This window comes from Micromonospora trifolii, from assembly GCF_050516465.1.
GTDB lineage: Bacteria > Actinomycetota > Actinomycetes > Mycobacteriales > Micromonosporaceae > Micromonospora > Micromonospora trifolii.
Genome location: NZ_CP191526.1, coordinates 2,497,831 through 2,611,886, shown reverse-complemented (window position 1 = coordinate 2,611,886; position 114,056 = coordinate 2,497,831). Strand labels below are relative to the sequence as shown.

General features: G+C 72.0%; 105 protein-coding genes and 2 pseudogenes (1 of these 107 running past the window's edge). 45 read left to right on the top strand and 62 right to left on the bottom strand.

The annotated features are described in order from the left end of the window. A protein-coding gene (locus ACQRWP_RS12150) for an alpha/beta fold hydrolase (RefSeq protein WP_430502329.1) crosses the window boundary here: on the top strand, positions 1-182 show its end. It extends 682 nt beyond the left edge of the window; 182 of the gene's 864 nt are visible here — the last part of the coding sequence; its start codon lies off the left edge, out of view; the stop codon is at positions 180-182. Positions 183-200: 18 nt separating this feature from the next. Here the strand turns inward: ACQRWP_RS12150 and ACQRWP_RS12145 are convergent, their stop codons facing one another. Together ACQRWP_RS12145 and ACQRWP_RS12140 are read right to left on the bottom strand one after the other, a co-directional pair. Then, on the bottom strand, positions 201-737 hold the full coding sequence (locus ACQRWP_RS12145; RefSeq protein ID WP_430502328.1) for a hypothetical protein: 537 nt from the start codon (positions 735-737) through the stop codon (positions 201-203). Between the two features lie 38 nt (positions 738-775). Further along, positions 776-1,903, bottom strand: coding sequence for an FAD-dependent oxidoreductase (locus ACQRWP_RS12140; protein WP_430502327.1), 1,128 nt, complete (start codon positions 1,901-1,903; stop codon positions 776-778). Between the two features lie 88 nt (positions 1,904-1,991). On the opposite strand from ACQRWP_RS12140, the gene ACQRWP_RS12135 reads away from it, so the two are divergent. From ACQRWP_RS12135 to ACQRWP_RS12120, 4 genes are all read left to right on the top strand, one after another. Continuing rightward, complete coding sequence (locus ACQRWP_RS12135; protein WP_430502326.1) at positions 1,992-2,651, top strand: TetR/AcrR family transcriptional regulator; 660 nt, start codon at positions 1,992-1,994, stop codon at positions 2,649-2,651. 133 nt (positions 2,652-2,784) lie between these two features. Continuing rightward, the gene (locus ACQRWP_RS12130) at positions 2,785-3,603 is read left to right on the top strand and encodes a hypothetical protein (RefSeq protein WP_430502325.1); all 819 of its coding nucleotides are present in this window, start codon (positions 2,785-2,787) and stop codon (positions 3,601-3,603) included. A gap of 197 nt (positions 3,604-3,800) precedes the next feature. After that, positions 3,801-4,112 (top strand): CU044_2847 family protein, encoded by a 312-nt coding sequence (locus ACQRWP_RS12125; protein WP_410817571.1) that lies wholly within the window; start codon positions 3,801-3,803, stop codon positions 4,110-4,112. Positions 4,113-4,194: 82 nt separating this feature from the next. Continuing rightward, positions 4,195-7,881, top strand: a complete 3,687-nt coding sequence (locus ACQRWP_RS12120; RefSeq protein WP_430502324.1) for a S1 family peptidase — start codon at positions 4,195-4,197, stop codon at positions 7,879-7,881. On the opposite strand, the gene ACQRWP_RS12115 is transcribed toward ACQRWP_RS12120, so the two are convergent. Further along, entirely contained in the window at positions 7,820-9,373 is a 1,554-nt protein-coding gene (locus ACQRWP_RS12115) for an NAD(P)/FAD-dependent oxidoreductase (RefSeq protein WP_430502323.1), read from the bottom strand. The genes ACQRWP_RS12120 and ACQRWP_RS12115 overlap by 62 nt on opposite strands. A 176-nt stretch (positions 9,374-9,549) precedes the next feature. Between ACQRWP_RS12115 and ACQRWP_RS12110 the strand changes: the two genes are divergently transcribed. The 4 genes from ACQRWP_RS12110 (at position 9,550) to ACQRWP_RS12095 (ending at position 12,347) form a co-directional block, all read left to right on the top strand. Continuing rightward, positions 9,550-10,776, top strand: coding sequence for a hypothetical protein (locus ACQRWP_RS12110; protein WP_430502322.1), 1,227 nt, complete (start codon positions 9,550-9,552; stop codon positions 10,774-10,776). Between the two features lie 33 nt (positions 10,777-10,809). Further along, positions 10,810-11,250, top strand: coding sequence for a hypothetical protein (locus ACQRWP_RS12105; RefSeq protein WP_430502321.1), 441 nt, complete (start codon positions 10,810-10,812; stop codon positions 11,248-11,250). 80 nt (positions 11,251-11,330) lie between these two features. Further along, a complete protein-coding gene (locus tag ACQRWP_RS12100) occupies positions 11,331-11,891 on the top strand; it encodes a GNAT family N-acetyltransferase (protein WP_430502320.1) in 561 nt (186 codons plus the stop codon). Positions 11,892-11,933: 42 nt separating this feature from the next. Next, positions 11,934-12,347, top strand: coding sequence for a type II toxin-antitoxin system Phd/YefM family antitoxin (locus tag ACQRWP_RS12095; protein ID WP_354942842.1), 414 nt, complete (start codon positions 11,934-11,936; stop codon positions 12,345-12,347). A gap of 255 nt (positions 12,348-12,602) precedes the next feature. On the opposite strand, the gene ACQRWP_RS12090 is transcribed toward ACQRWP_RS12095, so the two are convergent. From ACQRWP_RS12090 to ACQRWP_RS12060, 7 genes are all read right to left on the bottom strand, one after another. Continuing rightward, on the bottom strand, positions 12,603-13,670 hold the full coding sequence (locus ACQRWP_RS12090) for an ABC transporter ATP-binding protein (RefSeq protein ID WP_430502319.1): 1,068 nt from the start codon (positions 13,668-13,670) through the stop codon (positions 12,603-12,605). Then, positions 13,667-14,458: a molybdate ABC transporter permease subunit gene (gene modB, locus ACQRWP_RS12085; protein WP_430502318.1), complete on the bottom strand. Its 792-nt coding sequence runs from the start codon at positions 14,456-14,458 to the stop codon at positions 13,667-13,669. Before modB ends, ACQRWP_RS12090 begins: the two co-directional genes overlap by 4 nt. 41 nt (positions 14,459-14,499) lie before the next feature. Beyond that, entirely contained in the window at positions 14,500-15,291 is a 792-nt protein-coding gene (gene modA, locus ACQRWP_RS12080) for a molybdate ABC transporter substrate-binding protein (RefSeq protein ID WP_430503188.1), read from the bottom strand. 212 nt (positions 15,292-15,503) lie between these two features. Beyond that, the gene (locus tag ACQRWP_RS12075) at positions 15,504-15,926 is read right to left on the bottom strand and encodes a TOBE domain-containing protein (RefSeq protein WP_410817584.1); all 423 of its coding nucleotides are present in this window, start codon (positions 15,924-15,926) and stop codon (positions 15,504-15,506) included. A 403-nt stretch (positions 15,927-16,329) separates the two neighbouring features. Beyond that, positions 16,330-16,722 (bottom strand): SCO5389 family protein, encoded by a 393-nt coding sequence (locus tag ACQRWP_RS12070; RefSeq protein WP_430502317.1) that lies wholly within the window; start codon positions 16,720-16,722, stop codon positions 16,330-16,332. A 227-nt stretch (positions 16,723-16,949) separates the two neighbouring features. Beyond that, a complete protein-coding gene (gene smpB, locus ACQRWP_RS12065) occupies positions 16,950-17,441 on the bottom strand; it encodes an SsrA-binding protein SmpB (RefSeq protein WP_430502316.1) in 492 nt (163 codons plus the stop codon). A gap of 43 nt (positions 17,442-17,484) precedes the next feature. Further along, entirely contained in the window at positions 17,485-19,722 is a 2,238-nt protein-coding gene (locus ACQRWP_RS12060; RefSeq protein ID WP_430502315.1) for a hypothetical protein, read from the bottom strand. A gap of 151 nt (positions 19,723-19,873) precedes the next feature. Here ACQRWP_RS12060 and ACQRWP_RS12055 point away from each other — a divergent pair, with 151 nt between their 5' ends. After that, the gene (locus ACQRWP_RS12055; protein ID WP_430502314.1) at positions 19,874-21,532 is read left to right on the top strand and encodes an FAD-dependent oxidoreductase; all 1,659 of its coding nucleotides are present in this window, start codon (positions 19,874-19,876) and stop codon (positions 21,530-21,532) included. Beyond that, positions 21,529-22,962, top strand: coding sequence for an ATP-binding protein (locus ACQRWP_RS12050; RefSeq protein WP_430502313.1), 1,434 nt, complete (start codon positions 21,529-21,531; stop codon positions 22,960-22,962). The genes ACQRWP_RS12055 and ACQRWP_RS12050 overlap by 4 nt, the downstream gene beginning before the upstream one ends. A gap of 109 nt (positions 22,963-23,071) precedes the next feature. Here the strand turns inward: ACQRWP_RS12050 and ACQRWP_RS12045 are convergent, their stop codons facing one another. Genes ACQRWP_RS12045 through ACQRWP_RS12020 form a run of 6 tightly spaced genes read right to left on the bottom strand, consistent with a single transcriptional unit; the run spans position 23,072 to position 28,249 of the window. Beyond that, entirely contained in the window at positions 23,072-23,590 is a 519-nt protein-coding gene (locus ACQRWP_RS12045) for an NUDIX domain-containing protein (protein WP_430502312.1), read from the bottom strand. Positions 23,591-23,649: 59 nt separating this feature from the next. After that, positions 23,650-24,291 (bottom strand): SRPBCC family protein, encoded by a 642-nt coding sequence (locus ACQRWP_RS12040; protein ID WP_430502311.1) that lies wholly within the window; start codon positions 24,289-24,291, stop codon positions 23,650-23,652. Beyond that, positions 24,291-24,656, bottom strand: coding sequence for an ArsR/SmtB family transcription factor (locus tag ACQRWP_RS12035; RefSeq protein WP_430502310.1), 366 nt, complete (start codon positions 24,654-24,656; stop codon positions 24,291-24,293). Before ACQRWP_RS12035 ends, ACQRWP_RS12040 begins: the two co-directional genes overlap by 1 nt. Before the next feature lie 28 nt (positions 24,657-24,684). After that, the gene (locus ACQRWP_RS12030) at positions 24,685-26,775 is read right to left on the bottom strand and encodes a xanthine dehydrogenase family protein molybdopterin-binding subunit (RefSeq protein WP_430502309.1); all 2,091 of its coding nucleotides are present in this window, start codon (positions 26,773-26,775) and stop codon (positions 24,685-24,687) included. After that, positions 26,772-27,755, bottom strand: coding sequence for an FAD binding domain-containing protein (locus ACQRWP_RS12025; protein WP_430502308.1), 984 nt, complete (start codon positions 27,753-27,755; stop codon positions 26,772-26,774). The genes ACQRWP_RS12030 and ACQRWP_RS12025 overlap by 4 nt, the downstream gene beginning before the upstream one ends. Beyond that, positions 27,752-28,249, bottom strand: coding sequence for a 2Fe-2S iron-sulfur cluster-binding protein (locus tag ACQRWP_RS12020; protein ID WP_430503187.1), 498 nt, complete (start codon positions 28,247-28,249; stop codon positions 27,752-27,754). The genes ACQRWP_RS12025 and ACQRWP_RS12020 overlap by 4 nt, the downstream gene beginning before the upstream one ends. A 126-nt stretch (positions 28,250-28,375) precedes the next feature. Between ACQRWP_RS12020 and ACQRWP_RS12015 the strand changes: the two genes are divergently transcribed. Next, complete coding sequence (locus ACQRWP_RS12015) at positions 28,376-28,984, top strand: nucleotidyltransferase family protein (protein WP_430502307.1); 609 nt, start codon at positions 28,376-28,378, stop codon at positions 28,982-28,984. Here ACQRWP_RS12015 and ACQRWP_RS12010 read toward each other — a convergent pair. The 5 genes from ACQRWP_RS12010 to ACQRWP_RS11990 form a co-directional block, all read right to left on the bottom strand. Next, entirely contained in the window at positions 28,944-29,612 is a 669-nt protein-coding gene (locus ACQRWP_RS12010) for a TMEM175 family protein (protein WP_430502306.1), read from the bottom strand. The genes ACQRWP_RS12015 and ACQRWP_RS12010 overlap by 41 nt on opposite strands. A gap of 109 nt (positions 29,613-29,721) precedes the next feature. Beyond that, positions 29,722-31,098: a GH1 family beta-glucosidase gene (locus tag ACQRWP_RS12005; protein ID WP_430502305.1), complete on the bottom strand. Its 1,377-nt coding sequence runs from the start codon at positions 31,096-31,098 to the stop codon at positions 29,722-29,724. 29 nt (positions 31,099-31,127) lie between these two features. Further along, entirely contained in the window at positions 31,128-31,967 is an 840-nt protein-coding gene (locus tag ACQRWP_RS12000) for a carbohydrate ABC transporter permease (RefSeq protein WP_410817605.1), read from the bottom strand. Beyond that, positions 31,960-32,952 carry a carbohydrate ABC transporter permease gene (locus ACQRWP_RS11995; protein ID WP_430502304.1) on the bottom strand — a complete coding sequence of 331 codons (993 nt, stop codon included), beginning with the start codon at positions 32,950-32,952 and terminating at the stop codon, positions 31,960-31,962. Before ACQRWP_RS11995 ends, ACQRWP_RS12000 begins: the two co-directional genes overlap by 8 nt. A gap of 70 nt (positions 32,953-33,022) precedes the next feature. Further along, positions 33,023-34,321 carry an ABC transporter substrate-binding protein gene (locus tag ACQRWP_RS11990; RefSeq protein ID WP_112590117.1) on the bottom strand — a complete coding sequence of 433 codons (1,299 nt, stop codon included), beginning with the start codon at positions 34,319-34,321 and terminating at the stop codon, positions 33,023-33,025. Between the two features lie 235 nt (positions 34,322-34,556). Between ACQRWP_RS11990 and ACQRWP_RS11985 the strand changes: the two genes are divergently transcribed. Further along, positions 34,557-35,756 (top strand): ROK family protein, encoded by a 1,200-nt coding sequence (locus tag ACQRWP_RS11985; protein ID WP_430502303.1) that lies wholly within the window; start codon positions 34,557-34,559, stop codon positions 35,754-35,756. 229 nt (positions 35,757-35,985) lie between these two features. Then, positions 35,986-38,619, top strand: a complete 2,634-nt coding sequence (locus ACQRWP_RS11980; protein ID WP_430502302.1) for a discoidin domain-containing protein — start codon at positions 35,986-35,988, stop codon at positions 38,617-38,619. 111 nt (positions 38,620-38,730) lie between these two features. On the opposite strand, the gene ACQRWP_RS11975 is transcribed toward ACQRWP_RS11980, so the two are convergent. Next, on the bottom strand, positions 38,731-40,053 hold the full coding sequence (locus ACQRWP_RS11975) for a flavin monoamine oxidase family protein (RefSeq protein ID WP_430502301.1): 1,323 nt from the start codon (positions 40,051-40,053) through the stop codon (positions 38,731-38,733). Positions 40,054-40,223: 170 nt separating this feature from the next. Here ACQRWP_RS11975 and ACQRWP_RS11970 point away from each other — a divergent pair, with 170 nt between their 5' ends. From ACQRWP_RS11970 to ACQRWP_RS11960, 3 genes are all read left to right on the top strand, one after another. Continuing rightward, entirely contained in the window at positions 40,224-40,580 is a 357-nt protein-coding gene (locus ACQRWP_RS11970; RefSeq protein WP_430502300.1) for a YciI family protein, read from the top strand. Between the two features lie 2 nt (positions 40,581-40,582). Then, positions 40,583-41,791 carry an RNA polymerase sigma factor gene (locus tag ACQRWP_RS11965; protein ID WP_430502299.1) on the top strand — a complete coding sequence of 403 codons (1,209 nt, stop codon included), beginning with the start codon at positions 40,583-40,585 and terminating at the stop codon, positions 41,789-41,791. Between the two features lie 67 nt (positions 41,792-41,858). Then, positions 41,859-42,992, top strand: coding sequence for a carboxylate-amine ligase (locus ACQRWP_RS11960; protein WP_430502298.1), 1,134 nt, complete (start codon positions 41,859-41,861; stop codon positions 42,990-42,992). A gap of 24 nt (positions 42,993-43,016) precedes the next feature. Here the strand turns inward: ACQRWP_RS11960 and ACQRWP_RS11955 are convergent, their stop codons facing one another. After that, on the bottom strand, positions 43,017-44,801 hold the full coding sequence (locus ACQRWP_RS11955) for an N-acetylglutaminylglutamine amidotransferase (protein ID WP_430502297.1): 1,785 nt from the start codon (positions 44,799-44,801) through the stop codon (positions 43,017-43,019). Between the two features lie 98 nt (positions 44,802-44,899). After that, entirely contained in the window at positions 44,900-45,331 is a 432-nt protein-coding gene (locus ACQRWP_RS11950) for a MarR family winged helix-turn-helix transcriptional regulator (protein WP_363698474.1), read from the bottom strand. 82 nt (positions 45,332-45,413) lie between these two features. Between ACQRWP_RS11950 and ACQRWP_RS11945 the strand changes: the two genes are divergently transcribed. Beyond that, on the top strand, positions 45,414-47,207 hold the full coding sequence (locus tag ACQRWP_RS11945) for an ABC transporter ATP-binding protein (RefSeq protein WP_430502296.1): 1,794 nt from the start codon (positions 45,414-45,416) through the stop codon (positions 47,205-47,207). 44 nt (positions 47,208-47,251) lie between these two features. Here ACQRWP_RS11945 and ACQRWP_RS11940 read toward each other — a convergent pair whose 3' ends face one another. After that, a complete protein-coding gene (locus tag ACQRWP_RS11940; RefSeq protein WP_430502295.1) occupies positions 47,252-48,055 on the bottom strand; it encodes a TetR family transcriptional regulator in 804 nt (267 codons plus the stop codon). Between the two features lie 109 nt (positions 48,056-48,164). Between ACQRWP_RS11940 and ACQRWP_RS11935 the strand changes: the two are divergent. The 6 genes and pseudogenes from ACQRWP_RS11935 to ACQRWP_RS11910 form a co-directional block, all read left to right on the top strand. Continuing rightward, positions 48,165-49,067 (top strand): annotated as a pseudogene (locus tag ACQRWP_RS11935) (ATP-binding cassette domain-containing protein); the annotation flags it as partial. 107 nt (positions 49,068-49,174) lie between these two features. Next, entirely contained in the window at positions 49,175-50,800 is a 1,626-nt protein-coding gene (locus ACQRWP_RS11930; RefSeq protein ID WP_430502294.1) for an ABC transporter permease, read from the top strand. Positions 50,801-50,915: 115 nt separating this feature from the next. Then, positions 50,916-51,488 carry a hypothetical protein gene (locus ACQRWP_RS11925; protein ID WP_430502293.1) on the top strand — a complete coding sequence of 191 codons (573 nt, stop codon included), beginning with the start codon at positions 50,916-50,918 and terminating at the stop codon, positions 51,486-51,488. Positions 51,489-51,557: 69 nt separating this feature from the next. Next, on the top strand, positions 51,558-54,647 hold the full coding sequence (locus tag ACQRWP_RS11920; protein ID WP_430502292.1) for an NACHT domain-containing protein: 3,090 nt from the start codon (positions 51,558-51,560) through the stop codon (positions 54,645-54,647). A gap of 325 nt (positions 54,648-54,972) precedes the next feature. Further along, positions 54,973-55,476 (top strand): restriction endonuclease, encoded by a 504-nt coding sequence (locus tag ACQRWP_RS11915; protein WP_430502291.1) that lies wholly within the window; start codon positions 54,973-54,975, stop codon positions 55,474-55,476. A 267-nt stretch (positions 55,477-55,743) separates the two neighbouring features. Next, complete coding sequence (locus ACQRWP_RS11910) at positions 55,744-55,935, top strand: hypothetical protein (protein ID WP_430502290.1); 192 nt, start codon at positions 55,744-55,746, stop codon at positions 55,933-55,935. 33 nt (positions 55,936-55,968) lie between these two features. Here the strand turns inward: ACQRWP_RS11910 and ACQRWP_RS11905 are convergent, their stop codons facing one another. After that, positions 55,969-57,066, bottom strand: coding sequence for a hypothetical protein (locus tag ACQRWP_RS11905; protein WP_430502289.1), 1,098 nt, complete (start codon positions 57,064-57,066; stop codon positions 55,969-55,971). A 335-nt stretch (positions 57,067-57,401) separates the two neighbouring features. Beyond that, positions 57,402-57,614 (bottom strand): annotated as a pseudogene (locus ACQRWP_RS11900) (hypothetical protein). A 582-nt stretch (positions 57,615-58,196) separates the two neighbouring features. Between ACQRWP_RS11900 and ACQRWP_RS11895 the strand changes: the two are divergent. The 4 genes from ACQRWP_RS11895 to ACQRWP_RS11880 all read left to right on the top strand — a co-directional run bounded on the left by ACQRWP_RS11895 (position 58,197) and on the right by ACQRWP_RS11880 (position 59,681). Beyond that, complete coding sequence (locus ACQRWP_RS11895) at positions 58,197-58,454, top strand: hypothetical protein (RefSeq protein WP_112727174.1); 258 nt, start codon at positions 58,197-58,199, stop codon at positions 58,452-58,454. Positions 58,455-58,572: 118 nt separating this feature from the next. Beyond that, on the top strand, positions 58,573-58,803 hold the full coding sequence (locus tag ACQRWP_RS11890; RefSeq protein ID WP_430502288.1) for a hypothetical protein: 231 nt from the start codon (positions 58,573-58,575) through the stop codon (positions 58,801-58,803). Then, on the top strand, positions 58,803-58,952 hold the full coding sequence (locus ACQRWP_RS11885) for a hypothetical protein (protein WP_430502287.1): 150 nt from the start codon (positions 58,803-58,805) through the stop codon (positions 58,950-58,952). The genes ACQRWP_RS11890 and ACQRWP_RS11885 overlap by 1 nt, the downstream gene beginning before the upstream one ends. A 159-nt stretch (positions 58,953-59,111) precedes the next feature. Beyond that, positions 59,112-59,681 carry a peroxidase gene (locus tag ACQRWP_RS11880; protein WP_430502286.1) on the top strand — a complete coding sequence of 190 codons (570 nt, stop codon included), beginning with the start codon at positions 59,112-59,114 and terminating at the stop codon, positions 59,679-59,681. Between the two features lie 229 nt (positions 59,682-59,910). Here ACQRWP_RS11880 and ACQRWP_RS11875 read toward each other — a convergent pair whose 3' ends face one another. Next, positions 59,911-60,759: a hypothetical protein gene (locus ACQRWP_RS11875; protein ID WP_430502285.1), complete on the bottom strand. Its 849-nt coding sequence runs from the start codon at positions 60,757-60,759 to the stop codon at positions 59,911-59,913. Positions 60,760-60,973: 214 nt separating this feature from the next. Here ACQRWP_RS11875 and mptB point away from each other — a divergent pair, with 214 nt between their 5' ends. The 4 genes from mptB to ACQRWP_RS11855 all read left to right on the top strand — a co-directional run bounded on the left by mptB (position 60,974) and on the right by ACQRWP_RS11855 (position 64,566). Continuing rightward, on the top strand, positions 60,974-62,377 hold the full coding sequence (gene mptB / locus ACQRWP_RS11870) for a polyprenol phosphomannose-dependent alpha 1,6 mannosyltransferase MptB (protein ID WP_430502284.1): 1,404 nt from the start codon (positions 60,974-60,976) through the stop codon (positions 62,375-62,377). Continuing rightward, a complete protein-coding gene (locus tag ACQRWP_RS11865) occupies positions 62,374-63,597 on the top strand; it encodes a glycosyltransferase 87 family protein (RefSeq protein ID WP_430502283.1) in 1,224 nt (407 codons plus the stop codon). The genes mptB and ACQRWP_RS11865 overlap by 4 nt, the downstream gene beginning before the upstream one ends. 59 nt (positions 63,598-63,656) lie before the next feature. Continuing rightward, positions 63,657-64,106, top strand: a complete 450-nt coding sequence (locus ACQRWP_RS11860) for a ribonuclease domain-containing protein (RefSeq protein ID WP_430502282.1) — start codon at positions 63,657-63,659, stop codon at positions 64,104-64,106. A 94-nt stretch (positions 64,107-64,200) separates the two neighbouring features. Beyond that, positions 64,201-64,566 (top strand): barstar family protein, encoded by a 366-nt coding sequence (locus tag ACQRWP_RS11855; RefSeq protein ID WP_430502281.1) that lies wholly within the window; start codon positions 64,201-64,203, stop codon positions 64,564-64,566. A gap of 166 nt (positions 64,567-64,732) precedes the next feature. Here ACQRWP_RS11855 and ACQRWP_RS11850 read toward each other — a convergent pair whose 3' ends face one another. The 8 genes from ACQRWP_RS11850 to ACQRWP_RS11815 form a co-directional block, all read right to left on the bottom strand. Beyond that, positions 64,733-66,226 carry an FAD-binding oxidoreductase gene (locus ACQRWP_RS11850; protein ID WP_430502280.1) on the bottom strand — a complete coding sequence of 498 codons (1,494 nt, stop codon included), beginning with the start codon at positions 66,224-66,226 and terminating at the stop codon, positions 64,733-64,735. Positions 66,227-66,375: 149 nt separating this feature from the next. Continuing rightward, entirely contained in the window at positions 66,376-67,101 is a 726-nt protein-coding gene (locus ACQRWP_RS11845; protein ID WP_430502279.1) for an HD domain-containing protein, read from the bottom strand. Between the two features lie 82 nt (positions 67,102-67,183). After that, positions 67,184-68,539 (bottom strand): pectate lyase family protein, encoded by a 1,356-nt coding sequence (locus tag ACQRWP_RS11840; protein WP_430502278.1) that lies wholly within the window; start codon positions 68,537-68,539, stop codon positions 67,184-67,186. Between the two features lie 53 nt (positions 68,540-68,592). Then, complete coding sequence (locus ACQRWP_RS11835; RefSeq protein WP_430502277.1) at positions 68,593-69,807, bottom strand: Gfo/Idh/MocA family protein; 1,215 nt, start codon at positions 69,805-69,807, stop codon at positions 68,593-68,595. After that, on the bottom strand, positions 69,797-71,290 hold the full coding sequence (locus ACQRWP_RS11830) for a mannitol dehydrogenase family protein (protein ID WP_430502276.1): 1,494 nt from the start codon (positions 71,288-71,290) through the stop codon (positions 69,797-69,799). Before ACQRWP_RS11830 ends, ACQRWP_RS11835 begins: the two co-directional genes overlap by 11 nt. Next, positions 71,281-72,585, bottom strand: a complete 1,305-nt coding sequence (locus ACQRWP_RS11825; protein WP_430502275.1) for an enolase C-terminal domain-like protein — start codon at positions 72,583-72,585, stop codon at positions 71,281-71,283. The genes ACQRWP_RS11830 and ACQRWP_RS11825 overlap by 10 nt, the downstream gene beginning before the upstream one ends. Before the next feature lie 55 nt (positions 72,586-72,640). Continuing rightward, the gene (uxaC, locus tag ACQRWP_RS11820; protein WP_430502274.1) at positions 72,641-74,077 is read right to left on the bottom strand and encodes a glucuronate isomerase; all 1,437 of its coding nucleotides are present in this window, start codon (positions 74,075-74,077) and stop codon (positions 72,641-72,643) included. Between the two features lie 25 nt (positions 74,078-74,102). Next, complete coding sequence (locus ACQRWP_RS11815; RefSeq protein ID WP_430502273.1) at positions 74,103-75,431, bottom strand: Gfo/Idh/MocA family protein; 1,329 nt, start codon at positions 75,429-75,431, stop codon at positions 74,103-74,105. Positions 75,432-75,667: 236 nt separating this feature from the next. Between ACQRWP_RS11815 and ACQRWP_RS11810 the strand changes: the two genes are divergently transcribed. From ACQRWP_RS11810 to ACQRWP_RS11785, 6 genes are read left to right on the top strand one after another with little or no spacing between them, the layout of a single operon-like run. Next, the gene (locus ACQRWP_RS11810; protein WP_430502272.1) at positions 75,668-76,798 is read left to right on the top strand and encodes a LacI family DNA-binding transcriptional regulator; all 1,131 of its coding nucleotides are present in this window, start codon (positions 75,668-75,670) and stop codon (positions 76,796-76,798) included. Positions 76,799-76,817: 19 nt separating this feature from the next. After that, entirely contained in the window at positions 76,818-78,167 is a 1,350-nt protein-coding gene (locus tag ACQRWP_RS11805; RefSeq protein ID WP_430502271.1) for an ABC transporter substrate-binding protein, read from the top strand. A 31-nt stretch (positions 78,168-78,198) separates the two neighbouring features. Beyond that, positions 78,199-79,182 (top strand): carbohydrate ABC transporter permease, encoded by a 984-nt coding sequence (locus tag ACQRWP_RS11800; protein WP_430502270.1) that lies wholly within the window; start codon positions 78,199-78,201, stop codon positions 79,180-79,182. Beyond that, positions 79,182-80,081, top strand: coding sequence for a carbohydrate ABC transporter permease (locus ACQRWP_RS11795; RefSeq protein ID WP_430502269.1), 900 nt, complete (start codon positions 79,182-79,184; stop codon positions 80,079-80,081). Before ACQRWP_RS11800 ends, ACQRWP_RS11795 begins: the two co-directional genes overlap by 1 nt. A 55-nt stretch (positions 80,082-80,136) precedes the next feature. Then, complete coding sequence (locus ACQRWP_RS11790) at positions 80,137-80,724, top strand: hypothetical protein (protein WP_430502268.1); 588 nt, start codon at positions 80,137-80,139, stop codon at positions 80,722-80,724. Next, the gene (locus ACQRWP_RS11785; protein WP_430502267.1) at positions 80,721-81,566 is read left to right on the top strand and encodes a PmoA family protein; all 846 of its coding nucleotides are present in this window, start codon (positions 80,721-80,723) and stop codon (positions 81,564-81,566) included. Before ACQRWP_RS11790 ends, ACQRWP_RS11785 begins: the two co-directional genes overlap by 4 nt. A 20-nt stretch (positions 81,567-81,586) precedes the next feature. Here the strand turns inward: ACQRWP_RS11785 and ACQRWP_RS11780 are convergent, their stop codons facing one another. Then, positions 81,587-83,809, bottom strand: a complete 2,223-nt coding sequence (locus ACQRWP_RS11780; protein ID WP_430502266.1) for a hypothetical protein — start codon at positions 83,807-83,809, stop codon at positions 81,587-81,589. A gap of 176 nt (positions 83,810-83,985) precedes the next feature. Here ACQRWP_RS11780 and ACQRWP_RS11775 point away from each other — a divergent pair, with 176 nt between their 5' ends. Beyond that, a complete protein-coding gene (locus ACQRWP_RS11775; protein ID WP_430502265.1) occupies positions 83,986-84,495 on the top strand; it encodes a hypothetical protein in 510 nt (169 codons plus the stop codon). Between the two features lie 41 nt (positions 84,496-84,536). On the opposite strand, the gene ACQRWP_RS11770 is transcribed toward ACQRWP_RS11775, so the two are convergent. From ACQRWP_RS11770 to ACQRWP_RS11695, 16 genes are all read right to left on the bottom strand, one after another. Continuing rightward, the gene (locus ACQRWP_RS11770; protein WP_410817682.1) at positions 84,537-85,292 is read right to left on the bottom strand and encodes a hypothetical protein; all 756 of its coding nucleotides are present in this window, start codon (positions 85,290-85,292) and stop codon (positions 84,537-84,539) included. A gap of 30 nt (positions 85,293-85,322) precedes the next feature. Then, positions 85,323-85,784 carry a hypothetical protein gene (locus ACQRWP_RS11765; protein ID WP_430502264.1) on the bottom strand — a complete coding sequence of 154 codons (462 nt, stop codon included), beginning with the start codon at positions 85,782-85,784 and terminating at the stop codon, positions 85,323-85,325. Further along, positions 85,781-86,710 carry a hypothetical protein gene (locus tag ACQRWP_RS11760; protein ID WP_430502263.1) on the bottom strand — a complete coding sequence of 310 codons (930 nt, stop codon included), beginning with the start codon at positions 86,708-86,710 and terminating at the stop codon, positions 85,781-85,783. Before ACQRWP_RS11760 ends, ACQRWP_RS11765 begins: the two co-directional genes overlap by 4 nt. Beyond that, complete coding sequence (locus tag ACQRWP_RS11755) at positions 86,707-87,222, bottom strand: phage tail protein (RefSeq protein WP_430502262.1); 516 nt, start codon at positions 87,220-87,222, stop codon at positions 86,707-86,709. Before ACQRWP_RS11755 ends, ACQRWP_RS11760 begins: the two co-directional genes overlap by 4 nt. After that, positions 87,203-89,875, bottom strand: coding sequence for a putative baseplate assembly protein (locus ACQRWP_RS11750; protein WP_430502261.1), 2,673 nt, complete (start codon positions 89,873-89,875; stop codon positions 87,203-87,205). Before ACQRWP_RS11750 ends, ACQRWP_RS11755 begins: the two co-directional genes overlap by 20 nt. Next, on the bottom strand, positions 89,872-90,306 hold the full coding sequence (locus ACQRWP_RS11745; protein ID WP_430502260.1) for a GPW/gp25 family protein: 435 nt from the start codon (positions 90,304-90,306) through the stop codon (positions 89,872-89,874). The genes ACQRWP_RS11750 and ACQRWP_RS11745 overlap by 4 nt, the downstream gene beginning before the upstream one ends. Further along, complete coding sequence (locus ACQRWP_RS11740; protein WP_430502259.1) at positions 90,303-90,641, bottom strand: hypothetical protein; 339 nt, start codon at positions 90,639-90,641, stop codon at positions 90,303-90,305. The genes ACQRWP_RS11745 and ACQRWP_RS11740 overlap by 4 nt, the downstream gene beginning before the upstream one ends. Beyond that, entirely contained in the window at positions 90,641-92,233 is a 1,593-nt protein-coding gene (locus ACQRWP_RS11735) for a contractile injection system protein, VgrG/Pvc8 family (protein WP_430502258.1), read from the bottom strand. The genes ACQRWP_RS11740 and ACQRWP_RS11735 overlap by 1 nt, the downstream gene beginning before the upstream one ends. Continuing rightward, entirely contained in the window at positions 92,230-93,102 is an 873-nt protein-coding gene (locus tag ACQRWP_RS11730) for a hypothetical protein (protein ID WP_430502257.1), read from the bottom strand. The genes ACQRWP_RS11735 and ACQRWP_RS11730 overlap by 4 nt, the downstream gene beginning before the upstream one ends. Beyond that, entirely contained in the window at positions 93,102-94,556 is a 1,455-nt protein-coding gene (locus ACQRWP_RS11725) for a hypothetical protein (RefSeq protein WP_430502256.1), read from the bottom strand. Before ACQRWP_RS11725 ends, ACQRWP_RS11730 begins: the two co-directional genes overlap by 1 nt. After that, a complete protein-coding gene (locus ACQRWP_RS11720; RefSeq protein WP_430502255.1) occupies positions 94,531-95,013 on the bottom strand; it encodes a phage tail protein in 483 nt (160 codons plus the stop codon). The genes ACQRWP_RS11725 and ACQRWP_RS11720 overlap by 26 nt, the downstream gene beginning before the upstream one ends. 1 nt (position 95,014) lies before the next feature. Beyond that, on the bottom strand, positions 95,015-96,265 hold the full coding sequence (locus tag ACQRWP_RS11715) for a phage tail sheath family protein (protein WP_430502254.1): 1,251 nt from the start codon (positions 96,263-96,265) through the stop codon (positions 95,015-95,017). Positions 96,266-96,288: 23 nt separating this feature from the next. Further along, positions 96,289-96,987 (bottom strand): carboxypeptidase-like regulatory domain-containing protein, encoded by a 699-nt coding sequence (locus ACQRWP_RS11710; protein WP_430502253.1) that lies wholly within the window; start codon positions 96,985-96,987, stop codon positions 96,289-96,291. Next, positions 96,984-97,592 carry a glycine zipper family protein gene (locus ACQRWP_RS11705; protein ID WP_354942768.1) on the bottom strand — a complete coding sequence of 203 codons (609 nt, stop codon included), beginning with the start codon at positions 97,590-97,592 and terminating at the stop codon, positions 96,984-96,986. Before ACQRWP_RS11705 ends, ACQRWP_RS11710 begins: the two co-directional genes overlap by 4 nt. Positions 97,593-97,603: 11 nt before the next feature. Then, entirely contained in the window at positions 97,604-97,939 is a 336-nt protein-coding gene (locus ACQRWP_RS11700; RefSeq protein ID WP_430502252.1) for a hypothetical protein, read from the bottom strand. A gap of 143 nt (positions 97,940-98,082) precedes the next feature. Next, positions 98,083-98,775, bottom strand: a complete 693-nt coding sequence (locus ACQRWP_RS11695) for an LppM family (lipo)protein (protein WP_430503186.1) — start codon at positions 98,773-98,775, stop codon at positions 98,083-98,085. Positions 98,776-99,035: 260 nt separating this feature from the next. Between ACQRWP_RS11695 and ACQRWP_RS11690 the strand changes: the two genes are divergently transcribed. Then, the gene (locus tag ACQRWP_RS11690) at positions 99,036-99,500 is read left to right on the top strand and encodes an NUDIX hydrolase (RefSeq protein ID WP_430502251.1); all 465 of its coding nucleotides are present in this window, start codon (positions 99,036-99,038) and stop codon (positions 99,498-99,500) included. Here ACQRWP_RS11690 and ACQRWP_RS11685 read toward each other — a convergent pair. Beyond that, positions 99,470-100,633: an FAD-dependent oxidoreductase gene (locus ACQRWP_RS11685; RefSeq protein WP_430502250.1), complete on the bottom strand. Its 1,164-nt coding sequence runs from the start codon at positions 100,631-100,633 to the stop codon at positions 99,470-99,472. The two genes, ACQRWP_RS11690 and ACQRWP_RS11685, sit on opposite strands and share 31 nt — an antisense overlap. 67 nt (positions 100,634-100,700) lie before the next feature. Between ACQRWP_RS11685 and ACQRWP_RS11680 the strand changes: the two genes are divergently transcribed. Both ACQRWP_RS11680 and ACQRWP_RS11675 read left to right on the top strand, forming a co-directional pair. Continuing rightward, positions 100,701-101,330, top strand: a complete 630-nt coding sequence (locus ACQRWP_RS11680; protein ID WP_354942763.1) for a TetR/AcrR family transcriptional regulator — start codon at positions 100,701-100,703, stop codon at positions 101,328-101,330. 31 nt (positions 101,331-101,361) lie between these two features. Then, the gene (locus tag ACQRWP_RS11675) at positions 101,362-102,486 is read left to right on the top strand and encodes an FUSC family protein (protein ID WP_430502249.1); all 1,125 of its coding nucleotides are present in this window, start codon (positions 101,362-101,364) and stop codon (positions 102,484-102,486) included. A gap of 12 nt (positions 102,487-102,498) precedes the next feature. Here ACQRWP_RS11675 and ACQRWP_RS11670 read toward each other — a convergent pair whose 3' ends face one another. Together ACQRWP_RS11670 and ACQRWP_RS11665 are read right to left on the bottom strand one after the other, a co-directional pair. Beyond that, positions 102,499-103,227 carry an alpha/beta hydrolase gene (locus ACQRWP_RS11670; RefSeq protein WP_430502248.1) on the bottom strand — a complete coding sequence of 243 codons (729 nt, stop codon included), beginning with the start codon at positions 103,225-103,227 and terminating at the stop codon, positions 102,499-102,501. 91 nt (positions 103,228-103,318) lie between these two features. Then, positions 103,319-104,308, bottom strand: a complete 990-nt coding sequence (locus ACQRWP_RS11665; RefSeq protein ID WP_430502247.1) for a LacI family DNA-binding transcriptional regulator — start codon at positions 104,306-104,308, stop codon at positions 103,319-103,321. Between the two features lie 160 nt (positions 104,309-104,468). On the opposite strand from ACQRWP_RS11665, the gene ACQRWP_RS11660 reads away from it, so the two are divergent. Both ACQRWP_RS11660 and ACQRWP_RS11655 read left to right on the top strand, forming a co-directional pair. Continuing rightward, positions 104,469-105,731 (top strand): MFS transporter, encoded by a 1,263-nt coding sequence (locus tag ACQRWP_RS11660; protein WP_430502246.1) that lies wholly within the window; start codon positions 104,469-104,471, stop codon positions 105,729-105,731. A gap of 73 nt (positions 105,732-105,804) precedes the next feature. Next, on the top strand, positions 105,805-106,701 hold the full coding sequence (locus ACQRWP_RS11655; protein ID WP_430502245.1) for an aldo/keto reductase: 897 nt from the start codon (positions 105,805-105,807) through the stop codon (positions 106,699-106,701). Positions 106,702-106,720: 19 nt separating this feature from the next. Here ACQRWP_RS11655 and ileS read toward each other — a convergent pair whose 3' ends face one another. The 5 genes from ileS to ACQRWP_RS11630 all read right to left on the bottom strand — a co-directional run bounded on the left by ileS (position 106,721) and on the right by ACQRWP_RS11630 (position 112,719). After that, positions 106,721-109,891 carry an isoleucine--tRNA ligase gene (gene ileS, locus ACQRWP_RS11650; protein WP_430502244.1) on the bottom strand — a complete coding sequence of 1,057 codons (3,171 nt, stop codon included), beginning with the start codon at positions 109,889-109,891 and terminating at the stop codon, positions 106,721-106,723. Between the two features lie 257 nt (positions 109,892-110,148). After that, complete coding sequence (locus ACQRWP_RS11645) at positions 110,149-110,814, bottom strand: hypothetical protein (protein ID WP_430502243.1); 666 nt, start codon at positions 110,812-110,814, stop codon at positions 110,149-110,151. A 36-nt stretch (positions 110,815-110,850) separates the two neighbouring features. Next, positions 110,851-111,336 carry a hypothetical protein gene (locus ACQRWP_RS11640; protein WP_430502242.1) on the bottom strand — a complete coding sequence of 162 codons (486 nt, stop codon included), beginning with the start codon at positions 111,334-111,336 and terminating at the stop codon, positions 110,851-110,853. An 89-nt stretch (positions 111,337-111,425) separates the two neighbouring features. Next, positions 111,426-112,145 (bottom strand): hypothetical protein, encoded by a 720-nt coding sequence (locus ACQRWP_RS11635; protein ID WP_430502241.1) that lies wholly within the window; start codon positions 112,143-112,145, stop codon positions 111,426-111,428. After that, the gene (locus ACQRWP_RS11630; protein WP_430502240.1) at positions 112,138-112,719 is read right to left on the bottom strand and encodes an RNA polymerase sigma factor; all 582 of its coding nucleotides are present in this window, start codon (positions 112,717-112,719) and stop codon (positions 112,138-112,140) included. Before ACQRWP_RS11630 ends, ACQRWP_RS11635 begins: the two co-directional genes overlap by 8 nt. A gap of 126 nt (positions 112,720-112,845) precedes the next feature. On the opposite strand from ACQRWP_RS11630, the gene ACQRWP_RS11625 reads away from it, so the two are divergent. After that, entirely contained in the window at positions 112,846-113,181 is a 336-nt protein-coding gene (locus ACQRWP_RS11625; protein ID WP_430502239.1) for a hypothetical protein, read from the top strand. An 11-nt stretch (positions 113,182-113,192) separates the two neighbouring features. On the opposite strand, the gene ACQRWP_RS11620 is transcribed toward ACQRWP_RS11625, so the two are convergent. Next, positions 113,193-113,909 carry an MBL fold metallo-hydrolase gene (locus ACQRWP_RS11620; RefSeq protein WP_430502238.1) on the bottom strand — a complete coding sequence of 239 codons (717 nt, stop codon included), beginning with the start codon at positions 113,907-113,909 and terminating at the stop codon, positions 113,193-113,195. Positions 113,910-114,056: the final 147 nt, after the last annotated feature.

Sequence of the window (114,056 nt, the reverse complement as noted above, 5' to 3'; positions counted from 1 at the left end):
GCTGCCCCACTCTGTTGCTGTGGTCGACCCGGGACGACCTGGAAGACCTGTACGGCGATCCGCTAGCCATCTGGCGCCCGTGGGCCGCCGATCTACGCGGCCACCCGATCGAGTCCGGTCACCACGTCGCCGAGGAGAACCCCGACGCCCTGACCGCGGCGCTGCACCACTTTCTGTCCTGAACCATCGGAAATTCGCGGTCAGGCAAACGGCCGCGGGTCGAAGCTGATGCCGCCCCGTTCGGTCATCCGGAGCACTCGATTGCCGTAACGCGGGGGTTGGCGCAGGTAGAGGGTGTAGCTCGACGCCTGGAACCTCAGGTCCAGGTCGCGTCCCTCCAGGCGCCAGCAGGGCTCACCCGGGCGTGAACGGGCCTCCTGGCGCAGGTTCTTCAACTCGAACGGCAGACAGATGGAGTGCAAGCTGCCGACGATGTCCCAGACGTTGTGGAAGATCAACGTGGCCGGTGCGACCCAGAAGTGAACTTGCCGCATCGGCCCCGGATCGACCCGGCGCACGATGTAGTCGAGGTCGAAATGCAGCTCCAAGGCCGACGGTGCGGTGGGGTCGAGGTCGTCGTCCTCCCGGTAGTCCACTGTCGGGTTCTCGGGCGGACCCTCGTCGTCGGTGACGGCGAGCGCGTGAATTCGGCAGTAATCCCACGACGTCTCCACCAGGTCCTGATCCGTCAAGGTGGCCTTTCGGAGACCGGACTCACTGTGCACATCCGTCGTCATGCAACGATTATCGCCACGCGCGTCGACAGCGCCAGATGTCATTCTGCGCGTGCGGGTTCCGCCGGCCGCGTGAAGAAGCGGACGATGTCTTCCGCCGCGGTAGGGGACAGCATCATCGCCTGGACTCGTGCGGACATCTCGGCGATCGGGTGAATCCTGCTGAACATCGACTCTTCGTACGTCCGAATCGCCGAATTCGGGTCGGCGGGGTTGGCAGCGAGCTGGCGGGCGAGTTCTGCGGCGTCGAGCATGGCCTGGTTCGCGCCCTCGCCGACCGGTGGCATGAGGTGCGCGGCGTCGCCGATGAGGGTGACGCCCGGCCGGCTGGCCCAGCGCGTACCGATGGGCATCGTCTCGATCAGGCGCGGCGTCGGCGCGCTCTCGGCGGCCTCGATGAGTGCGGTGAGGCGGGGGTTCCAACCAGCGAACAAATCCAGCAGGGTGCGTTTACTGCGGTACGTATCGAGGGGCTGGTCCTCCGCGCGCAGCGAGATTCCCACCCGGAGGCTGCCATCGCCGAGACGTTGCGCTGCAAGGATCTGGTTCACCCCGACACACCACAGGTTCCCCGGGCCGGCCAACTCAGCGAGATCGGGATGCCGCTGGTCGACGTCCTCGACGTTCAGCTCCACGAGCGTTGCCACGTAGGACAGTTGGACGTCGGTCAGCAGTGACCGGACGACTGAGCGGGCGCCGTCCGCGCCGATAAGGATGTCGCAGCTTGTTCGGTGGCCGTCGTGGAACGTCAGTTCCCAGCCCTCGTCAGGTCGTGGGGTCGCCGCGACAAGCCGGTGCCGCCAGGCAACTGTGTCGTCGGGGAGGGAGTCGAGCAGGAGATCACGCAGTGCGCTCCGGTCGATCTCGGGACGTCCGGAGAACGAGCCGGGTTGCGGCTCGTGGTGCACCAGGGTGCGTCCGGTCGGGTCGAGGATGCGATGTTCCTCGCCGTCTGGCCGCGCCTTCGACCGGAACCGGCCGGCGAGACCTGCCTCGGCCAGGGCCAGTTGCCCGGACTCCGGGTGCAGATCGAGGGCACCGCCCTGGGGCCGCGCGGATCGGCTTGCTTCCCGGTCGTACACCACCGCAGCGATCCCGTGCTGGTGCAGGATCCGTGCCAGCGTCAACCCGCCGAGTCCGCCACCGGCGATCGCAATTCGCGTTCTCACGACGCTACCGTACACTGTATTGGTGGATACACCGTACGGTAGGGAGCCGCTGCCTGTTTGGGAGCGCCCCGAACCTCAGCCCCGGGCGGTGCCGGTGCCGTTGAGCCGCGAGAAGATCGCCGCTACGGCGATCCGGCTTGCCGACGCGCACGGCCTCGACGGGCTGTCACTGCGCAAGATCGCCAAAGAGCTCGGGGTCGGTCCGATGCGGCTCTACGACTACGTGATCAATAAGTCGGAGCTGCTCGATCTCATGGTCGACGTCGTCTATGCCCGGATCGCCGAGGTAGGCCAGCGCTCCGGGTGGCGCGACACGGTGCTGGCCGTCGCCCACGCGACCCGCGCTGCCGCCCTTGACCACGAGTGGTTCTCCGACGTGCTCGGCGGGCGGCCGCACCTGGGGCCACACGCGCTCGCCGTGGGCGAAGCGACCGCCGCGGCGCTCAGTGCGGCCCCCGGCGTGCGTGACCTCGACGATCTCCAGCGAGCCGTGGGCGCACTCAACGCCTTCATCATCGGATCGATCCGCAGAGAGGTCACCGAACGACGCACCGCACGTTCCACCGGCACCGATGAAGCCGCCTTCCAGGCCAGCCTCGGCCCCTACCTCACGCGGATGTTGAAAACCGGCAGGTACCCCACAGTGGCCCGGCTCGTCATCGACGGCGCCCACCTCAATGCCGAGGAGACCTTCCGCCACAACCTGACCACCATCCTGGACGGCATCACCCGCCGACGCCCAACCTGACCCGCTCGACCACGAGAGGCTCAGGACCGACCTCCTGCCCCGTCGCAGTCGCCGGGCTGGCTGCAGTGCCGGCCGTCAGCGATCCTGGCCGTACCCAGACAACGGCGACGCGATTCCAGACAGGAGCCCACGAGTGCACGTCAGCCTGGCGACGAGCGCCGGCAGGGCCGATCGGCCGAACGAGGACTTCGTCGGTGCGGTTCCCGACGCTGTCGTCCTCCTCGACGGTGCCGGCATCCCGGGAGCCGAATCCCTCTGCTTCCACGGAGTCGCCTGGTACACGCACCGTCTCGGCGGCGCGCTGCTCGGCCACCTGTGGCGCGGCGACGGGCGAGATCTCGCCACGATCCTCGCCACCGCCATCGGTGAGATCGCCGCCGAGCACGGCGACACCTGCGACATCGCGGACCCCAGCAGCCCGCAGGCCACCGTCGCGATGGTCCGCGCCCACCAGGACCGCTTGGACTGGCTCCTGCTCGCGGACTCCCTCCTCGTCCTCGACCAGGCCGACGCTGGCCCGCTGGTGATCACCGATGAGCGCGAGACAACTGCCCGGCGCGAATGCTCCGCGCCGCTGGCCGGCATTGCCCAGGGAACGCCAGAGTACGACCGGGTGCGAGCCTCCTGCGTCACCGCGCTGCGTGCCCGCCGGAACCGGCCGGGCGGGTACTGGATCGCCAAGGATGACCCGCGCGCGGCGCGCGAAGCGGTGACCGGCAGCCGGTCCCTCGCCGACCTGAACGGTGTCGCGTTGCTCAGCAACGGTGCCAGCCGCATCGTCGACCCGTACGGGCGGACCGACTGGTCGGGCCTGCTGGACCTGCTTCGCGCCAGTGGGCCGGCCGGCGTCATCGCCCGCCTCCGGCAGGCCGAGGCGGAGGCCACCGGTGGCGCCGATGCGCACAGCCCGGACGACGCCACCGTGGCCCACTGCACGCACCTGCCGAGTTGAGCATCTGCCCGCAGAGTGTCGATGATCCGATAGACGCCTCGATCGACGGGCATTTCCCTGGCAGAAGAGCGCTAGGGTTCGGGACGCCCAGGAGGGCGAACCCGAAAGGGCTGTCCGGCCCACGGTGTCCACACTGTACCGATGCAACAATCGCTGCGAAATGGACTGATCAGCGCCTCACCGAGGAGAGCGGGCCAATGCACGGCGACCTGATAGCGCTTGAGTTGAAGGACGAGACGACGTTTGCCGCGCTGGCGATGGAAATTGATTCTGAGGAGGAGGTCTCTCTTCAATCGCTCAAAATCAAGCTCAGCGACGTGGCGGAGCAGGTGGCAAAGGTCGCCGAGGAGTTGGTGGAACACGCCCGCAAGGCCGCCCCGACGGAGATCGAGGTCACCATGCGCGTCGGCTTCTCCATCACCAACGGCAAGGCGGTGGCGCTCCTCGTCGATGGAAAGGCCGAAGGAGCTGTGGAGCTGAAGTTGGCCTGGAAGGACCTCGCCGGTTGAGATGGCTGACGTCGAGGCCGGCCGGCATCTGTGGGCGGGGCTTGTCGGCGTTCACCAGGGAGCCGTGAAGCAGACCGGCTTCATGATCGGACCGCGGGCGGTCGCCACGGCCACGCACGGGCTGGACCGGTCCGGGCCGGTGAAGATCCGTCGCATTGGTCGGTCTGCCGACGCGGTCGACGAGCCGGCGACCATCCTGCTGTGGGACAAGCAGCGCGACCTCTGCCTGCTGACAGTCGAGGACGCGGACGAGTTCTGGTTTATCCCGGACACCCGTCCCCCCGCTCTTGCTGCGGAGTATGTGGTCGTCAGCTGCGTCGACCGGCGCGCCGAGACGACGCTGGTCGTCAACGAGGGGCTCGTCGAGGACGACGGGATCGCCTGGCTCAAGCTCCGGTCGGGGCAGATCCAGCGGGGCTACAGCGGCGCACCGGTGCTCGACCGCGAGGACGGCCGGCTCGTCGGCATGGTCCGCGTGACGCGGGGGCGGCAGACGGATCTGGGCGGACACGCCCTGCTGGGTACCGAGATCGTCCAGATCCGCACCTTGCTGGGCCTGGACACCGACGATCGCCGGATGCAGATCAGGCACGCCGCCAGCGGACTCACCTGGCCTCCGCGCGGTCTGATCCGCGGAGACGCGCCCTCGGAGCTGGTGCAACTCATCGGCCGGGAAGAGGAGATCGCCGCGCTGGATTCGCGCAACGGACCCCGCCACCGGCTCGTCGTCGGTGACGCACTCGCCGGTAAGTCGGCGCTGGCCGGCGTCTGGGTGCGCCTCGCGCATGTCCCCGCCGGCGACACGGCGTACGTCGACGCGGCGTTGGCCCCTCCGGTCCCCGCGCAGCATCCCGTGGTGGGGATCGTCCTGCCGGTGCTCGGTGTGAACATCCCGCAGGATCCGTTCGGGAGCCGCTCCGACGAGGAGACGCTGGCGTTGGCCTGCTGGACGATCATGCGCGACCTGCGCGGAGGCCGGCTCGTCATCGACCTCCAGCGCCAGGTCGTCGACGCCGCTGCCGACGCGGATCTCACCGCGCTCATGAAGGCCGCCGAACGGATGAGCGCCACGGTCGTCCTCGTCGGACGGGACCTTGGCGACGAGTTGTCCTGCGTCGGTCTCTCCGCCGCCGTCCAGGTGGGGCCGATCAGTCGGACGGACGCGGCGACGCTCATCGCACGCGCCACCCTCGGTCGAGTGTCCCGGGAGGAGGCCGAGAACGCGCTGGAGCTGGTCCACCCGCGGTGCCTTCTCCCCGGAGAGATCCTGGCGGCCTGCCGACAGAACCAGGACGACGACGCGATCGACCTCGCCATCGCCCTGTCGGAGCGATTCGACCTGCCCATCTTCGACCCCACCACAGCGCTCCTGGACGACCCGATAGCGGCCCTCGGCGACCCCGGGCTGACGGCCGCCGATGTCGGACCCGGCCCGAACGGAGAGGGCTCCCACGACGTGCCGCCGCTCACCGGGGAGGATCTCGAACAGCAGGTGCTGACCTCCGCCCACGACCCACTCGGCATCCGCGCGCCCGCGGCGACCCGCCGGGAACTGGCCCCTGGCGCGTTCAGCGCCGACGCCATCTGGCTCGACGAATGGCCGGGCACCGCCCCGTTCGTCTTCGAGGTGGACGCGCTGACCTCCGAACAGGGGCTCGCGATGCAGGACATCGCGCATCGCGTGTCCAGCCGATCGATGCGACCCGAGTGGGTGGAGTCGCTCTACCGGCAGATTGTCGAGCTCGAGGGCCGGGGCAACGAACGCGGCCCGTCGACGCGGGTTCGGCTGCGGCTCTGGCGCAGCCAGATCCACGCGGGCGATGTGGCCGCCGCCAGCCGCACGTTCACCGAGATCGGCGGGGTGCGCACTGTCAACCGCATCGTCGAAACGGGGAGCCACTTCGAGCAGGTCCAGGACGCCCAGGTGCTCGTGCTGGCGTGGTGGCTGGGGGTCGGCACGGACGACGCCGTCGGCGCCGCGGTCGGAGCATGGATGAGCGCCGTCGCCGTCGACGAGCACCTGTCCGGCCGCGCCGACGTGCGGATCGTGCTGCACGACGTGCTCCGCGCGGTCACCGTCCGGCCGCTGCCCTCCCCGGACGGCCTGCGCGCTGTCGGCGAGTGGTGTCTGTCCCAGCTGGAGGAGGACCGTTCCTTCCTGGCAGACCCGGGCACCTGGACGATGTACGTCTCGCTGATCGGTCGCGCCGGCGACTTCAGTGGCGATCAGACGCTCACGGAGGTATTCCTCACCCGGGCACTGCGCGCACTCACGCTGCACGTGGAGCTGCTCAAGTCGCTCGCTCTGGCCGGGGACAGCCGCCCCCTCCTGTCCATCGCGAGGCAGCAGAGGCGGCTCCATCGGCTGGAGCGGAGCCGACGCGCCGGAGAACCCGGGCGTCTACAGCTCGCGCGGGACCTGCTGACGTGGACCGTGGAGAACGCCCCGACCGCCGACGCGTTCCTGAGTCTGCTCGTCGCCGACCCCACGCTCAAGGTGACCCGGGAGGGTGACAACGCTGTCGACTCCGACCTGCCCGCGCACCGCTCCGCCGAGAGTCAACTCGCCCCGATCAAGCGCGCCTACCGTAGGTGGCGGAAAAGTAACCCGCAGGTCACCTCGCTCGTCGTGGAGATCGAGTACCAGTTGGTGCGTACGGAGTGGGCGATCGCCGGTTCCCTGCTGAGGCAGGCGCGGGTGTCCGACGAGCGCTGGTTGAACCGACCGATCCCGCACAAGCTGGCCATGCTCGAACAGCTCGGCGAGGTACGCCGGAAGAGACTCGCCTCCCTGGCGAAACGATGCGGCGACTCCGTCGAAGCGGTCGAGCGGGAGGCGCACAACGAGCTACAGCTCCACACGGCCCTCGCCATCGTGGCGCACACTCCCATCGACCTCCGCCCGGTCGACGAGATTCTGGCCCGTGGGCGGCGGGCCTTCCCGTCCAACCCTCGGATGGCGCACCTGCTGGCAGCGCACCACCGGCACCGGCGGCAGTTCATCACGGCGGCGGCCGCCTACGTCGACGCCTACCGCCTCGCGCTCGGGGATCCGCTGTTGCGCCTGCGTGCCGCCGTGGGCGCGTGCGAATCGCTGTCGCAGGCCTACGCGGCGGGGGAGTGCGCCCGAGATGAGCTGGTGGTGGCGGCGGCACGCGCCGAACTCCACGAGTCCACGGACTTCTCCGCGTCGATCGTCTGCGCCCTGGCACGGCTCGAACTGCACGGCACCCTGTCGGAGGGTTACGGCAAGCTGGCCCACACGATCGCGCGGGTGGGGAGCTTCTCCCGGCTCGCCACCGACATGCGCTCCATCCGGGCCGAGATCGCGGTCGCCGTCGGGCCGGAGAGCGCGCCGTTGGTCGACAGGTTCCTGCACGACTTCACGGATGTGGGCCTGCTCGTCGCCCTCGGGGCGATGTTCGTCCGCTCCCACACGTTGTCGCCGAGCGAAGGGCTCGAGCGGCTCACGGCCGCGCTCGTCCTGCTGGACGGGGTGCGGATCATGGCCGGCACCGTCTGGAACGTGCCGTCGGTGAACTTCCAGCAGGGCCGCGCGCTGTTGGCGGCCTGCAAGCAGTTCCAGACGCCGAATCCGATCGGTTGGGACAAGGACCGCGAGCGATCCGACATCGACCTGGCCTACGGGAAGTTCCAGTCCGCCGTCGATCTGTCGGTCGACTCGTTCCGCGAGATCGTGCTCGGCTTCATGCGTGAGACGGGGGAGCTGCGACAGCGGCTCGGTCGCCCGACCCCTCCGACGCGGTGATCGGCGCCGCGATGATCCGGCTGGGCACCACCGGCGCGTCCCGGCCGGTGCCCCGCCGGCCGTCGCCGCCGGAGGATTCCTCGTGGTAGTCCTGCTCCACGTTGACCGACCAGACGTCGTGCGTACTCCCGGTGGCGATGTTCTCGGCGGTGAGCATCGCGGTCAGCATCGAGTGGTCCTGGTTGTTGTAGCGGTGCATGCCGTTACGACCCACCGGGTGCACATTCGGCACCGCCTCGCTCAGCCAGGCCCGGATCACGTCCACGTTGTGCTGGTAGCGCTCGTCGTACACCGGGTAGGCCTTGGGCATGCGCACGACGTAGCCGGCCTCCACCACGCCGGGTCGAACCAACCCCAACCGCTCCAGCTCCGCGGTGGCGAGGGCCACCAGGTCGGCATCCGGGGTACGCCACATCTCGTCGTCCTCGAACACGAAGTACTCCAGCCCGAGGCAGGTGCGGCCGTCCTTGACGAGGTACGGCGACCAGGAGCCGAAGTTCTGGATCCGGCCCACCCGTACCCCCGGGTCGTGCACGTAGATCCAGTTGTCCGGGAACGAGAACTCCGCCGGCACGACCAGGGCGACCGTCAGGAAGTCGCGGTAGCGCAGGTCGGCCGCGCAGGCCAGCACCTCCGGCGGCGCCGGCGGGTGGAGCGCGGTCACCAGCTCCGAGATCGGCATGGACGAGATCACGTGGTCGGCCGCTTCGGTACGCTGTCCGCCCGCGCCGTTGACCGTCACGCTGATCGCCCGCCGGCGGGCCGGGTCGCGGTGCACGGCGGTGACCCAGCTGCCGGTGGACAGCTGCCCGCCCCGCTCGCGGACCTGCTCGGCGCAGCGCTCCCACATCATCCCGGGCCCGTACTTCGGGTACTGGAACTCCTCGATCAGGCTGGTCACGTCGGTGCGTCGACGACGGGGCAGCAGCGCGTTGCGGATCGCCGTGGCCAGCGACAGGTTCTTGATCCGCTGCGCCGCCCAGTCGGCCTGCAACCGGTCCGCCGGCATGCCCCAGACCTTCTCGGTGTACGTCTTGAAGAAGATCGAGTACAGCCGCCAGCCAAACCGGGCCGACACCCAGCCCTCGAAGTGTGACTGGTCCCGTGGCGGCCGCAGCCGGGCGCGGGCGTACGAGCCGAGGCAGCGGACGGCCTCCGGCAGACCCAGGTTGCGCAGCGCGTTCACGGCGCTGAGCGGGTAGTTGAACAGGGCGCCCCGGTAGAAGATGCGGCTCATCCGGGGTCGGGTCAGGAAGTCCTCGTCCGGCAGGATCTCGTGCCAGAACGCCTCCACCCGGGGCACCTTGGTGAAGAACCGGTGCCCGCCGATGTCGAACCGCCACCCGTCGCGCTCCACGGTCCGACTGATCCCGCCGACCACCTCGTCGGCCTCGAACACCTGAACCGACCGGCCGTGCCGGAGCAACTCGTACGCCGCGGTGAGCCCGGCCGGCCCCGCGCCGATGATCACCGTCCCGTTCTGCTCGCTCATGCTGACGCGCTCCCTGTTCACCGCCATGGTTGAGGCGCGGCGTCTACCCGTTCTGCGCAGAATGTCACACTTGGTGGTAGCTGGTCTTCGCTTCGGCGGGGCGCACTGCGGCGTACCACGAGAAGAGCGACTCCCCCGCGCGGCCGGCGGACCGGGGGAGCGGGGAGGCGGGGCGGATGGACCGGTGGCGCAGCGGCGCGGCGGCGGTGGCCGCGCGGGCGGTCGCGGCCGGCCGCGGCGGAGCGCGCCTGGCCCGCCGGGTGCCGGCGCCCTGGCCGTACGTCATCGGCCTGTTCCTCGGCGCGAAGCTGCTGCTCACCCTGCTCGGACTCCTGGTCCTGCATGCCTGGGACGGCGTCCCCGGGGCCCCGCCGCCGGATGAGGCGTTGATGTGGGCGCAACAGCGGGAGATCTCCGGGCACCGGTGGATCTCGTTCTGGTTCGCCTGGGACGCCCTGCTCTACCTGCGGCTGAGCGAGCTGCCCCTGAGCGGGCCGTGGCGAGACTTCGGCTTCCCCCTGCTGTACCCGTTCCTGGCCCGGCCCCTCGGCGCGGTGCTCGGCGGCGACAACGCGCTGGCCCTGCTGGTGATCAGCAACGTCGCGTTCCTGCTGGCGCTCTGGTACGGCTACCGGCTGGCGGAGCTGCTGCTCGGCGACGCGTACGCGGCCCGCCGGTTCACCCGGTATCTGGTGCTGCTGCCGACCGCGTTCCTGTTCCAGGCCGCGCTGACCGAGTCGCTCTTCGTCTGCCTCGCGTTGGCCACCTTCTACTACGCCGAGCGACACCGGTGGCTGCTGGTCGGCGTGATCGGCTACTTCCTGGCGATGAGTCGCTCCGTCGGCCTGCTCGTGGCGCTGCCGCTGGCCCTGGTGCTGCTCCGGCAGCACGACTGGCGGCTCGGGCCGCGCGCCCTGCTCGGCTACCTCCGGATCGGCTGGCCGTTGCTGCTGCTACCCGCCGGATGGTTCACCTTCATGGCGTACTGCCGGTGGCGGGGAGGGGACTGGTTCGCCTACCAGCACGCCCAGCAGACCGGCTGGGGCATCGAGGTGCAGAACCCCGTTCCGGTGCTGCTGAACGGGTTGACCGGGGAGCCGCGCGACGCCGCTCGGGCGTGGTTCGCGGTGGCCGTCCTGGCCGTGCTGGTCGCCGGGTTCCGCCGCCGGGAGCTGGCCTACCTGGTGTACGGCGTCCTCATGGTGCTGGTGCCGCTGTCGATGGGCCCGCCGGTGTACAAGAGCCTGCTGCGCTATCTGCTCGCCGCCTTCCCGGTGGCGCTGGTGCTGGCCCGCTGGGCCCGCCACGCCAGCGTCGACGTGTGGCTGACCGCGACGCTCGCCGTGGTGCAGGGCGTGCTGTTCGTACTCTGGCTCACCTACTGGACCCACATGATCATCTGATTGGCGCTGCCGTCGGCCGGGCAACAGGTACCGATGACCGAGCCACGGGTACGCCTCGACGACCTGGGCGCCTGGCTGATCAAGGGCAACGCGGACCTGGTCGACCTCGCCGCCCGATTCTCCCGTGAGCCACTGGTGACGAGCTGGTGCGTGCGTCCCGGCTACCGGGCGCGGTTGATGTGCGCCGGGCAGCCGGTGGTCTTCTGGGCCAGCGGCAGCCGCGGCCGACTGCCGTACGGGGTGTGGGGCGTCGGACGGGTCACCGGAGCGGCCGAGCCAGGCGCACCGGGGCAGCCGTGGTCGGTGCCGCTGGATCTGCCCATCCTCGCCGAACAGGACCGGGTGTCCCGGCTGCTGTTGCGCGCCGATGACCGGCTCGCCGCTCTGGAGGTGTTCCGTCAGCCGCAGGCCGCCAACCCCTCCTACCTGACGGTGGCCCAGTTCGCCGCGCTACAGACCCACCTGCCGGCGTGAGCGCGAGGGCGGCCGTGCCTCGACCGAGGTGCCTGTGCGAGCCTGCTACCGACGTTGGAAGCGCATTGAGTGGAGGCCCGGTGTTCGCCCTGCCGCTGACCGAGGACGTCGAGCTGCGCCCGCTGAACCCGTGGCGGGCCGGGGAGTTCCTCGCCCACCTCGATCGGGCCCGCGAGCACATCCAGCCCTGGGTGTCGCCGTCCTTCGTCGCCACCGACCTGCCGTCGGCCCGTGCGGTGTTGCAGCGGTACGCCGACCGCTGGGCCAGTGACAGCGGTGGCATCTGGGGGCTGTGGTGGCAGGGCACCCTCGTCGGCGGGGTCATGTTCGTGTCGTTCGACGTGACCCGGGGCGTCTGCGAGGTCGGTTGCTGGGTGGAGCCGGCGGCGCAGGGCAGGGGCCTGGTCGCCCCGGCGGTGCGTCGGATCGTCGACTGGGCGGTGCGCGAGCGCGGCATCCAGCGGGTGGAGTGGCGTACCAACGCCGACAACACCCGCAGCAAGGCCCTCGCCGACCGGCTCGGCCTGCGCCTCGACGGCACGCTGCGCCAGGTCAGCCCGGGTCCGCACGGTCGGATCGACCTTGAGGTCTGGTCGGTGCTGGCCGACGAGTGGTCCGCCGCGCCACGCAGCGTCCACTGACGACAGCGAATAGTTGTCATACCCGCGCGGCACCATGCATCCATGGCCGTCCCCGCGCTCACCCCTCATTCCGACCCGCCGCGTACCGTGCCGCTGCGTGAGGCGCGCACCCGGTTCAGCCAGCTCGTCGCGCTGGCCGAGCTGACCGACGCGGTCACCGTCGTCACCCGCGACGGCGATCCCCGCCCGGTCGCCGCGATCGTCCCCGCCGCAGCCGCCCGCAGCGGCGCCCAGGCCCGCGCCGACGCCGACCGGCTCGCCACGGTCACCGCCGGCTGGGCCCGCCGCCTCGAGGAGCAGCACCGACGCAGCACACAGCGGCACGCCGCCGAGCTGGGCGCGGTCCGCGCGGCGCTGGCCGAGGTGTGGGCCGAGCTGGACAGCCGGGTCGTCCCGGGCAGCGACCCGACGCTGGCCCGGCTGCGCGCCGCACACGCCGACCTGCTCGCCGGCTGACTCGCGCCCGCGCCCGCCCCCACGTTTGCCGCATCAGCCGAGGCGGGTGCCGCGCCCCGTGCGCTGCGGGGTCGTGCCTTGCCGCGTGCGTCGCGGTGTCGTGCCCGTGTGCGGCGGTGTCGTGCTGGCTGGCGGGTCCGCGTTGGCGGGGCAAGCCGGTCGGCGCCCCGCGCGGGCCGGCGGTCGGCTTGGCACGGGCGGCGGCGAGGGACGCGCCGGCCGGGTCCACCCGGTGACGGTGTGGCCGGCGTCGGGTCAGCCGGTGGCCGGGTACGCGTGGGTCTCGGTCGCCTTGACCGCCACCCAGACCCGCTGGCCAGGGATCAGCCGCAGCTGGGCGGCGGCGGCCGGCGTGACGTCGGCGGCCACCCCGATCGGCCCGTCCAGCTGCACCCGCACATTGTCCCCGTGGCGTTGGACGCCGGCCACGGTGCCCGCCCAGGTGTTCCGTGGGCTGCCCTCCGGCCGGGCCGGGTGCAGAGCCACCGCAGCCGGGCGGAACGCCACGAACGCTTCGCCGTCCAACCGGTCGGCGACCGTGAGGGTCAGCTCCGGCGACACCCGCACCCCGTGTCCGTCGGCGCGACCCCGGTACAGGTTCAGCCCGACCAGCCGGGCGACGTAGTCGGTGCGAGGGCGGGCGGTGACGCTCGGCCCGTCGCCCTCCTGCACCACCCGGCCACCTTCGACGATGACCAGTCGGTCGGCCAACGCCAGCGCGTCCAGCGGGTCGTGGGTGACCAGCACCGTCGCACCCGCGTGCGCGGACAGGTGCCGGTGCAGCTCCGCGCGGGTATCCAACCGGGTGCGGGCGTCCAGCGCGGCGAGCGGCTCGTCCAACAGCAGCAGCGACGGCGCCACGGCCAGCGCGCGGGCCAGCGCCACCCGTTGCGCCTGACCGCCGGAGAGCTGCCGCGGCCGGCGCTGCGCCTGCGCGTCAAGCCCCACCCGGCCCAGCCACTCGCGGGCCGTGGCGCGGGCGGCCCGCCGGTCGACGCCGTGCCGGCGCGGTCCGAAGGCCACATTGTCCAAAGCGCTGAGGTGCGGAAAGAGCAGGTAGTCCTGGAAGACCACGCCGATCGACCGGCGTTCGGTGGGCACCCAGCCCCCGGTCGCCGGGCGGTCCAGGTCGACCTCGTCGAGGGTGACGTGCCCGTCGGTGAGGGGATGCAGCCCGGCCAGCGCCCGCAGCGCGGTGGTCTTGCCGGCGCCGTTCGGGCCGAGCAGCGCCACCACCTCGCCCGGCGCGACCCGCAGCGGCACGTCGAGCCGGAAGGCTCCCCGGTCGACGACGAGCCGCGCGTCGAGAAGTCGGTCGCTCATGCGGTGGTCATCCAGCGGTCCCGCAGCGCCACCAGGATGCCCACCGACACGACGAGCAGCACCAGGCTGAGCACGATCGCGGACTCCAGGTCCGTCTCCAACGCCAGGTAGACGGCGAGCGGCATGGTCTGCGTCCGACCGGGGTAGTTGCCGGCGAAGGTGATGGTGGCACCGAACTCGCCGAGTGCCCGCGCCCAGCAGAGCACCGCCCCGGCGGCCAGACCGGGCGCCACCAGCGGCAGCGTGACGTGGGTGAAGGTGGTCCACCGGCTGGCGCCCAACGTCGCCGCAGCCTCCTCGTAGCGGTGGTCGGCGGCACGTAGCGCACCCTCCACGGCGATCACCAGGAACGGCATGGCGACGAACGCCTCGGCCAGCACGACACCCGTGGTGGTGAAGGGCAGGGTGATGCCGAACGTGGTGTCGAGCCAGCCGCCGAGCAGGCCACGCCGACCGAAGACCAGCAACAGCGCCACCCCACCGACCACCGGCGGCAGCACCAGCGGCACGGTGACCAGCGCGCGGACCAGCCGACGGCCGGGAAACTCGACCCGGGCCAGCACCCAGGCCAGCGGCACCCCGAGCAGCAGGCAGAGCGCGGTGGCCAGGGTGGCGGTCTGCACCGACAGCCGCAGGGCGGTCAACGCGCCCGGCTCGGTGAGCCGCTCCGGCAGGGTCGTCCACGGCGCCCGGATCAGCAGCCCCGCCAACGGCAGGACGAGAAACAGCAACCCCAGCCCGGCGGGGATCAGCAGCGCCGCCGGCATCCGCCCCCGCCGTCGAGGCATGGCCGGGCGACCGCGGGCTGCGTTGTGGTCGTGGACCTGCCTCACGGAGCCTGGAACCCCGCATCGGCGAGGACCGCCTGCGCCGGCGCCGAGCGGACGTACGCGACGAAGGCCCGAGCGCCGTTCAGATTCGGCGCGTCCTTCAACGCGACGATCGGGTAGTCGTTGACCGCCCGCGCCGACTCGGGAAACTCCACGCCGGTCACGTCGGCGCTCGCCGCCCGCGTGTCCGTGCGGTAGACCAGCGCCGCGTCGACCTCGCCGAGCTTCACCTTGGCAAGAGCACCCTTGACGTCCCGCTCCAGGGTGACCGGCGTCAGCGCGACGCCGGCCGCGTCCAGGGCGGTGCGGGCCGCCGCGCCGCAGGGCACCTGACTGGCGCAGAGCGCCACCTTCACACCCGGTCTGGTCAGGTCGGCCAGGCCGGCCACTGCCTTAGGGTTGCCCCGGGGAACCGCGATCACCAGCTGGTTGCGGGCGAAGACGCTCGGCGTGCCGTCGGCGTCGCCGGCCGCGATGACAGTGGTCATGTTCGCGGGGGCGGCCGAGGCGAAGACGTCCGCCGGCGCGCCCTGGGTGATCTGGTTGGCCAGGGCGGAACTGCCGGCGACGTTGAGGGTCACGCGACTGCCCGGGTTGGCGGCCTCGAAGTCCTTCCCGATGCGGGTGAGCGACTCGGTCAGCGAGGCGGCCGCGAACACGGTCACCGGGCCGGTCACCCGCCCGTCCGCACTGCTGCCGGTTGCCTGGTCGTCGCCCGCGCCGCAGCCGGCCACCGCCAGGCCGGCCGCCACCAGTACGGCCACCGCCGCACGCCTGCTCCGCGCGTTCATCCGGCCGACCGTCTCCGCGTTCGTCCGCCCGACTGTCTCCGCGTTCGTCCGCCCGACTGTCTCCGCGTTCGTCCGCCCGACTGTCTCCGCGTTCGTCCGCCCGACTGTCTCCGCGTTCGTCCGCTCGACTGTCTCCGCGTTGGTCCGCTCGACTGTCTCCGCGTTGGTCCGCCCGACTGTCCCCGCGTTGGTCCGGCCGGCCGTTCCTGCGTTCATCCGGCGGACCGTCCCCGCGCCGGAGTGGGTGCGGCCCGCTCCACCACGACCGTGGTCGACTTGATCACCGCAACGGCCACCGAACCGACCCGCAGGTCGAGCTCGTCGACGGCCTCCCGGCTCATCAGCGACACGACCCGGAACGGGCCCGCCTGGATGTCGACCTGCGCCATCACCGTGTCCTTACGGACGTCGACGACGATGCCGCGCAACCGGTTACGGGCCGAGGAGAACTCGGCGCCCGCGTCCGGGTCGGCGGCCTGAGCGCGAGCGAACGCCGCCAGGTCGACGCCGTCGACGACCCGGTGGCCGTGCTCGTCGCGCCCGGCCGTCAGGCGCCCGGCGTCCACCCAGCGGCGAATGGTGTCGGCGCTGACGCCGAGCAGGTCGGCGGCCTCCCCGATCCGATACGTCGTCACCCGCTCACCATAACTCCCGCATTTGCGAGCGCGAAAGCCCAACATCGGCAGCAACCGCATAGACAAGAGGGCGCCAAGGCCGGCAGTTGCGCCCTCCTGTCCTGTCTCAGGATCCTCGCGGCTCCCTCGGGCGCGGGGCGCGGGGCACGGGGTGCCCCAAACACCGCTCCCGGTTGGTCGGGCACGGTGTCCGTCGTCAAGATCCGCGCAATTCCAGGGATGTTGCTGCCTCTCCCACGTCGGAGGCAGCAACATCCGGGAAGTTGCGTAGATCTTGGGGCGGTGGGCGGTGGGTGTCGGGGTGTCCGGTGTGGGGATGTGCGGTGGGCGGTGGGCGTCGGGTGTGGGTGAGGGCGTGGGGTGTGCGGCGGGCGGGCTCGCGTGAGCCCGCCCGCCGCGACGGTCAGCAGTTGCGGAGTTCGGGGGACTGGTTGAGCAGTTGGCCACGGGTCGACACGAAGCGGCGGTAGCGCTCGCTGTCGACGGCCGATGGGCGGAACGCGGCGACGCGGTGGCAGTTCTGGAAGGCCAGGCGTACGCCAAAGTGCCGCTCCAGGCCGGCGCGGATCGCGTCGCTCGCCAGCGCGCGGAGCAGTTGACCCCGGTCGGCGTCGGTGGGCGGCGGGACGACGTTGTCGGCCAGTTCGGCGTCGCCGGCCTCCAGTTCGGCGACCACCCGGCTGACGGTGGCCCAGGCGTACGGCAGCGAGTCACGGACGCAGGCGATGAACGCCTCGTCGTCGATGGGGCCGCGTTCGGCGGCGTCGAGCAGGGCGGGCGGGACGGTGAGTGACATGGTTCTCCTCCGCTTCAGCTAATGATTACCGTTTTCAAAAACGGTGTCGACTGAGCAGACCACGTCCCTCGGACGACGTCAACGATGTCCCGGCGCGCCACGCCGCGACCCACGCACACAGCGCCCGCGAAAGAGAGCCCGCGAAAGAGAGCCCGCGAAAGATCGCCCGCGAAGGGCCCCTGCGAAGGGCACCCGCTAAGAGCGCGTGCTGACGAACCGCGGCGGCGTCAGGGCCGGCGGGGGTGGCCCTTGAGGTGCCGGCCCAGCTCGCGGGCGATCTCCCGGTTGGCGTCGCGCTCGGCCAGCGTCTGCCGCTTGTCGTAGGAGCGCTTGCCCTTGGCGAGGGCCAATTCGACCTTGGCGAAGCCGTTCTCGAAGTACATCGACAGCGGAACGAGGGTCACCCCGCCCTCGCGGACCTTGTCCAGGATCCGGTCGATCTCGGCGCGGTGCAGCAGCAGCTTGCGGTTGCGGCGCGGGGCGTGGTTGGTCCAGGTGCCGTAGGCGTACTCGGCGATGTGCAGGCCGTACAGCACGATCTCGCCGTCGCGCTCGTGCGCGAACGCGTCCACCAGCGAGGCCCGCCCCTCGCGTAGCGACTTCACCTCGGTGCCGACCAGCACGATGCCCGCTTCGTATGTGCGCAGCACTGTGTACTCGTGCTGGGCCTTCTTGTTCGAGGCGATCAACCGGCGGGCGGGTGGCTTGGACGGGGTCACCAGGCGACGATATCCGGCCGCCGGAGCAGTCGTACCGACCGGCTCAGTCGCGTGCCGGGCGCGCGGGGCGCAGTCGCGCGGTCAGGTCCCGTTCCGCGTCCCCGAACGCCTCCTGCGACTCGCACGGCCAGTGGCCGAGGATCGGTGGGGGAACGCTGTCGCTGGGCGCCGGCACCACGTCCTGCGGGTCGGTCAACCGCCGGTCCACGGTCGCCGGCGGACCGGTCAGCGTCTCGGCCTCCCCGGGACGGTGGGAGGCGAAGATCCAGCCGCCGATCGGGTCGGTGTCGCGCCACAGGTTGATCCAGCGCCAGCCGACCCGTTCGCCGATCTCCCGCAGCGCCGGCTCGTCGGCGTAGGCCGGGAAGAGCCGGGAGTACAGCCGGCCCAGCGGTGACCCGTAGGTCAGCAGGGCGACCCGCTCGGTGATCCGGGTGGGCAGTTGCAGAACCGTGGCGGCGAGCAGCACCGAGCCGTGGCTGTGTCCGGCCAGCAGCACACCCTGCCCCTGTTCCACCAGGTAGGTGATCCGCTTGGCCAACTCCGGCACGGCCCGCTCGGCGTAGCAGGGCGGCGCGAACGGGTGCGCCGCCCGGGGCCAGAAGGTGCCCAGATCCCAGAGCACCCCCACGTACCGACGGAACTGCGCCGTCCGGTACGCGAAGATGCCGCCCACCACCAGTCCGAGAAGGATCGCGGCGATCACGTAGCTACCCGACCCGATCAGGAAGTTGACCATGCCTTCCGGCACTCCGAGGTAGCGCTGCGCCACGTCGCCGGGTAGGAGTTGGAGCAGACCGAGCACGCTGGTGGCCAGTCCGAGTGCCGCCAGGCCGGCGTACACCACTGAGAGCGGTTCCAGCCGTTCGGTGAAGCGGGCCCGGGCCACCGCCTGCTCGACCCGCCGCAGCCGGTCCGCCGCCCCCGGCGGCGCGTCCGGGAAGTCGGCGGCCACGATCGCCCGCGCGGCCCGTCGCCGCCCGCGCCGGGTCAGCCTGGTGACCAGGCCGGCCACCAGCAGCGCGGTCACCACGGCCAGGAAAAACCCGAAGATCGCCCACTTGTACGCCAGGGGAGGGCTCGTCTCCAGGCCGTCCGCGGTCGTCCCCTCGCGATCGAGCAGGTCCGCCACCCGGTAGACCAGCTCGGCCGAGAACGCCACGGCGAGCCCGGCCGAGATCGTCATGAAGACCGGCGCTCCCAACGCGCGTAGGGGTGACCGGCTCTGCCCGCCACCCCGCCGCCAGATCACCAGCGCGGCGAGCGCGACCACCAGCACCGTCTGGCTGACGAACAGCCACGCCACGATCGCGCCGTAACCGGGCAGCGCACCGCCTTGCGGCCACGGCGCCGGGCTGATGACGACGTGCACGATCACCAGCATCGTCACGCCGCAGGCGATGGTGCGCAGCCCGCGGAAGACGCCGTCCACCCGGGGCGACGGGTCGGTGCGGTCGATGCTCGCCACCACCGTGACCAGGACCAGGCAGGCCAGCAGCACCGCCCCGGTGGCCGTCAGCAGGGTCACCATCACCCACGAGGAGTGCTGGCTGGATCTCGCGGCCAGCAGACTGCCGCTCAGCGTGGCGAACGCCGCCGCGACGTGGACCGAGCGCAGCCGACCCACCAGCGGCTCGCCGTCCCACTGCCCGACGGCGCTCAACTGGTGTTTCGACGTCGGGGTCGACGGCGTCCGGAACGCGTCGAACGAATGGCCCGGGCGAGCGCCCAACCACCAGACGAGCCCGATGGCGGCGACCGGCACGAGCGCCAGTACACCCAGGCGCAGCCCGGTCGGGCGCCCGCCGAGCCAGGACAGCCAACTCCGGCCGGCCAGGCACGACGGGGTGTCCATGCAGCGCCAGGCGATCAGGTCCAGCGCCACCCCGACGATGGAGAGCACGTAGAGCACGGTGAGGGTGAGGGCGAGCATCCGGCACAGCGCCATGAAGCCGCGCTTCGAGACGGTGTTCGCCGGGCGCATCCAGAGCGCCACGTTGCAGAGCATGAACGGCAGCAGGAAGACCAGCGACAGCGTCCGCACGGCCGTGCCGGACGGCAGGTCACTCCAGCGGTACGCCTCCAGCGTCACCCCGTCCGTCCCGGTGGAGTCCGGGTAGCCGGGGCGTGGTCGGTAGAAACCTCCGCTGCGGTCCCCGGCGACCTGGTGCACGTGCGGCCGGTCCAACACCTGGTCCGCGCCCGCGCCGGAGACACCGTGCACCCGCAGCTCCACGATCCCGCCCGACGTCGTCGGGCCGGTCGGTGTCGCGTCCGCCATGGGCCCCCCGAGGTGTGCGCGGCAACCGGGCGGGTCGTCGATGTCCGGCCACCCGCGCGGCTCCCCGGGTTACCCGTCCGCGAGGCGGTCAACCGTGGGCCGGGCCCCGGCGATGGTGCGGTCGACCCTCGACAGGTGATTTCATGGCGCCATGGCGAACCCGGTGATCCTGACCGTCGACGACGACCCCGTGGTGTCCCGGGCGGTGGCCCGGGACATCCGGCGCCGCTACGGCGACCGCTACCGGGTGTTGCGGGCGTCCTCCGGGCCGGAGGCGCTGGACGCCCTGCGAGAGGTCAAGCTGCGCGGCGAACAGGTGGCGCTGCTGCTGGCCGACCACCGGATGCCGGAGATGACCGGCGTGGAGTTCCTGGAAGCGGCAATGGACATCTTCCCGGCCGCCCGCCGGGTGCTGCTCACCGCGTACGCGGACACCGACGCCGCGATCGAGGCCATCAACGTGGTCGACCTGGACCACTACCTGCTCAAGCCCTGGCACCCGCCGGAGGAGAAGCTGTACCCGGTGGTTGACGGGCTGCTGGAGGCGTGGGCGGTCACCCCGGACGCGGCCAGCGCGGAGATCCGGGTCGTCGGGCACCGCTGGTCGGCCCCGTCGTTCAAGGTCCGCGACTTCCTGGCCCGCAACCTGGTGCCGTACCGGTGGCTGTTGTCCGACGATCCGGAGGGCGTCCGGTTGCTCGACGCCGCCGGGGCCACCGAGGCGGACGTACCCCTGGTGGTGACGTCCGAGGGCAAGGCGTTGGTCGCCCCGAGCGAGGCCGAGTTGGCCGCGCTGGCCGGGTTGACGGTGGTGCCGGCGTGTGACTTCTACGACCTGGTGGTGATCGGCGGCGGGCCCGCCGGTCTCGGCTCGGCGGTGTACGGCGCGTCGGAGGGGCTGCGCACCGTGCTCGTGGAGCGACGGGCGACCGGCGGTCAGGCCGGGCAGAGCAGCCGCATCGAGAACTACCTGGGCTTCCCGGACGGTGTCTCCGGCGCGCAGTTGACCGATCGGGCCCGGCGGCAGGCGGTCAAGTTCGGCGCCGAGCTGCTCAGCGCCCGGGAGGTGGTCGGTCTCAGCGAGGCCGGCGGCGCCCGGCTGCTGCGCTTCGGCGACGGCAGCGAGATCGCCGCGCACACAGTGGTGCTGGCCACCGGCGTGTCGTACCGGGTGCTCGACGCCCCGGGGCTGGCCGACTTCACCGGGCGGGGGGTGTTCTACGGCGCCGCCGCCACCGAGGCGCCGAGCTGCGTCGAGCAGGACGTCTACATCGTCGGCGGGGCCAACTCCGCCGGCCAGGCGGCGGTCCACTTCTCCCGGTACGCGTCGAGGGTGCACCTGCTCATCCGTGGTGCGGACCTGACCGCCTCGATGTCGCGTTACCTGATCGACCAGCTGGAACGGATCGACCGGATCACCGTGCACCCGCACACCGCCGTGGTCGGCGGGGCGGGGGAGGATCACCTGGAACGGCTCACCCTCTGCGACACCCGCACCGGGGAGGCCCGCTCGGTCGACACCTCCTGGCTGTTCATCTTCATCGGCGCGGAGCCCCGTACCGACTGGCTGGACGGGGTGCTGGTCCGCGACCAACGTGGTTTCATCGTGACCGGTCCGGATCTGCTCGCCGGGGGGCGGCGGCCGGCCGGCTGGTCGCTGTCGCGCGACCCGTACCACCTGGAGACCAGCGTGCCGGGCGTGTTCGCCGCCGGGGACGTGCGGGCCGAGTCGGTCAAGCGGGTCGCCTCGGCCGTCGGCGAGGGTGCGATGGCGGTGTCGCTGGTGCACCGATACCTGGAGGCCCAATGAGCACGGATAGTGACCGGCTGACACCGGCGCAGTTGCGCAGTCTGTTCCTGTTCGAGTCGCTCGACGACGGGCAGCTCGACTGGCTGGCCGAGCACGGCCGGGTCGAACAGCGCGCCGGCGGCACCCTCGTGTACGGCGAGGGTGAGCCCGCGACCTGCTTCTTTGTGCTGGTGCGCGGGGCGGTGGCGTTGAGTCGCCTGGTGCGCGGCGACGACGTCGAGGTCAGCCGGACCGACCAGCGCGGGGTGTACGGCGGGGCCACTCAGGCGTACCTGGGTGATCAGGTCGAGCAGATCTACCGCAACAGCCTGCGGGCGGTGACCGACGCGGAGTTCTTCGTGCTGCCGGCGGAGGACTTCGCGTACGCCCTGCGGTCCTGGTTCCCGATGCCCATGCACCTGTTGGAGGGGTTGTTCTTCGGGATGCGGGACAGTCAGGCCATCGTCGGTGAGCGGGAGCGGTTGCTGGCCCTCGGGTCGCTCTCGGCGGGGCTGACCCACGAGCTGAACAATCCGGCCGCGGCGGCGGTGCGGGCCACGTCGGTGCTGCGGGACCGGGTCGCCGGGATGCGGCACAAGCTCGCCATGATCGCCGATGGGCGGCTCGACGGGAGCGCCCTGCACGGCCTGGTCGCGTTGCAGGAGGAGGCGGTCGCCCGGGTGGCCACCGCGCCGAAGTTGACCCCGATTGCCACCGCCGACGCCGAGGACACCCTCACCGACTGGCTGGAGGACCATGGCGTCGGCGGGGCCTGGGACCTGGCGCCGATCCTGGTCGGTGGTGGGCTCGACGCGGCCTGGTTGGCGCAGGTCAAGGCCGCAGTCGGCGCCGCGGACCTGGAGGCGGCGGTGCGTTGGCTCACCTACACCGTCGACACCGAACTGCTGATGCGCGAGATCGGCGACGCGGTCACCCGGATCTCCGGGCTCGTGGACGCCGCCAAGCAGTACTCGCAGCTGGACCGCGCGCCGCACCGGGTGGTGGACGTGCACGATCTGCTCGACGCCACGCTGGTGATGTTCAAGGGCAAGATTCCTTCCGAGGTCAAGCTGGTCCGCGAGTACGACCGGGGCCTCCCGCCGGTTCCGGCCTACGCGGCAGAGCTGAACCAGGTGTGGACCAACCTGATCGACAACGCGTTGGGCGCGATGGGGGAGAAGGGTGTGCTGACCGTCCGCACCGGACGGATCGGCGACCAGCTGGCGGTGGAGATCACCGACACCGGGCCGGGTATCCCGCCGGAGGTGCGTCCGCGCATCTTCGAGCCGTTCTTCACCACCAAGCCGGTCGGCGCGGGCACCGGCCTGGGGCTGGACATCTCGTACCGGATCGTGGTGCACAAACACCACGGGGACATCCGGGTGGAGACCGAGCCCGGCCGCACCACCTTCCGGGTCCTACTGCCGATCACCGAGGGCGCACCGGACTGAAGTCCGCGCGCTCGCCGCGCCGATCTTGCAGGTTCGGTTGTCGATATGCGCGGGACGCCCCTTGTGTCGGGACAGTAAGTGCAAGATCGCGGGGCAGGGGCAGGGCGGGTCAGGCGGGGCGGTTGGGGGTGGTTAGGAAGTCGGCTAGTACTCGGGTGTGGGTGGAGAACGCCAGCTCGACCGGGTCGGTGAGCACCAGCCACTCGGTCGCCTCCTCGGTCGGCGCCGACGGTGGCAGGTCCTCGGCTGCCCGCTCGGGCAGCACTCCGAAGACCATCATCGTGCCGCCCGCCGGCGCCCCGTGCACCGCGAACAGGCGGGCGTCCTCGGCCGCCGCGATCAGACCGGTCTCCTCCCGCAGCTCACGTACGAGTGCGTCGGACCACTCCTCGCCGTACTCGATGAAGCCGCCGGGCAGCGCGAGCAGGCCGCGGGCCGGCTCGATGTCCCGGCGGACCACCACCACACCCAGGCCCTCGGCCGTGCGGACCGGCAGCACCGCGACCGCCACCGGCAGCGGGTTACGCCAGACGGTCTCGCCGCAGACCGCGCAGACTCGCGGCCATCCGGCGGCCGCCGGGTAGGCGGCGCCGCAGTAGGAGCAGTGCGAGTACGGCGTGCCGGTCATGCCGCAGCACGTTACTCCGATCCCCGCTCAGCCTGCCGCGCCGCCGCCTCGTCTCGCGCTCAGGCTGCCGGGTCGCCCGTGTAGAAGGCGGTGGTGCGCTCGGCGGCGGCCTTCGCCTCGTCGGCGTCGGTGCCGGCGGCGATGCTCGCTTCGCACCACAGCTGGCTGCTCAGCTCCATGGCCCGCCGTCCCTCGGCGGAGGCGGTCCACTCGGCCCCCTGTTCCGGCGTGATTCCGCTGCCGTCGCCGGCCAGGTGCGAGGCGAGGCCGAGCAGCCCGAGGTCCCAGCCGACGCCGACCGCGCCCGGCCCGAACTGGGCCCACCGGTCCTGGTCGACGTGCGCGACGTGGTCCAGGTCGAGGCGGGCCCGCTCGTCGCCGACCGGGGTGACCCGCACCTCGATCCAGCTCACCTCGCCGCCCATTTCCCAGGTGGCGGTGAAGCGATGCGGCGGCTCGCAGCTCTCGACGGTGCCGTGGGCGTTGCCCTGGAGCTGGTACGTGCCGCCCAGCCGCAGGTCGCCGGAGATCGGCAGGAACCAGCGCGGGATGCGCTCGGCGCTGGTGCAGGCGTCCCACAGATCCTCGGCCGTCGCCTGGTAGGTCTGGCTGATCGTGGTGACCCGCGCCTCACCGGCTTCCAGGGTGCGGCTGCCGACCTTCCGCTGGACGGCGTTGATCTGCTCGGTGGCGTCGAACATCAGGTGTTCCTTTCATCGGGTGGATCGGTGGGCCCGCGCAGCCGACGCTCACGTCGGCCGCGGGCCAGCTCGGTGGCGAGTGCCGCCAGGGGCGGGGCCCAGAACCGGCGGAAGTGCTCCAGCCAGCCGTCGACCTCGCGCAGTGGGCGTGGGTCGACCGCGTAGAGCCGTCGGGTGCCCTCCGGCCGCACGGTGGCGAAGCCGTTGTCGCGCAACACCTTGAGGTGCTGGGACACGGCGGGCTGGGAGATGCCGAACTCCTCGCGGATGACCGCGCTGACCGCACCGGCGGTCTGCTCGCCGTCGGCGAGCAGCTCCAGGATGCGGCGCCGGACCGGATCGCCCAGCACGTCGAAGGCGTGCACGACGACAGTTGTATCACTGATGGCTTATTTAAGCCAAGTCTGATACTCCGATGAGCTTGTCCAGCCGGATCGGCAGCTCCCGGATCCGTACGCCGGTCGCGTGGTGCACGGCGTTGGCGACCGCCGCGGCGGCGCCGACGATGCCGATCTCGCCGATGCCCTTCACTCCGGCCGGGTTCAGCTCGTCGTCCCGCTCGTCCAGCCAGTACGCCTCGATGGACTCCACGTCCGCGCAGCCGGTGATGTGGTAGGTGGCCAGGTCGTGGTTGACCCAGTCGCCGTACCGCTCGTCGAGCAGGCCCTCCTCGTGCAGCGCCATCGACAGCCCCATCGTCATGCCGCCGATGAGCTGACTGCGCGCCGTCGTCGGGTTCACCACCCGCCCCGCCGCGAAGACCCCGAGCATCCGGTTCAGCCGCACCTCGCCGGTGTCCGCGTCGACCCGTACCTCGACGAACTGCGCCCCGTACGCGTACCGGGGCAGCGCGGGCTGCCCGCCCACCTCCTCGGTGGTGTCCGCCTCGGCGGTCACCTCGCCGGTCGGCGGCCCGCCGTCGCGCAGCTTCTCGCGCAGCGCCTGCGCGGCGCGGATCACCGCCCAGCTCCAGCTGGCGGTCCCCATCGAGCCGCCGGCCAGCGCCGCCGTCGGCAGCGCGCTGTCCCCGATCCGGATCTCCACCCGCTCCGGCGGCACCCCGAGCGCGTCGGCGGCCACCTGCCAGATCGCCGTCCGGGCGCCGGTGCCGATGTCGGTGGCGTTGATCTGGACCAGGAAGCTTCCGTCGGGTCGGGCGGTGGCCGTCGCCGTGGACGGCCGGGCCCGGGCCGGGTAGCTCGACCCGGCCACTCCCGTCCCGATCAGCCAGCGCCCGTCGCGCCGGGACCGGGGCGACGGATCACGGCCGGCCCAGCCGAAGCGCTGTGCGCCCTCGCGCAGGCAGGCCACCAGGTTGCGGCTGGTGAACGGGCGCCCCTGGTCGGGGTCGACAGCGGTGTCGTTGCGGATGCGCAGCTCCACCGGGTCCAGGCCGACTGCGATGGCCAGCTCGTCCACCGCGGACTCGAGGGCGTACGCGCCGGGGCACTCGCCCGGGGCGCGCATCCAGAACGGCGTGGGCACGTCGAGGCGGACCAGCCGGTGTGTGGTGCGCCGGTGCGGCGCGGCGTACATGCTGCGGGTGTAGACGGCGGTCTGCTCGGCGAATTCGCGGATGGTGGAGGTCTGGCTGATGGCGTCGTGGCAGATGGCGGTGAGCCGGCCGTCGGTGTCGGCGGCGAGGCGGACCCGCTGGATGGTGGGGGTGCGGTAGCCGACCGGCCCGAACAGTTGCTGGCGGGTCAGGGCCAGCTTGACCGGGCGGTCCACGTGCCGGGCGGCGAGGGCGGCCAGCACCACCGACGCCTTGGCGTACCCCTTGCTGCCGAAGCCGCCGCCGACGTGTTCGGCGACGACCCGGATCGACTCCGGCGGCAGCTCGAACAGCTCTGCGAGGGTGGCGCGAACCGGCGTCGCGCCCTGGGTGGAGTCGTGCACCAGGAGCCGCCCGTCGTGCCACTGCGCGGTGGTGGCGTGCGGTTCCATCGGGTTGTTGTGGTACGCCGGGGTCCGGTAGGTGACGTCCACCCGCACCGGCGCGGCCGCGTACCCGGCGTCGAAGTCGCCCTCGACGGTGTCTGTCGGATAGCTGGGGTTGACCTGGTCCGGCTTGTACAGGCCGGGATGGTCGTCGGTCAGCACGGTGCTGTGCGGGCCGGTGTCGTAGTCGATCCGGACCAGTCGGGCGCCTTCGCGGGCCGCCTCCAGACAGGTGGCCACCACCACGGCGACGTACTGCCCCCGGTAGTGCACCGTCGGCTCCTGCAACAGCCGCAGCTCCGGCTGCGGGCCGGGTGCCATCCGGGGCGCGTTGCCGTGGTGCACCACGGCCAGCACGCCGGGCGAGGCCAGCGTCTCGGTCGTGTCGATCCGGGTGATCCGGCCCCGCACCACCGCCGACGGCACCGCCCAGCCGTAGGTGACCCCGTCCACCGGGTACTCCACCGCGTACCGGGCCGTGCCGGTGACCTTCGCCGGGCCCTCCAGCCGGGGGTACGCCCGTCCGACCGCTCCGGTGCTCACGACGACGCCAGTTCGGTGAGCGCCCGCACGGTGATGGCCCGGGTCAGTGGCAGCTTGAAGCCGTTGTGCCGTAACGGTCGCGCCTCGGCCAGCTCCGCGTCGGCGGCCCGTGCCGCCAGCTCCGGGCTGAACGGGCGACCGCGCAGCTCCTCCTCGGCCCGGTACGCCCGCCACGGCCGGTGTGCCACCGCCCCGTACGCCAGCCGGACGTCGCGGACCACGTCCCCGTCGAGGTCCAGCACCGCGGCCACCGAGCCGGCGGCGAAGGCGAACGATGCCCGGTCGCGGACCTTGAGGTACGCCGAGCGGCGCGCGGCCGGTAGTGGCGGTAGCCGGACGGCGGTGATCAGCGCGCCCCGGGTCAGGGTGGTCTCCCGTTCCGGGTGGGTGCCGGGGGAGCGGTAGAACTGGGCGATCGGGATGTCGCGGGGGCCGTCGGCCTCGTGCACCTCCACCACCGTGTCGAGGGCGGCCAGTGCGACGGCCAGATCGGACGGGTGGGTGGCCACGCACTGCTCGGACCAGTCCAGCACCGCCAGGTCGCGGTTCTGCCCGTGCAGGGCGGCGCAACCACTGCCCGGCTCCCGTTTGTTGCACGCCTTGCTCGTGTCCTGGAAGTAGACGCAGCGGGTGCGCTGCAACAGGTTGCCGCCGGTGGTGGCCATGTTGCGTAGCTGCCCGGACGCGGCGGCGAGCAGGGCGCGGGCCAGCACCGGGTAGTCGCGGCGTACCACCGGGTGGGCCGCGAGGTCGCTGTTGCGGACTGTCGCGCCGATCCGCAGCCCACCGTCGGGCAGCTCCTCGACGGTGTCGAGCGGAAGCCGGGTCACATCCACCAGCACGTCGGGGCGCTGCACCCCCAGCTTCATGAGGTCCACCAGGTTGGTTCCGCCGCCCAGGTAGGCGGCCTGCGGTTCGGCCGCCAGCACGGCGACCGCCTCGGCCACGTCGGCGGGCCGGTGGTAGCGGAACGCCCTCACGAGGACGCCGCCGTCTCGCGCACGGCCGCGACGATGTGCGGGTACGCGGCGCAGCGGCACAGGTTGCCGGCCATCCGCTCGCGGATCTCCGCGTCGGTCAGCTCGACCGGCGTGTTCAGGTCGCCGGTGACCGCGCTGGGCCAACCCCGGGAGACCTCGTCGAGCATGCCGCGGGCGGAGCAGAGCTGCCCGGGGGTGCAGTAGCCGCACTGGAACGCGTCGTGCGCGATGAAGGCGGCCTGCAACGGGGACAGCTCGTCCGGCCCGGCCAGCCCCTCGACGGTCACCACCGACCGGCCGTCCACGGTGACCGCGAAGACCAGGCAGCTCTTCACCCGGCGGCCATCGAGCAGCACCGTGCAGGAGCCGCACTGGCCGTGGTCGCAGCCCTTCTTCGCCCCGGTCAGATCGAGGTGCTCGCGCAGCGCGTCGAGCAGGGTGGTGCGGTTGTCCAGGGTCACCTCGCGGGACGCGCCGTTGATCTCGACCGTCACCCGGGACGAGTGGCGCTCGTCGATCGTCGTCGCGTTCTCCGGTCCGCCCTGCACCGGCCCAGACTAGCTTTGTCGGTATATCTCAGGGCGAATAACGCAAAGCCCTTCGTGCGGGAGGTGAGGACGGTGACCGCCGGACTGCTGCTGGCCGCCGGCGCCGGGCGGCGCTACGGCCGGCCGAAGGCGCTGGTCGAGCTGGACGGCGAGCCGCTGGTGCGGCGCGCGATCCGGCTGCTCGCCGACGGCGGCTGCGCCCCGGTGCACGTGGTGCTCGGCGCGGGCGCCGATCAGATGCCCGACCTGCCCGGAGCGGTGCCGGTCCGACACAATCGCTGGTCCGACGGGCTGGGCTCGTCGCTGCTGCAGGGCCTGGCCTCGCTGGAGGCCGCCGTGCCGGCCGCCGTCGTTGTCCTCGTCGACCAGCCGCTGCTCAGCCCGGTCGCGGTGCGCCGGGTGCGCGCGGCGTACGCCGACGGTGCGGTCGTCGCGGTCGCCACCTACGCCGGCCGGCCGGGGCACCCGATCCTGCTGACTCGACGAACCTGGCCGCTGCTGGGCGGGTACGCCGTCGGCGACCGGGGTGCCCGCGACCTGCTGCGCGACCGGCCGGACCTGGTGGTCGAGGTGCCCTGTGACGACGTCGGCTCCCCGGCCGACGTGGACACCCCGGCCGACCTGCTCCGACTCCGCCCGGTCAGCGACGTGTCAGCCAGCGGGGCAGCCCCTCGCTGGTGACCGCGTGATAGGTGATCATGACGATGACGCCGATCAGGCCCAGCAGCGGGCTGACGAACCAGCCGAGCAGACCGCTGAGCCCGTACAGGATCAGGCCGGTGACCGGTCGCAGCCGCTGCGTTCGCACGTACTCGGGGCTGACCCGGCGCTCCAGCAGCGCCGGGTGGCGGTGCAGGTAGCCGAAGAACACCAGCCAGGGTGCCGACATCAGGGCCGCGGCCAGCGCGTACAGGGCGACGGCCGCGCGCTGGTCGTCGGTGTCGCCGTGGGTGAACGCGGACGCCAGCACCGCGGTGGGGAAGGGGATGATCACCGCGCCGAAGAGCACGCCGAGGTTGATCCAGCTCAGCGTGAGCGTGGTGCCGCGGATCAGCCGCAGCAGCGCGTGGTGGTTGAGCCAGAGCACCCCGATGTAGACGAAGGACACCACGAAGGCCAGGTAGGAGGCGCCCTCGCCGAGCAGGCCGGTGAGCAGCTCGCCCTCGTGGTACTCGGGCACCCGCAACTCGATGACCAGCAGGGTGATGACGATGGCGAAGACGCCGTCGCTGAAGGCCGTCATCCGGTCGGTGGCGGACATTCGCCCCTTGGGATCGGGCTGCTCGACCTCGTCGGGTGCTGCGGACATTGCCGCAGGCTAGCCACTCGGCAACACGGTCGGTGGCGGTTTGGTTCGATCGGAACGGGAACGGCCGCCCGGGGTCGACACCCCGGGCGGCCGCTCGCACCGCCCCCGTTCAGGCCACCGGCGTCGCGGTGCCGGTGGTGCGGGCGAGCCGCTGGTGGGCGCGGATCAACTCGGCGTAGCGCAGACCGCTGGCCTTCACCGTCCGACGCTGGGTGGCGTAGTCAACGTGCACCAGCCCGAAACGCTTGTCGTAGCCGTACGCCCACTCGAAGTTGTCCAGCAACGACCAGACGAAGTAGCCGTCCAGGGGAACCCCTCGGGCCACCGCCGACGCGCACGCGGCCAGGTGCTGCTCCAGGTGGTCGGTGCGTTCCTTGTCCTCCACCGTGCCGTCCGCGGTGACCTCGTCCGGCCACGCCGAGCCACTCTCGGTGACGATGATCCGGGCCGGCCGGTACTCCTCGTGCACGTCGACGAGCAGCCGCTCCAGGCCGGCCGGGTACATCTCCCAGCCCATCGCGGTCTCCACCGAGCCGGGTACCGGCACCTGCCGGGCGTACGGGGCCGCGCCGGTCGGGTCGTCGACCACCAGCTGACGGAAGTAGTAGTTCACCCCCAGGAAGTCCGTCGGCGTGGCGATCACCGCCAGGTCGTCGCCGCGTACCGGCGGCTCGACCCCGTAGGTGGCGATCATGTCGGCGGGGTAGCCGCGCCCGTGGATCGGGTCCAGCCACCACCGGTTGACGTGCCCGTCGGCCCGGCGGGCCGCCGCGACGTCCTCGGGTCGGTCGGTCGCCGCCTCGATCGGGCTGAGGTTGAGCACCAGGCCCACCGAGGCCGGTCGGGCGGCGTTGGCGCGGATCGCCTGGGTGGCCAGGCCGTGCCCGAGCAGCACGTGGTGCGAAGCGTGCACCGCCCGGGTGAGGTCGCGCTCGCCGGGGGCCATCCGCCCCTCCAGGTGCCCGATCCAGCACACGCAGAGCGGTTCGTTGACAGTGTTCCAGTCGGCGACCCGGTCACCGAGGCGGGCGGCGACCACCGCCGCGTAGTCGGCGAACGCCTCGGCGGTGGCGCGCTCCGGCCACCCGCCCCGGTCCTGGAGAACCTGCGGCAGATCCCAGTGGTAGAGCGTGACGAACGGCCGGATCCCGTCGGTGAGCAACGTGTCGACGAGCCGGTCGTAGAAGTCCAGCCCGGCGGCGTTGACCCGCCCGACGCCGTCGGGCATCACCCGGGGCCAGGCCACCGAGAAACGGTACGCGTCCACGCCGAGTCGACGCGCCAGCGCCAGGTCCTCCGGCCACCGGTGGTAGTGGTCGCACGCCACCGCGCCGGTGTCGCCGTTGTCGACGTTGCCGGGGGTCGCCGAGAAGGTGTCCCAGATGGACGGCGCCCGGCCGTCGACGTCGACGGCCCCCTCGATCTGGTACGCCGCCGTGGCGACACCCCAGAGGAAGTCGGGTGGCAGCTTGGACAGGTCGGGCACGGGACGGTTCTCCTCTGGGGTTGGATGACTCACTTGACAGCGCCGGCGGTGAGGCCGGCGACGAAGTAGCGCTGTAGGGCCAGGAACCCGACGACGACCGGGATGCTGACCACCAGCGAGGCGGCCATGATCTGGTTCCAGTAGACGTTGAACTGGGTGGAGTAGCCCTGGAGGCCGACGGCCAGGGTGCGGCTGCCCTCGTCGGTCATCACCGAGGCGAAGAGCACCTCACCCCACGCGGTCATGAACGCGTACACGGTGACCGCGACGACGCCGGGCACGGCGGCCGGCAGGATGACCTGGAACAGGGTGCGCAGCGGACCTGCGCCGTCGACCTGCGCCGCCTCGTCCAGACCCCGGGGGATCGAGTCGAAGTAGCCGACCAGCATCCAGATCGAGAACGGCAGCGAGAAGGTCAGGTACGTGATGATCAGGCCGGTACGGCTGGCGTACAGCTCGATGCCGGTGGCGTTGCCCAGGTTGACGTAGATGAGGAACAGCGGCAGCAGGAACAGGATGCCGGGGAACATCTGCGTGGACAGCACCGTCACCGAGAAGACACCTCGACCGCGGAACCGGTACCGGCTCACCGCGAACGCGGCGAAGATGGCCACGGCCACCGAGCAGATCGCCGCGATGCTGGACACCACCAGGCTGTTCACCAGGTACCGGGCCAGTGGCACGGTGCTCCACATGTCGATGAACGGTTGCAGGGTGGGCCGGCTGGGCCACCAGGTGAAGCCGTTCTGCACGTCCTGCAACGGCTTCGCCGCCGAGGTGACCATCACGTAGAGCGGGATGACGACGAAGAGGGTGAGCAGGGTCAGCACGATGCGCCGGCCCCAGCGCTCACCGGCGGTCTCACGCATGGTCGTCCCTCCGACGGTTGGTGATCAGCAGGTACGCGGCCGAGACGACCAGCAGGAACAGCAGCAGCGCCACCGACATCGCCGACCCGGAGCCGAAGTCCCAGGTCTTGAAGGAGCTGCGGTAGATGTGGATGGAGATCAGGTCGGCCTGCTCCGGCGCGGAGCCGCCGAACAGCACGAACGGGGTGTTGAAGTCGTTGAACGTCCACAGGAACAGCACCAGCAGCAGCACCAGGTTGACCGGCCGCAGCATCGGCAGGGTGACCGAGCGCAGCCGACGCCAGAACCCGGCGCCGTCGATCGCGGCGGCCTCGTACAGCTCGCCGGGCACGTTCTGCAACCCGGCCATCAGGCACAGGAACGCGAACGGCCAGTTGCGCCAGACCGACACCACCAGCAGCGACCAGAAGCTGTTGTCGCCGATCAACCAGAACGGCCGTTCGTTCATCAGCCCGAGCTGGTCGACGAGCACGTGGTTGACCAGGCCGGTGTCGCGTTGCAGCAGGAAGCTCCAGGTGATCACGGCGGCGTAGACCGGCAGCGCGTACGGGGTGAGGAACAGCGCCCGCAGGATCGCGCGTCCACGGAACGGCCGTTGCAGGACGACCGCCGCCGAGATGCCGAGCAGCCAGGCGAACCCGACCGAGAGCAGGCTGTAGGCCAGGGTGACCCAGAACGAGTGCAGCAGTTCCTTGCCGGCGGCGCTGTTCAGGTCGAGCGTCGCCCGGTAGTTCTCCAGCCCGACGAAGGGCGCGGTGGACCAGTCGCGGATGTGGAACTGGGTCAGCTCCAGCAGGCTCATCCAGACCCCGACGACCATCGGGATCACGTGGATGGCGAGTTCCAGCACGACGGCCGGTGCGAGCAGCAGATACGGCAGGAGCGAGCGGCGGGGGCCGCGGGGTCGGCGGGCCGGCCCCCGGGCCGTTGACCCGGCCCGGGGTTCGCGCCGGTCGGCGTCCGGCGCGGTGGTGCTGGTTGCCATCAGGGTCCTCTCGGAGGTGGTGGCCGTGGCCGGGCTCAGCGCCCGACCACGGCCACCGGTGACGCCTGGGTCAGCGCATCTTCTGCTGCGCGTCGGTCAGCTTGGCCTTCACCGACGCCTCGGTGACCGGCTTGCCGCTGGCCGCGTCGGCGAACAGCTCCTTCATCGCGGTGCCGACCAGGGTCTCGAAGGTGCTCTCGTCGGGCACCTGCGGCAGCGGGGCCGCGGTCGTGACCAGGGTCTCCTGGATGGTCTTCTGCTCCGTGGCGCTGAACGCCGGGTCGGAGGCCGCGGTCTTCACCGCCGGCAGCGAGCCGTACGTCTTGTTGAGGATCGTCTGCTCCTCGTCGCTGGTCATGAACTTGACGAAGCTCAGCGCGCCGTCCTTGTTCTTGGTGTGCTTGAAGACCGCCATGTTGATCCCGGCGACCATGCTGTTGACCTTCTTGCCGCCGGCCGGCGGGCTGGCCAGGAACGGCACCGGGGCCACCCCGTACGCGTCGGCGGGCATGTTCTGCGTCTTCAGGTTCGACCCGGCGGACTGCCACAGCAGCATGGCGGCCTTGCCGTTGGCGAAGTCGGAGACCGACTGGTTCTGCGCGTACTCGGCGTTGCTCGGGTTGGTGATCTTGTCGGCGGCCATGAAGTCGATGTACCGCTTGATCGCCGAGACGTTCTGCGGGGTGTCGAAGGTCGGCTTGCCGGCCGAGTCGAACCATTCGCCGCCGTACTGCTGGCTGAAGGTGAAGGCGTGGTGGGCGTTCTCCGACGGGTTGGCGCCCTCGATCGCCAGGCCCCACTTGCCGCCGGTGCTCAGCTTCTTGCCGTACTCGGCGAGCTGCTCCCACGTGGTCGGCGGTGCGGTGATGCCGGCGTCGGCGAACGACTTCTTGTTGTAGTACAGGCTGTACGCCATGCTGTAGAGCGGCACGGCGGCCGGCGGCTTGCCGGGGGCGCCGGCGGCGGCGAGCGCGGCGGGCACGATCCGGTCCTTGCCGCCGACGGCCTGCAGGGCGGCGTCGTCGAACTCGACCAGCGCGCCGGTGGCCTGCAACGACGCCGACCAGGTGTTGCCGATGTTGACCACGTCCGGGCCCTTGCCGGAGGCGGCGGCGGCCAGCAGGCGGTTGAGCAGATCCGACCAGGGGACCACCTCGACGGTGACCTTGATCCCGGTCTGCTTCTCGAACTTGTCCAACTCCGGCTGGAGGATGGTCTTGTCGGCCTCCAGGCTGGCGCCCTGGTTGCTGGCCCAGTAGGTGAGCGTCTTCGGCGATGCGGCGGAGTCGTCGCCGGAGCCTCCGCAGGCGGTCAGCGAGGCGGCCGCCAGTACGGCGGCGGTGAATATCCCGAGGTGTCGTCTCGACACGGGTCAGCCCTTCCGGTGCGTGGTGGGGGTCCGCCGGCCTTCGTCACCGATAGGGGTCGGGCGACGGGGGCCGGCTGCGGACAGGGTTCGGGGGTGCGCCGTCGGGGTCCGTCGGCGTTTCCCGGGAGTTACATCACGGCTTAATTTATGTCGTCATTAAAGTTGCTGGCCGGTGGGTCGTCAAGCACGAGGCGGTTACAGTCGCCTCGAACGGCCGACGGGAACGAGGTGACGAGTGGAGCTGGCGCGTGCCACCAACCGCAGCGTGCGGTTGCGCAACCGGTCCGCCCTGCTGACCAAGCTCTTCCTGGACGGCCCGCTCACCAGGCAGGACCTGGTGCGCAGCACCGGGCTGAGCCAACCCGCGGTCAGCAACGTGGTGGCCGACATGATCGACGAAGGGCTGGTCGCCGAGGCCGGCGCCGCCGAGTCCGACGGCGGCCGGCCCAGCATGCTGCTGCGGATCGCGCCCCGCTTCGCCTTCGTGATCGGCGTGGACGTCGGCGAGACCCGGGTCCGGGTGGAGCTGTTCGACTTCGCGATGACCCTGCTGGCCAGCGTCGAGTACCCGCTCGACCCGGCCCGTACCGAGCCCGACCTGGTGGCCGGGCACGTGCTGGCCGGCATCGACGCGGTCACCGGCCAGGCCGGGGTGACCCCCGGCGACGTGCTCGGAGTCGGCATCGGCGTCTCCGGCGTGGTCGAGCAGGGCATCGAGGCCGTCGTGCACGCCCAGGCCCTCGGCTGGGACCGGGTGCCGCTGGAGCGTCTGATCGGCGCCGGCACCGACCTGCCGCTGCACATCGACAACGGCGCGAAGACCCTGGGCCAGGCCGAGATGTGGTTCGGCGCCGGCCGGGGCGCCCGGCACGCCGTCTTCGCGCTGGTCGGGTCCGGGGTGGGCGCGTCGGTGGTGACCAACGGCGCCACCTACCGGGGCGCGTCCAGCAGTGCGGGGGAGTGGGGGCACACCACCCTGGTGTACGGCGGCCGGGTCTGCCGGTGCGGCGCGCGCGGTTGCCTGGAGGCGTACGTGGGAGCCGAGGCGATCATCGACCGCTACCGGGAGGCACGCCGGGGTCGACCGGTGCCGGGCGAGGACGAGGAGTCCCAGATCGCCGCGCTGGTCGCCGCCGCCGAGACCTCGGCCACCGCCCGACGGGTGCTGGAGGACACCGCCGGCTATCTCGGCGCCGGGGTGGCCAACCTGATCAACCTGTTCAACCCGGAGCGTGTGGTGCTCGGCGGCTGGGCGGCGATGGCCCTCGGCGACCTGCTGCCGGCCGTGCGCGAGGCGGCCGGTCGGCAGGCGCTGCGCCAGCCGTACGAGCAGGCGTCGATCGAGCTGTGCCGGCTCGGGGTGGACGCGGTGGCGTTGGGCGCGGCAACCCTCCCGATCGCCCGCTTCCTCACCGAGGGTGGCGTCCGCCGCTGAGCGGGGACGACGTCAACGCCGCCGGCAAATTACGCAAAAAAGATCCTCGGGATAAATAACGAAGTTATAGATCGATGTCTTGACGCCGTCGCAATCTCGCCGCAACACTCCTACGAGAGCGCTCTCCGACCCGCGACGCCGCATCGGCGGCACCACCCACGGCGCCACGGGGCGAGCCGATCCCATCCACGCGGCACCCCCTCGTAGCCCCCTATCGACAGGCGATGTCATGACATCTCGTGCAACATCCGTACGCCCGCGTCCTCGACGCGTCGTCCGGCACCTGCTGGTCGGGCTTACCGTGGCCCTGGTCGCGGCGCTCACCCCGACCGGCGCCACCACGCCCGCGCAGGCCGCGCCCACCCTGCTGTCCCAGGGCCGCCCCGCCACCGCCTCGTCCACCGAGAACGCCGGCACCCCGGCGTCCGCCGCCGTGGACGGCAACACCGGCACCCGCTGGGCCAGCACGTTCAGCGACCCACAGTGGCTCCAGGTCGACCTGGGCGCCCGGGCCACCATCAGCCAGGTGAACCTGCTCTGGGAGGGCGCCTACGGCCGGGCCTTCCAGCTCCAGACCTCCGACGACGGTGCCACCTGGACGACGATCTACTCGACCACCACCGGCACCGGCGGCACCCAGAACCTCACCGTCACCGGCGCCGGCCGCTACGTACGGATGAACGGCACCGCTCGGGGCACCGGCTACGGCTACTCACTCTGGGAGTTCCAGGTGTACGGCGAGACCGGCGGCAGCACGCCGACCTGCGGCAGCACCAACGTCGCGCAGGGCAGCCCGGCGACCGCCTCGTCCAGCCAGGACGCCGGCCTCGCGGCATCCGCGGCGGTCGACGGCAACCCGGGCACCCGCTGGGCCAGCGCCGCCAGCGACCCGCAGTGGCTGCGCGTCGACCTCGGCAGCACCCGCACCATCTGCCGGGTGGTGCTCACCTGGGAGGCCGCGTACGCCCGGGCCTTCCAGCTCCAGACCTCGGCCGACGGGGCCACCTGGACGACGATCTACTCCACCACCACGGCCACCGGCGGCACGCAGTCCCTCACCGTCACCGGCAGCGGGCGCTACCTGCGGGTGTACGGCACCGCCCGGGGCACCGCGTACGGCTACTCGCTCTGGGAGCTGGCGGTGAACACCACCGGCGGCACCAGCGAGCCACCCGTCGGCACGACCGACCCGTACAACCCCAACCTCGGGCCGAACACCTTCGTCTTCGACCCGAGCACGCCGACGTCGACCATCCAGAGTCGACTGAACACCCTCTTCACCCAGCAGGAGACCAACCAGTTCGGCCCGCAGCGCTACGCGGTGCTGTTCAAGCCCGGCAACTACACCGCCGACGTCAACCTCGGCTTCTTCACCCAGGTCGCCGGCCTCGGCATGAGCCCGGACGACGTCAACCTCAACGGCCACGTCCGTACCGAGGCGTTCTGGTTCGGCGGCAACGCCACCCAGAACTTCTGGCGGGCCGCCGAGAACCTGTCGGTCACCCTGCCCGCCGGGCAGACCGTGGAGCGCTGGGCGGTGTCCCAGGCGGCGCCGTACCGGCGGATGCACCTACGGGGCGCGCAGAACCAGATCCAGCTCTGGAACGGCGGTGACGGCTGGTCCAGCGGTGGCCTGATGGCCGACACCCGCATCGACGGCCTGGTCGTCTCCGGCTCGCAGCAGCAGTGGTACTCCCGTAACAGCGAGTTCGGCAACGGCTGGACCGGCTCGGTGTGGAACATGGTCTTCCAGGGTGTCAACGGCGCTCCCGCGCCGAGCTTCCCCAACCCGTCGCACACCGTCATCCCGCAGACGCCGCAGGTACGGGAGAAGCCGTTCCTCTACGTCGACGGCACCGGTGAATACCGGGTCTTCGTGCCGGCGCTGCGCACCAACTCGACCGGCACCAGCTGGTACAACAAGACCCCGGCTGGCTCGTCCATCTCGCTGTCGCAGTTCTTCGTGGTCCAGCCCGGCACCAGCGCCGCCACCATCAACGCGGCCCTCGCCCAGGGGCGGCACCTGCTCTTCACCCCGGGCGTGCACCACGTCACCGAGCCGATCCAGGTCAACCGGGCCGACACGGTCGTTCTCGGTCTCGGCCTGGCCACCATCCAGGCCGACAACGGCGCGGTGGGCATGCGCGTGGCCGATGTGGACGGTGTGAAGGTGGCCGGCATCATGTTCGAGGCCGGTACGACGAACTCGCCGGTGCTGATGGAGGTCGGGCCGTCCGGCTCGTCCGCGAGCCACGCCACGAACCCGACCTCGCTGCACGACGTGTTCTTCCGCATCGGCGGGCCGCACGTCGGCAGGGCCACCAACACGCTGACGGTCAACAGCGACAACGTGATCGGTGACCACATGTGGCTGTGGCGGGCCGATCACGCCGCCAGCGGCGTACCGACCGGGTGGACGCTGAACACCGCCGACACCGGGCTCACCGTCAACGGCGACAACGTCACCATGTACGGCCTCTTCGTCGAGCACTACCAGAAGTACCAGACCATCTGGAACGGCAACGGCGGGCGGACGTACTTCTACCAGAACGAGCTGCCCTACGACGTACCGAACCAGGCGGCCTGGATGAACGGGTCGACCCGGGGCTACGCCGCGTACAAGGTCGCCGATTCGGTGACCAGTCACCAGGCGTTCGGACTGGGTAGCTACAGCTACTTCAACGTCAACCCCGCGGTGGTCGAGGAACGATCCTTCGAGGTGCCCACCAACCCGAACGTGCGCTTCACGAACATGGTCACCGTCTCGCTCGGTGGCGTCGGCACCATCAACCGGGTGATCAACAACACCGGTGGCACCGCGAACGCGGCCAACCAGACGGTGTACCTGACCACCTACCCCTGACCGGGGCGCCCGCGCCGGCCCGGACGTCTGACGGACCGGGTCGGCCGGGTCGCACCGTGGGCCGAGGCCGGCCCGGTCCCGCCGAGACCGGGCCGGCTGCGGTCGTGCCGCTCAACCGGTGAGCACCTCGGCCGCCGCCCGCTCACCGGCGCGCACCGCGCCCTCCAGGTAGCCGCTCCAGCGGGTGGCCGTCTCGGTGCCCGCCCAGTACACCCGCCCCACCGGCGCCCGCAGGTGCGGGCCGTACGTCCGCCACGTGCCCGGGGTGAGCGCACCGGAGAAGCAGCCCCGGGTCCACTCCTCGGCCGACCAGTCGTACTCGACGAGGTCCACCGGGTCCTCGGCGCGCGACCCGACCACGCCGGCGAAAGCCTCCAGCAGACATTGCCGACGCTGCGCCGGGGACATGCGACGCAGCGCGGCCGCGTCCGCTGAGTAGCTGAAGCCGGTCAGCACCCCGAGCGGCGAGGTCGGGGTGGAGTTGTCGACCGTCTCGGTGAGCGGACCCGCGCTGGCGGTGGCCACCCCGGAGCGCCCGTCGGCACGCCAGAACGGCTCCGGGTAGACGGCGTGCACCTTCAGCGCCGAACCCATCGGCATGCGCTGAGTGAGCCCGTCACGCAGCGGGGACAGCGGCGGGTCGTACCGGATCCGGCCGGCCAGCGCCGGGGCCAGCGCGACCACCACGGCGTCCCCGTCGACGCGCCCGGTGTCGGTCCACGCCGTCGCGCCGTGGACGGTCTGTTCGATGGCCCGCACCGGCGCGGCCAGCGTCAGCGCGCCCGGCGGCAGGGCGGTGGCCATCCGCTCGGCCAGCGCCGGCGGCCCGCCCACGATCCGGTCCTGCTGCGCGCCGCCGGCCATCCCCAGCAACGGCCCGGTCCCGCCGGCGCTGCGAAGGTAGAACAGCAGGTGCAACAGCGACAGCTCGTCCGCGCCGGTGGCCAGCAGCCCGCCGGCGAGCAGCCGCCCCAGGTAGTCGGCGGTGTCGTCGTCCCCGGCCGTGGTGGCGAGCCACCCGCCGAGGGTCGTCCGGTCCCACAGTGCGGCCTCCGGCGTCGCCCAGGGTGCGGCCGGGTCCAGACGAGCGGCGTACTCGTCGAGCAGGCCGAGCACCCGGCTCACCTGCGCCGGCGGCTCGGCCCGGCGCTCACCGGCCCAGAGCACTGTGGGCGCGCCGACCGATGCCGAGGCGAAGGTGGCCAGCCCGTGCTCTGCGACCAGCGCGTACAGCCGGTCCTGGGTCGGGCCGATCCACTGCGCCCCCAGGTCGAGTTGGGTGAGCTCGGGCAGCCACCGGGTCAGCACCCGACCGCCCACCCGGTCGCGGGCCTCCAGCACCCGCACCTGGGCGCCAGCGCGGCTCAGCGCCAGCGCGGCCGCGAGACCGGAGAAGCCGGCGCCGACCACGACCACCCGCAAGCCGTCGGTCACACCATGGTCTACCCACAACCGTCGCGGGCATGACTACCGGCTCCCGCCGCGGCACACACCGGGCCGGGTCGGCCGCCGAGAACTTTCTGCCGGCCTGTCGATTCGGGCGTCGGCCGATCGTGTGGAGGATGAGAGGTCGGCGACGGGCCGGCCGCCCGTGAGGAGGAACGATGACGCGCTACCTGCTCAGCATCCACCAGCCGCAGGGTGAGGTGCCGCCGGAGCCGGAGTTCCTGGCCGGGGTGATGCGTCAGCTCGGCGAGCTGCGCGACGAGTTGGCGTCCACCGGGTCGTGGGTCTTCGGACAGGGGCTGCACGGCCGGAAGACCGCCACCGTGCTGCGTCCCCGCGACGGCGAGGTGCTCATCACCGACGGACCGTTCGTGGAGGGCAAGGAGTACCTCGGCGGCATGACCATCATCGACGTGCCGGACCTGGACGCCGCCCTGCACTGGGGTCGCCGCTACGCGCTGGCCACCACCCTGCCGATCGAGGTGCGCCCCTTCCACGGCGGGGCCGGCGACTGACAGTGCCCGACGTGGAGGCGGTGTTCCGCGCGGAGTACGGCCGCGCGGTCGCCGTCCTGGTCCGCCTCCTCGGCGACATCGACCTCGCCGAGGAGGCCGTCCAGGAGGCCTTCGTCATCGCGGTGCGACGCTGGCCGCGCAGCGGCCCGCCGCCCAGCCCGGCCGGTTGGATCATCACCACCGCCCGCAACCGGGCCATCGACCGGCTGCGCCGCGAGGCGTCCCGGGCCGACCGGCACGCCCAGGCGGCCCTGCTGTACGCCGCCGACCCACCCGCGGAGGAGGGACCGGTGCGCGACGACCGGTTACGTCTGATCTTCACCTGCTGCCATCCGGCGCTCGCTCCTAGCACCCGTGTCGCCCTCACCCTCCGGCTGCTCGGCGGCCTGAGCACCGCCGAGATCGCCCGAGCCTTCCTGGTGCCGGAGCCGACGATGGCGCAGCGGCTGGTCCGCGCCAAGTCGAAGATCCGCAACGCGGGGATCCCGTACCGGGTGCCCCGCGACGCCGACCTGCCCGACCGGCTGCACGGCGTCCTCGCGGTGCTCTACCTGATCTTCAACGAGGGGTACACGGCCAGCGCCGGCCCGCACCTGGTCCGCGCCGAGCTGTGCGTCGAGGCGATCCGGTTGACCAGACTGCTGGTCGAGCTGATGCCGGACGAACCGGAGGCGCTCGGTCTGCTCGCCCTGATGCTGCTGACCGAAGCCCGCCGGGAGGCGCGGACCACCGCCGACGGCGACCTGGTGCCGCTGGCCGAGCAGGACCGGCGCCCGTGGGACACCACCCTGATCACCGAGGGGCAGGCGTTGGTTCGCCGCTGCCTGCGCCGCGACCGGCCCGGCCCGTACCAGATCCAGGCCGCGATCGCCGCCGTGCACAGCGTCGCGCGGCGGGCCGCCGACACCGACTGGGCCCAGATCCTTCAGCTGTACGACCAGCTGACCGTGGTCGCCCCCAGCCCGGTGGTGGCGCTGAACCGGGCCGTCGCGCTCGCCGAGGTGGCCGGTGCGGCGGCGGCGCTGACCGAGGTGAATCGCCTCGATCTGGTCGGTTTTCACGTCTACCACGTGGTCCGCGCCGACCTGCTGGCTCGGCTCGGTCGGGGCGGGGCGGCCGTCGAGGCGTACCGGACGGCTGTCGCCCTGACGGACAACGCGGCCGAACGGGCCTTTCTCACCGCACGCGCGACGGCCCTGGCTACGCCCTGAGGGCGCGTTTGCCGCAGGGGCGGCCGGGAACCCGAGGCACCGCCGCAGCAGGGGATGGGGAGGGGCCATGGCGTACCGTCCGACAGCCGTCGACACCGCACCCGACCTGTCCACCCTCACGCTCGGCGTGGAGGAGGAGTACCTGCTGCTCGACCCGGACAGCGGCCGGAACCTCCCGGTCGCCGACCAGGTGCTCGCCGCGCTGCGTGGCCCCGCCCGGGACCAGAGCCGCCAGGAGTTCCGGCACAGCATGGTGGAGATGGTCACCCCGGTCTGCGCCGACCTCACCGAACTGCGCGCGCACCTGGTGGCGCTGCGCCGCTCCGCCGCCGAGGCCGCTACGGCGGCCGGGGCCCGGCTGGTGGCGGTCGGCGCCACCCCGGTGGCCGAACCGCACCGGACGGTCCCCGACGAACCGCGCTACCACGCGATGTCGCGCCGGTACGGGCCGGTGGCGCACGACCCGGCGGTCTGCGGCTGCCACGTGCACGTCGGGCTGCCCGACCGGGAACTGGCCGTGCAGGTCTGCAACCACCTAAGGGTGTGGCTGCCGGTGGTGCAGGCGATCACCACCAACTCGCCGCTGCACGACGGGTACGACACCGGGCACGCCAGTTGGCGCTCGATGCAGTTGGAACGCTGGCCCAGCATCGGACCGACGCCGTACTTCGACTCGGCCGCCGACTACGACCGCACTGTCGACGAGCTGATCGCCGCCGGCATCATGCTCGACGCGGCGATGGTCTACTGGTACGCCCGGCCGTCGTCGACGTACCCGACGGTGGAGGTGCGGGTCGGTGACGTCTGCACCGAGGTGGACGACGCGGTGCTGGTCGCCGCGCTGGTCCGGTCCCTTGTGGCCACCCTCGCCGACGACGTACGCGCCGGGGTGAGCGCCCCGAACGTCCGGGACTGCCTGGTCGCCGCGGCTCACTGGCGGGCCGCCCACGATGGTCTCGACGGCGAGCTGATCGACCTGCGTGCCGGTGGCACCCGGCCCGCCTGGGCGCTCGTCGACGAGCTGATGGCGGTGATCGCCCCGGCCCTGCTGCGCCACGGCGACCTCGGGTACGTGTTGGCGCAGCTCGCCCGGCTACGCCGTGACGGCACCGGCGCCACCCGGCAGCGGCGGGTGCTGGAGCGCGCCGGGGATCTGCACGCGGTCCTCGGCGACCTGGTCGCCCGAACCGCCGCCGCCTGACCGCCCGTTAGGGTGCACCGGGGGTCAGCGGATGTCGTGGGTCTGGAGCCACAGCTCCAGCAGACCGAGTTGCCACAGCTTGTTGCTGCCGGCCGCGGCCTCCGCCCGGTCCGGCTCGGCGAGCAGATGTGCCACGTACTCCGGGCGGAACAGCCCCCGCTCGCGCGCGGCCGGCGCCTGCAACGCCTCGGCGACCAGCTCACGCACCGGGCCGTCCACCTTGCGCAGCGCCGGCACCGGGAAGTAGCCCTTGGGCCGGTCGATCACCTCGGCGGGCAGCACCTCCCGGGCGACCTCCTTGAGCACGCCCTTGCCGCCCTGGCTGACCTTGTGCTCCGGCGGGCAGTGCGCGGCCAGGGTGACCAGGTCCTGGTCGAGGAAGGGCGTGCGCACCTCCAGACCCCACGCCATGCTCATGCTGTCCACCCGCTTCACCGGGTCGTCGGGGAGCATCAGGTGAGTGTCCAGGCGCAGCACGGCGTCCAGCGCGGTCTGCGCCCCGGGCGCGGCGAGATGCCCGGTGAGCAGGTCCCGGCTGGCGTCGTGCTCCAGCGCGTACGCCGGGCCGACGATGCGGCGCAGCTCGTCGTGGCCGCGGTCGAAGAACGCGGCGGCGAACGTCTCGGCGGCGCCGTGTCGGGGCGCCTCGACCAGTGGCTGGTGGTAGCCGTAGCCGGCGAACACCTCGTCGGCGCCCTGCCCCGACTGGGCCACCTTCACGTGCTGCGCCACCTGCTCGGAGAGCAGGTGGAAGGCGACCACGTCGTGGCTGCCCATCGGCTCGGTCATCGCCAGCACGGCCCGTCGGACGGCGGGCACCAGGTCGTCGTCGGCCAGTCGGATCCGATGGTGGTCGGTGTCGTACGCGCGGGCCACCAGGTCCGAGTAGTGGAACTCGTCGCCGGACTCGCCGTCGCGGCTGTCGAAGCCGATGCTGAACGTCCGCAGGTGTTGCTGGCCGGCCTCGGCGAGCAGCGCCACGATCAGGCTGGAGTCCAGTCCGCCGGAGAGCAGCACCCCCACCGGCACGTCGGCGACCAGCCGTCGGCGTACCGCCGCGCGCAGCGCGTCGCCGATCGCGGCCCTCCAGTCGGCGGCGTCCATTCCCGCGTCGGCGGGCTCGCGCACGTAGTCGGGTCGCCAGTAGACCTCCTCGCGGCTGCGCCCGTCCGCCTCGATCACCCGCAGGGTGGCCGGCGGCAGCTTGCGCACACCGCGCAGTACCGTCCGCGGCGCGGGCACGATAGAGTGCCAGGAGAGGTAGTGGTGCAGCGCCACCGGGTCGATGCCGGTGTCGACGTCACCGGCCCGCAGCAGCGCGGGCAGGGTGGAGGCGAACCGCAGCCGACCCGGTGTCTCGGCGAGGTAGAGCGGTTTGATGCCGAGCCGGTCGCGGGCCAGGATCAGCCGCCGCCGGACCCGGTCGACCAGCCCGATCGCGAACATGCCGACCAGGTGGTCGACGAAACGTTCACCCCAGTGCGCGTACGCCACCAGGATCACCTCGGTGTCGCTGGTGGAGTGAAAGGCGTACCCGGCGTTTCGCAACTCCTCGCGCAGCTCCGGGTAGTTGTAGATGCAGCCGTTGAAGACCAGGGCCAGGCCCAGGTCGTCGCGGACCATCGGCTGCCCGCCCGCGTCGGACAGGTCGATGATGGTCAGCCGGCGGTGCCCCAGGGTCACCCAACCGTCGGTGAACAGACCCTCGTCGTCCGGGCCGCGTGAGCGCATCGCCTCGGTCATCCGGGTGACCGCCGCCGCGTCGGGCGAGCGGCCGTCGAATCGCGCCTCCCCGCTGATCCCGCACATCAGCCGGGCCTCCCGTCACCTCGCCCCCGACCGGTGCCGGCCGGTCCCGCCGACCGGACGGGGCCGCTGGCTACCCGTGCGGGCGGCGGGCAAACCCGTCAGCCGCGCAGGGTGCGCAGGATGCGGGCCAGTTCGGCGCGGTCGGTGTCGTTGAGATGGCCGAAGAAGCGGTCGGCCTCGGCTCGGCGGGCGGCCCGGATGGCGGTGCTGACCCGGTCGCCCTCCTCGGTGAGCGCGACCAGGGTCGCCCGGCGGTCGGCCGGGTCGGGTCGGCGTTCGACCAGCCCCCGGGTCTGGAGGTCGTCGACGACCTCGGTCGCCGAGCGGGGCGCGATGCGCAGGTGCTCGGCGAGGGTGCCGGGGCGTACCTCGCCGTGCCGGGCCAGCACGCCGAGGGCCCGGGACTGGCTGGGGGTGACGTCCCAGGGCGCCAGTGAGTCGCGGCTCTGCCGGCGCAGACGGGACGCCACGGCCCAGAACGTCTCCGCCAGGCTCTCGTCGTCGGCGCTGTCGACGGTGTGCTCGGTCACCGGAATACGGTAGCAGGATATGTGGTTGCTCCCTCATGATGAGGTAACCTCAGCAATATCGCCAACGAAAGGTAGTGCCCCCTTGGAACCCACCCCGAAGGGCCGCGACCGCGGCCACCGCACCCTCAGCGCCGAAGAAAAGACGCAGGCCCGTGAGGTGTCGCTGCGCCGCATCGGTCGCCTGTTCACCCCCCACCGGCCCGCGTTGGCCGCCGTCACCGCGATCATCGTGGTCTCCTCGATCATCGCGATGGCCACCCCGTTCCTGCTGCGTGCCGTGATCGACCGGGCCCTGCCGCAGGGCGACGTGACGCTGCTGGTCTGGCTGGTCCTCGGCATGGTCGCCGTCGCGGCGCTGACCTCCGCCCTGGGCGTCGTACAGACCTGGATCTCCACCCAGGTCGGCCAGCGGGTCATGCACCGGCTGCGCACCGACGTCTTCAGCCACCTGCAGCGCCAGTCGCTCGGCTTCTTCACCCGCACCCGCACCGGTGAGGTGCAGTCCCGCATCACCAACGACATCGGCGGCATGCAGTCGGTGGTCACCTCCACCGCCACCGCCGTCGCCGCCAACCTCACCACAGTGGTCGCCACCACGGTCGCCATGGTTGCGCTCTCCTGGCAGCTCTCCCTGGTCTCGCTCGTGGTGCTGCCGCCGGCCATCTGGCTGACCCGTCGGGTCGCCCGGATGCGCCGCGAGATCACCGCCCAGCGCCAACGCGAACTCGCCGACCTCAACGTCACCGTCGAGGAGGGGCTCTCGATCAGTGGCATACAGCTGGCCAAGACCCTCGGCACCGGCCCCGCGCTGATCGACCGGTTCACCGCCTCCTCGGCCCGCCTGGTCGACCTGGAGCTGCGCAGCGAGCTGGCCGGCCGCTGGCGGATGGCCTCGATGAGCATCATCTTCGCCGCCGTACCGGCGGTCATCTACCTCGCCGCCGGGCTGCCCGGCACCGCCGGCACGCTGAGCATCGGCACCCTGGTCGCCTTCACGGCCCTGCAGGGCGGTCTGTTCCGGCCGCTGATGGGGCTGCTCAACGTGGGTGTCTCGCTCACCGCGTCGCTGGCGCTCTTCGCCCGGATCTTCGAATACCTGGACCTGCCGGTCGACGTGGCCGACCCCACCGAGCCGGTCCGCCTCGACCCTGCCCGCGTGCGCGGCCACCTGCGCCTGGAGGACGTCACCTTCGGCTATCCGGGTAGCGACACCGCCGCCCTCGCCGGGATCACCCTCGACGTGCCCGCCGGCACCAGCCTCGCCCTGGTCGGCGAGACCGGCTCCGGCAAGAGCACCCTCGCCGGGCTGGTCAGCCGGCTGCACGACCCGACCGCCGGCCGGATCACCGTCGACGGCGTCGACCTGCGCGACCTTCGCCTGGCCGACCTGGCCGCGATCGTCGGCGTGGTCAGCCAGGAGACGTACCTGCTGCACACCACCGTCCGGGAGAACCTGCGCTACGCCCGGCCGGAGGCCACCGACACCGAGATCGAGGACGCCGCCCGCGCCGCCCAGATCCACGACCTGATCGCCGGGCTGCCCGACGGGTACGACACCATGGTCGGCTCACGCGGCCACCGGTTCTCCGGCGGTGAGAAGCAGCGCCTGGCCATCGCCCGGACGTTGCTGCGCGACCCGCGCATCCTGGTCCTCGACGAGGCCACCAGCGCACTGGACACCGAGACCGAACGCGCCGTACAGCGGGCCTTCGACGTGCTCGCCCAGGGGCGCACCACGATCACCATCGCGCACCGGCTCTCCACGGTCCGCGACGCCGACCAGATCGCGGTGCTCGACCACGGTCGGATCGTCGAGGCCGGCACCCACGACAGCCTGCTGGACCGCAACGGCCGCTACGCCACGCTGGCGGCCTGAACCCCGGATCACAACCGTCTCGAAACAGTCCCGGAACTGTCTCGTTATGGCGCGGTCAGGTGGCGGTAGACGGTGGCCCGCGAGACACCCAGCGCGGCGGCGATGGCGTCCACCGAGTGGGTGCCCGCCGCGTGCATCCGCCGGGCCGCCTCGACCTGCTCCCGGCCCAGCGCGGGCGGCCGTCCCGGCCGCCGACGCCGGCCCGCCGCTCCCGCTGGCGTTGCCGGGGTCGCGCTCCCCAGGGTCGCGTCCGTGTGCGGCCCGGCGCCGGCGTCCGTGTTCGGCCCGGCCGCGGCGGCAGCGGGCAGCGGGGAAAGCAGTCGGCGTACGCCGTCGAGCATGTCGGCGCGCAGCACCTCGTCGGGCACGTCGGTGAAGAAGACGATCGGATCGCTGCACGCGGCCACCGCCTGCACCGCGAGGACCCGCTCGCGACGCCCCGCGTTCTGCCCGGCGATGAGGTCGTTGGCCCGCATCGCGACCTCCATCAGGCGGTGGTAGGTGTCGCCCCGGCCGATCAGCGCGATGTCGTGGAAGAGCATGCCGAGCGGCCGGCGATGGGCGAGCATGATGTCCAGCCAGCCCTCCAGCACCGTCCACCGGGCCCGCTCGGTGGGCTGTGTCCGAGCCGAGTCGAGCAGCGCCTCCAGGTCCGCCACCAACGGCTCGACCAGGGCGGCGAGCAGATGCTCCTTGGCCGGAAAGTGGTACAGGATCGCGGTCTTGGTGAGCCGCAGCCGCTCGCCGATCTGGCGCAGCGAGGTGCGCTGGTAGCCGTGTTCGGCGAACAGGTCGAGCGCGGCGCGCAGGATCCGGGTGCGGGTGTCGTCCGCGGGATCGGCGGTCATGCCGGCCAGCCTAGCGACGTCCTGACCAGTGGGCACGATCACCGTTGATTCGACTGACCAGCGGTCAGTACAGTGGTGACGATCGACGCAGCCAACGGCAGGAGGGGCCATGCCCGTCATCTCGATCGGCAATCTGGTCAAGACGTTCGGCGCCATCCGGGCACTCGACGGGCTGGACCTGCACGTCGAGCAGGGGGAGGTGCACGGCTTCCTCGGGCCCAACGGCTCCGGAAAGTCCACCACCATCCGGATCCTGCTCGGGTTGCTCCGCCGCGACTCCGGTGACGCCCAGGTGCTCGGCGCCGACCCGTGGCGCGACGCGGTCCGCCTGCACCGCCGGCTCGCGTACGTGCCGGGCGACGTCAGCCTCTGGCCCAACCTCACCGGCGGGGAAGCCATCGACCTGCTCGGTCAACTGCGCGGCGGCCTCGACCGGCGTCGCCGCGACGAGCTGCTGCACCGCTTCGACCTGGACCCGACCCGCCGCTGCCGCACCTACTCCAAGGGCAACCGGCAGAAGGTAGCCATCGTCGCCGCCTTCTCCTCCCCGGTGGAGCTGTACGTGCTCGACGAGCCGACCTCCGGCCTCGACCCCCTCATGGAGGCGGTGTTCCAGGACGAGGTCCGGCGGGTCAAGCAGGCCGGTGCCACCGTGCTGCTCTCCAGCCACGTGCTCGCCGAGGTCGAGGCGCTCTGCGACCGGGTCAGCATCATCCGCGAGGGCCGCACCGTCGAATCCGGCACCCTCACCGAGCTGCGCCACCTCACCCGCACGGCGGTGACCGTCGAGACCGCCCGCCCGGTCAGCGGCCTGGACGTCCTACCCGGCGTGCACGACGTGCACGAGGTCGACGGCCGTACCCACCTGGAGGTCGACCCCGCCCACCTCGACGAGCTGCTCGGCCGGCTCATCCGCTTCGGCGTGCGCGCGCTGACCAGCACGCCACCCACCCTGGAGCAGCTCTTCCTGCGCCACTACGGCGACGACCCGGCCGCTACTGCCACAGGCGCTCCCGCCGTCGCCGCCACGGGCGCTCCCGCCGCTGCTGCATCGGGTGCTCCCGTCGCTGGCGCCTCGGACGCCGACGCGCAGGCTGACGCCCCGCAGGGCGGTGCCCGGTGAGCGCCCTCACCGGTACGACCCTGCTGGCCCGGCTCGTGCTGCGCCGCGACCGGATCCGCCTCGCCATCTGGATCCTCGGCACGCCCCTGCTCGGCTATGCCCTCGCCGGCAGCGTCGCCGGCATCTACCCGGACCAGGAGACCCGGCTGGGCTACGCCACCACCTCGGCGTCCAGCCTGGTTGCCCGCGCCTTCAACGGCCCCATCCACGGCACCGACCTCGGTGCCGTGGTGGTTGCCGAGACGTACGTGACGCTGGCCCTGATCGTCGCGCTGCTGAGCACCTTCGCGGTGACCCGGCACACCCGCCAGAACGAGGAAAACGGGCGGGCCGAACTGCTCGGCGCCAACGTGGTCGGCCGGTACGCGCCACTCACCGCCGCGCTGCTCGTCATCGTCGCGGCGAACACAGTGGCCGCCGTGCTGCTCGCGGTCGCGCTGGTCGGCGCCGGTCTGCCGCTCGCCGGCTCCGTCGCGGCAGCGGCCGCGATCGGCGGCGTCGGGGTCGCCTTCACCGCGATCGCCGCGGTCACCGCCCAGCTCTCCGTCACCGCACGCGGAGCCAACGCGCTCGCCGCCGCCACCGTCGGGCTCGCCTTCGTGCTGCGGGCCGCCGGAGACGTACTCGGCGAACAGAGCGCCGACGGCACCCGCGTGCGGAGCGCCTGGCCGTCGTGGATCTCCCCACTCGGCTGGGGCAACCAGGTACGAGCCTTCGACGGTGAACGTTGGTGGGTGCTCGCCCTGCCCGTCGCGCTGCTGCTCGCCGGCGTGGCGTTGGCGTACGCCCTCGCCGAGCGCCGCGACCAGGGCGCGGGGCTGATCGCCCCCCGACGCGGCCCGGCCACCGGTGCGCCACGGCTGCTCAGCCCCACCGGGTTGGCCTGGCGGATGCAGCGCGGCACGCTGCTCGGCTGGGCGGTCGGCGTGGCCGTGCTCGGTCTCTCCATGGGCGTCGCCGCCGACGAGTTCGACGACATGATCGACGCGAATCCGGCCGCCGCCGAAGCGATCAACGCGATGGGCGGCGGAGCCGACCTGATCAACGCGTACCTGGCCGCGATGCTCGGCCTCTTCGCCCTGACCATCGGCGCGTACGTCGTGCAGGCTCTGCTTCGCGTACGCGGGGACGAAGCCGACGGGGTGCTGGAGGCAGCCCTCGCGACGGCGGTCAGCCGCACCCGCTGGCTCGGCACCCAGGTGCTCGCCGCGACACTCGGCGCGGTCGCCCTGTTGCTCCTGGCCGGCGTGACCACCGGCCTCGGCTACGGCATCGTCACCGGAGACCCGCTCGGCCAAGCCGTCGAGCTGGGCGCCGCCGCGCTGCTGCGCCTGCCCGCCCTGCTCGTGATCGCCGGGGTGGTGACCGCGATCTTCGGGCTACTGCCCCGCTGGTCGGTGGTGCTGTCCTGGACGGCGCTGCTGGTCTTCCTGCTCCTCGGGCAGCTCGGCGCGGTGCTGGAGCTGCCGCAGGCCGCGCTCAACGTCTCGCCGTACACCCATGTGCCGGCCGTGCCCGCTGTCGACCCGGCGGCGCTGCCCCTGGTGGTGCTGGCGGCGGTGGCCGCGGCCCTGCTCGCCGTCGGCGTGGCCGCCTTCCGCCACCGCGACGTCCCGTCCTGAGCCGCGTTCCTTCGTCGTTGCTGAGCTGCCACTGATCATTCAGGCCAGGATCGGGCAGTGCGCGGGCGCGGGCCGGGGCGGACGAGGGTTGCCCGGGGCTGGCAGCCTCGACCACGTGAGCGATCTTCTGACGCAACTTCCGGCTCTCCTCGGCGTCCTGGTTGGCACCCTGGGCACGATCCTCGCCACCTCCCTCGCCGACCGCGCCCGGTGGCGGCGAAGCCAGAGCGTCCGCTGGGACGAGCGGCGGCTCGACGCGTACGTCGACTACGCGCACGCCCTCAAGGAGAGTCACGCGGTGGCGCTGCGACTGACGGCCGAGCACCGGCCGGGATCGCGGAGCCACCCCATCGACCGCGAGGAGGGGCTGGTCCGGCTGGCTGAGGCGGACGCTCGGCGCACCATCGTCTGGGAGAACCTGCTGCTGCTCGGCGACGAGCCGACGGTCGTCGCCGCCGCCAGCTGGCGGGACGCGATCTGGCAGGTCGAACGACTCGCCAGGGGGATCGTCGAGCCGCCGTCGGACGTGGCGGGGATGTTGACCCGCGTCGACGAGGCCCGCGACGGGTACTACCGGGCCGCCCGGCACAGTCTCGGGGTGCGCGGGGGGTCGGTGGAGCAGTCCGCGACGCTGCGGCAGGCGTTGGTCGACCGGTCCACCGCGATGCCGGAGGCGTCCGCCACCTGAGTGCGGCGGTGCCGAGGGCCCGATGCGGGCGGGGTGTCCTGGCGGGCGTGGGTCGACCACAATCGTGCGGTGCGGCGTCGCGGGTGGAAGTGGGGATCGCTGGGCGTCGTGGCCGCGCTGGCTGCGGGCGGCACGGCGTGGGTGTGGCTGCGGTACGACTTCGAGAAGGTCAACTGGACCTGGGGCGTCGTCGCCGGGGTCATCGCCGTCTACGTCCTGCTGGATCAGCTCTTTCGCACCAGAACGGCGGGTCTCGCCGAGGCGGCCGCCCACCGGCGCGCCGCCGCCGACGAACTCGTGGAGCTGATCCGACGCGACCCGACCGACGAGGCGCTGTTGCGTACCGTCGACGAGCCGTACCCGCTGCCGGTGCGGTGGCGCACCGCTCCCGACCGGTTCCTCCCCTCCTGGCGGGCCATCGGCCGATCCAGCGCCGCCGTCCCGGTGGACCTAGCCGGTGGCGACGGGACACTGTGGAGCTGCTACCGGCGCGTGCCCTCCGGGCGGCTGCTGTTGTTGGGGCCGGCCGGCTCCGGCAAGTCGATCCTCGCGCTGCGGATGGCTCGGGAGTTGCCCGTGCACCGCGAGCCGGACACCCCGGTACCGGCGTTGGTCCCCGCCGACTCCTGGGATCCCGATCGGGAGGGCTTCCACGACTGGCTGGTCGACCGGATCGCTCGGCGCTACCCGCAGCTCGCGGCCGGTCACCCGCGCCGCGACGCCGTGCTGCGCGACCTCATCGAAACCGACCTGGTGGTGCCAGTCCTCGATGGACTGGACGAGGTGCCCGAGGACCGGCTGATCGCCTGCCTCGACGAACTCAACGCCCTGCCGACCCAGCGTTTCGTTCTCACCTGCCGGACCTCGGTCTACGAGCGCTACCTGACCCAGGGGGAGAAGCTGCGCGGCGCCGCCGTGGTCATGCTCGAACCGCCGGCGCCCGCCGAGGTCGCCGACTACCTGGTGGACGCGGCCCCGCTGCACCAGGTCGACAACTGGACCTCCGTCGCCACCACCCTCGGGGACGCCCCGCACCTGACGGCGGCCCTCTCCACCCCGTTGATGGTGGCGATGGCCCGCAGCGCCTTCGACCAGCCGGGCACCGATCCCCGGGACCTCGTGCCCCTGGCTCGCGAGCGCGGCCAACGCTCCGTCGAGGACGACCTGCTGACCAGGGCGGTGGACGCCGCGCTGCGGTCCCGCCGCGGTTCCCAGGGGCTACGGCGCTGGGAACCCGAAACCGCCCGGCGCTACCTGGCCTTCCTCGCCGCGCACCTGGAGTCGCTCGACGTCCGGGAGTTCCGCTGGTGGCAGCTGGCGAACGCGCAGCCCGGCCCGTTCTGGGCGCTCGTCGCCGGTGCGCGTACCGCGGTGGCGGTGTGGCTGACGCTGACCCTCTCCGCGGACGCCCTCACGGCCACGGCGGACCTGGTCACCCACCCGCCGACCCGGAATCTCCTCGACGCGCTGGTCCGCGAGACGAACGCCCTGGCGATCACGGCCTTCCTGCTGGCCTCGGTCGTGGCGCTGGTTCGCGGCTCAGGTCGGGCCGGTCGAGAACGACCGCGCCGGGTGGCGTTCGTCGGGGGGCTCCAGGCGTTCCGCGTCGGGCTGCCCGGTGCGCTGTTCGTCGGGGCTTTCACGGCACCGCTCACGTTTGGCTTCCTCACGGCCTATGCGCCCACTCCGCAACTGGTTGCGCTGCTGGATCGCGTGCCGGGGCTGCCACCGTGGCCCGACCCGGTTCGGGCCGCCGTCGTGGTCGGTGTGTTGGGTTGGGCGTACGGGGCGGTCCTGGCCGGACTGCGGGTGGACGTCGCCGCGCCCGCCGCCGAACTCGGTGCGACCAGCGTGGTCGAGACCCTGGAAGCCGACCGCGCCGCCAGCGTCGCGTCCGCGCTGGCCAGCGCCGCCACCGGCGTTCTCCGGCTGCTCCTCGTCATCGCGGCGCTGCGTCTTACCGGGGTGCTGTCCGCCGTACCGCCGCTGCCGGCGCTGGTCTGGGCCGGGGTGGGGCTCGGGCTGGGCTGGTGGCTGCACCGGCGCGGGGGCGGGGCGTGGATGCGCTTCGCCCTCACCCGCGCCGCCCTCGCCCTCCGTGGCCGTACACCGCACCGACTGCTCGCCTTCCTGGCGTACGCCGAGACCGTCGGCCTGCTGCGTGACGGCGCAGGGGCCTACCGGTTTCGGCACGGCCGCCTGCAGAGCCGTCTCGCCGGCGGGTCGGTCAGCGCGCGACGGGGGAGCCGGCTGCGTGAGGAGTTCGGTGTCGAGCTTGCCCGCGCCGGCTACTGGCCGGAGGCGCTGGGCGTCTTCGCCGACGTCACGCAGACACGGGCCGCCAGCATCGGGCACGCCGACGACCTCACCGTGGCGGCGCTGCGCCGGGCGCTGCTGGCCGGGGCGGCTGCGGGCGAGTGGACCGGGCTGGCGAGCCTGCTGGCGCTCATCCCACCACCCACCGAGCCGACGCCGTTGGCGACGCAGCGGCAGCGGCTCGCCCGGCTGATCGCGGACGACGCGCCGGTGACACAACTGCTCGTCGCGGCCGAGGAGCTGAGCCAGGCGGCCAACGGCGTCACACCGGAGTCTGCTTCCGCGACCCGCCCGGCCGCTCCTGGAGTGCAGGAGTTCCTGGCCGTCCTGCATCACCTGAGCGGGGACGAGGAAGCCGCGCGCACCCGCCTGGACCTGTTACGTACGGCTGCCAGCCAGGACGTCGGCGAGCCGGCACCCATCGGTGCGGGGCTACTCGCCGGGTTGCTCGTCGACGACGGTGAACCCGCCATGGCCCTGGTCGTCTGCCACCAGGAACTGCTCCTCGCCGATCAACCGCCCGACCGTGTCGACGTGCTGCTCCTCGCCGAGACGTGGCGCTGGTCGGTCGAGGTGATGCGACGCGACACCGACGAACAGGCCGAACTGCGCCGCCGCATCCGAGCGGTGCTGGCCGGGCGGCGAGAGCACCCACGGCGGATCGAGCTGGGCCGACGCGAGCTGGCCGAGCTGGGCCTCCAGCTGTGTCACGCCGTGATCGAGCACCAGACGTTGGGTCCACTCGCGGTCGCGGCGTCCCGACGCCTGGTCGCCGTCCTCACCGAGCCGGCCATCGTGGTGCAGACCGTCAACCGCAGCGCCCCCATGTGGCATGGCGGCTGACGCGGACTGACAGGTATCGGACACTGTCGACGGCCGTGCAGGCGGTTTGTCGGACGCTGCCGCGACACTGAGGCTTCCTCGAGCGGGGAGGCGCGTCGTGCCGTATGTCAGGTCACACACCAGGAAGGGCGGCGCGCGGGTTCGGGCGCACTACCGAAGGCGGCGCACCGGCAGCGTTCGGCGCCGATCGACGCTCCGCCGCGTCGCCGGTGGCGGCAGATCGGTAAACGGTTTCGTTCTGGCGCTGTGTGCCGTCGTCGGCTTCCTGCTCCTCCGCATGGTCATCGACTTTGTGCAGCGGCACCCATACTGGTCCGCTCTCCTGGTGAGTCTCCTCGTCGTGGGAGCAGCCGCGGTCGGCCTTTTCATCTCGAAGCAGCGTGCCCGCGAGCGGGCCGACCAAGCCCAGCGGGACAGGCTGATCGCGGTGACCGACACGATGAGCGGGCCCGAGTTCGAGCAGTGGTTCGCCCGAATCCTGGTCGCGTCCGGTTTTCGGAACGTGACGGTGTGCGGCGGCCCCGGTGACCGGGGAGCCGACGTCCTGGCGGTCGCCCCCGACGGCCGACGCGTCGTGGTGCAGTGCAAGCGGCAGAGCCCCAGCAACCGGGTGGGCAGTGCCGCGATCCAACGGTTCGCCGGCACCTGCCGGGTCATCCACGGTGGCGAGATCTGCATGCTCGTGACGAACAGCTTCTTCACCGCGGGCGACGGCATCCAAATAGCAGGGCAGCTCAACATCACTCTCGTCGACCGCAAGGCACTGGAGATGTGGGCCTGGACGGGAAGGCCAGCGCTCGGGTCCATCGCGGGAGGCGGACGGCATTGATGGGCCCGGAAACGGTCAAGGCACATCTCACACTGCGCTTGACCCGATCGCGCACCTCCGACAGCTTGGCGAGCTGCGTGACGCAGGCATTCTGACTGAAGCCGAATCTACTACCGAGAAGGCGGAAATCCCCCCGGCTCTGATTGCGCAGGTGGGTCCCCGATGGTTCGGCACTCTGCCCCTAGGACCTCTGCACGACTCGCTGTCTGCCGCGGATGGGCCGGTGTTGCTGCACGACGTGGCGGTGCTGGCGCGCGGTACCGGGCGATGGAGCGGCTGCACGAGCTGGCTGACGCGGCGGGCGGTGGGGCAGGGGACGTCTGGCTACTCTGCCCGATGGAGGTCCCGGCGCTGCTGCCCAAGCTGGACGGTGTGGTGGTGCGGGTGGGCGACAACGAGTGGATCGCGCTACCGGACGCCTGGGTTGTCAACGCCCACCGGAGTTCGGTCATCGCCTGATCCACGAGGCTCGTCAGACGCCCGCATGGCCACTCAGCGGGACAGCGCATCTAGGACGTGGATCACGGCACCGTATACGTCCTCCGGGTGTTGGGCTGTAGTAGCAACTTTTTCCAGCCGCATAACGGCAGCTTGGACCAGTGGGTCAGTGACTGCTGTTCCAAGATCATTTAGCCGGCTCGCGTCACTGCGTAGCTGTATGAGTGCACCCTCGAAGGCCCCGGTTGGCGGCGGCTCGTTGACGACCAAGTCCCCTTGCCAGAACGGAGAGGAATGCGTGCCCCACAATCCCGGCGAACCGCGAGTGTCCGGAAGTCGCCCGCCGTCAAGTGCCGGTACCGAAGATCTTTCAACACTTTGGAATGAAAGGGCCTGCTGCACGATCGACCTTGCTACCGGAACGGAGCGCACAACGGGCATGCGGAAAATGCTTTGCAAGAAGGCGCAGAGGACTTCCAACACGTAGAGGCGATATTCGACTTGGCGTGGCAAGAGTGGTCTGCGCCGTACGACATATCGGCTTCCGAGGGCGACGGCGACGGCCGTGCCATATCCGGCTGCGACCGTATAGATACCATGGACGCCAACATTGTCGAGAAGATAAGAAACAGTTCCGCCGATTGCCGCGGCGCTGGAGAACTCGATGGCGCGGGTCGCCTCTGTTTCTACACCCCGTCGCTCAAGAGCAAGTGCCTGTTCCTCGTGCTTCCTAATCTCCTCCCTCAGCCAGAGGCGCGCTAGTTCGAGGTCCCGATCGCGTGATCGACTAACCTCAAGCCGTTGCAGGAATATCTCCGACACCGCTAGCCCGAGCTGCTTGGCGTCCAATGGTTGTAATGTGTCAGCATCGAGGACTTCGAACAGATCTTGCCCTTCCTCGGACATCGCGGCTTTTCGGACCCAATGGGATATCCTGGACTTGACATCGATGGCTGATATGCCAAACCTAGGAAACCTGCCGTATATGAGGTCCTCCGATTTGGCGCTGCCCTTCGAGAATAGACCAGCAGGTGCGCTCTCTCCTGGCACACGCGTCCTCAGCATGATCAGCCAGAGTTCGCTAGCTGCCAGTTGGGCTTGCCGCGACTCGTGGGCGTGCGGATACATCGCTGTCTGGAGAGACTCCTCCATCAGGGTCTTGACGATTTGACGCCTGGACTTTCGCCAACGGAGGAAGCGGATCGATCGCCAGATCATGCTCGGTGCCCGTGTCGGCATCATGGAGGGGTCGAAGTCCACTGAACTCCTATGGCTATCGTGGTCCTCGGTTGCACGTCATGGTGCGGGCAATGTAAATTGCGCGGTTCTTTCTGCCGCAAGCTAGTGTTCAGTCTCTGGAGCCCGCCAGGGAAGTGTCGTATAGCTTACCGCAGTGGGTTCGGCACGTTGGCCCGTCGCGGTTGCTTCCACACCCCTGTAAGCCTTGATGCGAGCCGGGTCGTCGTCGCCTGCCTGCACGACAAGGGCTAATGCGCACCTTTTGTGCGCTTTAGCCGCCCGAATGGCTCGTCATTGAATGAGATGAGGCCGGCGAGCTGGACGTAAACCTCGCGCTTGGCGGTCGCGTCACCGCGGCGGTTGATGACGTAGCCGGTCAACCAGATCCAGCCGTGGTACGTCGGCTGGTCGGGCGCTCAGACGGCGCGGAAGGTCAGCGCGCGGTCACCGGCGAACTGCACCGAGGCTAGGCCGTCGATGACGAGCAGGTCGCCAGGGGAGGGGCGCGCGGTCACCAGTGGCCGGAGAACTTGCCGATCCGGCTCAACGGAACGACGACGCCTCCATTCGGCTACGGCCAGATTTGGACCGCACGGTCGTGCATCAGGTCATGTCAGGCGCGGCCGACCGAATCTGCCTGCCCGACGTGTCCGACAAGGCGCTTGCCGGTCTCAAGTTCAGTGCCGCTCTGCCGGCATGGCTCGCCGTCGCCACCCTGGCCTCCCGACCGGCGGACAGTCCGGCGGCCCGAGCCAGTGCAGATGACCTACCTTTCTTGAACCTGACCGACTGGTGCTCGGTGATTGCCCCACTAGTAGGGCGTCCGTCCTGGCGCCCCCACGTGGCGCGGCGGCAGGTTCGTGTTCAGGGCGGATGCCCATTCGACGGAGATCCCTGGCGGATCGTCGCGGTAGCGCCGCCCGTTGTCGGGAGCCGAACCACACGTGCCCATGCAAGCCTTTACTTTCATGAACTTCGATGTCCCGGCTTCGGTTCGGCGCGGCACCGTTGTGCACCGTGGACATTTATCTGGAGGAGGCTTCATGCGCGGACGCAGATGGGCGACCCTGGTGACGGCGGTGGCGCTGGCGCTGGGCGGATTGGTCGGGTTCAGCGCCGCTCCGGCTGCGGCAGATCCGCCGGGCGGCACGCTGCGCAACGTCTACTCCGACGGTCAGTTCTGCAACAGCTACGGCAGTGAGGGTGTTCGGACCGGCCTCTGGAGTCGGTACTACTGCGAGTACCGCCAGTACGGCCCCAACGCCCCCGGCTTCTACTTCCTCTGGACCTTCACCTCCTAGCGCTTACCTGCTCGGACGGGCGCTCTCCGACCCGATTGGCCGCCGCCGGGTCGACCAGACCGGCGGCGGTCATCCGCCATCGGTAGATGGCTACGCAGCTGATCCGTCGACTCTCCTAGTGAGCTTCATCTTCGCGGAGGCGACCGCGGTGGGTCTCGTCGTGTCAGAGCAGCGTGCCCGCGAGCGGGCCGAACAAGCCAAGCGGGGCAGGCTGATCGCAGTGACCACCACGATTGCGCAGGTGGGTCTCCGATGGTTCGGCGCGCTGTTCCCAGGATCTGTGCTGCGTACCCTCGTGGCAGTGACCACACCCGGCGGGCGGCCGAGGCGTTCGACGAACGGCGACTGATGTTGCTCGCCGCAGTGGCCTCGGAGCGGGCCGCCTCCACCGCGCGGTTGGAGCTCTACCCGGGCAACCTCGACCCGGTGCGGGCGCTGCGACTGGCCAGGCCGGCGTGGTGCCGCCGGCGAGCGCGTCTGATGGTCGGCGGGGCCTGACCCCGACGCACGTCGCGGATCGAGTCACCGCGCGCTTCCCCAAACTGGACCCGCTGCCAGGTCACCCTCAAACTGGACCGGCTGCGTGCACGGCCGATTTCCCGACAGCGTCCGCAGTCCCAACGGCGTACCGTCCCGGCAAGCATGGGGAGGAGTCGGATGAGTTTCCTGCAGCAGGCAGAGCAGTCGCCGGACACCGAGCGGATGTTCGATACCGACACGCAGGCGATGGGCTATCTGCCCAACTACACCAGGCTGTTCGCCCACAACCCGGCGGTGTACCTGGCATGGCAGCAGCTCAACGGCGCGGTGAAGGCCGGGATGGAGCTGCGCCGCTATGAGTTGGCGACCCTCGCCGCAGCCCGGGCCCTGAAATCCTCCTACTGCGGCCTGGCACATGGAAAGGTCCTACGCGACAAGTTCTTCGACGCGCCGACCGTCGCCGCCATCGCGTCAGACCACGGCAGCGCCGGTCTCTCCGAGCAGGAGGTCGCAGTCGTCAACTTCGCCGGAAAGGCCGCGGCCGATGCGAACTCCGTCACCGAGGCCGACGTCGCGGGCCTGCGCGGCCACGGTCTCGATGACACGGATATTTTCCACGTGATCCTCGCCGTTGGCGCCAGATGCTTTTTCAGCACCGTCCTCAGCACTGCCGGGGCTGAGCCCGATCCGCAGTACAACGAGAGCCTGGATGTGGATCTGCGGCAGGCGCTGAGCTTCGGCGGTTAGACCCAGACCGGGGACGTCCGCCAGCACGCTCTCGTGCCGCTGATGGGTGACACGGCGCTGTGGTTGCTCCGGCAGCCGCCAGTCATGGCCGCTTCGCGGATGCTCAACGCCTGGGTGCGGCGGGCCCGTTCCCGTTCGAAGCCAGTACCAGGCCGAGGTCATCGGCCGAGCCTGGCGGGCGGCGGAGCCGTTGTTCGTCGACGAGGCGTCCGTCTGGACCGGCGGGGAATCACTCGGGGGTCGGCGGGGCCGGGGCAGGGGTGGGCGGGGCGGGGGACCTACTCGGGGGGACTCGGGGCGTCGGTGGCGACTCTGGTGAGGGGTTGGCGTGACGGTGGAGGAGTTCGGCGATCCATCGTGCGGCTTCTCGTTGCGCGGTGAGCATGTGGTCGCGGGCGTCGGCCAGGTCGTGGTCGTCCGAGTGATCATCCAGGATCGTCGCCCACTGGCGGCTGAGTTCCTCGGCGTACCGGGCCTTCCGGATCTGCTCGTCGAACTGATATTCCAGCTTGACGAGGCGGTCGACGTGCGGCTGGAGCGCCGGCATGATCCGCTCGTCGAGTCGTACGGCGGCGTCGGGGCGGCAGGTAAGTGTGATGTCGCCCCGTTGGTAGTGCCACAGGGGATCCTCGGCGAGCGTCCGCAGCAACGCCACCTCCAGGTCACCGGCCCGGTGCGGGGGCAGGTCCCGGGCGGCGTCGGCGGCGAGCCGGGTCAGCCGCTGGATCGCGTTCGGTTGGAAGTACTGCACGTACCAGCTCAGCACCTCGGACCGCAGGCTGGCCGGTGACGACCAGGCGAACGTGGCGCGGATGTAGAACGAGTAGACGTATCCGCGTGCCGGGACCGCGATCAGTCGGGCTGCGTCGCGTTGTTCGACGAGTGGACCGGACGGTGACGGCGCGGCAGCGGAGCCGACGGGCGCCTCGTCCTGGAGTGCGGCGACCAGCCGATCCCAGCTTCGCGCCCACCACCGCCAGCCGCGCACACTGGCGTCGCGGGCGATGGTCAACCCGCGTACGCCCCGGTGCCGCCACTGGTCCGCGGGCCTCGGCCTCCCGTCGGGGGCGTCCGTCATGGCACCCCTCCACGGTCACGGATCCGCGTTTCACGCTAACAACCGGTGGCCGATATGCCTGCCGCCACGCCGTCACTGAGCAGGCCGCATATCGACACGAACCAGACCATGCGTCGTCGACGGCGGGACGGCCGAGCCGGTACGACATCGCGACGTCGCCTGGTGATCGTCCGGGCGTCGCGTGGCGGTCAGCCGCGGACGACATCCTGCCCGGGTGCGCACACTGCCGACCGTCGTCGCGTACCGGCTGCTCGGGGGAGTCGGTGCCACGCTGTTGTCCTGCGCCGGCCTGGCCGCCGGTGCGCTCCCGGTCGGCGCGCACGCCGCCTGGTGGAGCGCGCTGCGGCAGCTCGCGGGGCCGGGTCTGCTCTGCGGGTACGCCGGCCTGACCCTGCTCGTCGCCGCCTGGTGGTGGGCGGGCCGGCACCCGCACGGGGCCGACGAGGTCGTCGACCGGCGCTCCGCCGCGCTCACCCTGCTCTGCTGGGCGGGGCCGTTGCTGGTGGCGCCGCCGCTGTTCAGCCGGGACGCGTACAGCTACCTGGCGCAGGGCGCGATGGTTCTCGCCGACATCGACGTCTACCGGCACGGGGTGGCCCAGTTGGGCGGCGCGTTGGCCGGTGAGGTGCCGCAGATGTGGCAGCAGACGCCCGCGCCGTACGGGCCGGTGTTCCTCGCGGTGGCGGCCATGGTCAGTGGAGTGACTGGCGGCAAGTTGGTACTCGGCGTGCTTGGTCTGCGCCTGGTGGCGCTGGCCGGGGTGGCGCTGCTGGTGGCGTACCTGCCCCGGTTGGCCCGGCACTGTGGTGTCGACCCGGCCGCCGCGCTCTGGCTGGGCGTGCTCAACCCACTCGTACCGCTGCACCTCATCGCGGGCGCGCACAACGAGGCGGTGATGCTGGGGCTGCTGGTGGCCGGGCTGAGTCTCGCCTTCGAGCACCGCTACGGCGCGGCCACCGTGCTGGTCACCCTCGCCGCGCTGGTCAAGGTGCCGGCGGTGGTCGGGCTGCTGGTGGTCGTGTCGCTCGCCGCGCGCCACCGCGGGCTGCCGACCTCGGTGGCCCGCACCGCCGGGTTCGCGCTGGTCACCGCGGCCGTGGTCACCTGGGCCACCGGCATCGGGTACGGGTGGGTCGGCGCGCTCGGCACCCCGATGTACCGCCACAGTTGGTCGATCTCCAGTGCGCTGGGTCGGGTGGCGTTGCGCGGGGCCGGGCGGTTCGGTCTGCACCTGGGTGACGCCCCGATGCGGCTCTGCCTGGCGTTGGGCGTGGCCGCCGTACTGGCCGTGGCGGTGGGCGCGTGGTGGCATCGGCGGCGGCTCGGCCCGGCGTACGCGCTGGGGTTGGTGCTGGTGGCGGCGGCGCTGCTCGGCCCGGCGACCCGGCCCTGGTACGCGCTGTGGGGTCTGGTGCTGATCGCGGCGGCGGCGCACGGGCGGGCCCGGCCGGCGGCGGCGCTGGGCGCGGTGGTGCTCGCGTTCGTGGCGCTGCCCAGTGGCTTCGGACCGGACGCGGCGCAGGCGGTGCTGGCCGCCGCCGGGGTGCTGGTGGGGTTGGTCGCGGTCGGTTCGCTGCGCCTGCTGGTGCCGTCCGCCCCGGTGGAGGTGGCCCGATGAACGCGGGTCGGCGGCAGGTGGTGACGGTGCTCGCTCTGGTCGCCGTGCTCGCGGTGGCGATCGCGGTGCTGCCCGGGCATCGGGGCTGGTTCGACGTCGGTGTCTACCACGGAGCGGTCGGGCACTGGGTAAGCGGCGGCGACCTGTACGAGTGGACCACCGCCAACGGGTACGGCTTCACCTATCCGCCGTTCGCCGCGGTGACCATGCTGCCGATGGCGGCGCTGGCCTGGTACCCGACGATCGCGGCGAACCTGCTGCTCACCGCGTTGGCCGTCGCGTTCCTGCTGCACCTGCTTGTGGACCCGTTGGCCCGGCGGCACGGGTGGACCCGCTGGTACGCGCTCACGTTGGCCTGCTGTCTGCTGGCCGGGCTCAACCCGGTGCGGGACACGGTCAGCTTCGGGCAGGTCAACCTGTTGCTGGTGGCGCTGGTCTATCTGGACCTGTGGTTGCTGGAGCGGGGCAGTCGACTGGCGGGCGTGGGGATGGGGTTGGCCGCCGCCGTCAAGCTCACCCCGGCGATCTTCATCGGGTATCTGCTGGTCACCGGGCGTTGGCGGGCCGCGGCCACGGCCATCGGCACCGCCGTCGGCGCGACAGTGGTCGCGGCGGCGTTCGCGCCGCAGGCCAGCCGCACGTTCTTCACCGAGGCGCTGTGGGACACCGACCGGGTCGGTGAGTTGGCGTACGTGTCGAACCAGTCGCTGCTCGGCCTGGTAGCCCGGCTCGATCCGGCGCACCCGGACCGGCGGCTGTGGATGTTTCTGGTCGTCGCCGTGCTGGCGGTGTGGGCGGTACGGGTACGCCGGGCCGTGCGCGACGGCGACGAACGGGCCGGCTTCGCGCTGACCGGCGTCGCCGCGTGCCTGGTCAGCCCGGTCACCTGGGTGCATCACCTGGTGTGGTTGGTGCCAGCGCTGGTGGTGCTCGCCGCGTCCACGCTGCCGTGGCCGCCGATCGACGCGACGGCCCGTCGTCGGGCGTGGGTCGGTGCCGCCGGCTACGTCGTGCTGTGCAGTGGGCTGGTCTGGGTCTTCGCCAACGGGTCCGACGGGCCGTGGGGGCTCGTGGGCGCCAACGCGTACGTCTGGGTCAGCATCGGCATGCTCGCGCTGCTCCCGATCGGGCGTGCCGAGACAGACGATCATTCGGGGTTCACCCAGCATTGTGGAGCAGTTGGGGTGCCGAGGGGTGTTGTCGCCGACCGGCAGCGGTGAGACTGGGTCCGATCCGACAATCACTCGGATCGATGGATCGGATGGTCTGGAGGCAGCCTGTGTCCACCCTCGTGTCCCCGCTGGCCACGCTCGGCGCGATCCGCCGGCGTACCACCACCCTCGCCCTGCTCCTCGCCATGGTCGCCGCCGCGCTGGTCGGCCCATCCATGGTCTCGCCCCGGTTGACCGACCCGGCCTCGGCGGCGGTCTACAGCTCCTGCACCATGAGCCGCTGCGCGGACGCCCGCACCGCCCGCTCGGGCTGGTCCGCCAAGGGGTTCCCGACCAGCCGTGGCTGGTACTCCTGGAGCGGTGGGAAGTCCAACTTCGCCGGCGGCCAGTTCTACAACTACGAGGGTCAACTGCCCACCAACGCCACCTACTACGAGTACGACGTCTACCCGCGCACCCAGGGCGCCGCCCGGGACGCGTACCGGATCGTGGTGAACCGCAGCACCGGCGTCACCTGGTTCTCGCCCAACCACTACACCGACTTCTACCGGCTCTGACCGACCGGGGGGCCGGCCGGTCGGGCTCGGTCGGCCCCGCCGCGGCGTCGTCGTTCCGGTCAGATGTCGCCCCGGTCAGATCAGGAGGAACGTGATGGTCGACGAGGACGCGGGTCGGATGCCCGATTGGCTGATCGTCTGCCGCGACGGTGCCCTCGACGTGCCCGGCGCGGTGGTGTTGGCCGGAGCGACGACGCGGACCAGGGCCGGGTTGTTCGCCGCGCTCGCTGCCGCGCTGGCCCTGCCGGCGTACCTGGGGGACACCTGGGACGCCCTCTCCGACGTGCTCCGGGACCGGCTCGACGCCGGCCCGCTCACCCTGCTGATCACCGACGCCGGCCAGCTGCTCGTCGACGAGCCGACCGATCGGTACGGTCTGCTGCTCACCGTGCTCGGCAACCTCGCCGCCAGCGCCCCGAACCCCCTCTGCCTCGTCCTGAACGAAGCCGCACTCTCCTGACCGGTGATCGGGCCGCCGTCAGCGCCAGTGTGGACGGAATCTCCCCTGGCTGGAGCACCTTGTGCGGGCCGGCAGGTCCGGGTCCGTGCTCCCGTACCCCTGATCGACGCGCCCGAGGTGGGGAGATCGGCTGTGCGGGTGGCACCCGCACCGCCGATCATCCGGGTCAGTGCGTCGCGGGCGGGATGCTCTGCTCGTACTGGAAGACGTTGTGCGGGTCGTACTTCGCCTTGATCTTGCGCAGTCGGGGGAAGTTGTGACCCCAATAGGCCTTCTCCCACTCGGCCATGCCGATGTTCGGCACGTTGACGTAGGCGCCGTCCACGTAGGGCCGCAGCGCCTGGCTGAACTCGGCGATCCAGGTCTGCGCGATTGGGGTCACGACGTCGTCGCTGTCGGGTTCGCCGCGGGTGCCCCAGCCGACGCCGGGCTCCGAGTAGAAGAGCGCGTCGCGGTGCGGGAAGGCCGCGCCACCGAACGGCTCCTGCCGTTGCGCCCCGCGGCCGAAGGCCTGGGTGAAGAAGTTGCTGTCGGGCGAGGGCGACTTCTCCATGAACGCCTGGATCACGCTGACCGCCTTCTGCGGGAACGGCTCGCGGGTGAACTGGGAGAAGAACTTCCATTTCGCTGGCTCGTCCTCGTTCGGGATCTGGAAGCCGGCGTAGACGTCGCCCCAGCCGCCGATCTGCACGGTGACCGTGGGGTTGCCGATCGACAGGATCGGCGCCAGCAGCTTCCTGGCCTCTGCCTCGGACCCCTCGGCGAGCACCGCGAACAGCAGGATCTCATCCGGGTGGACCTCGACCTGGCTGCCGAGCCGGGGATCGGTGAAGGGTGCGACACGCTGCCAGGCGTCGAAGACCTCGTGCAGGTCCCCGAGACCGGGCCAGGTCACCTGAAGGTAGGCGACGCTGGTGAGCGGAGCGACCTTGTAGGTCAGGGAGGTGACGATCCCGAAGTTGCCGTTGCCCGCTCCGCGCAGCGCCCAGAGCAGGTCCGAGTAGTTCCACGGGTCCACCTCGAGCACCTTCGCGCCGTCGGCGCCCGCCGCCACGACGATCTCCGCGCCGATCAGGTTGTCGCAGGCCATCCCGAGGTAGCGGGTGAGGAAGCCGAAGCCACCGCCGAGGGTGGCCCCGGAGAGGCCCACGGTCCCCTCCGTGCCCGTCGTCGCCGCGAGGTCGTGCTCCCCGAGGGCGGTCACCGCCTCCGACTGGTTGAGCCCCGCGCCGAGCTTGGCCGTGCGGGTGGCGGTGTCGATGTGGACGGCCTTCAGCTCGCTGACGTCGATCACGATGCCGTTGTCGACGTTCGACCAGCCTTCCAGGTTGTGCCGGCCACTGCGGACCCGCAGCGCGACGTTGTGCTGGCGCGCCCAGGTGAGCGCGTTGACCACGTCCTGGGTTTCCTGGGCGAAGACGATGACCAGCGGATAGTGCACGAACAGCTCGTCCCAGCCGAGGCTGGCCTCCGCGTAGTCGGGGCTCTGCGGGCGGACGATCCGGCCGGTCAGCCGTGCCGGCGGGAACTTCGTGTCGGAGGGCCACCCGGGACCGTCGGCCGCGATGGCCGAGCTGCCGGTGATCACGCTCGGGACAGCGACCGCTCCGGCGCCGACGGCCGTGGCCCTGAGCAGATCACGACGGGAAAGGTCGCGCATGGTCCGAATCCTCTCGATTGGTGACACGCCGGGAAATCGAACCGAGAGGGAGTTTTCCTCTCATCTGGCGCAAACCAACCGTAATGCCCGAGGCTTCCGGACAGATCTGAGAACTTGTCACGGAACCCGGTCGGGTGATCCGGCCGCCGTCAGTTAGGGGCGGGCTGGTCCAGGATGGCGCTGAACCGTTCCTCGGCGAGGTCCAGCTGGCCGAAGATGTGCCGCTTCACCGCGGGCGACAACGGGGTGTCCGGCCGGCCGATCAGGTCGCGGAACAGCGGCACCAGCGGGCGGTACTTCCGGGCCGACGAGATCACCTTCGGCCCGACCGTGTGGATCACGCCCACCCCGTTGTCGGTGAAGTCCGACACCTTGATCACCCGGGCCCAGGGCTCCCGGTCCAGACTGACCGCCAGATGCTCCCGGTACTGCGCGTTGCGGTCCCGCTCGGGGTCGTACACCGGATTGGTGACCGCGGCGACCAGGGTGGCCACCCGTGACCCGAACCGCGCGGCGAGCGCGGCCAGCGCGGCCCCGGTCGGGTCGGTGCCCGGGTCGCCGTCGGCCAGCTCGACCGGGTGGTCCTCGACGGCGTCGTGCAGCAGGCCGGCGACGATCACGTCCACGTCCCGCACCTGGTAGTGGTGCATCAGCCGGATCGCCACCCGCAGCAGGTGGTTCAGGTACGGCTCGCGGACGCGTCGATCGTCGCGATGCAGTTCGGCGGCGAGGTCGAGCGCGGCGGTCAACCGCGCCCGGGCGGCGTCGTCGAACTGCTGGACCTCCAACCGGAAACGTTCCAGCAGGCCCGGTTCGCCGTGGATCTCGGTGATCGCGTGCATCGGCATGCTGCCCAGGTGCGGCGGGAAGTCCATGCGTCACTTATAGCCGATCTTCACCACATCGATGAGCCCGTACGTCGCCGACCCGACCCCGAGTTGCGGGCGCGCCGAGCCGTCAGATCGGCAGACGGTCGGCGCCGGCCAGCGGGCCCACCAGGACGGGGACCAGCGGCGCCGGCAGGACGGGGCCGCGGCGCAGGGTGGGCGTCCAGCCCGCGTCCGCGCCCAGGTCGGGGTCATGGGTCGCGTTGTACGCCGCCAGCAGGTCGACCGGTCGGGCCGCGCCGCCGCCCTGGCGGACCCAGGAGCCTCGCTCGGTCAACGCGGTACCGCCCCAGTCGTAGAGCAGGTCCGCGGGGTCGACCGCCTCGTCCACTGTGAAGAAGTTGTTCTGCGCGTAGATCGCCGACTGGACACCGACGCCGAGCGCGTACTGGAAGTCGTCGCCACCGAGTCGGTAGTGGTTGTTGTAGACGTCGACCTGACCGAAACGCACCCGGGGCAGCCGTTGCAGGACGCCGTCGAAGAGGTTGTGGTGCAGGGTGACCCTCAGCCGGCCCACGTCCGGGCCGACGGTGTTGGACGAGCCGATCAACATCAGCTTGTCCCGACCCGTGAAGCGGTTCCAGGAGGCGGTGACCAGGCTGGCGGTGTGCGTCACGTCCAGCGACCCGTCGTGCACCTGGTACGGCCGACCGAAGTACACCGGCTGGGCGCTGTCCGGGTTGTCGCCGTCGGTGAAGGTGTTGTGGTCGACCCAGACGTTCTCGCTGCGGCGCACCGAGATCTGGTCGTACTGGCTGTTCCAGTTTCCTGCCTCGCCGTCGGTCGGCGACCAGGCGGGGAAGCAGTCGCGGGCGTCGACGAGGGTCAGATTGCGGACGATGACGTTCGACGCCCGGTCGATCATGAGGGTGAGCCCGGTCAGTCGAGCGCCACGCAGCCCGACGATCGTGGTGTTCGGCCCGACGTTGATCTGGGTCTGCCGGGTCTGGTTGGTCACCGAGCGCACCCGAGCCTCCTCCAGCGGCCCGCTCGGTGGCACCCGTCCCCACACCGCCGGGTCGTACGCGGCCAGGTAGGCGTCCAACCGGTAGCCCGGGTCGGCCAGGTCGGCGCAGCTCAGCGGCGTGCCGTCGGGCCCTTCGAAGCCGTCGATGGCGCCGTCGACGTAGATGAGCTTCGGGGTGGCGTCGGTGGCGTTGCCGGCGTTGTCGCCGCCCAGCGCGGCGACCAGCTCCGCCCGGTCGTGGACCACCCGGGTCCGCTCGGGGCTGGCCGCCGAGCCGCCGGTGGTGCCGGGGCCGTCGGCCGCCCAACCGTCCCGCTCGGGCAGCGTCTGCCGGCCGAGGTGGTCAGCCAACCAGGAGAGCCGGTCGGCGGACGGAACGTCCGGACGGGCAGCGGCGGCGGCCGGGGTGGCGCCGAGGAGAAGGGCGACCACTGTGGCGCCGCCGAGGAATCTGCGCATCGACTCGCTCCATTCGTTGGTGTGTGGGTGTCCGTCCCAGGTGGTGTCTGCCGCTATCCGGCCAGCTCGGCGCGGTACGCGGCGGACGCCCACGGCACCCCCAGCTCGCTCGGCAGCGCCCCCCGCTCGGCCGCCCGGCGCAACACGTCGACGACGCCTCGCAGGTGGCGGACCCGCTCCCCGCCCTCGCCAAGGGTGGTCACCAGCTCGCCGTCGAGCAGCCGGGGCTCCGGCGCGGGCCGCAACGCGTCCAGCAGCGCGGTGAACGGCGCGGTACGGGCCAGCGGCGCGATCAGTGGCACGCCCGACGGGTCGACCCGGTGGGCGAGCAGGTTCTCCAGCAGCCCCAGCCGCCCCGGAACCCGGCGGGTCACCACGTCCCCGGGCAGCCGCAACCGGTCTGTCGGGTACTCCAGCACCGCCTGGCCCGTCGTACCGGTCACCACCACCTCGCCCGCCACGAACTCCTCGGCGGCCAGGGTCACCGCCACCAGCACCGGCGGCCCGGCGCGGAACCGGACCCGCAGCACCGCGGTGTCCTCCACCTCGATCGGCCGGACCCGGTAGCGCTCCACCTCGATCGCGACCGGCCAGGGCGTCGCCCCGGCGAGCGCCTCGGCGATCGCCAGGCACTGCATCACCGCGTGCGCGAGCGGGTTGGCGAGCGCGCCGTCCAGCACCGGGCGGCCGTCCAGACTCCGTCGACCGGCCCAGGGGGAGCGGGCGTAGTAGGCGTCCGGCCGTTGCCAGGCGGCGATGGTGGAGATGCCGGTGACCGTGCCCAGCCGACCGGCGGCCAGCGCGTCGGTCAGCGCGGTGAGGGCCGCCGAGCCGAGCGCCTGGAAGCCGACCTGGGCCACCCGGCCGGCGGCGGTGAGAGCCCAGGTCAACTCCTCGTGCTCGGCCAGCGACAGCACCGGCGGCTTCTCCAGCAGCAGATCGGCGCCCGTGGCCAGGGCGTCGCGGGCGATCGCCAGGTGGGTGTGCGGCGGCGTGCAGACCACCACCACCTCCGGTCGGGTGGCGGCGAGCATCGCCCGGTGGTCGGTGAAGACCGCCGCCCCGGGCGGCACCGGGGCGGCCGGGTCGTCCTCCACCGGTCGGACGTCGACGAGGGCGACCAACCGCAGCCTGCCGGCGGCGTGCAGGGGCGCGATCACCCGCCGGTGCCAGCGACCGTGCCCGTTCGCCCCGATCACCGCCACCCGGGGCGGCGGGGTTGACCCGCTCACCGCCGACCGGTCCGGGTCGACCCGGTCACCGGGCACCGGCCAGGGTGGCCTCGACGCCGTGCCGCTCCAACGCGGTCAGCCAAGCGATCACGTCGGCGCGGACCTCGTCGTCCTCGGCCACCTCCATCGGGATGACGTCGCGCAGCGCGAAGACCGCGTCGACCGCGCCCGCCGGGCTCTGCGCCCCGGCGTCCAGCGCGGCCCGGATCGGCCCGGCCAGTGGGTCCTGGAACGGCAACGGCCGGCCGTCGTCGGCGTACCCCAGCGCGAAGCGCAACCAGGACGCCACGACCAGCGCGCCCCAGCGCGCGGACCGCCCGGCCGCGCGCAGGTCGGCGATGGTGTGCAGGACGCGCTGCGGCAGTTTCTGGGAGCCGTCGATCGCCACCTGGAGGGTGCGGTGGTGGATCGCCGGGTTACCGAACCGGGCGAGGGCCTGCTCGCCGTAGTCGACCACCCGCACCCCGTCCGGCGGGGTGAAGCTGGCCGCCACGTCCTCGGCGATCAGCCGGCGCAGCGCGTCGCGCAGGTGCGGGATCTCCAGCGCGTCGGCGATCGTCTCCCGACCGGCCAACGCTCCGAGGTACGCGATGGCGGAGTGCACCCCGTTGAGGGCGCGCAGCTTCAACCGCTCCCACGGGCCGGCGTCGTCGGTGAGCACCGCCCCGGCGAACTCCCAACCGGGCCGGCCGCCGGGGAAATCGTCCTCGATCACCCACTGCGCGTATGGCTCGGCGGCCACCGCGGCCAGGTCGGTCACGCCGAGCGCCCGCCGGGCCGCCTCGATCGTCTCCGGGGTGCTGGCCGGCACGATCCGGTCCACCATGGTGCCCGGGCAGGTGACGTTGCCGGCCACCCACTCGACCAGCCCGGCGGGCACCCCGCCGGCCCGGCCGACCGCCTGGTCGAGCATGCCGCGCAGTCGTCGACCGTTGGCCGGCAGGTTGTCGCAGCTCACCAGGGCCACCGGCCCGGCGTCCGCGGCGGCCCGGGCGGCCAGCCCGCGCAGTAGCAGCCCCGGCACCGTGCTCGGCGGTCCGCCGCCGGCCAGGTCCGCGGCGAGCGCCGAGTCCGGGGACAGTCGGCCGGTCACCGGGTCGAGTTGGTACGCCTTCTCGGTGACGGTCAGGGTCACCACGCGGACCGCCGGGTCAGCGAGCAGCGCCACCACGGCGTCGGGGTCGCTGGGCGCGTGCCGGACGCCGCTCAGGGCGCCGACCACCCGGGTGGAACTGCCGGCGGCGGAGAGGGCGCTGACGCTGAACAGGTTGTCCTGCGCGGCGATCGCCTCGACCACGGCGGTGCTGCGCGGGGCGACGGCCACGATGCCCCAGTCACCGCCGGCCGCGCCGACCGCCGCCTCGGTGAAGACGGCCTGGTGGGCCCGGTGGAACGCGCCCAACCCCAGGTGTACGACGCCGGTCGGCACGGTGCCGGGCCGGATCAGCGGGCGGGCCTCGGCGGGCAGCCGGCGCAGCATGCCCAGACCGAGCCGGGAGGCCCCGACGGTCACCGCCATGCCGGGCCGTCCGGGAAGCGGAACTCCGCGATCGACGCGGGCTCCATGGTGGCGCTGTAACCGGGTCGTTCGGGCAGCAGGTAGCGGCCACCGCGGGTCCGCACCGGATCGACGAAGTGTTCGTGCAGATGGTCGACGTACTCGATCATCCGACCGTCCAGCCCGGTGCCCACTCGCAGGTAGTCGAAGATCGCCAGGTGCTGGACGTACTCGCAGAGGCCCACGCCGCCGGCGTGCGGGCAGACCGGCACGCCGAACTTCGCCGCCAGCAGCAGCTCGGCCAGGACCTCGTTGACGCCGCCGACCCGGCAGGCGTCGATCTGCATCACCCCGATCGCCTCGGCCTGGAGCAACTGCTTGAAGATCACCCGGTTGGCGGCCACCTCACCGGTGGCCACCCGGCAGCGGCCGGCGGTCAACTCGGTCACCGCGCGGGCGATCCGGGCGTGCCCGAGGATGTCGTCGGCGTGGGTGGGCTCCTCGATCCAGTACGGGTCCACCTCGGCCAGCGCCGCCATCGCGGTGATTGCCTCGTCGACGTCCCAGACCTGGTTGGCGTCCATCATCAGCAGCGCGTCCGGGCCAATCTCCTCCCGGATGATCCGGGCCCGCCGCAGATCGTCGGCGAGTGGGCCGCCGACCTTCATCTTCATCGCCCGCCAGCCGTCGGCGTACGCCTGCCGGGTCAGCGCCCGCACCTTGTCGTCGGGGTAGCCGAGCCACCCGACCGAGGTGGTGTACGACGGGAAACCGTCACGTTCGAGGGTGGCCAACCGGTCGGTCAGCCCGTCGCGCCCCTTGTCGAGGATGGCGGCCGCCTCGTCCGGGGTGAGCGCGTCGGTGATGTGCCGGAAGTCGACGCTGGCCACCAGCTCGTCGGTGGGCAGGTCGGCGAGGAAGCGCCACATCGGCTTGCCGGCCAGGGTGGCCCGCAGGTCCCACACCGCGTTGACCAGCGCGCCCGTCGCCATGTGGATGACGCCCTTCTCCGGGCCCAGCCAGCGCAGCTGCACGTCGGCGCTGAGCGAGCGCCAGAACGCCACCGGCTCGGCGGTGATCTCCTCGATGGTGCGCCCCTGCACGTGGTGGGCCAGGGCACGCACCGCCGCGCAGGTGATCTCGTTGCCCCGGCCGTTGGTGAAGGTGAACCCGGCGCCGGTCGGGCCCGCGTCGGTGCCCAGCTCCACATACGTCGCCGAGTAGTCGCCCCGGTTGATCGCGTCGGAGCCGTCGCCCCGGGCTGCGGTGGGGAACCGCACGTCGTGCACCTCGACGGAGGTGATGGTGACGGTCACTGAGCCTGCCTTTCGTTCGCGACTGCGGGGTTCCGCTGCGCTGCACTCCTCGCGCTCACCGGTGGTGGTCCCCTCCGAAGTTGAAGACCCGCTTGGGCAGCCGGTACGCCAGGTCGACGATGGTCTCGGCGGCCTCGTCCATCGGCAGCCGGTGCTCGGCGACGAGCCGGGCCAGGAAGCCGGCGTCCACCCGGCGGGCCACGTCGTGGCGTACCGGGATGGAGCAGAACGCCCGGGTGTCGTCGACGAACCCGGTGGTGTTGTAGAAGCCGGCGCTCTCGGTGACCGTCTCCCGGAAGCGGCGCAGCACCTCCGGGGAATCCAGGAACCACCAGGGCGCGCCGAGCAGCAGCGCGGCGTACCCGCCCGCGAGGGGCGCCAGCTCGCGGGTGAAGGTGTCCTCGTCGAGGGTGTAGAGCACCAGCCGCAGCCGGGGGTCGTTGCCGTAGCGCTCCAGCAGCGGGGCGAGCGCGTGCACGTACTCGGTGGCCTGCGGGATGTCGCCGCCGACGTCGCGGCCATGCCGGGCGTGCAACCACCGGTTGTGGTTGCGCACCGCGCCGGGGTGCAGCTGCATGACCAGGCCGTCGTCGAGTGACATCCGGGCGAACTCCACGAGCATGTGCGCCCGGAACGCCTCCGCGTCGGCGGCGTCGGCCTCGCCGCGCCGGCCCCGGTCGTAGAGCCGTTCGGCCTCGGCCGGGGTCAGGTCCAGGGTGCGGGCGGTGGGGTGGCCGTGGTCGGAGGAGGTCGCGCCGGCGGCGATGAACGCGGCGCGTCGGGCCCGCAGCGCGGCCAGGTAGCCGGCGTACGTTCCGGTGTCCTCACCGGCTCGGTCGCCGAGCCGGTCCACATTGGTCGACCAGCCCTCGAACTCCATGTCCACCACGTCGTCCGGGCGGAACGTGGTGACCACTGACCCGCCCGGCCCGCCCCACCCGTCGGCGGCGAGCTTGGCGTGCTGCGCGAGGTCGTCCAGCGGCGACTCGGTGGTCGCGAGCACCTCGATGTTGAACCGCTCGAACAGCGCCCGGGGCCGGAAGTCCGGCTCGGCGAGCCGGGCCGCGATCTCGTCGTAGAGGGCGTCGGCGGTGCTCGGGCCGAGCGGGGTGTGCACCCCGAACACGGTGCGGAAGGTCTGCTCCAGCCAGAGTCGCGACGGGGTGCCCCGGAACAGGTGCCAGTGTGCGGCGAAGCGTCGCCAGATCACCCGGCCGTCGGTCTCCACCGGGCTGCCGTCGCGGGTGGGCACCCCCAGATCCGCCGGGGGTACGCCCTGACTGAGCAGCATCCGGGTCAGGTAGTGGTCGGGCACGATGAGCAGCTGCGCCGGGTCCGGGAAGGGGCGGTCCTCGGCGAGCAGGGCCGGGTCCACGTGCCCGTGCGGCGAGATGATGGGTTGCTCCGCCGCCAGGGCGTACAGCTCCCGGGCCAGCGCGCGCTGGCCCGGTTCGGGCGGCAGGAGCAGGTCGGTGTGGTCGAACGTGGGCACGGGGTGGGGCTCCTCGTCTCCTGTGTCAGCGGGGGGTGAGCAGGTCGGCGACGCGGACGGGTTGACCGGTCTCGAAGGACCGGTTGGCGGCCAGACCGGTGAGCAGGGCCAACGCGCCGTCGTCGGCGGTCGCGGCGCGGCCCAACGGGTCGGGTTGACCGCCGAGGAGCACCCCGGTCATCCGGGCGTCCGCGCCGCCGTGCCCGTGCCGACTGCGGCCCTCCACCGGGATCTGCCGGGGCGGGGCCCAGAACGGGCGCAGGGTCAGCGTCGCACCACCGCCCTCGGCCGGCGCCTCGGCGCCGTGCAGGGCGGCGCCCTTGACCGCGCCGGCGGTGCCCCGGTCGACGTAGTCGTTCTCGGCCACGTCCAGCTCCAGTCGGCCCCGGCTGCCGTTGACCATCACCCGGTAGCCCTCCCAGGGCGCGTACGCGGTGAGGTGGTAGGTCATGGTGGCGCCGGTGGAGTAGCGCGCCAGCACCGCCATGTCGTCCTCGATGCTCACCCCGGGCGCGAAGACGTTGCGGTCGCGCTGGTAGCCGTCCTCGGCCTCGGCGTCGAGGTACAGCTCGCGCAGCCGGGGGTGGGCGTCCAGTCGCAGCGCGAAGGGGTCATCGGCGGCGGCGGGGGAGCCGTGCGCCCGGTCGTAGTCGCGGGCGTAGCCGTGCCGGCGACCGTCCTCGCCGTAGAAGAAGAGTCGGCCGGCCGCGTACACCTCGACGGGTGTGGCGGCCAGCCACCAGTTGACCAGGTCGAAGTGGTGGCTGGCCTTGTGCACCATCAGCCCGCCGGAGGTGGCCTTGTCGCGGTGCCAGCGGCGGAAGTAGTCGGCGCCGTGGCGGACGTCGAGCAGCCACTCGAAGTGCACCGAGCCGATCTCGCCGACCGCGCCCTCGGCGAGCAGCCGGCGAACCTGTTCGTGCAGCGGGTTGTAGCGGTAGTTGAAGGCGACAGTCACCCGACCACCGGTCTCGGTCACCGTGTCCAGGATGCGCCGGCAGCGTGCCACGTCCACGGTCATCGGTTTCTCGGTAACGACCTCCCGGCCGGCGCGCAGCGCGGCCACCACGTACTCGTCGTGGGTGACGTCCACGCTGGTGACCAGGACGACGTCAACGCGCTCTTTGTCCAGCATGGCCGCGAAGTCACCGGCCGGGTACGTGGGCACCGGGCGATGACCCAGCTCGCCCAGCCAGCGGTTGTGCGCGTCCATCCGGGCCTGGTTGACGTCGGCGAAGGCGACCAGCTCGGTGGTGTCGGGGTGGTCGAGCACCAGCGCCCGGACGAACATCTCGGCCCGCGCGCCGGTGCCCACGACGGCGTACCGGACCCGTCCGGCGGCTCTCGGTGACATGCGGTCGCCTCCCGTGATGCTGCAAAGGTTTGCAATGAAGTAATCACGATCGATCCGTTCGCGTCAACGACGACGGCGGGATCGGCGTCATTTGTCAGCGTTTGAGGGGGCCCAGGTCACCAAGGGGAGTGTGGGTGCAACAAAGCCGTAACCATTGACCGTTGACACTGACGCAACCGTTTGCATTAATGGGCCACACCTGCGTGACCGCCACCACATCGGACGAAGGGGTCGCCGTGCCAGTCACCATCCGGGACGTCGCCCGGGCGTCCGGTGTGCACATCTCCACCGTGTCCCGCACCTTCTCCGCTCCACACCTGGTCAACCCGGAGACCCGGGTCCGGGTGCTGGCCTGCGCGGAGGACCTGGGCTACCGGCCGAACCGTGCCGCCCGAGCCCTGATCACCGGGCGGACGCACAACATCGGGCTGATCATCGCGGACATCGCGAACCCGTTCTTCCCGCCGCTGATCAAGGCGGCGGAGAGTCAGGCCCGGCACCGCGACTACCACGTCTTCGTGGCCGACACCAACGAGGACCCGACCGCCGAGGAAGAGCTGGTCCACGCGCTGGCCAAGCAGGTCGACGGAGTGCTGCTGTGCAGCCCTCGGATGAGCAACAGCCTGATCGAGCAGCTCAGCCGCGAGGTGCCACTGGTCGTGGTGAACCGCCAGGTGACCGGCCTGCCCTGCGTGCTGATGGACGTCGGGCAGGGCGCCCGCTCGGCGATCGAGCACCTGGTCGGCCTGGGGCACCGCAGCATCGCGCTGCTCGGTGGCCCGCGCAGCTCGTGGACCAACCGGGAGATGCGCCGTGCCGCCGGCGCGGCCGCCCGAGCCGGCGGTGCGGAACTGACAGTGCTCGGCCCCAACGCGCCCACCGAGGTCGGCGGCTCCGCCGTCGCCGAGCAGGTGCGACGCAGCGGCGTGTCGGCAGTGCTCGCCTACAACGACCTGATGGCGATCGGCCTGATCGAAGGGCTGGACGCGCTCGGGGTCCGGGTGCCGCAGGAGGTGAGCGTCGTCGGGGTCGACGACATCACCCTGAGCCGGCTGACCCGCCCCAAACTGACGACGGTGGCCACACCCACCGGGGCCGCCGGCCGGACGGCCGTCGACATGCTGCTGCAACAGGACATCGAGTCACCGCGCGGTGCGCGGGGGTCCGGTGCCGGCACGGCGCTCGGCGTTCGTCGTACCACCGCACAGGTAATGCTCCAGACCGACCTGGTCATCCGCGACTCGACCGGCCCGGGCCCGTACGCCCGACCGGCACGTCCCCTGGCCGCGCCGCGTGGCCCGGACCCGCATTGCCCTGCGGGCCCGGGCATCCCGACCGCGGCCACCGGTGACGCCGTCGCCTCCTAATGCCGAGGAGTGAGCGCACATGCACCCCGCAACGCCCCCCACCACTAACGCGCCTGCCGGGCGCAATCACCGTACCGCGCTGCCTCGGCGGCGCCTGCTGCGCGGCCTGCTCGCCGTGACGGTCGCCGCGCCGCTGATGTTCGGGGCCGCTGCCTGCGGAGACGACGACGGCGGCGCCGCCGACCCGAACGCCCCGGTCAAGCTCTCCATCTTCTGGTGGGGCGGCGACGCCCGGGCCAAGCTGACCGAGGACGCCCTCGCGCTCTACACCAAGAAGCACCCGAACGTGACGTTCGAGAAGACCTGGCAGGCCAATCAGGGCTACTTCGACAAGCTGGCCACCCTCACCGCCGGCGGCAACCCGCCGGACCTGTTCCAGATCGACGACAACTACCTGGCCGAGTACGCGGCCCGCAACACCACGCTCGACCTGACCTCGTACCAGAAGTCCGGAAAGCTGGACACGTCCAAGTTCCCCGAGAGCCTCTGGCAGTACGGCGTGGTCGACGGCAAGCTCGCCGGTCTGGCCGCCGGGGAGAACACCCAGGGCCTGGTCTACAACAAGACGCTGTTGACCAAGCACAACCTGCCCGAGCCGACCACCGGAATGTCGTGGGAGGAGCACATCGCCTGGGCCGAGCAGGTCACCGCCAAGACCAAGGTGCCCGGCACCCAGGACCCGAGCGCCGACTACAAGGCGTTCTGGGTCTGGCTGCGCCAGCAGGGCAAGGACCTCTACAAGGGCAAGGAGCTGGGCTTCACCGCCGAGGACGTGACCAAGTGGTTCGACCTGTGGAAGGGCGCCCGGGACCGCAAGGCCACCCCGACCGCCGACGTCATCCACGAGGGCAACTCCAGCGACATCACCAAGCAGCTGGTGGTCACCGGCAAGTCGGCGACCTCCTGGGTCTGGGCCAACCAGATGCCGGACCTGAAGAAGAACACCAAGGACGAGCTGGGCGTGATCGCCTACCCCGGTGACCCGAGCGCGCAGTGGGCCCGGGCCTCGATGTACTGGTCGGTGTTCAAGGGCAGCAAGAACAAGGACGTCGCGGTCGACGTGATCAACTTCCTGAACAACGACCAGGAGGCGGTCAAGCTGCTCGGCACCGACCGCGGTCTGCCGTCCAACCAGGACCTGCGCCGGGTGGTCAGCGACGACACCACCGACCCGGCCATGAAGCAGTCGATCGCCGTCGAGGCGGAGCTGACCCAGAAGTTCGGCAAGTCACCGCAGGTGCCGATCAAGGGACACAGCAAGGTGCGTTCCGAGCTGATCAAGGCTGCCGAGAACGCGCAGTACGGCCGGGCCACCACCGCCGAGGCAGCCACCCAGTACATCGAGGCGTGCAAGTCCGCCATCGCCTGACCGCGCCGCAAGGCGAGGAGAGGAGCTGTTCGTGGCGTTGACCACGGCGCCCGACCCGACCCGACGCGGCCCCGGATCCGACCGGGCCCACGCTGAGAGGCGTGGGCCCGGACGCTTCCGGCACAGCGAAGGTCTGGCGGGGTACGTCTTCCTGTCGCCGTGGCTCATCGGCCTGATGGGTGTCACGGCAATCCCCATGCTGCTGTCGCTCTACCTGAGCTTCACCAACTACGACATCCTCACCCCCTTCTCCGAGGTGGAGTGGGTGGGGCTGGCCAACTACGAACGGATGTTCACCGCCGACCCGTCGTACTGGCACGCGGTGCGGGTCACCCTGACCTTCGCGCTGATCGCCGTACCGCTGAAGCTGGCCGCGGCGCTCGGCGTGGCGCTGCTGCTCAACCGCGCCTGGCGCGGCGTCGGGGTGTTCCGCGGGCTGTTCTACCTGCCGTCCCTGCTCGGTGGCAGCGTCGCGCTGGCCATCGTCTGGGTCAACATGTTCAACCGCGACGGCGCGTTCAACTCGCTGCTGAGCCTCTTCGGCATCACCGGCAAACCGTGGGTCAACGACCCCGACTGGGCCCTCGAAACACTGATGGTGCTGGCCATCTGGCAGTTCGGCGCACCGATGGTGATCTTCCTGGCCGGGCTCAAGCAGGTGCCCACCGAGCTGTACGAGGCCGCGTCGGTCGACGGGGCCGGCCGGTTCCGCCAGTTCCGCAACGTCACCCTGCCGATGCTCTCCCCGGTCATCTTCTTCAACCTGGTGCTGGAGACCATCAACGGGTTCCAGGGCTTCACCGCCGCGTTCGTGCTCAGCAACGGCACCGGCGGCCCGGTCGACTCCACCCTGATGTACACGCTGAACCTCTACATCACCGGCTTCACCGACCTCAACATGGGCTATGCCTCGGCGATGGCCTGGGTGTTCCTGCTCGCCATCGCGGTCATCACCGCGATCTTCTTCAGCACCGGACGGTTCTGGGTGCACTACTCCGACGGGGAGGACCGGTGATGGTGACGGTGACCCCGACGACCGCAGCGCCGACCACGGCGCCGCCGAACGCGCGCCGACGACCCGGCGGACGGCCCGTGCTGCGACTGCTGATCCTGGTGGCGATCGTCGCCGTGGTGCTCTACCCGCTGATCTGGATGGTGGGCACCTCACTGAAGTCCCAGGAGGAGATCGTCAACAACGTCGGGCTGCTGCCCGAGCGGTTCACCCCGAGCAACTACACCGCCGGGTGGTCCAACTTCGACGTCAGCTTCGGCCGGTTCTTCCTCAACAGCGCCATGGTCAGCCTGCTTACCGTCATCGGCAACGGGCTCTCCTGCCTGCTGGCCGCGTACGCCTTCGCGCGGCTGCGGTTCCGGCTGCGCGGCATGTGGTTCGCCGTCATGATCGGCACGCTGCTGCTGCCCCAGCACGTGCTGATCGTGCCGCAGTACATCCTGTTCCGCACGCTCGGCCTGGTCGGCGGCGACTGGCCCTACCTGCCGCTGCTCATCCCGCAGTTCCTGGCCACCGAGGCGTTCTTCGTCTTCCTCATGGTGCAGTTCATGCGCGGCGTCCCTCGGGAGCTGGACGAGGCGGCTCGCATCGACGGCGCCGGCCCGTTCGGCATCTTTCGGCACATCATCCTGCCGCTGAGCCGCCCGGCGCTGGTCACCACGGCGATCTTCTCGTTCATCTGGACCTGGAACGACTTCTTCCGCCAACTGGTCTTCCTGTCCCAACTGGAGGACTACACCGTCCCGGTCGCGCTGACCCTGTTCATCGACTCGACCAGCCAGAGCGCGGTCGGCCCGATGTTCGCCATGTCGGTGCTGTCGCTGCTGCCGGTCTTCCTGTTCTTCGTCGCGTTCCAGCGGATGCTCGTCGAGGGGATCAACACCAGTGGCATCAAGGGCTGAACCAGCATCAAGGGCTGAACCCGTCGACACCGGCGGACGGCGGGACTGGCGCGACGTGGCCCGCGACGCCGCCGACCTCGCGCTGCTCGGCATCCTGCTGACCCTCGCGGCGGTTCCTCTGCTCACCGCCGCCGCGGCGGCGGGCACGGCCAGCGCGGCGGTGCACGACTGGACGCGTACCGGCAGCTGGCCGTCGGCGCGCACGACCGTGCGCCGGTTCGGCCGCTCGGTGCTGCCCGGTGTGCCGGTCAGCCTGTTCGCGCTCGCCGGCGCGGCGCTGCTCGCCGCCGACCTGGCGGCGCTGGCCACCGGCCGGGTGCCGGGCGGCCCGGCGGCGCTGCTGGCGACGGCGCTGATCGCGGCCGGCCTGGCCGGGTACGCCGGGCTGGTCGTCGTCGAGGTGGGCGGCAACGGGGGCGGGCGGTGGCGGGCCTCGGCCCGGTCCGCCGCCCGCGCCTGCCTCGACGCGCCCACCCGCTGGGCCGCGCTCACCGGGGTCGTCGCGCTGGCCGGGCTGCTCACCGTCCTGGTCACCCCGGTCGCGGTGCCGATCCTCGCCGGCTACACCGTGGCCGCCCTGCACGCCGTCACCGTCCGCCGGCCGGTGTCGGCCGCCGTTCTCGGCCGCCGGGAGCTGCCGTGAGCGGGGAGCCGGTGCGGCTGACGGTCGGGGCCACGGAGGTCGCCGAGTACGTGCTCGACCCGGCGCTGGACGCGCGGCACGGGCCCCGACCGTACCTGCACCCGGTACGCACGCTCGGCGGAACGGTGGTCACCGACGCGCTCCCCGCCGACCACGTGTGGCACCTCGGCGCGTCCCTCGCGGTGCAGGACGTCGACGGCAGCAACCTCTGGGGCGGGCGCACCTACGTCCGCGACGTCGGCTACACCTGGCGGGACGACCACGGCGTCATCGCGCACACCGGCGAGGTCGAACGGTCCCCGGGCCGGTACGCACACGATCTCCAGTGGCGTGACCGGGCCGGCGGGGTGCTGTTGACCGAGCGGAGGTGGGTCGCCGCGTCGGTGGTCGCGCCGGACGCCTGGCGGCTCGACCTGGAGTCCGTCCTCGTCGCCCCGGACGACCGGGAGATCCGACTGGGCAGCCCGGCCACCAACGGCCGCCCGGGCGGGGCCGGTTACGGGGGGTTCTTCTGGCGGGCCGCCGCCGACGGCGAACCGGCGGTGTTCACCGCCGACGCGGCCGGGGAGGAGACGGTCAACGGCAGTGCGGCGCCGTGGCTCGCGCTGACCGGCGCAGGGGCGGGCGGCGGGGCGTACACCCTGGTCTTCACGGGCCTCGGCCGAGACGACCGGTGGTTCGTGCGGACCGGGATGTATCCGGGGGTCTGTGTGGCGTTCGCGTTCGACCGCCCGGCGGTGGTGCCGGCCGGTGGGAGCCGGCACGGCCGGTACCGGGTGTGGGTGGCCGACGGGACCCTCGACCGCGACGGTGTCGCCGCCCTGGTCACGACGGTGCCGTGAACTCCGCGCGGACCCGGTGGTCAGCCGGACCGGTCGGTCAGCTCACGGATTGCCACCTGGTACGCGGCCTGTGTGTGGTACGGCCAGTGCCCTTCGATCGGCGGCGGCACGGTGTCCGCCGGGTCGATGGTCAGGCTGCGGGGATCACGCAGTCGAATGTCGACGTCGACGCCGGGCGGTGCTCCGTGCGGGCCCGGAGGGAAGATCGGCCCGCCGATCGGGTCGGTGTCTCGCCACAGGTTGCGCCACCGCCACCCGATCCGCCCGCCCAGGTCGCGCAGCGTCCGCGGCCCGAGGTACGCCGGGTAGAGCCGCGAATAGGTGCGTTGCAGCGGCGAGCCGTAGGTCAACAGGGAGACCCGGGCCAGCACGGACGGCGGTAGTTGCAGGATGGTGGCCGCGGCGAGCACCGAGCCGTGGCTGTGCCCGGAGATGACCAACGGCCCCCGCGCGGCGAGCCCGGTGACCCGTTTCGCCAGCTCCGGAACGGCGCGGGCGGCGTAGCAGGGCGGCGCGAACGGGTGGACCGTCCGGGGCCAGAACGTGCCGAGGTCCCACAGCACCGCCACCACCCGCCGGGTCTGGGCCGACCGGTACGCGCGGAAACCGAGGATCATGAGGCAGATCACCAGCAGGCTGATCACCCAGACCCCGGCGTCGGTGACGTACGCGGCGAGCACGGCGGCGGCGCCACCGTGCCCGCCCAGGCGGTCCGCGAGCTGGGTGGGACCGACCCCGATCACGTCGAAGGCGACGGTGGCCAGCCCGAGCGACGCGATCAGCAGGAACGCGACAAGCACCGGGCCCAACTCCTCGGTGATCCGGGACCGGGCGATGATCTCCCGGACCTGGCGCAGCCGGTGCGCGTCCTCGGCTGGCACGTCGGGGTAGTCCCGCTCGATGATCCCCGCTGCCAGCCTCCGTCGCCGCCGCCGGCTCAACAGGAGGGTCGCCGAGGTCACCGCCGCGCCGATCAGCAGCGCGGCGAGCCCGGCGAGCGCGGCCCACCAGTAGGCCACCGGCGGTTCCAGCGGGCCGACGATCGGCGGGTTGGGCCGGATCGGATCGGGGATGTCGCCGTGGTCGAGGGCGTCCGCGACGCGGTAGACCAGGGTCGCGGTGAAGGCCGCGCCGACGCTCACCGCCGCGGCCGCCACGATCGGGGTGCCGAGCCCGCGCAGGAAGGGGCGTTCGTCGTCGCGGGCGGCACGCTGGCGGGTGTACGTGACGACCATGAGCACGACCAGCAGGAGGCCCTGCGTGGCGACCACCCCGGCGGCGGCGCCCTCGTACCCGGGCAGCTTGCCCGATCCGGACGGCGTCGCGTCCGCGAGCGCAGCCGAGCCGAGGCAGCACACGGTCACCACCACGGTGGCCACCCAGAGGGGGCGCAGGAACCGTCGGGCCCCCGCCGGGCTGGCCGGCACGGGCAGGGCGAGCAGGGCCGCCCCGACCACGAGCAGCCCGACGGCGATGCCGAACAGCGCGCCGTGACCGGGCGCGCCCACCCCACCCGGTGAGATGCCGGCGAGCAGGGCGACGTTCAGCGTCCCGATGCCGAGCACCACGTGGAGCTGCCGCAGCCAACCCGTGGTCTGCTCGTCCTGCCAGAAGCCGGGGTCGGTGAGGCTCCCGGCTGGTTCACCGGGCAGGCGTTGCGCCGACGACGGGCCGAACCCCTCGAAGGCCTGCGCCGACCGGGTGCCGATGGCCCAGACGACCCGCAGCGCCAGCAGGGGAACGATCGACAGCAGGGCCAGCCGGGGCCCGGCCGGGAGATTGTTCAGCCAGGCCAGGTAGGGGCGGCTGGCCCGGCACCCGGGGTACGGCACGCACTGCCAGCCGACCAGGTCCAGGGTGACGCCCACCGCCGCCAGCATGAACGTGGCCGTGAGGGTGCCGGCGAGCAACCGGCACAGCACGCCGAGTAGCCCCCACCGGTCGTGCCCCGGCGGCCGGAGCCAGATCGCCAGGTTGCTCAACATGAAGGGCAGCAGCAGCAACATCGAGGCCGTCCGGACCGCCGCGCCGGCGGTCAGCGAACCCCAGCGGTACGCCTCGACGGCGACCCCGTCGGTGGCCCCGCCGGCGGTGCCGCTGCCAGGCCGGGGCCGGAAGAAGCCCGCGTGCGTGTTCCCGGCGACCCGGGTCACGAGCGGGTGGTCGAGGATCCGTTCGGCGGTGACGCCGGAGATGCCGTGCACGCGCAGCTCCACGGCGTCGCGCCCCGGCGTCTCGTCCACGCCGTCAGGGTCACAGACAATCCACTCGGGCGCTGCCGATACCGCAAACGTCAACGGGTGGGCGGCGCGGCGCCGATCCGGGTGGCCGTGCGGTTCGCCGGTGCGACGAGATGACGTACGTTGCCGGAGAAAGTCGTCAATGGGGCAGTCACGTCCACGGGGGTTCCACGATCGTGATGAGGACCAACGCCGCCATGCGGAGCCTGCTCGGCAGCGCGGCCTTCGCCACCGACCAGCCGACCGTTCCCGAGCTGGAGCAGGACACGCTCGACGCGGGCTGGACGGTGGAACCGAGCGGCGCGCTCCTCCTCGTGGGGCATCGGCCGAAGCGCGTGCATGACATCCCGACGGAGGCGCTCGGGGAGGGCGAGTACGAGATCAACGACGTCCACGTGTCTCTTGACGACCTGGGTAGGGAGACAGCCGACTTCCTCCCCAGGGCGGCGTCGCGTGGGCTGTACTTCGCCCGCCGGATGCTGGCGGCGGCGCGTGGCCTGCCGGGCTCGGAGACCCTCCTGGCGGCCGTCGCCATCCACGTCGACGTGGATGACGAGGACTTCGCCCTCCAGGGCGCCACGATCCGCTTCTTCAGCCGGCGGGGGTCCTATCCACCCTGGTTCGACGACCTGGAGACCTACACCCGTGAGGCGATCGCCGTGCTGGACCTGTCCGCCCCGACAACCTGATCCCCGCCCAGGCCCCGGCTCCCGAGGGGCGGGTGGTGGCGTCAACGGGTCGGTAGGGCGGCGGTAACGCGGATGGCCTTGACGATCGCCGGGATGGAGCCGATCAACAGCACCAGCCCCCAGATGATCGCGATGATCGCGAAGACCAGCGCCGCCACGTCGTCGACGATGCTGACCAGGATCACCGGCACCAGGTTGTGCAGGAACTCCAGCACGACAGTGCACAGCAGGGTCGTGAGGATCAGCAGGACGAGGCCCTTGTTCTGCAGGAAACGCGGCTGGGCCAGCACCAGCATCCCGGCCCACACCAGCTTGAGCAGCAGCACCAGCCCGAGCAGCACCGCCGCCTCGCCGACCGGGAAGAACCCCCACAGCGCCAGGTACGCCAGGGTGCCGAACGGGACGGCCAGGAACAGCGACACCATGATGGACAGCTCCACGAACGCGACGACCAGCGCGATCAGCCCGACGATGATCAGGATGATCGAGAAGATCAGGCTGGCGACGCCCTGCACCCGCCCCTGGACGCGCTCGGGCAGCAGCAGACCCAGGCAGAACAGCCCGGTGCTCCAGACCGCCACCGCGTCGATCAACGCCAGGTAGCCGGTGCCCCGGCCGGACGGTTCGCTGACCCCGGACACGTCGTCGATCTCCACGTCCAGCGCGCCGGCGCTGTCCGCGAGGGCCGCACCGGCGTCGGCGCCGCCGAGCAGCAGCCCGGCGCCGAGCTCCACCCCGATCGCCAGGACGATGGCGAGCATGGCCATCAGCAGGAACGGCTTGCGCAGGTCACCCACGGCGGCACCTTCCTCTCGGTCCAGGTCGGGTCAGGACGTGGCCACGACGACAGTGCAGCCGCCCAGGCCGGGGCAGACCAGGCCCACCTCGGTGGCCTGGTCGACGGCGATCTTCGCCACCGCGCCGGTGCCGTCCGCCGCCGGCTCGACCTCGTCGCGGATGGTGAGGTCGGCGTCGCCGGGCGCCGGGGCAATGACCGTGAACCGGGCCGCGCTGCGCAGCACCAGGGTGCGCAGCCCGCCGGGGTCGGCGACCCGCACCACGCAGCTGCCGGAGAACTCCAGCCGGCCCGCCTCGTCGGCGCAGTCGGCGCTGACAGTCGCCGGGTCCACCGCGGACCGCTCGCCGCCCAGCGCGCCCAACCGGTCGACGAACCCGTGCCGGGCCCCCGGATCGCCCCGGTCGTCGCGGCCCGCGCCGACCGCGACCACGAAGAGCGCCACCAGCAGGACGGCGAGCAGCCCCAGCAGCGCCTTCTGCCGACCACTCATCGCGCCACGGCCTGCGCCACGATCTCGGTGAACCGGATCTCGTCGACGCCCGCGAAGTAGCGGTTCGTGCCCTGCGTCTTGCCGACCACCAGCAGCGTGACCTGGTGTGGGCCCTTGGCGAGCTGAACCGTGCCGACGTCCAGGAACTCCGTCTTTCGCACGGTCGGCGTGAAGCCGAGGAACGTGCCACCGACCTGGTTGCCGTCGATGGCGAAGACGGTGTTGGCGTAGTCGAGGGAGGTGGTGCGTACCGCGGCGAAACGCCAGGTGCCGTCGGCCGGGATCTGCACCGTCACGCTGACCTTGTCGCCGATGGCCAGCCCCTGGAAGAACAACTGCTTGTCGCCGGACCAGGTCACCCCGCAGCAGTTGGGTTGCGCCTCCACCTTCGCCCCGCTCTTCTTCGGGGAGTCCACCACCGCGCCCGGCACCAGGCTCTCCGCCTCGACGGTGACCACCCGCGGCTCGCCGGGGGCCGGCTCGCCGTCGCGGGTCAGCAACACCACCCCCACGGCGACCACCACCAGCACCAACGCCGCCGCGGCGGCGATCCACAACCATGGGGTACGCCGTGGCGGCGCGACCGCCCGCACCTCGTACGTGACCCGGCCGCTGGAGCGGGAACTCTCCTCCGGCGCGGTGTTCGCCGAGTACGCGAACCCGGTCATGTCGTAGCGCCGGGGCGGGGTGCCGGCCGGCACGGCGAGCTTGACCAGGAACGACACCGAGCCCTGCCCGGGTACCACCCGTTGGGGTTCGGCGACGGTGAACCACGCCCGCTGGGAACCGTCACCGGGTGCCACGTCGAATACCACAGTGTCCGGTGCGTTGCCCGGGTTGGAGACGGTGAAGGTCAGCTCGCCGCTGTTGCGCGGGTCGAGGGTGAACTGCTCGGCGGCGGCGACGACCGCCCACTCGGTGGTCATGACGACTCCTCTTCCAGGACGATCTCGACAGTGGCCGAGGCGGGTTTCTCCGCCTCGACGATGCGGGTGATCACGGCGAGCTGACCGGCGGCGGCGACCGGCACCCGCACCACGACGTGGAAGGCCCGCTCGGCGGGCTCGTCGATGGCGAAGCCCGACATCCCGGTGGCCAGCTCCAGGGCCCGGCGCATCCCGTACGGGGTGCCGCGCCAGCGGGCCAGCAGGGCGGCGTTGGCCACCAGGTCGCGCAGCCGACCCACCGGCAGCGGCAGCGGCGTGTCCGGCCGGGGCGAGGCCACCACGTGGTCCATCGCCACCCAGCGGGTCAACCGCACGACCAGCCCGTCCGGCGCCCGGTACGGGTCGAACAGCGCGTCCACCTCGGCGAGGATCGCCTCGTCCGGAGCGTGCAGCCCCTCCATCACGTCCAGCAGCGCCCAGAGCACGCTGCCCGACACGCAGGCCCGCTGGTAGGCGGCGGGCAGCAGCCGTTCAATCGCCGAGCGTCGCATCCTGGCGCACCACCTCGATGTCGTGCTCGCCGGAGCAGAGCAGCCAGGTATCGGGGACGGTCACCACGTCGGCGGTGGCCTGGTTGGCGCTGGGCGTCCAGGTGACGGCGTCGGCGCTGCGGTGCACGCCGCGTTCGCCGCTGGCCAGGATCAGCCGTTCCGCCGCGCCGGTGCCGCCGGCCGCCGCGCCCCCGGCCGTCGGGCCGCTCACCGCGATGGCGTCGACCGGCACGAACCGGGTCCGGTCCCGCAACGGCAACCCGCAGTTGACCGACACGGCCTGCCACTGCGGCTGGGCGGCGAGGGTGTCCAGCCGAAGCACCCCGCCGCTCTGCGTGGCCGCCACCGCCTGCTGGCCGGCGAACGCGAGGTCCCGGCAGGTTCCGCCGATCCACCCGGCCTGCATCGACTGCCACTTGACGTCGGACTCGAACAGCCGGGTGCGGTGGCAGCCCTGGCCGGGCCTCTTCGGATCCGGTTCGCCGGCGCCGCTCCACAGCAGGGTGGCCGGGCCGTCGTACTGCACGGCGAGAACTCTGTTGTCCACGTTGGCCAGACCAACGTGGCTGAAGCTGCCGGGTCGGCCGCCGCTGGTCGACAGGTACACCCCGAAGCTGGCCTGCGCCGCCACCGCCACCCCCGGCGCGCCCCGCTCGGAGACGAACGTGCGGACCGCGTAGAAGCCCCGGTCGGCGTCGGACGGGTCGACCAGGATCTGCAACGGCACCGCCCCGGGCAGCAGCGACACCTCGTACAGGCCGGTGTCGGTGGCCACCAGCAGCGCGCCCGCGCCGTCGCGGTCCAGCCAGGCCACGTCGGAGATCCGCGAGTCCAGGTCGGTGAGCAGCGACCACGTCTCGCCCAGGTCGGTGCTCAGGTGCACCCGGGAGCCGCCCGAGGCGCGCAGCGTCACCACGGCCACCGAGCCGGGACGCGCGACGATGCCCGGCCGCACCGGCGCGGGCGCCGGCGCCACCCGCTGCACCGTCTCGTCGTCGAAGCGACCGGCCGGTTCCCAACCCGCGCCGCCGTTGCTGGAGCGGAACAGCACCGGGCCGCGCCCCGCGTACCAGGTGCGCGGCTGGTACTGGTCCACGGCGAGGGCGCGGACGTCGGCGTCGGGGGCCTCGTCGACCACGAACCGCACCGACTCGACGTAGCGCACCCCTGGCTCGGCGTGCTCCAGCAGCCGGTACACGTTGGACGCCCGCAGTGGTTCGCCGAACGGCCAGCCGGTCGGGTTGAGCGCGGTGGGCAGCGGGCTCAACGTCTGGTGCAGCCGGTCGTGGATGCGGCGACGAACCGCGTCCACGTCCTCCTCGCGGCGGACCACCACCCGGGCCCGCACCGACACCGCCTTGAACCGCGCCCAGGTGGCCCGGGAGCGGATGCCGACCATCCGGCGTTCCTCCAGGTCCGCCTCGACCCGGTGCCGCGCCTCGGGCACCTCGTGCTCGCGCAGCACCGCCACCGGCAGTCGGCCACCCGGTCGGGCCGCCTCCGGCACGTACGGCACCAGCACCACCTCGACCTCGCCCGGCCGGGCGAAGCTGTACACCGCCGCGCGGGTGAACGCCCGTGCCCGCGCCACCGCGCCGGAGCTGGTCGCGAGGACCTCGAAGTCGCGGGCCGTGACCGCCCGCTGCTGGGCGAAGAACTCGTACGGGCCGCGCAGCAGCACCGACTCCAGCGCCTCCATCTCGCGGCCGCCGGCCGCCGGGGCGGGGTTGTCCACGCGTACCCCGGGTAGTGGGTCGCGCAGGCTGGTCAGCGTGCCCGCCGCCACGTTGCCGGTGGGCCCGCCACCGGCGCGGTACCAGAGCCGGATCTGCCGTCCGGCCGGCGGCACCGCCGCGACGGTCACCGGCGGCACGGTGCTCGTCGGTGCGGTCGCGTCGGCCGTGACCTCGCCGAGCGGGGTCGCCCCGGAGGGGGGTCGCAGGTCGAGGGCCGGGGCGAAGATGACAGTGCCGGAGCAGCGGTCGACCAGGTACGCCTTGGCCTGCGGGCCGAGCCCGGCGAAGCTGTCCACCGGCCGCCAGATTTCGAACGTGCGACCGTCGTGCTCGCGGGCCGCCGCGCCCAGCTCGACAGTGCCGGCCGGCACCTCCACCCCGAGCAGCAGGTCGAGCGCCTCGGCGGTGTGCGTCAGCGGCGCGTACGCCGCGCGCAGCACCTGCCCCGGCTGGCCGGTGCCCACCCCGAGCAGCTCCGCCTCGACCGGTTCGCAGTGGTGCATCCGTACGGTCACCGACGTCTCGTCGGCGGGCAGCAGCGTCGGCTCGGTGGTGACGAACACGACCGGTCGGGGGTCCGCTCCCCGGGCCGCGGCGACCCGCAGCCCGGCCGGGATCCGGACCGCGCCGCGGTCGGTGCCGGTACGGGTGAACCGGACGTCCGCCCAGGCTGCGGTCGGCGCGTGCCGGGTGACCCCGAGCAGGTTCAGGAACGAGACGTACGCCTTCTCCGGCAACTGGTTCAACCGGTAGATCATCACCTCGGTGAGGTGCGCGAACGTCTCCACCAGCGCCATGCCGGGGTCGTGCGCCGACAGGTCGGTCCAGGCCGGGCAGGACTGCCGGATCCGTTCCCGGGCCTCGGTGACCAGGTCGAGGAAGCCGCGATCGTCCAGGTGCGGCACGGGCAGCGTCATGACGCTCCTCCCTGGGCGGGCTCGTCGACCGGGAGCAGGTCCACGGAGAAGACCAGTTGCCCGGGTGTCAGGCTGGCCCGCACCCGGTAGTCCAACCGGATCACCAACCGCCACGCGTCGTCCGGGTCCGGCCCGGCGTCCACGTCGATCACCTCGACCCGGGGCTCCCAACGGGAGATGGCCTGCCGGACGTAGTGGATGGCCAGACCGGCCGTGGTGTCGTCGTTGGGCGCGAAGACCAACCGGTGCAGCCGCGAGCCGTACCCGGGTCGCATCAGCCGCTCGCCCGGCGTGGTCGACAGGAGCAGGAACAGCGCCTGCCGTACGCTTTCGTCGCCCTCGGTCATCGCCAGGCCGCCGGCCGCGGTGAGCGCCAACCCGCCGGTGCGGCCGGCGTCGAAGCCGGCGCCGACGAAGCGGAAGGCCCTCATCGGTCCGCCCCCAGGAACCGCTGAGCGGGGTCGCGCACCGTGTGCTTGACCAGCCCCGGCGGTGTGCCGTTGGTGAACCCCTCCAGGTGCGACAGCACCACCCGGTGCCCGTCAACGCGGACCCAGTCGCTGTAGCCGACCCGGACGGTCAGCGTCGTCGTGCACGGCTTGATGGTCGGGCCGTAGTTCGGGCAGGCGACGATCTTGCGTCCCTCCGGGTCGTCGTCGACGAGCACGGGCACACCGGTGACGGTCACCCACTGCCGCGAGGGTCGGTTCTCGACCCGGCCGTCGTGATCGCAGGTGATCACGGAGTCACGGTGGATCCAGCGCATCAGCCGCCTCCTTGGTGGTGGGCGCGGGCGAGCGAGCGGGCCTGCTCCGCCGCGGTGGTCGGGTCCTCGGTCGATTCGGCGTGCAGGAAGTCCACGCTGCGGGCGCGCACCACCATGGCCCGGCCGGGTGCGGAGATCACCAGGTCGGACGCCGCGTGCAGGGTGGCCAGGTCGGGGGTCAACTCCAGGAAGCTGCCGCCCTCGGTGCCCAGTCGCAGGCTGCGCCGCACGTCGTCGACGACGATCGACTGCCCGCCGGCGGTGCGCATCGTCCAGCGGCGGGCCTTTCCGTCGTCGATGCCCGCGTCGTACGGCTCGACCGCGCCGAACAGCGAACCGAGCACGATGCCCGAGGCAGGCTCGCCGCCGGGCAGCACCACCAGCACGGTGTCGCCCGGATCGGGCAGCGCCACCAGGCCCTTGCCCGGCCCGGCGCCGGGGCAGAGCACGGCGAGCCAGCCCACGTCCAGGTCCCCGTACGCCGGCAGGGTCAACCGGACCCGGCCCAGCCCGTCCGGGTCGGCGACGTCGGTGACGCTGCCGAGGGTGACCACTGCCCCGCCGGTCGGGGTCGCCGGGGTGGCCGGCGGCACCGTGGAGAAACGGGTCAGGTGCCCGTTGCCGTCCACTGTGTGCACCACCTCGGTCAGCACGTACGCCCCGGCGACCGGGTCGGGCACCCCGCCGAGGTCGACGCGGCGGCCCGGCCGTAGCGCCGGATCGCCCTCGGCCACCCCCTCGGCCGTGACCAGCGTCGCCGCCCGGGTGTCCAGGCGGGCCTGGGCCAGCGCCGCCAACTCGTCGTCGCTGCGGCCGGGCTGGTCCACGGCGGTGCGAACGTTGTCGGCGCCCACGTCGGCCGGGTCCGGACGGTCGTCGGCGGGTCGCCCGCAGCGCGCCTCGTCGACCTGCTGGCTGATCACCTCGGCCCGCTGCGGGTGCCAGCCCAGGGCCGCGCTGGCACCGCTGGCCTGGTCGGTGTTGGTGGTCAGCCGCAGGGTGTGCACTCCCGCGCCGAGCGTCAACGCGACCGGCTCCCCGTAGCCGGCGAGGGTGACCAGCCGGACGCCGTCACCGTCGGCGGCCAGGTGCAGCCCGGCCCGGCCGGCCACCTCGCGCAGCAGCTCCAGATCGCTGTGCCGGTGCTGGAGCAACCGCTCCAACCGAGGGCCGTCGACCTCGGCTGTCACCGCCAGCCCCACCGCGCCGCACAGCTCCCGGGCCAGCTCGACGGCGGTCACCGAGGTGAAGACCCGCAACCCCTGCCGCTTGCGCAGCCGGTGCAGCGGGTCGTACGCCCGCAGCCGCAGCACCGCCGCCCCGTCGGCGGCGTACTCCACCTCCACGCAGGTGACCTCACCGGTGAACAGGGCGTCCGCGTGGTCGGCGAGCCGAACGTCGAGCGCCGCCCCGGGGCGTACCGCCGGGTCGAACGCGCCGGTCCCGGCGGTGGTGGCGAGCACCAACTCGGCCTGGGTGGGCTGGTCGAAGCGGGCCGCCACCCGCAGTGAGCGGACCCGCTGACGGGCCGCGCCGACCAGCTCGACACCGTCGAGTAGGACGATCAACGCCCGGGGCGCGACGCTGGTCACGGCGTAACCCCGAGGTTGCCGGACGCGCTCGGAGCCGCGCCGGTCGGGCCGGTCGCCGCGTTCCACGGCGCGCCGGCGACCGAGGTACCCAGGTACGACGCTCCCGCGATCACCGCACCGGCCACGGCCCGCGCCAACCCGGTCACCGCACCGGTGCCGTCGGTCGGTGGGACGGCGAGGGTGGTGCCGGCCGGCACGGCGAGGGGATCGGTGATCCGGTTGTGTTCGGCCAGCAGCCGCCAGCGCAGCGGCGAGCCCAGCGCGTCGTTGGCCAGCAGATCGAAACGTACACCGGAGCGACCCGGCTCGGCCGCGCCGTCACCGGCGGCGATCACCGCGCTGCCCGGCGCGGCGGTCGGGGTGCTCGCGGCGGCCAACTCCTCGGCGAAGCCGGCCTCGGCCTGATCGGCCGTCTCGGCGGCGCGGACCAGCTTCAGCCGCAACCAGGACCGTCGCGGCGACCCGGTGCCGGTGAACGCGTCGAACCGTTCCGCCACCGCGATGATCACACCCGGCACGTTCCAGGTCTTGCCCCAGACCAACCGGACCAACGGCGGTCGCAGCCAACCGTGCTCAACAGTGGAGTTCTCCGCCAGCATCCACAGCGGACGGGTGAGCACCCGGACGTCGGCCGGGCGCAGTTGCGCCTCCACGAAGTCGACGTCGAAGAGCAGGTCCAGCACCAGCTCGGTACGACCCCCGCCGGTGAAGACCAGCGGATCGTCGGCCAGACCGGACCCGGTGAGCTGCCCGCCGCCGGCACCCCGTTGGCGGACGCCGGCGAGCCGGGTCACCTGCACGGTCTCCGGGTTGAGCAGACAGTCCACCCGAACGCCTGAGGAGTCGATGAGGAAGGCGACGCGTTCCATCAGTCACCCGCCTGTTCCCGGTCCAGCCGGGTCAGCTGGGCGGTGTCCACCGCCGCGCCGGCAACCGACCACAGTGCCGTGTCGTCGGGCAGCGCCGGCCACGGGTCGGCGCTCCGCGCCGCCGCACTGGGCGGCGACCCGTCGATTCCGGTCGCTCGTCCGCCGCCGGCCGTTCCCGTCCTGGCGTCGCGCAGCGCGGCCGGGTGCCCGGGTGGTCCCGGTTCGCCGGGCAGGGCCAGCCAGGGTCCGCCGTCCACGAGGCGATCGACATCGCCGCGCGCAGAGGCCGACGGGTTACCGGCGCTCGTCGCCGTCCAGCCGGTCCAGGATGCGTCGACCCCGCCCCGGTTCGGCCCGTTCAGAAGGCGATGCGCAGCCACCGCGTCGACTTGCGACCTGCGTGCCGTGCTCGGTGCATCACCACGCGGGTGCCCGCTCTGGTCCTCTCCGGGCCGGGCCTGGCCATCCGCCGAGTCACCCCGGAACCCGTCGCGACCACCCGAGAGTCGGTCGGCCGTGGGTCGTACGGGGGACGAGCCGGTGGAGCGCCCGTGGTCGACCTCGCCGGACCACCGTCCGTCCAGCGGCGGCCGTGGAGTGGTTCGGGTGGCTTCGGCCTCCGCCCGGTGCGGGCGGCCGCTCGGCGAACTGTGCGGCCCGAAGACCATGGAGCGGACCGACTGCCGGGGTCCATCCGTCCGGGGCAGCCCGCCCGCGTCAAGGGCCGTGGTGTCGAGGACTGTCGTGTCGAGGACTGTCGTGTCGAGGACTGTCGTGTCGACGGTCGTGGTGTCGAGGGCCGTGGTGTCGCCCCGGGCCGCCCGCCGTACCGGAGGCACCGCCGCGCCCGGCCCCGCCGGCCAGGTCGAATCGGCTGGGGGTGTCGACGCGTCCGGCCCGGGGGATCCGGCCGGCGGGGTTGTCCGGTCCGAGCTGGACGAAGGCGTGCCGTCGCCGGATGGGCCGGCGGCACCGGTCCCCGTACCGTCGGGCTGGTCACCGGCCCGCGACGGGCGGCCTGACCTGCCGGTCCGGCTCTCGGCACGCGACCTCGTCGGCCCCTTGTCCCCGGTCGCACCGAGACCGCCCACGTCGGCCTCGCTGCCGAACCTGCCGGACCTGCCGGACCTGGCGTCCGCGACCGGGTCCGCACCGTCGGCGTCGACCCGACCGGTCGACTCGCCCTGCCCGTCGCTCCGGGCTCCGGCCTCGGCGATGCCGGCCGGGGACGAGTCGAGGTCCAGGTCGTGCAGCAGGCCGGGCGCATGTGCGGCGACCAGGTCCAGCCAGTGCTGCGGAGGCTCCCCGAACCGGCGTGGTGTCGCCGCGGGCGTCTGCGGCGGCGGCGGAAGGTGGTCGGCGGGCTCGAACCGCCCGGCGAGGCGCTGCGCCACCCCGGCCGCCGAGCGCAGCCGGCCGGCCAGCCAGCTACGCGGGTGTCGGCGCGGTGGCACCGCCGGTCTCCAGCTCCAGGCCCTCGTAGCGCAGGGTCAGCGAGGCGATGGCGATCTCGTGGCTGAGCGTGTTGAGGTGCATCCCGCGCCACCGGGTGGGCCAGCAGTCGATCAGGTTCCAGCGCAGTACCTCGGCCGTCCCGACCGAGTCGAGCAGCACCACGGAGACGTTGCGCCGGTTGAGGGTGCCCTGGGCGGTGGCGTTCACCCAGTCCCACAGCTCCCGGGAGGCGGTGAGGCCGAAGTGCAGCGTGACCGGCTCGTACTCGGCCTGACCGGGCACCATCCGCATCCGACCCAGGCCGTGCTCCCGGTACGGCTGCCCGGGGATGTTCACCTCCAACCCGGTCATCTCGGTGAAGTGGCCGTTGGTGACGCCGTTGATGAGCAGTCGGAAGTTGTACGCCCGGTACGGGTCGACCGGGGCCCCGGGTTGCGGGGTGGCGGTGGTGGGCATGTCAGCCTCCGATCGTCTCGGTCTCGGTGCCGCCGGCCCACTGGCTCAGCTTGAACACCACGAATTCGGCGGGCTTGACGACCGCGATGCCGATGTGGGCGATCACCATGCCCGCGTCGCGGACGTCCGGCGGGTTGGTCTCCTCGTCGCACTTGACGAAGAACGCCTCCTCCGGGCTGCGTCCCAGCAGCGCGCCGTCCCGCCACACCCGGGTGAGGAACGCCCCGATGTCGCGCCGGATCGAACGCCAGAGGGTGAAGTCGTTGGGCTCGAACACCATCCACCGGGTGCCGTTGGCGATGGCCTGCTCGATGGCGATGCTGAGGCGTCGGACGTTGAGGTAGCGCCACTCGCTGGCCTCGGCGGCGAGCGTACGGGCGCCCCAGACGCGGATGCCCTCGCCGGCGAAGTAGCGGATCACGTTGACGCCCTTGGGATTGAGCACGTCGTGTTCCGGCCGGGTGACCAGGTAGCCCAGGTCGACGGCGCCGCGCACCGGTTCGTTGGCCGGTGCCTTGTGCACCCCGCGCAGGGCGTCGGTGCGGGCCCAGATGCCGGCCAGGTGCCCGCTCGGCGGGGTGAGTTCCAACTCGCCGCTGATCGGGTCGCGGACCCGCAGCCAGGGGTAGTAGAAAGCGCCGAACTCGGACTGTCGCGGCCGGTAGGCGGCCCCCTCGTGGCCGCCGGAGCCGCCCGGTTGGGCCGGACCGCCGGCCGCGCCGCCGCCCGTACCCTCGGCGGGCTTGGGGGGTTTGCCGGAGGACGGCGTGGCGACCCGGGTCAACGCGGAGATGTCGTCGATGTCCGGTGCCGGGTCGCAGATCGCGACCATGGTGCGGGTGCGCTCGGCCATGCTGAGCAGCGCCTCGTGGGACACCACGTCGTGGAAGCCGGGCGCGGCGATGATGGAGATCTCGTCGACGGCCTCCAGCAGTTGCAGACCGCCGCGCCGCTGCCCGGAGCCGGTGATCGCGCCGCCCTCGCCGACGTTGACCACCCAGCAGCGGGCGCCCCCGTTGTCCAGGAAGCCGAAGACCGCCCGGGCCAGCGGGGTGCTCTCCACCCGCTCCCCACCGGCGAAGAGCCGCAGGAACTCCGTCCAGTTGTTGACCGGCACCGCCTTGCCCAGGTGGGCGGAGCGGTCCGGGGCGACGCCGACGAACGCGGCGATGCTGGTGCTCGCCGGCCCGATCGGTCGGGCGCCGCTGGGGACCTCCTCGACATAGATGCCGGGGGAGAAGTAACTGGGCATCGGTCCTCCTGTGCCTGTGGGTGTCAGTGGGTCGGTGGCGCGCAGACGATGACGATGTCGTCCTCGGCCGGGTCGACGTCGGCGGTGAGGACGAGCCCGCGTCCGGTCAGCCGCAGCCGGACCGGGCTCGGGTGCTCGGGGTCGTGCGGGACGCCGACGATCAGGAACCGGCCCTCGGTGTCGGTGCGGGTGGCGGACCCGGTGCCGGGCAGCTCGACCCGCATCGCGGCCAGTGGCTGCTCCTGGGGGCCGACCACCCGCCCACTGAGACTGCGCACGTCGAGTTGCCGCAACCGCAGCGGTTGCAGCACCGGCGGCGCGGCCGGAGTCGGGTGGTCCACCTGCGCCGCCACGTCGATCAGCAGCGCCGGTCGCGGCGCCGTACCGAACGCCGACCACAGTGGTGGGTCGCCGGCCTCCAGCACGACCGGGTAACTGCCGTCGCTGGTCGCGGCGGTGAGCACCCGGTCCAGCCGGGGCAACCCGGCCGGCCCGGTGACGCAGAGCAGGTGGCGGACCGTGAACCGGTACGGTTCGCGGACCGCGCCGCTGGAGCGGGTCTGCCGGGCCGGGCGCAGCTCCATCGGCCAGAGGGTGAGCCCGTCGGCGTCGTCGCACGCGCGGGGCGGGCCGACCGGGACCGGTTCCCCCGCCGCGCTGGTCACCCAGGCGACCAGCTCGGCGGTGGCGGTCTCGATCGGTCCGCGCCCGTGGGTGCTCATCGCGGCGGCGTCCCCTGGATCCGGTACGCGATGGCCTCGTTCCAGACGTGCGGGTAGACGCCGATCTCGAAGTACCGGGTGAAGCGGTTGATTGGCGCGTTGGTGTGGTCGTGGTAGAGCAACCACACCGGCGCGATGGTGAACAGGACGTAGTTGGCCAGGACGAGGGGGATGTAGAGCGGCCCGAGCAGGCGACCCTGGAAGATGTGCACGTCCTCGTGCCGCTGGATGCCGGAGCTGGAGCCGGCGCAGACGGTGCCGATGGTGGTGGCGTAGCGGGGCGAGACCCCCTCCACCACGCTGACCCGACCGCTGTTCAGCGACGTGGGCCGGTCCAGTGAGTGCCCGAAGATCAGGTGCACGGTCAGGTAGATGGCGCCGACGACCGTGTTGAGCAGACTCCAGGTGTGGTCGACGACGAAGAGGAAGATGCCGCGGGCGTCCGAGGCGTACACCCCGGCGGAGGCCACCGACCAGCCGAAGACCGCGCCGATCACCAGGCCCACGACGGCGCCGATCAGCAGCCCGATCGGGCCACCGGCGAGGAAGCCGAGAAGGGCGCCGAAGCCGACCTGAACGGCCGCGCTGAGAATTCCGAAGACCATGACGGCACCCCTCAGACCCAGGAACGGAAGATACGGGGCTCACGACCGCTCGCGACCTGGGTCGGCGTCGCCTGTCGGTTGCCGGGTGGGAACTGGTTGACGCCGAGCGCGGCGGAGAAGATGACCAGCGCGTTGAAGAACGCGATGACCCACTTCTCGCCCCCGGCGTCGTCGGCGAACGCCGCTGTCACGTAGGACAGCAGCAGCGCGATGGCGATGGCGATCCACTTGCGGAGCTTGTCGCCGCTCGGGCCGATCAGCCCGCCGATGACGTTGGTGGCCAGCAGGGTGGCGGCGCTCGCGCCGGCGATGCTGCCCAGGGCTGCCCAGGTGAAGAGATCGTTCATGACGATCCCCCTTCTGCGATGGTGCGACCGGGATGTGGTGGTGGTGAGGTCCGGTGCCCCCGCGGGGAGCACCGGGGCCGGTCGCCGTCGTTTCGGGGGCGGCCGGGGCCGGGCGTGGCCGGCTGAGCCGGCCACCAGATGGATCAGCCGGGCCCCGGGGCGCCGGCGGGCGGGCCCGGCGGCGGGGTCGGACCGGGCGCAGCCGGCGCCGCGGGGTGACGGCGGCGAACCAGGAGTACGCCCACCGCGGCGAGCAGCAGCAGGAGGAGGACACCGCCGCCGACCAGCAGCCAGGGGAATCCGCCGTCGTCCTCCTCGCCGGAGGCAACCGGCGAGGAGGACGGTCGAGGTGGCGCCTCGGCCACGGCCCGCAGCTCGGCTGGCTTCTCCTGGTTGGGATCGACCTTCCAACTGACCGAACGGCCGTTGACGGTGCCATTGCTGTCGATCACCCGGCCGGGAAACGTCACCGAGATCTCGAACGACATGAGCTTGAGGAACGCCTGTTGGTTTTGCGGATTCTGTTCCGCAACCTTTCCGCCATATTTCTTGGGATCGAGCGGCAGCGTGAAGCGGTAGAGATCGCCGTCCCGGATCAGTTTCACGCTCTCGGTGTCGAAACCGGCCAGCGGCGCCTTGCGGTAACTGATCTGGGAACCGTAGAAAGTGTCGTCCTGGTAAAGGGTTTCCTCGCCCGCCGGTAGGGCGGGGATGTTCTGCCGCAACTCCGCGAAGGCGACCGGGAGGTTCTTGTTACGACCGCTCAGCACGGACTTCTGGGCCGTCAGCAGGAGCTGCCCGTCGACCGTGTCGTCGGCGTTGACGGTCAACCCCATGTTGAGTTGCATGCAGCCGCTCAGCGCGGCGAGAAGGAGGAGGCACACCGCGACGCGGAGTGCCCTACCGCGGTTGACTCTCCTGTTCATGGGCTCAGTGTGTGTGATCGATTTCACTATCAGCAGTCAGCGATCGGTCACAACGAAGTCGCCGATTGTACCGGCGCGCTGTCGCCTTTGATTAGCCCCGACGACGACCCGAATGACTATTCTGGAGCTTTGGGGCCACGACGGTTCCTCGTCGGCCGTAGTCTGGTCGGATGAAAATTGTCGCGTGCGTCCTGCTGGTAGATCCCGACGGGCAGCTGCTGTTGCAACTGCGCGACAGCGACGCGCCGCACCATCCGAACGTGTGGGGGCTGCCCGGCGGCCACGGCGAGCCGGGGGAGACGCCGGAGCAGACCGCCGAACGGGAGCTGTTGGAGGAGACCGGCCTGCGGGCCGACGGGCCACTGCACCCGGTCGCCGTGCAGTCGCTGCCCGAGCTGGATCTGGCGAAGCACTACTTCCTCGGCAGCACCAGGGCCCGGCAGGAGGACGTGGTGCTCGGCGAGGGCGCGGCGATGCTCTTCGTCCCCGGCGCCGAGGTGCTCGACGGTCGTCCCTGGACGCCGGGCACCGTGGAGGTGTTGACCGAGTTCCTCGCCTCGGCGGAGTACGCGGCCCTGGCCACCGGCCGGGTCGCCGGGCCGGCTCAGCCCGTCGGCGGTCGCCAGTCCGCGTAGCGGGCCATGCTGCGCAGGGCGACCCGTCCCGGGGTGAGCCGCAACGCGATGTTCCGCATCGCGAAGGCGATCGGGTTGTGCAGCTGCTGTCCGAACCGCCCAGCGACGTAGGAGGCACGGGCAACGGACTGACTGCGTGGTCGACGCTGCTCGTCGTACGCGGCCAGGGCGGCGGGCACTCCCTCGGCGCCGCCGGCGCAGACCGCGCCGAGCACCACCGCGTCCTCGATCGCCTGCCCGGCGCCCTGCCCGAGGTTGGGCGTCATCGGGTGGGCGGCGTCGCCGAGCAGCGCCACCCGCCCCTGCACGTACGAGGGCAGCGGCTCGGCCAGGTAGTGGATGTCGTTGCGCAGCACGACGTCGGGTGGGGTCGCCGCGAGAAGCGCCGGAATGGGGTCGTGCCAGTCGCCGAAGCGCTCCCGCAGGGCCGCCAGCTCGTCGGGGGCGTGGCCGCCGGGCGGGGCGTTCAGCGCGCCGTACCAGTAGAGCTGGCCGTCGCCGATCGGCACCATGCCGAACTCGGCTCCCGGGCCCCAGGTGATGGCGGCCGGGATCGGATCGGGAAACGCGATGGCCGCTCGCCACGTCGTCGATCCGGCGTACACCGGGCCGGGGTGGTGCGGCCAGAGCTGGGCGCGGACCCGGCTGCGCAGGCCGTCGGCGCCGACCACCAGATCGGCGCTGAGGGTCTGCGCGCCGTCCGGCCCCTGATAGCGCACCTCGGCACGGTCCGGGCCCGACTCGACGTGCTCCACCGCGGCGTTGGTGTGCAGGGACGAGGCGGGCAGGGCCTCGCGCAGGGTGCGGTGCAGCGTCGCCCGGTGCACGCCGAGCGCCGTGGTGCCCAGTTGCCGGACCATCTCCGAGGCGTCCACCCGGGACAACCACCGCCCGTGCCGGTTGCGGATCCCGCCGGGCGCCTCGCCGTGTCCACCCCGGCGCAGGGCCGGGCCGAGGCCGAGGGCGTCCACCCCGCGCACCGCGTTGGCCATCAGGCTCAGGCCGGCGCCGACCTCGCGCATTTCGGGGGCGCGCTCCAGCACGGTGACCCGCCACCCGCGCCGGTGCAGGGCGAGCGCCGCGCTCAACCCACCGATGCCGGCACCCACCACCACCGCGTGTGAGTCGTCCATGTCGATCCTCCTTCTACATCTGTAGAAGAGTGATACTACCTGCGGACCACCGGAAGGGAGGAACGCCATGACGGCGCGGGCGAACCGGATCGCGACGCTGACCGACGCGGCCATCGAACTGATCGCCGACGGTGGCATGCGAGCACTGACCCACCGGGCGGTCGACGGCCGCGCCGGAATGCCGCCGGGCACCACCTCCGCGTACCTGCGGACCCGACAGGCGCTGATCGAGGCGGTCGTCGGACGGCTCGCCGAACGGGACCGGGCCGACCTGGCCGCGTACGACCTGCCGACCGGCCCGCCACCCCCGACCCCCGCCCCCCGGCTCGACAGCGGCGACCTCGACGCGCTCGCCGCCGGCGTCGCCGAGGTGCTCGACCGCTGGTTGAGCACCGGACGCAGCCGGAGCCTCGCCCGCTACGCCTGCCTGCTGGAGGCGGTGCACCGGCCCGAACTGCGCGGCATCCTGCAACACGGCACCGGCCTGCGGGTGCAGGCCCGGGACCTGCTGACCCGGGCCGGAGCCACCGACCCCGACCGGCAGGGCGACCAGTTCGTCGCGTTCGTGGACGGGCTGCTCTTCGACCGACTGGCCGGCGCCGGCGCGCTCAGCGCCCCACCGCCCGGTACGGTCGCCAGCCGCGCCGACCTGAGCGCCGCCGTCCGTACGCTGCTGCGCGCCCTCACCGGAAGCTGACCCGGTCGTTGTGGTTAGGAGGGGTTGGGCGATGGTGCGGTTCAGTGGCCTGCGGACTGCCGGCGGGCGGTTGCGGCACGGCTGGCGGCCGGTGCTGGAGGCGACCGTCGCGGCGACCGTGGCCTGGCTGCTGGCCACCCGGTTGCTCGGGCACCCGCAGCCCTTCTTCGCGCCGGCCGCCGCGCTGATCGTCCTCGGGCAGGCCCGGGGGCAGCGCATCCGCCGGGCCGTCGAGGTCATCCTCGGGGTCGCCGCCGGGGTGCTCGTCGCGGACCTGGTGGTGCAGGCGCTCGGCCCGGGCAGCACCTGGACGGTGTTCACCGTCATCCTGCTCACCGTCCTCCTCGCGGTGGCCTTCGGCGCCACCGGCGTGACGCTGGTGCAGGCGGCGGTCTCCGCGCTCTACCTGGTGGTGGTCGCACCGCCGGACGGCTCGTTGGTGCCGTTCCGCTTCGTCGATGCGCTGGTCGGCGGCGCGGTCGCCCTCGCGGCCAGCCTGCTGGTCGACGCCCGGCATCCGCTGGCGCCGCTGGTCGCCGAGGTGCGGCGGACCTTCGACGAGTTGGCCGGGCTGCTGGGCGGGATCGCCGACGCGCTGGACGACCGCGACGAGTCGGAGGCGGTCGCCGCGCTCAGGCAGGCGCGGGGGATGGACGCCCGGGTGGACGGGCTGCGCGACGGAGTGCTGGCCGCCGGTGAGGCGCTGCGGCTCAACGTCCGTCGACGCCGGCACATCGGTCGGTTGCGCTCGGTGGACGAGTCGATCCGGCAGATCGACTACGCGGTCCGTAACGTCCGGGTGCTGGCCCGAGCGGGCGTGACCCTCAGCCGGCTGCACACCCCGGCCCCGCCCGAGCTGGGTGCCGCCCTGCGATCACTGGCTGAGGCGGTCCGTCAGGCCGGTGCCGCCCTCGCCGCCGACCTGAACGGGCAGGAGGAGACCGCCGACCGGCACGCCACCCTGGCTGACGAGTCGGCGTTGGCCGCTGTGCACGCCGCCGGGCAGCTCTTCGGTCCCACGCAGACGCTTCCCCTAGCGATGATCATCGGTCAGGTCCGGGCCACGGCCATCGACCTGCTGCGCGGCGTCAACCCGGAGGACGACGCCGCCGTCCTCGCCCGCGTCGACGACGCCCTCGGCCTCCCGCCGGTCTGACGTCCGCACCGCTCAACAGTGGTTCCCTGCCCCTGGGGGATGGGCGGTGAGCCAGGCGATGGCGGAATCGCGGATCGGGGCGGGGATGTCGTGGCCGCCGGGGAACTCCTGGTAGGTCACGTCGTAGCCGAGGTCGTGCAGGTGGGGGACGAGGCGGCGGCTGCACACGTCGATGGGCAGCACCCGGTCGTCGACGCCGTGCGAGATGAAGATCCGTGGCCGGCCGTGGGTGACCGGTGGCGCGGCGAAACCGGGGGAGAAGGCCAGCACCGCGTCGACCAGATCCCCGTTCGCCAGGCCCAGCGACAGCGCGTACGAGGCACCGTCGGAGAAGCCACCGACCGTCACGTCGGACACCGGGTAGGTGTCGAAGACGGTCGCGAACAGCCCGTCGATGCGCCCCACGTCCGCCCCGAAGCCGCCGGCGATCAGGTCCCAACTGGCCGCCGACGAATCCGGGGCGACCAGCAGCAGGTGCTGCGCGTCCGCGACCGGCAACAGCAGGTCCAGCCCCTGTCGCGCCGAACCGCCAGCACCGTGCAGGAGCAGCACCAACCGGTACGCCGAACCGTCGGTCGCCGGCTCCGGGGCGTACCCCAGGGCCAGCCGGTCACCGTCGGGGCCGGCCATCGGCACCAGCCCGGTGCGGCCCGGCGCCACCGGCGGGTGGCGGCGGGCGGTCAACCGGCCGTCCCGGGGGCTCGGCGCAGGGTCCCAGTGCGACGGCGCGGAGTCGGACACGGGTCGGCGCTCCTCGCGGTGGACGAAAGGTCCGACGCGGTTACCCGGCCCGTACGGGGTTAACCGTCAGCGCGCTTGACCGAGCGCCGACTCAGGCGCTGGCCCGCGCCACCAGGGCGGACGGGAAGAGGGTCACCGGAGCCGCCGGGCGCCCGTCCAGCAGGGCGGTGGCCGCGGCGACGGCGATCCGCCCCACCGGGTGACTCGCCGTGGTCAGCGCCGGGGCGGTCATTCCGGCCAACGGAATGTCGTCGAAGCCGGCCACCGCGACGTCGCCGGGCACCCGCGCACCGGCGTCCCGCAGGCCCGCGATCACCCCGAGCGCGGTGTCGTCGCTGATCGCGTAGATCGCGTCGATGTCCGGCCAGCGGCGCAGTGCCTCGCCGGCCGCCGTCCGGCCGCGCGCCGCCCTGAAGTCCCCGGGGAGTGTCCGCTCCGGTAGGCCGGCCTCGGTCATGAGTCGGCGGTACGTCTGCACCGGGCGTTGCGCGCAGGGCAGCCACCGGGGGCCGGTCACCATGGCGATCCGGCGGCGACCCGAGGCGTACAGGTGGCGCAGCACCGCTTCGGAGCCGGCGGCGTTGTCGACATCGAACGACGGCACGGTCGCCGAGCCGACGCCGATCGAGACCACCCGACCGTGTAGCGACCGGGGCACCGCCGCCAGCAGCTCCTCGGTGGTATTGACCAGGATCACCCCGCACACGCTGCGATCCCCGTCGAGTTGGTCGAGGCTGCGGGGGTCGCCGAACGGCAGCCAGTAGAGCGCCACCCCGACACCGGCGGGCGTGCACACCCGGGCGGCCGCGCCGACCACCTGGTGCACGTACGGGTCGTCCAGCACCGCGGCGCTGGTGCCCAGAACGGCCACGACCAGGCGTACGCCGCCGCCGCGGACCAGCGCCCGGGCGGCCGGGTTGGGCACGTAGCCGAGCTCGTCGACGGCTGCCGTGACCTGTTTCCGGGCGGCCGGTGAGGCGAACCCCGTGCCGGCGATCACCCGCGACGCCGTGGATCGGGACACCCCGGCGATCCGGGCCACGTCCTCGAGAGTGGCCGGTCGGTGTGCCGCTGTCGTCATCGTCGCCTCCTGCGGCAGCCCGTCCGGTCGGACCAACGCCTGCTCACATCATGCCCCGGCCGGACCAGCAGCGGTAAGGGGCGGTTGCCGGTTGTGGTGGTAGCGCTCTCAGGTGTGCGATCGTGCCAGGAGATCACCCCGAGAAAGAGGACCCACCCTCGTGAGCGCCCCCACCAGTCGACCGGTAGCCCCGGACGTCGCATCGCCGACCCTGCGAACGGTGCGGCTCGCCCGCAACGGCGTCGCTGTCACCTTCACCCTCAACGGGCTGGCCGTCGGCAGCTGGTTCTCCCGCGTCCCGGCGGTCCGTGAGGCGTTGGACCTCTCCGCCGGCCGACTCGGGTTGCTGCTGCTGGCGATGAGCGTCGGCGCGCTGCTGGCCATGCCCACCTCCGGCCTGCTCGCCCAGCGGTTCGGTGCGGCCCGCACCGTCACGATGGCCACCGTGCTGGTCGCGGTCGGCCTGACCGTGGCGGGGCTGGGCGCCACGATGACCGGGTCGTTCGCCATCGTCGCCCTGGGACTGGTCGCCCTCGGCTACGGCTCCGGCGCCTGCGACGTGGCGATGAACGTCGAGGGCGCGGCGGTGGAACGGCGGCTGGGCCGTACGATCATGCCCCGTTTCCACGCCGGGTGGAGCCTCGGTTCGGTGGCCGGAGCGGCGCTCGGCGCCGGGGCGGCCCGGTTCGACGTGTCGGTCGGCGCGCATCTCGTCGCGGTGGCGGTGGTCGTGTTGACCGGCACCGCGCTCGCCGCCCGGACGTTCCTGCCCGTGGGCAGCGATCACACCGGCGACCCGGCGGACGCCACCCCGGCCGCCCGTCGCCGGGCGCAACTCGCCGCCTGGCGGGAGCCGCGCACCCTGCTGATCGGGCTGTTCGTGCTGGTGGCGGCGTTCACCGAGGGTGCCGCCAACGACTGGTTGGCCGTGGCGTTCATCGACGGACGGGATTTGAGCGAGGCCGCCGGCGCGGCGGTCTTCGCGGTCTTCGTGGTGGGCATGACCATCGGACGCACCGTCGGCACCATCGCGCTGGACCGGTGGGGTCGGGTGCCGGTCCTCAGCGGCACCATCGGCCTCGCCGTGGTCGGCGCCGGCCTGGCCGTGCTGGCGGGCTCCGGGCCGGTGGCCGTCGTCGGCGTCGCCCTGTGGGGCCTGGGTGCGTCGCTGGGCTTCCCGGTCGGGATGAGCGCGGCGGCCGACGACGAGTCGCACGCTGCGGTGCGGGTGAGCGTGGTCGCGGTGATCGGCTACACCGCGTTCCTCGGTGGCCCGCCGTTGCTGGGGCTGGTCGGCGACGAGGTCGGCACCCTCCGCGCGTTGCTGGCGGTGCCGTTGCTGCTGCTGCCGACCCTGCTGCTGGTGCCGGTGCTGCGCCCGCCGCACCCGGCGGGGACGGCTCCGTCGGTAGGTAAAAACTAACCCACCTCGCCGCCGGGCGGTATCGGGTGCGCGGCCGACTGCGCCGCGCACCCGTACTGGTTACGGTCGCCCGATGCCAACCCACGAGATCACCGCCGCCGCCGCGGGCACCTGGACCCTGGGCGACCGCACCGTGCACCGGATGGGCTTCGGCTCCATGCGGATCACCGCGAACCCCGACAGTGACCGGGCCGTCGCCCTGCTGCGCCGCGCCGTTGAGCTGGGCGTCAACCACATCGACACGGCCGCGTTCTACGTCTCGCCCGGCGGCACCCTGCGCGTCGGCACCGGCCCGGCCCGCTACGCCACCGAGCTGATCCGCGCGGCGCTCGCCCCGTACCCGGAGGACCTGATGATCGCCACCAAGGTCGGTTTCGGGTACGACCCGGAAGCGGGCTTCAGCGAGGCGTTCACCCCGGCGCAGTTGCGGACCCAGGTGGAGGAGAACCTTCGCCGGCTCGGCCGTGACCAGCTCGACGTGGTGAACCTGCGCCTCGGCCGGGGGCCGGGTGCCGTGCCGGTGGCCGATCGGTTCGGCGCGCTCGCCGAGTTGCGGGCCGCCGGGCTGATCCGGCACCTCGGGCTCTCCAACGTCCGGCCGGAACAGCTGGACGAGGTGGCGGGCATCGCGCCGGTGGTCTGCGTGCAGAACAACTACGGGGTGGACGCCTACCGGGAGCAGGACGCGTTCGTCCGGCTCTGCGGTGAGCGGGGCATCGCCTTCGTGCCGTTCTTCGCGCTGGCCGGCACCGGGCGGGAGGCGGGCGCGAGCACCGCGCAGGGCGAGGCCGTGGAGGCGGTCGCCCGCGCCCACGGCGTCACCCCGCAGCAGGTACGCCTCGCCTGGACCCTGCACCAGGGCCCCCACGTGCTCGCCATCCCCGGCACCGCGGACCCGGACCACCTGGCGCAGAACATCGCCGCCGGAGCCCTGCGTCTGACCCAGGAAGACCTGACCCGTCTTCAGTGATCGTCCAGGCCGTCACCGCTCAGGCCCGTACGACGTGCACGACGATCTCCTGACCGTCGCCCACGGAGCCGGAGAAACCCTCCGACAACGCGTCCACGACCGTCAGCTGGAGCGCGAGGGTCTCGTGCGCGATGAGCTTCTGATGCGCGGAGATCGCCGCCGCGACATCAGCGGGCGCGGCGATCGACACCGTGATCCGGTCGGAGACCTCGAAGTCAGCGTCGCGGCGAGCCTGCTGGATGATGCGGACGACGTCGCGTGCGACGCCCTCGGCTGCCAGCTCGGGGGTGATCTCGGTGTCCAACGCGATCGTCGCGCCGCGCTGGGACTCCACGACCCAACCGGTGCGCGGCACCTCCGTGATCAGGATGTCGTCCAGGCCGACCTCGACCTGCGCACCGTCGACCGACAGCGGGTACGTCCCGTTCGCCCGGACGCCGTCGACCAACTCCCGAGGGGCCACGCCGGCGATGGCCTTCGCGACGTGCTGGGTGCGGTTGCCGAACCGGCGGCCCAGGGTCCGGAAGTTCGCTTTGACCTGCACGTCGATCACCCCGCTCTGGGGATCGAGCGGCTGGAGGACCTTGACGTTCAACTCGTCGCCGATGTCGTCCAGCAACGCCTGCGGGAGGACGGTGCCGGCCGGCAGCCCCACGAGCGCGCGGCTCAACGGCTGACGGATCCGCAGACTGCTCGTCTTCCGCGCGGACCGCCCCGCCTCGGCCAGCGCCCGCGCCGTGGCCACCTGGGCCGACAACTCGGTGCTGATCACTGTGGTGTCGGGTGTGGGCCAGGTCGCCAGGTGCACCGACTCCGGGGCCGACGCGGCCCCCCGCCGGACGACCTGCTGCCACACCTCCTCCGTGACGAAGGGAACGAACGGCGCGAGCAGCCGCGTGAGGATGTCGAGGCATTCGTACAGGGTGGCGAGCGCGTTGGGGTCGCCCTCCCAGAAACGCTGCCGGGAGCGCCGCACGTACCAGTTCGACAGGTCGTCGATGAAGTCGGCGAGCAGTCGGCCGGCGCGCGCCGTGTCGTAGTTCTGGAGTCGCTCGTCGACGGCGGCCGCGAGGGCGTGGACCTCGCCGACGATCCACCGGTCCAGCACCGGTCGCTCGGCGACCGGCTGGGCCAGGTGCGGCGCCCACGTCGAGTTCGCCGCGTAGAGGGAGAAGAACGCCGCGGTGTTCCAGTAGGTCATCAACACCTTGCGGACGATCTCGTCGAGTGGGCCGGGCCCGATCCGGCGCGGCGACCACGGTGAGCCGGAGCAGGCCATGAACCAGCGCACCGCGTCGGCGCCGTGCGTGTCCATCAACGGGATCGGCAGCAGGATGTTGCCCAGGTGTTTGCTCATCTTGCGGCCGTCCTCGGCCAGGATGTGCCCGAGGCAGACGACGTTCTCGTACGGGGACCGGTCGAAGACCAGCGTGCCCACCGCCATCAGCGTGTAGAACCACCCCCGCGTCTGATCGATCGCCTCGCAGATGTACTGGGCCGGGTAGGTGCGCTCGAAGATCTCCTTGCTGCCCGGCACGTGGGGGTAGCCCAACGACGCGAACGGCATCGCTCCGGAGTCGTACCAGGCGTCGATCACCTCGGGGACCCGGGTGGCGATTTGGCCGCAGTCCGGGCAGGCGAAGGTGATCTCGTCAACGTACGGGCGGTGCGGATCCAGCTCGGACAGGTCGGCGCCGGCCAGCTCTCCGAGCTCCGTACGGGAACCGACAGCGGTCACGTGGTTGTCCGGGCATCGCCACAGCGGCAGCGGGGTACCCCAGTACCGGGAGCGGGACACCGCCCAGTCGATGTTGTTCTTCAGCCAGTCGCCGTAGCGGCCGTGTTTGATGTGCTCCGGGAACCAGTTGGTGTGCTCGTTCTCCCGCGTCAGTTCGTCGCGGACCTCGGTCGTCCGGATGTACCAGGACGGCTGGGCGTAGTACATCAGCGGGGTGTGGCACCGCCAGCAATGCGGGTAGGGGTGCTCGAACGGCTCGTGCCGGAACAACCGGCCAGACGTCCTGAGGCGGTCGATGAGCAACGCGTCGGCGTCCTTGAAGAACACCCCACCGACCAGGTCGATGCCGTCGTTGAACCGCCCGTTGGGGGCGACCGGGTTGACCAGCGGCAACCCGTAGGCGCGGCAGACGGCGAGGTCGTCCGCGCCGAAGGCCGGCGCCTGGTGCACCAGGCCGGTGCCGTCCTCGGTGGTGACGTACTCCGCGAGGACCACCCGGTGCGCGTCCGGGATGTCCACCAGGTCGAATGGCCGCTCGTACCGCAGACCCTCCAGGGCCGACCCCGGTACGGTCGCCAGGATCTCCGCCTCGTCGCCGAGGACCCGCTGGGTCAGCGGTTCGGCGACGACGAACGTGCCCCGCTCGGTGCGGGCGAGGGCGTACGTCACCGTGGGGTGTACGGCGACGGCGGTGTTGGACACCAGGGTCCACGGGGTGGTGGTCCAGATCAGCAGGTCGACGCCGCTGTGCCCGGCTACGTCCCCGCGCAACGGAAACCGCACGTACACGGAGGGGTCGGTGACGGTCTCGTACCCCTGCGCCACCTCGTGGTCGGACAGGGTCGTGCCGTCGCGGGTGCAGTACGGCGCGACCCGGAAGTCCTCCACCAGGCGGCCGCCGTCGTGGATCTGCTTCAGTGACCACCAGACGCTGTCCACGTACTCCGGGGACATGGTCTGGTACGGATGGTCCAGGTCGATCCAGTAACCCATACGCTGGCTGAGTTGGACGAACTCGTCCACGTGCCGTAGCACCGAGGTGCGGCACAGGGCGTTGAACTCCGCGACGCCCATCTTCTCGATGTCGGGCTTGCCGCTGAGTCCCAGTTCCTTCTCCACCGCGAGCTCAACCGGCAGGCCGTGGCAGTCCCACCCGGCACGGCGTGGCACCGAGAACCCCCGCATCGTGCGGTACCGGGGAAAGAGGTCCTTGAACACCCTCGCCTCGATGTGGTGGGTGCCTGGCGTGCCGTTGGCTGTCGGTGGCCCCTCGTAGAACACCCACGGAGGACCGTCGGCCGTCTGCTCCAGACTCCGGTTGAACACGTTGTTGGCCTGCCACCACTCGATGACCGTACGGTCCATCCCACCAAGGTCGATCTTGGTGGGCAGTGGCACGAATGGCGACTTCGATGGACCGTCCGGCACCGACGTTCTCCCTACACTCCACATCCGCTCGCGCGGGCATCAGCTCACTGCCCACGCGGGGACGAAGCGCCGGGCGTATGGCCAGGACTCCGCGGTACCACCCCGCTTGCGCCTCGACGGTGCAGGCGCCGCTCAATTTCGCGACGTGACGTGCCGCGACGTCCGGTTCTACTGGGGCGGCGCTGAGCTGCCCGTTCTTCCGGAGGCTCCCCGGTGATGGCCGGATCGGTGCCGATGCCGACCAGCATAGCTGTCCGTGCGTACAGCCCGTGGCCGGAGCGCTAGGCGTGCAGCCAGACGCGGAGGGGGCCGGTGGTGGTGAAGCCGGCGGAGAGCGCGGGCGTGAGGTCCGGGGCGGTTTCGTAGCCGACCAGCGGCGCGTCGGGCAGGGTGGCGCACACCGCCCGCCAGACGTCCCGGGGGTTGTCGGTGCGGGTGAACAGGTTGGAGACGCCGTACGGGCCGTCGCCGCTGAGCACCGCTCCGCCGATGATCACACCCCGGACGTCGCGGCGGGCGAGCACCCGCACCCGGGGGTCGGCCAGGAGCGCGGGCCGGAACAACTCCTCACCGCCGTGAACCGCCGCCCAGGACGCCAGCTCGTCGGGCGTGGTGATTGCGGCCAGCGGTGCGTCGACAGGTGGTGCCGACGGTGGCCGGTGGATCCACTGCGCGTCGAAGAGGACCCGGAACCCGTAGCCGGACAGGTCGAGGTCGGCGAAGCTGTCCTTCACCGACGCGCCGGGCCCGGCGTCGATCCGGGTCAGCAGGACCTCGGCGTCGACGCCCGGTCGTAGGGTGACCGCGTCCGGGTACCAGGGTGGCGAACGGTGGGGGACAGACCAGGCGTCGGCGTCGGTACGGCCGGTCAGCCCATGGCTGCCGCAGACGATGTCGCACCATTCGGCGTTGTTGCGGGCCGCCGCCACCCGCGCGTCCATGGGCATGATCGGCAGCCTAGGCGGCCCCCGAGGGTGCTGCTGTCAGGGGGCGTAGACCAGGTCCATCGTGTCGGTGTGCCCGGACCAGCGCAGGTCGAGGCGCCAGCAACCGGCCTGCGGCAGATCGATGATCGACGGACCGGGGCCGCCGGCGACCTCCCGGATCACCCGGGTGTCGGTGCCGTCCAGCCTCGCGGTGATCACCAGGGTTGCCGGTGCGGTCGGGTCGGGCGAGGTCGTGGCGGCACGGGCCACCCAGAGGATCTTGTTGTTCGACCCGTCCGTCCGGACCTGCCGCAGCGGGTGGGCGAACAGCACCGCCACGATGTCACCCTTCGCGCCGAAGACGTGCGGAATTCGCGCGTCCCCGCTGAACCCGGCGTCCGCCCAGTCGGGCAGCGACCCCGTCTCGATCCGCGCCGCGCAGGCGGCCGCGGTGCTCGCCGTGGCGGCCGCACCCGCCGTCGGAGTCGCGCCGCTGGTCGTGGTCGTGCACCCCGCCAGCAGGACCACCGAGGATGCCAGCATCAACCTGCCCCAGGAACCCATCTCGCCCCTTCCGGTACGCGTCGACAACTCGTCGCACCCTTCCGACACCGCCCGGGCCCGCCAGGTTCCTAACGCACGGAGTGCGCGATCTCGATCGCCTCGGCCTTGGTGAAGGTGCCCTCCAGCCGATAGCTCACGTCGTTGTCCTGCCAGATCAGGGTCGAGGCGGCCAGCCGGGCGGTCTCCTGGCGGATCCCGCCCGCCCGGTCCACGTAGGACAACACGTGTGGGCCGTCGACCCAGACGGCGAAGTCGCCGTTGACCTGGACCCAGTCCGCGCCCGGCGGGGTGACCTCCTTGTGGAAGGCCAGGTCGAGGTGACCGTCGAACGCGTCCACGCGCAGCGCACCCCCGTCGTAGAGCAGCGTCGCCACCCGGTACCGGCCCGTGGCGTCCGGGTCGGCGACCAGCACCTGCTCCGGCGGGCCCAGCATCGCCGGCAGACGGATCGGAAACCGCACCGCCCGTTGCGCCTCGTCCAGGGCCACTGCCCGCTGCCCGGGCAGCGGTGCCGCGGTGCCGCCGGGCGGCGTCGGGGCGGGCGAGGTGGCGATGCTGACCCCGGCGAAGCGCAGCAGCCCTGTGACGACGTCGGCGATGGCGGCCCGCGTCGGCGGCAACACCGCCACCAGCAGGGTGACGAGCGCCGCCGCGGCGAGCGAACGCCACCGGCGCCGCCGGGGCGCGGGCGTGCTGAGTCGTACGCGGACGCGGGCGGTCACGTCGGGCGGATCGGGAGTGTCCAGCCAGGCGGACAGGTCGCGCAGTTCCCGTTCGAGGTCACCCATGCCGGACCTCCTCACGGTCGAGCAGGCCGCGAAGCTTCGCCAGCGCCCTGGACGTGCGCGACTTCACAGTGCCCCGGGGCCAGCCCAGAGCAGACACCGTCTCCTCCTCGGTGAGATCGAGGAAGAACCGGCAGACGATCACCTCGCGGTCCCGTACCGGCAGTTGCCGCAGCGCCTGCACCAGCGACGCCCGGCGCTCCCCGGCGAGGACCGCGCCGACCGCGTCGTCCTCGGCGATCTCGGACGTCGGGTCCGCTGCCGCCGCCCGCAGGACGAGCCCGTCGCGCCGGCCCCGGGAGCGGTGCAGGTTGCGTGTCTCGTTGGCGACGATCGCGAGTAGCCACGACCGGAAGGACGCGTCGCCCCGGTAGCGGGACAGCTTCCGGTACGCCTTCACAAACGCCTCCTGGATGACGTCCTCGGAGTCCGAGCCCGCGCCGAGCAGCACCGCGGTCCGGTACGCGGACGCGGTGTGCCGGGCGACCAGGAGGTTGTACGCCTCCAGATCACCTGCCCGAGCGCGGGTGACGAGCGCCTCGTCGTCCAGGGGAGCCTCCGTTCGGATCACACTCATGACACCGCCCACCCGTCGCGGGTTCCACAGGGATTTCCCCGCGGGTCAGCTCTCTCCCATCCGGCGTGCAGCGTATTGCCAGGAATCGGTGCTGCACTGGAGGGGCATCGAGGAGAGGGGCGGGGCATGAGCTGGTTCAACCGCCGGTCACGGGGTGCCGAGGCGACCCCGACGAAGCTGGACCGGGAGGCGACCCGCGACGACCTCGCGGCGCTGGAGGCGTTCGTGGCCACTCGGCGCGGGGTGGAGTTCTACCTGGAGCCGGAGACGACCGCGACGGACACCACCGTGGTGGCGATCGCCCACGACGGCGAGTGGATCCGCCGCCGTACCGGAACGCCCCGCGCGGCCGGGGCCATCGCCCGCAAGCACGCGGTGCCGCTGTACGAGGCGGCGCGCACCGGCTACCCGGAACGGATGCGGACCTGGAGCCGGGCCCACCCGGAACGCCACTCCCGCTGAGGTTCGACCGCTCAGGCGCACCGCACGGCTGAGCGGGCCTCTTCGAGCGTCATCGGCTCCGCGTGGCTGGAGACGTACCAGTGGTAGGTGTCGTCGAGAAGTCGTCGAACCAGGTCGAGGTCGAGGCCGTCCTCCGGCCGGCGCAGGTGGGCCGGCGGTGGGTAGAAGCAGTCGCCCAGCAGCATGACCCCCGAGTCGGGCACCAGCACCACTGTCGAATCCGGTGCGTGCCCGCCCCCGACGTGACGTAGCCGAACTCCGACCGGCAGCTCGTCCCCGTCGGCGAAGGTCCGGGTCGGCGGCTGGATGGCGAAGCCGTCCCAGGACGCCATCGCGCCTGCGCGGGCTCGGAAGCTCGGGCCGAGACGGGGATCGGCGCGTGCCTGCTCGTGCAGGTAGCGGTGGCTCCACGGTCGGGTGGCCTCGGCGCGCAGCAGCGGCACCGCTGCCTCGTGTCCGACGATCTCGACCCCGGGCCAGGCGCAGGCGCCCCACACGTGGTCCCAGTGATGGTGGGTGTAGACCAGCCAGCGCGGTTTCGGTAGGCCGGCGGCGGCCAGCGCGGCCTGGATATCGCGGGCGTGCGCGGGGCTCTGCCCGGCGTCGATCATCACACTGCCGCGTTCGTCGGCGACGACGGCGACGCCGGCCTGGACCGCCTCCGGGTCCGGATCGCCCGGGCAGAGCCAGACCCGGCCCGCCAGATGATGGAACTGCGGAGCGACCAAGGTGATCGACCTCCGAGATTGATCGCGGACTTTGGTGCGGCGTTCGCCGATGTTAGGCCAGGGTGCCGCACGCCACCGTCCCCTCCGACGATCGGCGCAGGCCAGGGCGGGTGCTACCCCCTTTGCTCTGCTTGCCTATTCGCGCCA

Coding starts and splice junctions, on each gene's coding strand:
- ACQRWP_RS12145 (WP_430502328.1), bottom strand. CDS start 737: ATGACGACGGATGTGCACAGTGAGTCCGGTCTCCGAAAGGCCACCTTG.
- ACQRWP_RS12125 (WP_410817571.1), top strand. CDS start 3,801: ATGCACGGCGACCTGATAGCGCTTGAGTTGAAGGACGAGACGACGTTT.
- ACQRWP_RS12120 (WP_430502324.1), top strand. CDS start 4,195: ATGATCGGACCGCGGGCGGTCGCCACGGCCACGCACGGGCTGGACCGG.
- ACQRWP_RS12115 (WP_430502323.1), bottom strand. CDS start 9,373: ATGAGCGAGCAGAACGGGACGGTGATCATCGGCGCGGGGCCGGCCGGG.
- ACQRWP_RS12110 (WP_430502322.1), top strand. CDS start 9,550: ATGGACCGGTGGCGCAGCGGCGCGGCGGCGGTGGCCGCGCGGGCGGTC.
- ACQRWP_RS12105 (WP_430502321.1), top strand. CDS start 10,810: ATGACCGAGCCACGGGTACGCCTCGACGACCTGGGCGCCTGGCTGATC.
- ACQRWP_RS12095 (WP_354942842.1), top strand. CDS start 11,934: ATGGCCGTCCCCGCGCTCACCCCTCATTCCGACCCGCCGCGTACCGTG.
- ACQRWP_RS12090 (WP_430502319.1), bottom strand. CDS start 13,670: ATGAGCGACCGACTTCTCGACGCGCGGCTCGTCGTCGACCGGGGAGCC.
- modB (WP_430502318.1), bottom strand. CDS start 14,458: ATGCCTCGACGGCGGGGGCGGATGCCGGCGGCGCTGCTGATCCCCGCC.
- modA (WP_430503188.1), bottom strand. CDS start 15,291: ATGAACGCGCGGAGCAGGCGTGCGGCGGTGGCCGTACTGGTGGCGGCC.
- ACQRWP_RS12070 (WP_430502317.1), bottom strand. CDS start 16,722: ATGTCACTCACCGTCCCGCCCGCCCTGCTCGACGCCGCCGAACGCGGC.
- ACQRWP_RS12060 (WP_430502315.1), bottom strand. CDS start 19,722: ATGGCGGACGCGACACCGACCGGCCCGACGACGTCGGGCGGGATCGTG.
- ACQRWP_RS12055 (WP_430502314.1), top strand. CDS start 19,874: ATGGCGAACCCGGTGATCCTGACCGTCGACGACGACCCCGTGGTGTCC.
- ACQRWP_RS12050 (WP_430502313.1), top strand. CDS start 21,529: ATGAGCACGGATAGTGACCGGCTGACACCGGCGCAGTTGCGCAGTCTG.
- ACQRWP_RS12045 (WP_430502312.1), bottom strand. CDS start 23,590: ATGACCGGCACGCCGTACTCGCACTGCTCCTACTGCGGCGCCGCCTAC.
- ACQRWP_RS12040 (WP_430502311.1), bottom strand. CDS start 24,291: ATGTTCGACGCCACCGAGCAGATCAACGCCGTCCAGCGGAAGGTCGGC.
- ACQRWP_RS12010 (WP_430502306.1), bottom strand. CDS start 29,612: ATGTCCGCAGCACCCGACGAGGTCGAGCAGCCCGATCCCAAGGGGCGA.
- ACQRWP_RS12000 (WP_410817605.1), bottom strand. CDS start 31,967: ATGCGTGAGACCGCCGGTGAGCGCTGGGGCCGGCGCATCGTGCTGACC.
- ACQRWP_RS11995 (WP_430502304.1), bottom strand. CDS start 32,952: ATGGCAACCAGCACCACCGCGCCGGACGCCGACCGGCGCGAACCCCGG.
- ACQRWP_RS11980 (WP_430502302.1), top strand. CDS start 35,986: ATGACATCTCGTGCAACATCCGTACGCCCGCGTCCTCGACGCGTCGTC.
- ACQRWP_RS11970 (WP_430502300.1), top strand. CDS start 40,224: ATGACGCGCTACCTGCTCAGCATCCACCAGCCGCAGGGTGAGGTGCCG.
- ACQRWP_RS11960 (WP_430502298.1), top strand. CDS start 41,859: ATGGCGTACCGTCCGACAGCCGTCGACACCGCACCCGACCTGTCCACC.
- ACQRWP_RS11955 (WP_430502297.1), bottom strand. CDS start 44,801: ATGTGCGGGATCAGCGGGGAGGCGCGATTCGACGGCCGCTCGCCCGAC.
- ACQRWP_RS11940 (WP_430502295.1), bottom strand. CDS start 48,055: ATGACCGCCGATCCCGCGGACGACACCCGCACCCGGATCCTGCGCGCC.
- ACQRWP_RS11910 (WP_430502290.1), top strand. CDS start 55,744: ATGGAGCGGCTGCACGAGCTGGCTGACGCGGCGGGCGGTGGGGCAGGG.
- ACQRWP_RS11905 (WP_430502289.1), bottom strand. CDS start 57,066: ATGGAGGAGTCTCTCCAGACAGCGATGTATCCGCACGCCCACGAGTCG.
- ACQRWP_RS11895 (WP_112727174.1), top strand. CDS start 58,197: ATGCGCGGACGCAGATGGGCGACCCTGGTGACGGCGGTGGCGCTGGCG.
- ACQRWP_RS11885 (WP_430502287.1), top strand. CDS start 58,803: ATGTTGCTCGCCGCAGTGGCCTCGGAGCGGGCCGCCTCCACCGCGCGG.
- ACQRWP_RS11880 (WP_430502286.1), top strand. CDS start 59,112: ATGAGTTTCCTGCAGCAGGCAGAGCAGTCGCCGGACACCGAGCGGATG.
- ACQRWP_RS11875 (WP_430502285.1), bottom strand. CDS start 60,759: ATGACGGACGCCCCCGACGGGAGGCCGAGGCCCGCGGACCAGTGGCGG.
- ACQRWP_RS11865 (WP_430502283.1), top strand. CDS start 62,374: ATGAACGCGGGTCGGCGGCAGGTGGTGACGGTGCTCGCTCTGGTCGCC.
- ACQRWP_RS11855 (WP_430502281.1), top strand. CDS start 64,201: ATGGTCGACGAGGACGCGGGTCGGATGCCCGATTGGCTGATCGTCTGC.
- ACQRWP_RS11850 (WP_430502280.1), bottom strand. CDS start 66,226: ATGCGCGACCTTTCCCGTCGTGATCTGCTCAGGGCCACGGCCGTCGGC.
- ACQRWP_RS11845 (WP_430502279.1), bottom strand. CDS start 67,101: ATGGACTTCCCGCCGCACCTGGGCAGCATGCCGATGCACGCGATCACC.
- ACQRWP_RS11840 (WP_430502278.1), bottom strand. CDS start 68,539: ATGCGCAGATTCCTCGGCGGCGCCACAGTGGTCGCCCTTCTCCTCGGC.
- ACQRWP_RS11830 (WP_430502276.1), bottom strand. CDS start 71,290: ATGGCGGTGACCGTCGGGGCCTCCCGGCTCGGTCTGGGCATGCTGCGC.
- ACQRWP_RS11815 (WP_430502273.1), bottom strand. CDS start 75,431: ATGTCACCGAGAGCCGCCGGACGGGTCCGGTACGCCGTCGTGGGCACC.
- ACQRWP_RS11805 (WP_430502271.1), top strand. CDS start 76,818: ATGCACCCCGCAACGCCCCCCACCACTAACGCGCCTGCCGGGCGCAAT.
- ACQRWP_RS11795 (WP_430502269.1), top strand. CDS start 79,182: ATGGTGACGGTGACCCCGACGACCGCAGCGCCGACCACGGCGCCGCCG.
- ACQRWP_RS11775 (WP_430502265.1), top strand. CDS start 83,986: ATGAGGACCAACGCCGCCATGCGGAGCCTGCTCGGCAGCGCGGCCTTC.
- ACQRWP_RS11765 (WP_430502264.1), bottom strand. CDS start 85,784: ATGAGTGGTCGGCAGAAGGCGCTGCTGGGGCTGCTCGCCGTCCTGCTG.
- ACQRWP_RS11760 (WP_430502263.1), bottom strand. CDS start 86,710: ATGACCACCGAGTGGGCGGTCGTCGCCGCCGCCGAGCAGTTCACCCTC.
- ACQRWP_RS11755 (WP_430502262.1), bottom strand. CDS start 87,222: ATGCGACGCTCGGCGATTGAACGGCTGCTGCCCGCCGCCTACCAGCGG.
- ACQRWP_RS11750 (WP_430502261.1), bottom strand. CDS start 89,875: ATGACGCTGCCCGTGCCGCACCTGGACGATCGCGGCTTCCTCGACCTG.
- ACQRWP_RS11745 (WP_430502260.1), bottom strand. CDS start 90,306: ATGAGGGCCTTCCGCTTCGTCGGCGCCGGCTTCGACGCCGGCCGCACC.
- ACQRWP_RS11740 (WP_430502259.1), bottom strand. CDS start 90,641: ATGCGCTGGATCCACCGTGACTCCGTGATCACCTGCGATCACGACGGC.
- ACQRWP_RS11730 (WP_430502257.1), bottom strand. CDS start 93,102: ATGGAACGCGTCGCCTTCCTCATCGACTCCTCAGGCGTTCGGGTGGAC.
- ACQRWP_RS11720 (WP_430502255.1), bottom strand. CDS start 95,013: ATGCCCACCACCGCCACCCCGCAACCCGGGGCCCCGGTCGACCCGTAC.
- ACQRWP_RS11715 (WP_430502254.1), bottom strand. CDS start 96,265: ATGCCCAGTTACTTCTCCCCCGGCATCTATGTCGAGGAGGTCCCCAGC.
- ACQRWP_RS11710 (WP_430502253.1), bottom strand. CDS start 96,987: ATGAGCACCCACGGGCGCGGACCGATCGAGACCGCCACCGCCGAGCTG.
- ACQRWP_RS11705 (WP_354942768.1), bottom strand. CDS start 97,592: ATGGTCTTCGGAATTCTCAGCGCGGCCGTTCAGGTCGGCTTCGGCGCC.
- ACQRWP_RS11700 (WP_430502252.1), bottom strand. CDS start 97,939: ATGAACGATCTCTTCACCTGGGCAGCCCTGGGCAGCATCGCCGGCGCG.
- ACQRWP_RS11695 (WP_430503186.1), bottom strand. CDS start 98,775: ATGGGGTTGACCGTCAACGCCGACGACACGGTCGACGGGCAGCTCCTG.
- ACQRWP_RS11690 (WP_430502251.1), top strand. CDS start 99,036: ATGAAAATTGTCGCGTGCGTCCTGCTGGTAGATCCCGACGGGCAGCTG.
- ACQRWP_RS11685 (WP_430502250.1), bottom strand. CDS start 100,633: ATGGACGACTCACACGCGGTGGTGGTGGGTGCCGGCATCGGTGGGTTG.
- ACQRWP_RS11680 (WP_354942763.1), top strand. CDS start 100,701: ATGACGGCGCGGGCGAACCGGATCGCGACGCTGACCGACGCGGCCATC.
- ACQRWP_RS11675 (WP_430502249.1), top strand. CDS start 101,362: ATGGTGCGGTTCAGTGGCCTGCGGACTGCCGGCGGGCGGTTGCGGCAC.
- ACQRWP_RS11665 (WP_430502247.1), bottom strand. CDS start 104,308: ATGACGACAGCGGCACACCGACCGGCCACTCTCGAGGACGTGGCCCGG.
- ACQRWP_RS11655 (WP_430502245.1), top strand. CDS start 105,805: ATGCCAACCCACGAGATCACCGCCGCCGCCGCGGGCACCTGGACCCTG.
- ileS (WP_430502244.1), bottom strand. CDS start 109,891: ATGTGGAGTGTAGGGAGAACGTCGGTGCCGGACGGTCCATCGAAGTCG.
- ACQRWP_RS11645 (WP_430502243.1), bottom strand. CDS start 110,814: ATGCCCATGGACGCGCGGGTGGCGGCGGCCCGCAACAACGCCGAATGG.
- ACQRWP_RS11640 (WP_430502242.1), bottom strand. CDS start 111,336: ATGCTGGCATCCTCGGTGGTCCTGCTGGCGGGGTGCACGACCACGACC.
- ACQRWP_RS11635 (WP_430502241.1), bottom strand. CDS start 112,145: ATGGGTGACCTCGAACGGGAACTGCGCGACCTGTCCGCCTGGCTGGAC.
- ACQRWP_RS11630 (WP_430502240.1), bottom strand. CDS start 112,719: ATGAGTGTGATCCGAACGGAGGCTCCCCTGGACGACGAGGCGCTCGTC.
- ACQRWP_RS11625 (WP_430502239.1), top strand. CDS start 112,846: ATGAGCTGGTTCAACCGCCGGTCACGGGGTGCCGAGGCGACCCCGACG.